The sequence below is a fragment of the Streptomyces hazeniae genome (assembly GCF_031845485.1).
GTDB classification, from domain to species: domain Bacteria; phylum Actinomycetota; class Actinomycetes; order Streptomycetales; family Streptomycetaceae; genus Streptomyces; species Streptomyces hazeniae.
In genome coordinates this window covers 1-115,343 of record NZ_JAVREQ010000016.1, presented here as the reverse complement: position 1 = coordinate 115,343, position 115,343 = coordinate 1, and the positions used below count along the sequence as shown (strand labels likewise).

The 115,343-nt window shown below is 71.6% G+C and carries 104 protein-coding genes, 1 tRNA gene and 3 pseudogenes (1 of these 108 running past the window's edge); 73 read left to right on the top strand and 35 right to left on the bottom strand.

What is annotated here, in order from left to right; all coding sequences use genetic code 11:
• A protein-coding gene (locus RM572_RS18265; RefSeq protein WP_311674422.1) for a hypothetical protein crosses the window boundary here: on the bottom strand, positions 1-128 show its start. The gene continues 949 nt to the left of window position 1, outside the view; only the first 128 of its 1,077 coding nucleotides appear in the window; the start codon lies at positions 126-128; its stop codon lies beyond the left edge, outside the window.
• 44 nt (positions 129-172) lie between these two features.
• Here RM572_RS18265 and RM572_RS18260 point away from each other — a divergent pair, with 44 nt between their 5' ends.
• The 6 genes from RM572_RS18260 (at position 173) to RM572_RS18235 (ending at position 5,773) form a co-directional block, all read left to right on the top strand.
• Positions 173-871: a UbiX family flavin prenyltransferase gene (locus RM572_RS18260; RefSeq protein WP_051308515.1), complete on the top strand. Its 699-nt coding sequence runs from the start codon at positions 173-175 to the stop codon at positions 869-871.
• 105 nt (positions 872-976) lie between these two features.
• Positions 977-1,432, top strand: coding sequence for an Lrp/AsnC family transcriptional regulator (locus tag RM572_RS18255; protein ID WP_027764581.1), 456 nt, complete (start codon positions 977-979; stop codon positions 1,430-1,432).
• 68 nt (positions 1,433-1,500) lie between these two features.
• A complete protein-coding gene (gene mqnE / locus RM572_RS18250) occupies positions 1,501-2,667 on the top strand; it encodes an aminofutalosine synthase MqnE (protein ID WP_136182919.1) in 1,167 nt (388 codons plus the stop codon).
• Positions 2,668-2,884: 217 nt separating this feature from the next.
• On the top strand, positions 2,885-3,175 hold the full coding sequence (locus tag RM572_RS18245) for a DUF4229 domain-containing protein (RefSeq protein ID WP_311674420.1): 291 nt from the start codon (positions 2,885-2,887) through the stop codon (positions 3,173-3,175).
• 398 nt (positions 3,176-3,573) lie between these two features.
• Entirely contained in the window at positions 3,574-4,971 is a 1,398-nt protein-coding gene (locus RM572_RS18240) for a dicarboxylate/amino acid:cation symporter (RefSeq protein ID WP_311674419.1), read from the top strand.
• Positions 4,972-5,065: 94 nt separating this feature from the next.
• Positions 5,066-5,773 carry a TetR/AcrR family transcriptional regulator gene (locus RM572_RS18235; protein ID WP_394813635.1) on the top strand — a complete coding sequence of 236 codons (708 nt, stop codon included), beginning with the start codon at positions 5,066-5,068 and terminating at the stop codon, positions 5,771-5,773.
• Here RM572_RS18235 and RM572_RS18230 read toward each other — a convergent pair.
• Positions 5,739-6,698 carry a MaoC/PaaZ C-terminal domain-containing protein gene (locus RM572_RS18230; protein ID WP_311674462.1) on the bottom strand — a complete coding sequence of 320 codons (960 nt, stop codon included), beginning with the start codon at positions 6,696-6,698 and terminating at the stop codon, positions 5,739-5,741. The two genes, RM572_RS18235 and RM572_RS18230, sit on opposite strands and share 35 nt — an antisense overlap.
• A 2-nt stretch (positions 6,699-6,700) precedes the next feature.
• Positions 6,701-8,092 carry a 3-oxoacyl-ACP reductase gene (locus tag RM572_RS18225; protein ID WP_311674418.1) on the bottom strand — a complete coding sequence of 464 codons (1,392 nt, stop codon included), beginning with the start codon at positions 8,090-8,092 and terminating at the stop codon, positions 6,701-6,703.
• A gap of 72 nt (positions 8,093-8,164) precedes the next feature.
• Here RM572_RS18225 and RM572_RS18220 point away from each other — a divergent pair, with 72 nt between their 5' ends.
• The 6 genes from RM572_RS18220 to RM572_RS18195 all read left to right on the top strand — a co-directional run bounded on the left by RM572_RS18220 (position 8,165) and on the right by RM572_RS18195 (position 24,546).
• Positions 8,165-9,463 (top strand): acetyl-CoA C-acetyltransferase, encoded by a 1,299-nt coding sequence (locus RM572_RS18220; RefSeq protein WP_311674416.1) that lies wholly within the window; start codon positions 8,165-8,167, stop codon positions 9,461-9,463.
• Between the two features lie 137 nt (positions 9,464-9,600).
• Positions 9,601-11,520, top strand: coding sequence for an AMP-dependent synthetase/ligase (locus RM572_RS18215; RefSeq protein WP_311674415.1), 1,920 nt, complete (start codon positions 9,601-9,603; stop codon positions 11,518-11,520).
• A 332-nt stretch (positions 11,521-11,852) separates the two neighbouring features.
• Positions 11,853-13,244: a hypothetical protein gene (locus RM572_RS18210; RefSeq protein WP_394813634.1), complete on the top strand. Its 1,392-nt coding sequence runs from the start codon at positions 11,853-11,855 to the stop codon at positions 13,242-13,244.
• 29 nt (positions 13,245-13,273) lie between these two features.
• A complete protein-coding gene (locus tag RM572_RS18205; protein WP_311674414.1) occupies positions 13,274-16,897 on the top strand; it encodes a LamG domain-containing protein in 3,624 nt (1,207 codons plus the stop codon).
• Between the two features lie 77 nt (positions 16,898-16,974).
• On the top strand, positions 16,975-23,868 hold the full coding sequence (locus RM572_RS18200; protein WP_311674413.1) for a polymorphic toxin-type HINT domain-containing protein: 6,894 nt from the start codon (positions 16,975-16,977) through the stop codon (positions 23,866-23,868).
• Between the two features lie 9 nt (positions 23,869-23,877).
• On the top strand, positions 23,878-24,546 hold the full coding sequence (locus tag RM572_RS18195) for a hypothetical protein (protein ID WP_311674412.1): 669 nt from the start codon (positions 23,878-23,880) through the stop codon (positions 24,544-24,546).
• 106 nt (positions 24,547-24,652) lie between these two features.
• Here the strand turns inward: RM572_RS18195 and RM572_RS18190 are convergent.
• Positions 24,653-25,021, bottom strand: a pseudogene (locus tag RM572_RS18190) (tyrosine-type recombinase/integrase); the annotation flags it as partial.
• Positions 25,022-25,110: 89 nt separating this feature from the next.
• Between RM572_RS18190 and RM572_RS18185 the strand changes: the two are divergent.
• From RM572_RS18185 to RM572_RS18165, 4 genes and pseudogenes are all read left to right on the top strand, one after another.
• Positions 25,111-25,353: a hypothetical protein gene (locus RM572_RS18185; protein ID WP_311674411.1), complete on the top strand. Its 243-nt coding sequence runs from the start codon at positions 25,111-25,113 to the stop codon at positions 25,351-25,353.
• 90 nt (positions 25,354-25,443) lie between these two features.
• The gene (locus RM572_RS18180; RefSeq protein ID WP_449657223.1) at positions 25,444-25,728 is read left to right on the top strand and encodes a DUF7848 domain-containing protein; all 285 of its coding nucleotides are present in this window, start codon (positions 25,444-25,446) and stop codon (positions 25,726-25,728) included.
• Between the two features lie 604 nt (positions 25,729-26,332).
• The gene (locus RM572_RS18175) at positions 26,333-26,905 is read left to right on the top strand and encodes a hypothetical protein (RefSeq protein ID WP_311674409.1); all 573 of its coding nucleotides are present in this window, start codon (positions 26,333-26,335) and stop codon (positions 26,903-26,905) included.
• Between the two features lie 122 nt (positions 26,906-27,027).
• Positions 27,028-28,114: pseudogene (locus tag RM572_RS18165) on the top strand (IS630 family transposase).
• 96 nt (positions 28,115-28,210) lie between these two features.
• On the opposite strand, the gene RM572_RS18160 reads toward RM572_RS18165, so the two are convergent.
• The gene (locus RM572_RS18160; RefSeq protein WP_311674407.1) at positions 28,211-28,552 is read right to left on the bottom strand and encodes a hypothetical protein; all 342 of its coding nucleotides are present in this window, start codon (positions 28,550-28,552) and stop codon (positions 28,211-28,213) included.
• A gap of 631 nt (positions 28,553-29,183) precedes the next feature.
• Here RM572_RS18160 and RM572_RS18155 point away from each other — a divergent pair.
• On the top strand, positions 29,184-29,588 hold the full coding sequence (locus tag RM572_RS18155) for a LamG-like jellyroll fold domain-containing protein (RefSeq protein ID WP_311674406.1): 405 nt from the start codon (positions 29,184-29,186) through the stop codon (positions 29,586-29,588).
• Positions 29,589-29,783: 195 nt separating this feature from the next.
• The gene (locus tag RM572_RS18150) at positions 29,784-30,485 is read left to right on the top strand and encodes a hypothetical protein (RefSeq protein WP_311674405.1); all 702 of its coding nucleotides are present in this window, start codon (positions 29,784-29,786) and stop codon (positions 30,483-30,485) included.
• Between the two features lie 17 nt (positions 30,486-30,502).
• Here the strand turns inward: RM572_RS18150 and RM572_RS18145 are convergent, their stop codons facing one another.
• Together RM572_RS18145 and RM572_RS18140 are read right to left on the bottom strand one after the other, a co-directional pair.
• Positions 30,503-31,090 carry a Uma2 family endonuclease gene (locus RM572_RS18145; protein WP_027764572.1) on the bottom strand — a complete coding sequence of 196 codons (588 nt, stop codon included), beginning with the start codon at positions 31,088-31,090 and terminating at the stop codon, positions 30,503-30,505.
• Positions 31,091-31,163: 73 nt separating this feature from the next.
• Positions 31,164-31,580 (bottom strand): ATP-binding protein, encoded by a 417-nt coding sequence (locus RM572_RS18140; protein ID WP_311674403.1) that lies wholly within the window; start codon positions 31,578-31,580, stop codon positions 31,164-31,166.
• A gap of 308 nt (positions 31,581-31,888) precedes the next feature.
• Here RM572_RS18140 and RM572_RS18135 point away from each other — a divergent pair, with 308 nt between their 5' ends.
• From RM572_RS18135 to RM572_RS18125, 3 genes are all read left to right on the top strand, one after another.
• Positions 31,889-32,725 carry a helix-turn-helix domain-containing protein gene (locus tag RM572_RS18135; protein ID WP_311674402.1) on the top strand — a complete coding sequence of 279 codons (837 nt, stop codon included), beginning with the start codon at positions 31,889-31,891 and terminating at the stop codon, positions 32,723-32,725.
• On the top strand, positions 32,722-32,928 hold the full coding sequence (locus RM572_RS18130) for a DUF397 domain-containing protein (protein WP_311674401.1): 207 nt from the start codon (positions 32,722-32,724) through the stop codon (positions 32,926-32,928). Before RM572_RS18135 ends, RM572_RS18130 begins: the two co-directional genes overlap by 4 nt.
• Before the next feature lie 159 nt (positions 32,929-33,087).
• Positions 33,088-33,894: an endonuclease I family protein gene (locus RM572_RS18125; protein WP_311674400.1), complete on the top strand. Its 807-nt coding sequence runs from the start codon at positions 33,088-33,090 to the stop codon at positions 33,892-33,894.
• 63 nt (positions 33,895-33,957) lie between these two features.
• Here RM572_RS18125 and RM572_RS18120 read toward each other — a convergent pair whose 3' ends face one another.
• The 3 genes from RM572_RS18120 to RM572_RS18110 all read right to left on the bottom strand — a co-directional run bounded on the left by RM572_RS18120 (position 33,958) and on the right by RM572_RS18110 (position 36,349).
• Positions 33,958-34,560: a Uma2 family endonuclease gene (locus RM572_RS18120; protein WP_311674399.1), complete on the bottom strand. Its 603-nt coding sequence runs from the start codon at positions 34,558-34,560 to the stop codon at positions 33,958-33,960.
• A gap of 127 nt (positions 34,561-34,687) precedes the next feature.
• A complete protein-coding gene (locus RM572_RS18115) occupies positions 34,688-35,566 on the bottom strand; it encodes a TauD/TfdA dioxygenase family protein (RefSeq protein ID WP_311674460.1) in 879 nt (292 codons plus the stop codon).
• Between the two features lie 579 nt (positions 35,567-36,145).
• Positions 36,146-36,349: a cold-shock protein gene (locus tag RM572_RS18110; RefSeq protein ID WP_027764565.1), complete on the bottom strand. Its 204-nt coding sequence runs from the start codon at positions 36,347-36,349 to the stop codon at positions 36,146-36,148.
• 295 nt (positions 36,350-36,644) lie between these two features.
• On the opposite strand from RM572_RS18110, the gene RM572_RS18105 reads away from it, so the two are divergent.
• The 7 genes from RM572_RS18105 to RM572_RS18075 all read left to right on the top strand — a co-directional run bounded on the left by RM572_RS18105 (position 36,645) and on the right by RM572_RS18075 (position 44,639).
• Positions 36,645-37,496: a menaquinone biosynthetic enzyme MqnA/MqnD family protein gene (locus RM572_RS18105; RefSeq protein WP_311674398.1), complete on the top strand. Its 852-nt coding sequence runs from the start codon at positions 36,645-36,647 to the stop codon at positions 37,494-37,496.
• Positions 37,497-37,581: 85 nt separating this feature from the next.
• Positions 37,582-39,738, top strand: coding sequence for a serine/threonine-protein kinase (locus RM572_RS18100; RefSeq protein WP_311674397.1), 2,157 nt, complete (start codon positions 37,582-37,584; stop codon positions 39,736-39,738).
• Positions 39,739-39,821: 83 nt separating this feature from the next.
• Positions 39,822-41,018 (top strand): cyclic dehypoxanthinyl futalosine synthase, encoded by a 1,197-nt coding sequence (gene mqnC / locus RM572_RS18095; RefSeq protein WP_311674396.1) that lies wholly within the window; start codon positions 39,822-39,824, stop codon positions 41,016-41,018.
• Between the two features lie 14 nt (positions 41,019-41,032).
• The gene (locus tag RM572_RS18090; protein ID WP_311674395.1) at positions 41,033-41,680 is read left to right on the top strand and encodes an amidohydrolase family protein; all 648 of its coding nucleotides are present in this window, start codon (positions 41,033-41,035) and stop codon (positions 41,678-41,680) included.
• A 103-nt stretch (positions 41,681-41,783) separates the two neighbouring features.
• Positions 41,784-42,386, top strand: coding sequence for a Uma2 family endonuclease (locus RM572_RS18085; RefSeq protein WP_311674394.1), 603 nt, complete (start codon positions 41,784-41,786; stop codon positions 42,384-42,386).
• A gap of 61 nt (positions 42,387-42,447) precedes the next feature.
• Positions 42,448-43,149: a demethylmenaquinone methyltransferase gene (locus RM572_RS18080; RefSeq protein WP_136182885.1), complete on the top strand. Its 702-nt coding sequence runs from the start codon at positions 42,448-42,450 to the stop codon at positions 43,147-43,149.
• Positions 43,150-43,283: 134 nt separating this feature from the next.
• Complete coding sequence (locus RM572_RS18075; protein ID WP_394813633.1) at positions 43,284-44,639, top strand: geranylgeranyl reductase family protein; 1,356 nt, start codon at positions 43,284-43,286, stop codon at positions 44,637-44,639.
• A gap of 28 nt (positions 44,640-44,667) precedes the next feature.
• Here RM572_RS18075 and RM572_RS18070 read toward each other — a convergent pair whose 3' ends face one another.
• Positions 44,668-45,123 carry an Lrp/AsnC family transcriptional regulator gene (locus RM572_RS18070; RefSeq protein ID WP_311674392.1) on the bottom strand — a complete coding sequence of 152 codons (456 nt, stop codon included), beginning with the start codon at positions 45,121-45,123 and terminating at the stop codon, positions 44,668-44,670.
• Positions 45,124-45,253: 130 nt separating this feature from the next.
• Between RM572_RS18070 and RM572_RS18065 the strand changes: the two genes are divergently transcribed.
• Entirely contained in the window at positions 45,254-46,180 is a 927-nt protein-coding gene (locus RM572_RS18065; RefSeq protein ID WP_311674391.1) for a PhzF family phenazine biosynthesis protein, read from the top strand.
• Positions 46,181-46,317: 137 nt separating this feature from the next.
• Here the strand turns inward: RM572_RS18065 and RM572_RS18060 are convergent, their stop codons facing one another.
• Positions 46,318-47,118, bottom strand: coding sequence for a C40 family peptidase (locus tag RM572_RS18060; protein ID WP_311674390.1), 801 nt, complete (start codon positions 47,116-47,118; stop codon positions 46,318-46,320).
• 550 nt (positions 47,119-47,668) lie between these two features.
• Between RM572_RS18060 and RM572_RS18055 the strand changes: the two genes are divergently transcribed.
• The 15 genes from RM572_RS18055 (at position 47,669) to nuoN (ending at position 65,765) form a co-directional block, all read left to right on the top strand.
• Entirely contained in the window at positions 47,669-48,907 is a 1,239-nt protein-coding gene (locus tag RM572_RS18055; protein ID WP_311674389.1) for a BtrH N-terminal domain-containing protein, read from the top strand.
• A 626-nt stretch (positions 48,908-49,533) separates the two neighbouring features.
• Positions 49,534-49,893, top strand: a complete 360-nt coding sequence (locus RM572_RS18050) for an NADH-quinone oxidoreductase subunit A (RefSeq protein WP_027764553.1) — start codon at positions 49,534-49,536, stop codon at positions 49,891-49,893.
• Positions 49,894-49,905: 12 nt separating this feature from the next.
• A complete protein-coding gene (locus RM572_RS18045; protein WP_027764552.1) occupies positions 49,906-50,460 on the top strand; it encodes a NuoB/complex I 20 kDa subunit family protein in 555 nt (184 codons plus the stop codon).
• The gene (locus RM572_RS18040) at positions 50,457-51,239 is read left to right on the top strand and encodes an NADH-quinone oxidoreductase subunit C (protein WP_311674388.1); all 783 of its coding nucleotides are present in this window, start codon (positions 50,457-50,459) and stop codon (positions 51,237-51,239) included. Before RM572_RS18045 ends, RM572_RS18040 begins: the two co-directional genes overlap by 4 nt.
• Positions 51,239-52,567: an NADH-quinone oxidoreductase subunit D gene (locus RM572_RS18035; RefSeq protein WP_027764550.1), complete on the top strand. Its 1,329-nt coding sequence runs from the start codon at positions 51,239-51,241 to the stop codon at positions 52,565-52,567. Before RM572_RS18040 ends, RM572_RS18035 begins: the two co-directional genes overlap by 1 nt.
• On the top strand, positions 52,564-53,442 hold the full coding sequence (gene nuoE / locus RM572_RS18030; protein WP_311674387.1) for an NADH-quinone oxidoreductase subunit NuoE: 879 nt from the start codon (positions 52,564-52,566) through the stop codon (positions 53,440-53,442). The genes RM572_RS18035 and nuoE overlap by 4 nt, the downstream gene beginning before the upstream one ends.
• Complete coding sequence (gene nuoF / locus RM572_RS18025) at positions 53,442-54,791, top strand: NADH-quinone oxidoreductase subunit NuoF (RefSeq protein WP_027764548.1); 1,350 nt, start codon at positions 53,442-53,444, stop codon at positions 54,789-54,791. The genes nuoE and nuoF overlap by 1 nt, the downstream gene beginning before the upstream one ends.
• Entirely contained in the window at positions 54,788-57,295 is a 2,508-nt protein-coding gene (locus RM572_RS18020) for an NADH-quinone oxidoreductase subunit G (RefSeq protein WP_311674386.1), read from the top strand. The genes nuoF and RM572_RS18020 overlap by 4 nt, the downstream gene beginning before the upstream one ends.
• Positions 57,292-58,707 (top strand): NADH-quinone oxidoreductase subunit NuoH, encoded by a 1,416-nt coding sequence (gene nuoH / locus RM572_RS18015; RefSeq protein ID WP_311674385.1) that lies wholly within the window; start codon positions 57,292-57,294, stop codon positions 58,705-58,707. The genes RM572_RS18020 and nuoH overlap by 4 nt, the downstream gene beginning before the upstream one ends.
• The gene (nuoI, locus tag RM572_RS18010) at positions 58,682-59,410 is read left to right on the top strand and encodes an NADH-quinone oxidoreductase subunit NuoI (RefSeq protein WP_394813632.1); all 729 of its coding nucleotides are present in this window, start codon (positions 58,682-58,684) and stop codon (positions 59,408-59,410) included. The genes nuoH and nuoI overlap by 26 nt, the downstream gene beginning before the upstream one ends.
• Positions 59,407-60,312 carry an NADH-quinone oxidoreductase subunit J gene (locus tag RM572_RS18005; RefSeq protein WP_311674383.1) on the top strand — a complete coding sequence of 302 codons (906 nt, stop codon included), beginning with the start codon at positions 59,407-59,409 and terminating at the stop codon, positions 60,310-60,312. The genes nuoI and RM572_RS18005 overlap by 4 nt, the downstream gene beginning before the upstream one ends.
• Positions 60,309-60,608: an NADH-quinone oxidoreductase subunit NuoK gene (nuoK, locus tag RM572_RS18000; RefSeq protein ID WP_027764543.1), complete on the top strand. Its 300-nt coding sequence runs from the start codon at positions 60,309-60,311 to the stop codon at positions 60,606-60,608. The genes RM572_RS18005 and nuoK (RM572_RS18000) overlap by 4 nt, the downstream gene beginning before the upstream one ends.
• A 12-nt stretch (positions 60,609-60,620) precedes the next feature.
• Positions 60,621-62,513, top strand: coding sequence for an NADH-quinone oxidoreductase subunit L (nuoL, locus tag RM572_RS17995; protein ID WP_027764542.1), 1,893 nt, complete (start codon positions 60,621-60,623; stop codon positions 62,511-62,513).
• Between the two features lies 1 nt (position 62,514).
• A complete protein-coding gene (locus RM572_RS17990) occupies positions 62,515-64,110 on the top strand; it encodes an NADH-quinone oxidoreductase subunit M (RefSeq protein ID WP_311674382.1) in 1,596 nt (531 codons plus the stop codon).
• Between the two features lie 5 nt (positions 64,111-64,115).
• Positions 64,116-65,765: an NADH-quinone oxidoreductase subunit NuoN gene (gene nuoN / locus RM572_RS17985; protein ID WP_027764540.1), complete on the top strand. Its 1,650-nt coding sequence runs from the start codon at positions 64,116-64,118 to the stop codon at positions 65,763-65,765.
• 91 nt (positions 65,766-65,856) lie between these two features.
• Here the strand turns inward: nuoN and RM572_RS17980 are convergent, their stop codons facing one another.
• The 3 genes from RM572_RS17980 to fahA form a co-directional block, all read right to left on the bottom strand.
• Entirely contained in the window at positions 65,857-66,363 is a 507-nt protein-coding gene (locus tag RM572_RS17980; protein WP_311674381.1) for a hypothetical protein, read from the bottom strand.
• A 72-nt stretch (positions 66,364-66,435) separates the two neighbouring features.
• Positions 66,436-67,029, bottom strand: coding sequence for a hypothetical protein (locus RM572_RS17975; protein WP_311674380.1), 594 nt, complete (start codon positions 67,027-67,029; stop codon positions 66,436-66,438).
• Positions 67,030-67,155: 126 nt separating this feature from the next.
• On the bottom strand, positions 67,156-68,352 hold the full coding sequence (fahA, locus tag RM572_RS17970) for a fumarylacetoacetase (protein WP_311674379.1): 1,197 nt from the start codon (positions 68,350-68,352) through the stop codon (positions 67,156-67,158).
• A 239-nt stretch (positions 68,353-68,591) separates the two neighbouring features.
• Here fahA and RM572_RS17965 point away from each other — a divergent pair, with 239 nt between their 5' ends.
• The 13 genes from RM572_RS17965 (at position 68,592) to RM572_RS17905 (ending at position 81,143) form a co-directional block, all read left to right on the top strand.
• Positions 68,592-69,602 (top strand): polyprenyl synthetase family protein, encoded by a 1,011-nt coding sequence (locus RM572_RS17965; RefSeq protein ID WP_311674378.1) that lies wholly within the window; start codon positions 68,592-68,594, stop codon positions 69,600-69,602.
• 467 nt (positions 69,603-70,069) lie between these two features.
• Complete coding sequence (locus tag RM572_RS17960) at positions 70,070-71,428, top strand: LolA family protein (protein WP_311674377.1); 1,359 nt, start codon at positions 70,070-70,072, stop codon at positions 71,426-71,428.
• Positions 71,429-71,532: 104 nt separating this feature from the next.
• The gene (locus RM572_RS17955; protein ID WP_311674376.1) at positions 71,533-72,576 is read left to right on the top strand and encodes an ABC transporter ATP-binding protein; all 1,044 of its coding nucleotides are present in this window, start codon (positions 71,533-71,535) and stop codon (positions 72,574-72,576) included.
• Complete coding sequence (locus RM572_RS17950; protein ID WP_311674375.1) at positions 72,563-73,465, top strand: ABC transporter permease; 903 nt, start codon at positions 72,563-72,565, stop codon at positions 73,463-73,465. The genes RM572_RS17955 and RM572_RS17950 overlap by 14 nt, the downstream gene beginning before the upstream one ends.
• Before the next feature lie 190 nt (positions 73,466-73,655).
• Positions 73,656-74,162, top strand: coding sequence for a phospholipase (locus RM572_RS17945; protein WP_311674374.1), 507 nt, complete (start codon positions 73,656-73,658; stop codon positions 74,160-74,162).
• 228 nt (positions 74,163-74,390) lie between these two features.
• Entirely contained in the window at positions 74,391-75,341 is a 951-nt protein-coding gene (locus RM572_RS17940; protein ID WP_311674373.1) for an STM4015 family protein, read from the top strand.
• Positions 75,322-76,461, top strand: coding sequence for an STM4014 family protein (locus RM572_RS17935; RefSeq protein ID WP_311674372.1), 1,140 nt, complete (start codon positions 75,322-75,324; stop codon positions 76,459-76,461). Before RM572_RS17940 ends, RM572_RS17935 begins: the two co-directional genes overlap by 20 nt.
• Before the next feature lie 49 nt (positions 76,462-76,510).
• The gene (locus tag RM572_RS17930) at positions 76,511-77,311 is read left to right on the top strand and encodes an STM4013/SEN3800 family hydrolase (protein ID WP_311674459.1); all 801 of its coding nucleotides are present in this window, start codon (positions 76,511-76,513) and stop codon (positions 77,309-77,311) included.
• Positions 77,311-78,705 carry an STM4012 family radical SAM protein gene (locus tag RM572_RS17925; protein WP_311674371.1) on the top strand — a complete coding sequence of 465 codons (1,395 nt, stop codon included), beginning with the start codon at positions 77,311-77,313 and terminating at the stop codon, positions 78,703-78,705. The genes RM572_RS17930 and RM572_RS17925 overlap by 1 nt, the downstream gene beginning before the upstream one ends.
• A 14-nt stretch (positions 78,706-78,719) precedes the next feature.
• On the top strand, positions 78,720-79,604 hold the full coding sequence (locus RM572_RS17920; RefSeq protein ID WP_311674370.1) for an STM4011 family radical SAM protein: 885 nt from the start codon (positions 78,720-78,722) through the stop codon (positions 79,602-79,604).
• On the top strand, positions 79,601-80,074 hold the full coding sequence (locus RM572_RS17915) for a hypothetical protein (protein ID WP_311674369.1): 474 nt from the start codon (positions 79,601-79,603) through the stop codon (positions 80,072-80,074). The genes RM572_RS17920 and RM572_RS17915 overlap by 4 nt, the downstream gene beginning before the upstream one ends.
• A gap of 47 nt (positions 80,075-80,121) precedes the next feature.
• Entirely contained in the window at positions 80,122-80,721 is a 600-nt protein-coding gene (locus tag RM572_RS17910) for a CGNR zinc finger domain-containing protein (RefSeq protein ID WP_311674368.1), read from the top strand.
• Between the two features lie 5 nt (positions 80,722-80,726).
• A complete protein-coding gene (locus tag RM572_RS17905; protein ID WP_311674367.1) occupies positions 80,727-81,143 on the top strand; it encodes an SRPBCC family protein in 417 nt (138 codons plus the stop codon).
• 71 nt (positions 81,144-81,214) lie between these two features.
• On the opposite strand, the gene RM572_RS17900 is transcribed toward RM572_RS17905, so the two are convergent.
• Positions 81,215-82,705 (bottom strand): FG-GAP and VCBS repeat-containing protein, encoded by a 1,491-nt coding sequence (locus tag RM572_RS17900; protein ID WP_311674366.1) that lies wholly within the window; start codon positions 82,703-82,705, stop codon positions 81,215-81,217.
• A gap of 257 nt (positions 82,706-82,962) precedes the next feature.
• On the opposite strand from RM572_RS17900, the gene RM572_RS17895 reads away from it, so the two are divergent.
• Positions 82,963-83,286: an ankyrin repeat domain-containing protein gene (locus tag RM572_RS17895; protein WP_311674365.1), complete on the top strand. Its 324-nt coding sequence runs from the start codon at positions 82,963-82,965 to the stop codon at positions 83,284-83,286.
• 300 nt (positions 83,287-83,586) lie between these two features.
• Here RM572_RS17895 and rarD read toward each other — a convergent pair whose 3' ends face one another.
• From rarD to RM572_RS17865, 6 genes are all read right to left on the bottom strand, one after another.
• Positions 83,587-84,609, bottom strand: a complete 1,023-nt coding sequence (rarD, locus tag RM572_RS17890) for an EamA family transporter RarD (protein ID WP_311674364.1) — start codon at positions 84,607-84,609, stop codon at positions 83,587-83,589.
• Positions 84,610-84,752: 143 nt separating this feature from the next.
• The gene (locus RM572_RS17885; protein ID WP_311674458.1) at positions 84,753-85,769 is read right to left on the bottom strand and encodes a 2-oxoacid:ferredoxin oxidoreductase subunit beta; all 1,017 of its coding nucleotides are present in this window, start codon (positions 85,767-85,769) and stop codon (positions 84,753-84,755) included.
• Between the two features lie 103 nt (positions 85,770-85,872).
• Positions 85,873-87,822: a 2-oxoacid:acceptor oxidoreductase subunit alpha gene (locus tag RM572_RS17880; protein WP_311674363.1), complete on the bottom strand. Its 1,950-nt coding sequence runs from the start codon at positions 87,820-87,822 to the stop codon at positions 85,873-85,875.
• A 145-nt stretch (positions 87,823-87,967) separates the two neighbouring features.
• On the bottom strand, positions 87,968-88,663 hold the full coding sequence (locus tag RM572_RS17875; RefSeq protein ID WP_037790666.1) for a response regulator transcription factor: 696 nt from the start codon (positions 88,661-88,663) through the stop codon (positions 87,968-87,970).
• 144 nt (positions 88,664-88,807) lie between these two features.
• Positions 88,808-90,172: a sensor histidine kinase gene (locus tag RM572_RS17870; RefSeq protein WP_311674457.1), complete on the bottom strand. Its 1,365-nt coding sequence runs from the start codon at positions 90,170-90,172 to the stop codon at positions 88,808-88,810.
• Positions 90,173-90,210: 38 nt separating this feature from the next.
• A complete protein-coding gene (locus tag RM572_RS17865; RefSeq protein ID WP_311674362.1) occupies positions 90,211-91,407 on the bottom strand; it encodes a sensor histidine kinase in 1,197 nt (398 codons plus the stop codon).
• A gap of 139 nt (positions 91,408-91,546) precedes the next feature.
• Between RM572_RS17865 and RM572_RS17860 the strand changes: the two genes are divergently transcribed.
• The 14 genes from RM572_RS17860 (at position 91,547) to RM572_RS17795 (ending at position 104,811) form a co-directional block, all read left to right on the top strand.
• Positions 91,547-91,972 (top strand): prevent-host-death family protein, encoded by a 426-nt coding sequence (locus RM572_RS17860; protein ID WP_311674361.1) that lies wholly within the window; start codon positions 91,547-91,549, stop codon positions 91,970-91,972.
• 325 nt (positions 91,973-92,297) lie between these two features.
• Positions 92,298-92,882 (top strand): GNAT family N-acetyltransferase, encoded by a 585-nt coding sequence (locus RM572_RS17855; protein WP_311674360.1) that lies wholly within the window; start codon positions 92,298-92,300, stop codon positions 92,880-92,882.
• Positions 92,883-93,130: 248 nt separating this feature from the next.
• Positions 93,131-93,502, top strand: a complete 372-nt coding sequence (locus RM572_RS17850; protein WP_027765197.1) for an NADH-quinone oxidoreductase subunit A — start codon at positions 93,131-93,133, stop codon at positions 93,500-93,502.
• A gap of 4 nt (positions 93,503-93,506) precedes the next feature.
• Positions 93,507-94,112, top strand: a complete 606-nt coding sequence (locus tag RM572_RS17845) for an NADH-quinone oxidoreductase subunit B (protein WP_027765196.1) — start codon at positions 93,507-93,509, stop codon at positions 94,110-94,112.
• On the top strand, positions 94,109-95,539 hold the full coding sequence (locus RM572_RS17840; RefSeq protein ID WP_311674359.1) for an NADH-quinone oxidoreductase subunit C: 1,431 nt from the start codon (positions 94,109-94,111) through the stop codon (positions 95,537-95,539). The genes RM572_RS17845 and RM572_RS17840 overlap by 4 nt, the downstream gene beginning before the upstream one ends.
• On the top strand, positions 95,540-96,499 hold the full coding sequence (locus RM572_RS17835; RefSeq protein WP_311674358.1) for a complex I subunit 1/NuoH family protein: 960 nt from the start codon (positions 95,540-95,542) through the stop codon (positions 96,497-96,499).
• Positions 96,496-97,068 carry a NuoI/complex I 23 kDa subunit family protein gene (locus tag RM572_RS17830; protein WP_311674456.1) on the top strand — a complete coding sequence of 191 codons (573 nt, stop codon included), beginning with the start codon at positions 96,496-96,498 and terminating at the stop codon, positions 97,066-97,068. The genes RM572_RS17835 and RM572_RS17830 overlap by 4 nt, the downstream gene beginning before the upstream one ends.
• On the top strand, positions 97,065-97,655 hold the full coding sequence (locus RM572_RS17825; RefSeq protein ID WP_311674357.1) for an NADH-quinone oxidoreductase subunit J family protein: 591 nt from the start codon (positions 97,065-97,067) through the stop codon (positions 97,653-97,655). Before RM572_RS17830 ends, RM572_RS17825 begins: the two co-directional genes overlap by 4 nt.
• On the top strand, positions 97,655-98,086 hold the full coding sequence (nuoK, locus tag RM572_RS17820; protein ID WP_311674356.1) for an NADH-quinone oxidoreductase subunit NuoK: 432 nt from the start codon (positions 97,655-97,657) through the stop codon (positions 98,084-98,086). The genes RM572_RS17825 and nuoK (RM572_RS17820) overlap by 1 nt, the downstream gene beginning before the upstream one ends.
• Entirely contained in the window at positions 98,083-100,101 is a 2,019-nt protein-coding gene (locus tag RM572_RS17815; RefSeq protein WP_311674355.1) for an NADH-quinone oxidoreductase subunit 5 family protein, read from the top strand. Before nuoK (RM572_RS17820) ends, RM572_RS17815 begins: the two co-directional genes overlap by 4 nt.
• A gap of 27 nt (positions 100,102-100,128) precedes the next feature.
• Positions 100,129-101,829 carry a complex I subunit 4 family protein gene (locus tag RM572_RS17810; RefSeq protein WP_311674455.1) on the top strand — a complete coding sequence of 567 codons (1,701 nt, stop codon included), beginning with the start codon at positions 100,129-100,131 and terminating at the stop codon, positions 101,827-101,829.
• Positions 101,826-103,400 (top strand): NADH-quinone oxidoreductase subunit N, encoded by a 1,575-nt coding sequence (locus tag RM572_RS17805; protein ID WP_311674354.1) that lies wholly within the window; start codon positions 101,826-101,828, stop codon positions 103,398-103,400. Before RM572_RS17810 ends, RM572_RS17805 begins: the two co-directional genes overlap by 4 nt.
• A gap of 146 nt (positions 103,401-103,546) precedes the next feature.
• The gene (gene htpX / locus RM572_RS17800; protein WP_027765187.1) at positions 103,547-104,407 is read left to right on the top strand and encodes a zinc metalloprotease HtpX; all 861 of its coding nucleotides are present in this window, start codon (positions 103,547-103,549) and stop codon (positions 104,405-104,407) included.
• Entirely contained in the window at positions 104,404-104,811 is a 408-nt protein-coding gene (locus RM572_RS17795; RefSeq protein WP_027765186.1) for a YccF domain-containing protein, read from the top strand. Before htpX ends, RM572_RS17795 begins: the two co-directional genes overlap by 4 nt.
• 51 nt (positions 104,812-104,862) lie before the next feature.
• On the opposite strand, the gene RM572_RS17790 is transcribed toward RM572_RS17795, so the two are convergent.
• A complete protein-coding gene (locus RM572_RS17790) occupies positions 104,863-105,351 on the bottom strand; it encodes a YajQ family cyclic di-GMP-binding protein (protein WP_311674353.1) in 489 nt (162 codons plus the stop codon).
• Between the two features lie 215 nt (positions 105,352-105,566).
• On the opposite strand from RM572_RS17790, the gene RM572_RS17785 reads away from it, so the two are divergent.
• Positions 105,567-105,648, top strand: a tRNA-Tyr gene (locus tag RM572_RS17785).
• A 163-nt stretch (positions 105,649-105,811) separates the two neighbouring features.
• Here the strand turns inward: RM572_RS17785 and RM572_RS17780 are convergent.
• From RM572_RS17780 to RM572_RS17725, 12 genes and pseudogenes are all read right to left on the bottom strand, one after another.
• Positions 105,812-107,179: a tyrosine-type recombinase/integrase gene (locus tag RM572_RS17780; RefSeq protein WP_311674352.1), complete on the bottom strand. Its 1,368-nt coding sequence runs from the start codon at positions 107,177-107,179 to the stop codon at positions 105,812-105,814.
• A gap of 72 nt (positions 107,180-107,251) precedes the next feature.
• Positions 107,252-107,425 (bottom strand): helix-turn-helix transcriptional regulator, encoded by a 174-nt coding sequence (locus RM572_RS17775; protein WP_311674454.1) that lies wholly within the window; start codon positions 107,423-107,425, stop codon positions 107,252-107,254.
• A gap of 431 nt (positions 107,426-107,856) precedes the next feature.
• Positions 107,857-109,332, bottom strand: a complete 1,476-nt coding sequence (locus RM572_RS17770) for an ATP-binding protein (RefSeq protein ID WP_311674351.1) — start codon at positions 109,330-109,332, stop codon at positions 107,857-107,859.
• Positions 109,333-109,334: 2 nt separating this feature from the next.
• Positions 109,335-110,210 (bottom strand): bifunctional DNA primase/polymerase, encoded by an 876-nt coding sequence (locus tag RM572_RS17765; RefSeq protein WP_311674350.1) that lies wholly within the window; start codon positions 110,208-110,210, stop codon positions 109,335-109,337.
• Between the two features lie 91 nt (positions 110,211-110,301).
• A complete protein-coding gene (locus RM572_RS17760; RefSeq protein WP_311674467.1) occupies positions 110,302-110,499 on the bottom strand; it encodes a hypothetical protein in 198 nt (65 codons plus the stop codon).
• Positions 110,487-110,954, bottom strand: coding sequence for a hypothetical protein (locus RM572_RS17755; RefSeq protein ID WP_311674466.1), 468 nt, complete (start codon positions 110,952-110,954; stop codon positions 110,487-110,489). Before RM572_RS17755 ends, RM572_RS17760 begins: the two co-directional genes overlap by 13 nt.
• 124 nt (positions 110,955-111,078) lie before the next feature.
• Positions 111,079-111,531, bottom strand: a pseudogene (locus tag RM572_RS17750) (DNA cytosine methyltransferase); the annotation flags it as partial.
• 61 nt (positions 111,532-111,592) lie between these two features.
• Complete coding sequence (locus RM572_RS17745; protein ID WP_311674349.1) at positions 111,593-111,964, bottom strand: hypothetical protein; 372 nt, start codon at positions 111,962-111,964, stop codon at positions 111,593-111,595.
• A 227-nt stretch (positions 111,965-112,191) separates the two neighbouring features.
• The gene (locus RM572_RS17740; RefSeq protein WP_311674348.1) at positions 112,192-114,387 is read right to left on the bottom strand and encodes an FtsK/SpoIIIE domain-containing protein; all 2,196 of its coding nucleotides are present in this window, start codon (positions 114,385-114,387) and stop codon (positions 112,192-112,194) included.
• Positions 114,388-114,476: 89 nt separating this feature from the next.
• Positions 114,477-114,788: a hypothetical protein gene (locus RM572_RS17735; RefSeq protein ID WP_311674347.1), complete on the bottom strand. Its 312-nt coding sequence runs from the start codon at positions 114,786-114,788 to the stop codon at positions 114,477-114,479.
• A 2-nt stretch (positions 114,789-114,790) separates the two neighbouring features.
• Positions 114,791-114,964: a hypothetical protein gene (locus RM572_RS17730; protein WP_311674346.1), complete on the bottom strand. Its 174-nt coding sequence runs from the start codon at positions 114,962-114,964 to the stop codon at positions 114,791-114,793.
• A 46-nt stretch (positions 114,965-115,010) separates the two neighbouring features.
• On the bottom strand, positions 115,011-115,154 hold the full coding sequence (locus RM572_RS17725; protein ID WP_311674345.1) for a hypothetical protein: 144 nt from the start codon (positions 115,152-115,154) through the stop codon (positions 115,011-115,013).
• Between the last annotated feature and the right edge of the window lie 189 nt (positions 115,155-115,343).

Here is a 115,343-nt window from a genome sequence, read left to right as displayed (position 1 = left end):
GCGGGCGAGCCCGCGGCTTCGGCGGGGCCGCAGGCGACGGCTCCGGCCAGCAGCAGGCAGACACCGGCGGCGACGGCGGCGTGACGGCGGGGTGAACGGGAGGCGCGCATCTCCCGAGCCAACCGCATGACCGCCCCCGTTGGCCAGCCGGGGCACGTCGTACGCTCGGTGCGTGACTTCCAGCCAGCGCCGGCCCTGGGTCGTGGGCGTCTCCGGGGCCTCCGGCACTCCGTACGCGGCGGCGGTGCTGCGTGCGCTGCTGCACGCGGGTGAGCCCGTGGACCTGGTGGTGAGCCGGGCCGCCCGGCTGACCGTTCTGGACGAGACCGGTCATCCGTTCCGCGACGCGCACGCCGAGGAGGACCTGCGCCGCTGGCTCGCCCGCGGCGCCGACGGCACCCCGGACGCGTACGACGTGGACGTGAGCGGCGTGCGGCACTGGGCGGCCGGCGACCTCGCGGCCGGGCCGTCGTCGGGGTCGTACCCGACGCGCGGCATGCTCGTCGTGCCCGCGAGCACGGCCTGCGTGGCGGGCGTGGCGCTGGGCCTGTCGAAGGACCTGCTGCAGCGCACCGCCTCGGTGACGCTGAAGGAGCGGCGGCCGCTGGTGGTGACCGTCCGCGAGACGCCGCTGACCGGCCAGACGCTGCGCCACCTGGTGACGCTGGACGACGCGGGCGCCGTGGTGCTGCCCGCCTCGCCCGCCTTCTACGCCGGGGTGCGGGACGCGCAGGACCTGGTCGACTTCGTCGCCGGCCGGGTGCTGGACGCGGCCGGCGTCCCGCACAAGCTGTACCGCCGCTGGCGGGGCGAGCTCGGCGGCGGCCGGGAGGTCACACGGGACGCGTCGGCCCCGCCGGACGGCCCGTAGGACGGGCCGACCGCAGGAGATGACGCGGCCATGCCTTAGATTCGTATCCGAGGAATGCGGGAAACACTCGAATCCCGACCCGGGAAGACGGAAGGCGTAGGACGCATGGACGCGGTGGACAGGCAGCTCATCCAGGCGCTGCGCGAGAACGGCAGGGCCTCGTACGCCGAGCTCGGCCGGCTCGTCGGCCTCTCCGGCCCCAGCGTCACCGACCGCATCAACCGGTTGGAGGCGGCCGGCGTCATCACCGGCTACCGCGCGACCGTCGACGCGCCCTCGCTGGGCCTGGGCGTCACGGCGCTGGTCGGCATCCAGCTCTCCGATGCCGTCGACCACGAGGAGGTCGCGGGCCGGATGCGGGACCTCGCCGAGATCGAGGACTGCTGGTTCATCGCCGGCGACGACTCCTACATGCTCAAGGTCCGCGCGACGGACGTGGACGGGCTGGAGCGCACCATCCGCCGTCTCTCCGGCACCAAGGGCGTCTCCCGCACCCGGACCACCATCGTGCTCTCCACAAAGTGGGAGAACAGGGTCGGCGAACTGCCCGACGAGGTGTAGGGCTACGCTCGATCGGGGCGCCGGTACGCAAAGCGCCCGAATCCGTGAGGCGAGGAGGCGCGTGCGGCATGGACGCTGGGCTCAGGCGCGAGCTGGAGGACAAGGTCCGTTCGGGTGAGCGGCTCACCCGTGAGGACGGCATCGCTCTGTACGCGTGCGACGACCTCGCCTGGCTGGGCGGTCTCGCCCACGAGGTGCGGACGCGGAAGAACGGCGACGTCGTCCACTTCAACGTCAACCGTCACCTGAACATGACCAACGTGTGCACGGCGTCGTGCGCGTACTGCTCCTTCCAGCGCAAGCCGGGGGAGAAGGACGCCTACACCATGCGCATCGAGGAGGCCGTCAAGCTCGCCAAGGCGATGGAGGGCGACAACCTCACCGAGCTGCACATCGTCAACGGCCTGCACCCCACGCTGCCCTGGCGCTACTACCCGCGCTCGCTCAGCGCGCTGAAGGAGGCACTGCCGGACACGGTGTCGCTGAAGGCCTTCACCGCCACCGAGATCCACCACTTCGAGACCATCTCCGGCATGCCCGCCTCGGAGATCCTGGACGAGCTGATCGACGCCGGCCTGGAGTCGCTGACCGGCGGCGGCGCGGAGATCTTCGACCCGGAGGTCCGGCAGCACATCGTCGACCACGCCACCCACTGGGAGGACTGGTCGCGCATCCACCGCCTGGCGCACGAGAAGGGTCTGAAGACCCCGTGCACCATGCTGTACGGCCACATCGAGGAGCCGCGCCACCGCGTCGACCACGTGCTGCGGCTGCGCGAGCTCCAGGACGAGACCGGCGGCTTCCAGGTCTTCATCCCCCTGCGCTACCAGCACGACTTCGTCGACATGCAGGACGGCAAGGTCCGCAACCGGCTCCAGGCCCGCACGACGATGGCCACCGGCGCGGAGGCGCTGCGCACCTTCGCGGTCTCCCGCCTGCTCTTCGACAACGTGCCGCACGTGAAGGTCTTCTGGGTCATGCACGGCGTCCAGACCGCACAGCTCGCGCTGCAGCACGGCGCCGACGACATGGACGGGTCCGTCGTCGAGTACAAGATCACGCACGACGCGGACGACTTCGGCACCCCCGACAAGCTCACCCGCGAGGACCTGCTGGAGCTCATCCGCGACGCGGGATTCCGGCCGGTCGAGCGGAACACCCGCTACGAGGTCATCCGCGAGTACCCGGGCCCGGACGCCCAGCGGCGCGAAACGCCGCAGCCCATGCGCCTGTGAGCCGAGGGCCCCGGGCGTCGGCGACCGGCCGGCGCCCCGCGGCCCGACCCCGGCGCGGGGCCCGTGCCGCGCGGCCGGATATCGTCGGCGGCGTGCCCCTGTCGTCCCAGGAGGCCGGGCGGGTGCCCGGTGCACTCAAGGTCGCGGACGACGAGGACCGCGACGAGGTCACCATGTGGCTGGCCCTCACCTGATCCCGAAGAAGGAAGAAACGACCGTGAGCAGCACCTCGCACGCCACGCTCCGCTACACCACCCTGCGGCTGGGCATCTTCCTCGGCTGTCTCGTGCTCGCCGCCGTGCTGGCGTACACCGGGGTGCTGCCCGAGGGCATCGGCAGGTCCAACCCGCTCTGGATCCTGCTGCTGGCACTGGTGCTGTCCGCGCCGCTGAGCTACATCCTGCTGCGCCGGCAGCGCGACGCCATGGCGGAGCAGATCGCGGGCGGCGTCGACCGCGCGAAGGCGAAGCTGTCCGCGAACCGTTCCATGGAGGACGACGCGGCCTGACCCGCCCGCCCCGCACGTCCGCCTCGCACGCCGGTGGCGACGTCGCGTTCGTCACACCCGTTCCGCACGCCCCGCCGGGAATCGCCGTCCCCGGTGGGGCGTTGTGCATCGGCGTGACCGTCGATCCAGAAGCCGGACTTTGGGGCGGTATAAGGCCCGGTGTTAGCGTGAGGGCCATGACGACCGCAGCCCCGTTCACGAACGCGACCACGACGATGCTGGTCGCGCGGCTGCACGTCGATCTCTGCCGCTGCCTCTCCGCGACCTGTCGCAGGGCCTGACCGGCGGCCGGACCCACTCCGGCACCCCCCGCAGGCGCTCCCGCGCCGTCGTGCGCTCGGCTCCCGCATGCCCGCACGCGTTCCCCGTTCCCTTTCTTTCCTCCTCGGAGTGTGTCCGTGTCCTCTGATGCGAAGCTCTCTGCGTCGAAGCAGCAGCGATTCCGCATACCTCGCGTTCCGTTCTGGGCTCAGATCCTGGCCGGTCTGGTGCTCGGCGTGCTGCTCGGCTGGCTGGCCCGCAGCGCCGACGTCGGCTGGCTCGGCACCGCCCTCACCAAGACCGGTGAAACGTTCGTGCAGCTCCTGAAGCTGGCCGTCGCTCCGCTGGTCTTCTTCGCGATCGTGATCTCCATCACCAACCTGCGGAAGGTGTCCAACGCCGCGCGGCTGGCCGGCCGCACCCTGCTGTGGTTCATGGTGACCTCGCTGATCGCCGTGGCCATCGGGCTGACCATCGGTCTGCTGACGAACCCGGGCGCCGGCACCGGCCTCACCACGCGGGACGGCGCCGAGCCGGAGTCCGCCGGGTCCTGGCTGGACTTCCTCACCGGCATCGTCCCGACCGACGTCGTCACGCCGTTCACCGAACTCAACGTCCTCCAGATCGTCTTCATGGCCGCCGTGGTCGGCCTGGCGGCGCTGAAGCTCGGCCCGAAGGCCGAACCCCTGCTGGAACTGAGCGAGTCGGTGCTGTCCCTGCTGCAGAAGGCCCTGTGGTGGGTCATCCGGCTGGCCCCGCTCGGCTCGCTGGGCCTCATCGGCACCGCCATCAAGGACTACGGCTGGGGGCTCATCGGCCAGTACGCCACCTTCACCGCCGACGTCTACATCGGCTGCGCGCTCGTCGTCTTCGGCGTGTACCCGCTGCTGCTGGCCACCGTCGCCCGGGTGAACCCGGTGCAGTTCTTCCGCGGCGCCTGGCCCGCCCTCCAGCTGGCGTTCGTCTCCCGCTCCTCGGTCGGCACCATGCCCCTGACGCAGAAGGTCACCGAACGGCTGGGCGTGCCGAAGGAGTACACCTCCTTCGCGGTGCCGTTCGGCGCCACCACCAAGATGGACGGCTGCGCTTCCATCTACCCCGCCCTCGCGGCCATCTTCGTCGCGCAGATCTTCGGCGTGGACCTCGGCGTCGGCGACTACCTGCTGATCGCGTTCGTCTCGGTCATCGGCTCCGCCGCCACCGCCGGCCTGACCGGCGCCACGGTGATGCTGACCCTGACCCTCTCCACCCTGGGCCTGCCGCTGGCCGGTGTCGGCCTCCTGCTCGCCATCGACCCGATCCTGGACATGATGCGCACCGCCACCAACGTGGCCGGGCAGGCGCTGGTGCCGGTGCTGGTCGCGGCCCGCGAGAAGATCCTCGACCTCGACGCCTTCCACAGCGCGAAGAGCTTCAGCATCGAGGACCTGGACCGCGACGGGACCGGCCCGGCCGGCGCGGAGGGGAAGACCGGAGCCGAGGACGACGCCGAGGATCACGCGGAGGACGACGCCCGCGCGCCCGTTCCCGCCTGACACCCGCGCCCGGGCCTGTTCCCGCACAACGCCTGCGGCGCGCAACGCCGTTGCTGCTCCTCCGGACCAGGGAGATCCGGGGGAGCAGCGGCGTATGGTGAACAGGACGGAACGGCGCTCAGGGGCGGGGGGCGACGCGAAGGGCGAAAAGGTGGGGACGAAGAACGGCAAGCGGGTTCCGCGCGCGGTGCGCGAGCAGCAGATGCTGGATGCGGCGGTGGGGGCCTTCGGGCGGCACGGGTACCGGGCGGCGTCGATGGACGACATCGCCGAGGCGGCGGGGGTCTCCAAGCCGCTGGTGTACCAGTACCTGAAGTCGAAGGACGACCTCTTCACCGCCTGCATCGACCGGGAGGCCGCCGCGCTGACCAAGGCGGTGCTCGACGGCACGCGGGACCAGACCCTCCCGCCCGACCAGCAGCTGTGGAACGGACTCTGCGCGTTCTTCGCGCACACCGCGGCGCACCCGGACGGGTGGACGGTGCTGCACCAGCAGGCGCCGGGGGAGGGGGAGACCTTCGCCGGTGTGGTGGCCGGGATGCGGGCCGAGATCGTCGCGCTGGTGACCGCTCTGCTGGGCCGGGTGGCTCAGGACGCGGGCTGCGACGAGGGCCTGATGGACCGCGAGGTGTCCGGTCTGGCCCACGCGCTGGTCGGCTCCGCCGAGTCCCTCGCCGACTGGGCCAACTCCCGGGAGGAGGACCGTCCGTCGGCGAAGGAGACCGCCGCGACGCTGATGAACTTCTGCTGGGCGGGCCTGGAGGGCCTCATGAAGGGGGCCCGCTGGACACCTTCCCGCTGACGTGCAGCCGGGCGCGGTCCCGGCTGTCCCGCAGCGCGAAGGCGCCCTCCGCTCCGTCCCCGGCGAGCAGCACGACCTCGCCGGGCAGCAGCACGGGCGCGGCGAAGCGTGCGTGCGCCGTGAGGCGTTCCGGGTCACTGGTGCCGGTGCCGGTGCCGGTGCCGGTGCCCGCGCCCGTGCCCACGGCCGTTCCGGACGTCTCGGCGAGGCAGCGGGCGAACGTCCACATGCCGTGGGCGATCGCGCGCGGGAAGCCGAACGCCCGCGCGGTGAGCGGATGCAGGTGGATGGGGTTGCGGTCGCCGGAGACGGCGCCGTAGCGCCGTCCCAGGTCGCCGGGCAGGCGCCACTCGGCGCGCACCGGCAGTGGTGCGGCGTCCCCGGCCCCGTCCGTGCGGGTGGCTGTGTCCGTGCGGTTCGTGCGGACCGCGCCGTCCGCTCCGCCCGTCTCCGGTGCGGCGTCCGGCCGCCGGTGCCGGCACAGGTAGGTGCTGCGCGAGGACCAGACCTCCGCACCGTCCAGCCATGCCGAGGTGACGACGTGGAAGGCGGTGCCGCGCCGGTGCGGCGCGAGGCCCTCGGTGTGCACGCGGATCTCCGGCCGGTCGCCCGGCCGCAGCGCCCGCCGCTGGGCGACCTCGATGCCGGTGTGGACCAGCCCGAGCAGCGGGAACGGGAAGTCGGCGCCGGCCAGCAGCCGCATCGCCAGCGGGAAGCCGAGCAGGTGCGGGTAGGTGGGCGGCAGCGGCCCGGTGCCGCCGGTGGGCGGGAAGCCGCACACCTCGGCGTACGCGGCCACGTGCCGGGCGTCGATCCGCACCGAGGGGGCCGTCAGGACGCGGGCGGGCAGCGCAGCGCCTTCGTACGGCGGGCGCTTGCGCAGCGAGCCGAGCGCGCCCCGGAGCAGGGTGGTGGTCAGCGCCATCGTCACGCCCCCAGCAGGCTCTGGCCGCAGACCCGCACGACCTGTCCGTTGACCGCGCCGGACTCCGGGTGGGCGAGCCAGGCGGTGGTCTCCGCGACGTCCTCCGGAAGGCCGCCCTGCGCCAGGGAGTTCATCCGTCGCCCGGCCTCCCGGATCAGGAGCGGGACGGCGTCCGTCATGCGCGTTTCGATGAAGCCGGGCGCGACGGCGTTCACCGTGACGCCGTGCCGTTCGGCGGCGGCCGGCGCGAGGGCGCGGACCAGGCCGACGATGCCCGCCTTGCTCGCCGCGTAGTTGGTCTGCCCGGTGTTCCCGGCGAGGCCCGCGATGGAGGCGGTGGCGACGATACGGCCGCCGTCGGGCAGGGCCTTCGCCTGCAGCAGGTGGTCGGTGGTGCGCAGCACGCTGTCCAGGTTGACCTCCAGGACGGCGTCCCAGCGGTCGGCGGCCATGTTGGCGAGGCGGCGGTCGCGCGTGATGCCCGCGTTGTGCACCAGCACGTCCAGGCCGCCGGGCGGCAGGGCCTCCTCGATGCGGGCGCCCGCGTCGTCGGCGGTGATGTCGAGAGGGAGCGGTGTGCCGCCCAGGCGTTCGGCGACGGCGGCCAGGTCCCGTTCGGCCTGCGGGACGTCGAGGCACAGCACGTGCGCGCCGTCCCGGGCCAGGGTGGCGGCCACCGCCTCGCCGATGCCGCGTCCCGCTCCGGTCACCAGCGCCGTACGGCCGGCCAGCGGGCGCCCCGGGGCGCCGGGCGCGGTCCCGGGGAGCCGGGCCGCGATCTCCACCACCTGGCCGCTGACGTACGCCGACTTCGGGGAGAGCAGGAAGCGCAGCGTGGACGCGGCGCCCGCCGCCGACGCCCCCGGCGCGAGGCGCAGGAGCTGCGCCGTACGGCCGCCCCCGACCTCCTTGCCCAGGGACCGCACGAACCCCTCCAGCGCCTGTTGTGCGGCGGCCCGGTGGTGGTCGGCGGGGTCCGGAGCGGCGCCCAGGACGACGACGCGGCCGCCGCCGGCGATGCGTCGGGCGACCGGGTGGAGCGCCCGGTGCACCTCCCGGAGTTCCGCAACCGCGCGGATACCCGTAGCGTCCAGGACGACGGCGGAGAACCGGTCGCCCCCACCGGCTCCGGTTCGCGGCTCGATGCCGGAGGGGGTGCCTGCCTCGGCACCCGTTCCGGTACGCACCTCGAGTCCGCATCCGCCGAGCGCCGCTGCCAGTTCCGTCCCGTCGCACGCCGTGCGTCCGGCGGTGAGGTGCAGCAGCGGGCCGCCCTCGAGCACCGGCCGCCGCTCCGACCAGCGGTGCAGCGGCGCGGGCCGGGGGAGGCCGAGGCGACGGGAGAGGAAGCGGCCGGGACCGGAACGGGTCCACTGCAGGTAACGGTCCGCCATTCCGCTTCTCCTCGCCTCCGCGTGAGTTTACTTTGGAGTAAGGTTACTCAATGGTCAGGAGTTTGGTCGAGTATGAGTTCCAGCGGCCTCATCAGTTCCTCGGTCCGCCGGGTGGCGGTCGTCGGCGGCAGCCGCATCCCGTTTGCCCGCTCCGACGGCCCGTACGCCACCTGCTCGAACCAGGACATGCTCACCGCCGCGCTCGGCGGACTCGTCGAGCGCTTCTCCCTGCACGACGAGCTGGTCGGTGAGTTCGTCGCCGGGGCCGTGCTCAAGCACAGCCGCGACTTCAACCTCGCCCGCGAGACCGTGCTCGGCTCCGGACTCGACCCGCGCACCCCGGCGTACGACGTCCAGCAGGCGTGCGGCACCGGCATGCAGGCCGTCATGGCCGTCGCCAACAAGATCGCCCTCGGCCAGATCGACGTGGGCGTGGCGGGCGGCGCCGACACCGCCAGCGACGCCCCGCTCGGCGTCGACGACCGGCTCCGCCGCATCCTGCTCGCCACCCGCCGTGCCAAGACCCTGCCCGACCGGCTCAAGGAAGTCGCCCGCATACGCCCGGGCCACCTGGTGCCCGAGATCCCCCGCAACGCCGAACCCCGCACCGGCCTCTCCATGGGCGACCACGCCGCCCGCACCGCCCGCGAATGGGGCATCAGCCGCGAGGCCCAGGACGAACTCGCCGCCCGCAGCCACCACCGCCTCGCCACCGCCTACGACGACGGCTTCCTGCACGACCTCGTCGTGCCCTACCAGGGCCTGGCCCGCGACCAGAACCTGCGGCCCGGCACCTCCCCGCACAAACTCGCCGAACTCGCACCGGTCTTCGGTCTCACCGAAGCCGCCGGCGGCCCCGACGGCGCCACCATGACCGCCGGCAACTCCACGCCCCTCACCGACGGCGCCGCCACCGTGCTGCTCGCGTCCGAGGAATGGGCCGAGGACCGCGGCCTCCGGCCGCTCGCCTACCTCACCGCCTACGAGACTGGCGCCGTCGACTTCACCGAAGAGGCCGGCGAGGGCCTGCTGATGGCCCCCGCGTTCGCCGTGCCGCGCATGCTGCGCCGACTCGGCCTGGACACCGGCGACTTCGCACTCGTCGAGATCCACGAGGCGTTCGCCTCCCAGGTGCTCGCCACCCTCGCCGCCTGGGAGAAGCAGGGCCTGGCCCCCGTCGACCGGGACCGCCTCAACGTCGCCGGCTCCTCGCTCGCCACCGGCCACCCGTTCGCCGCCACCGGCGCCCGCATCGTCGCCACCCTCGCCAAGCTGCTCGCCGAACGGGGCGCCGAGCCCGGCACCCGCGGCCTGATCTCGATCTGCGCGGCCGGCGGCCAGGGCGTCACCGCCGTCCTCGAACGCGCCTGACCCTCCTCCCGTACACACCCGGGCCGCCCTCCCCCACGGGCGGCCCGGGCGGCAGTCCCGTCCCCGCACCGCCACCGCCCGTACCGGCAGCCCTCCACCGCGTGACCGCAGCACGCCCGGAACCCAGGAGCCGCGAGATGCCGCAGCAGATCCCCCCGGCCGGACGCCCCGCACCGCCGCCGCTCGTCGAACCCACCACCGAGACCGTCGACGGCGTGGTCCGTGAGGCGTACGTCCCCCCGCTCGTCCCGCCGCTCACGCGCGGGTCGCTCGCCGACCTGCCCTTCCACAACGCCGCGGAGGACCCCGACGCCGTCGTCCTCGCCCGCGAACAGCAGGACGGCACCTGGACGGACGTCACCGCACGGCAGTTCGCCGACGAGGTGCACGCCGTGGCCAAGGGGCTCGTCGCCCACGGCCTGGAGGTCGGCGACCGGTTCGCCATCATGGCCCGCACCACCTACGAGTGGACCCTGCTGGACTTCGCCGGCTGGGCCGCCGGCCTGATCACCGTCCCCGTCTACCCCACCTCCTCCCCCGCACAGGCCCGCTTCGTCCTCCAGGACGCGGGCGTGCGCGCCTGCGCCGTCGAGAACGTCGACCACGCCCGCCTCGTCACCTCCGTACGCGGCGGCCTGCCCGACCTCGCCCACCTCTGGCAGATCGACGCCGGTGCGGTTCCCCAACTCGTCGCCGCGGGACGCGACGTGCCCGACGAACACGTCACCACCCGCCGCGCCCGCCTCGGCCCGCAGACCGTCGCCACCGTCATCCACACCTCCGGAACCACCGGGCGCCCCAAGGGCTGCGTCCTCACCCACGGCAACTTCTTCGCCGAGGTCGACAACTGCGTCGAACTGCTGCACCCCGTCTTCACGTCCCTGAACCGCCACCCCCCGTCGACCGTGCTCTTCCTCCCCCTGGCGCACGTCTTCGGCCGCATGGTCGCCGTCGGTTGCCTCCGCGCCCGCGTCCGCCTCGGCCACGCGCCCAGCATCCAGACCGACGAACTCCTCGCCGACTTCGCCGGCTTCAAGCCGTCCTTCCTCCTCGCCATCCCCTACGTGCTGGAGAAGGTCCACAACAGCGCCCGCGCCACGGCCGAGAAGATGCGCCGCGGCTCCTCCTTCGACCGCGCCTCACGCGTCGCCGTGGCCTGGGGCGACGCCTCCTGGGCCGACCGCCACGGCAGCGGCCCCGGCCCGGGCCTCCTGGTCCGGGCGGCCCGCGGCCTCTACGACCCGCTGGTCTACCGCCGCATCCGCGACGCCCTCGGCGGCCACGTCCGCCACGTCATCTGCGGCGGCTCCCCCCTCGGCGAGCGCCTCTGCGCGTTCTTCGCCGGCGCCGGCATCGAGGTCTACGAGGGCTACGGCCTCACCGAGACCACCGCCGCCGTCACCGTCACCCCGCCGCTCCGCCCGCGCCTGGGCACCGTGGGCTGGCCCGTCCCCGGCACCACCGTCCGCATCGCCGACGACGGCGAGGTGCTGCTGCGCGGCAACCAGGTCTTCGCCGGCTACTGGGACGCCTCCGCCCAGGCCGTCATCCCCGCCGTCTCCGCCGACGGCTGGCTGCCCACCGGCGACCTCGGCGCCCTCGACGACCAGGGCTACCTCCGCATCACCGGCCGCAAGAAGGACCTGCTCATCACCTCCAGCGGCAAGAACATCGCCCCCGCCCCCCTGGAGGACTGGATCCGCGCCCACCCCCTCATCGACCAGTGCCTCGTCGTCGGCGACAACCGGCCTCACCTCACCGCACTGATCACCCTCGAGCCCGAAGGGCTCGCCCACTGGCAGCACATGCACCACAAGCGGCACCTCTCCCGCGCCGAACTCGTCCACGACGAGGACCTGCGCCGCAACCTCCAACAGGCCGTCGACGACGCCAACCGCCTCGTCTCCCACGCCGAGTCCATCCGCGCCTTCACCGTCCTCCCCACCTCCTTCACCGAGGACTCCGGCCACCTCACCCCCTCCCTCAAACTCCGCCGCACCGCCATCACCCACGACTTCGCCCCCGACATCGACGCCCTCTACGACGACCAGCGGTGACGCACCTCACGCCAGGTCGGGCCGCTCCGCGTACAACCTTTCGGCGTTAACCGATGCGTGACACCAGAAGTCTGACTTGTCGGACTGATATCGCTGGCATATCTGTGGTGCTTCGGTGAAGATCGGCGGTCGAATGTTCGCGTACAGAGGGTGGGGGCATGGCTGCACGGGGTGGATTCCGGGGAATCCTGAGACGGTCGATCGCAGTGGGAGCGGTCCTGTCCGCAGGGCTGTTGGCGACCCCGGCCGCTACAGGCAGCGCGACGGGCGCGCCGCAGGCGGGTTGTGAAGGTGGGACCGAGTCGGACTTCAACGGTGACGGACTGCGCGACGTGGCAGTCGGCGATCCGGAGGCGACAGTCGACGGCGAGTCCAACGCCGGGCTGGTGCGTGTCTTCTTCGGCGGCGGCAAGGGCGTCGCCGAGATCAGCCAGGAACTGACGAACGATCGCGCGGCGCCGGAAGCGAATGACGGGTACGGCCACGCCATCGCCACCTACGACGCAGACCAGGACGGGTGCTCCGACCTGGTCGTCGGAGTGCCGTACGAGGACGTCACCAAAGACGGAGCAGCCCTTCCCGACGCCGGGGCGATCTACATCGTGCACGGCTCGCCGTCGGGATTCAGCGCCGACTCGGCCGTGGAGACCTACACGCAGAAGAGCCTCGCCTCGTGGGTGTCCACCGAGGCCGGCGACCTCTTCGGGTACGCGCTGGCGGCCGGTGAAACCGACGCGGGCGAGCCGTTCCTGACGGTCGGTGTCCCCGGCGAGGCCGTGGGCGCGCTCGACGACGCCGGATGCATCCACTACGTGCTGGGCAGCACCAGTGCGACCGCGGACCAGGACGATCCCGGCGTGCCGGGGGTCGCCGAGGCCAACGACCGCTTCGGCGCCTCGCTCGCCGCGACACCCGACTACTTCGCTGCCGGATCGCCCGGAGAGGCACTCGGTAACGAGTCGTTCGCCGGAAGCGTCGCGGTCTTCGGTCAGGAGGTCGACGGTCGTACGCCGGTCGCGATGACGGGCGTGTCCGAGGACCATCCGGCGCTGACCTCGGGAACCGCCGAAGGCCAGGACCGCTTCGGCACCGCCCTCTCCATGCTGCCCTACCGGCCCGAGGGCGCTGCTTCCGAGACCGACGCGCTGCTCGCGGTCGGAACGCCGGGTGAGGACGTCGGTACGGTCGCCGACGCCGGAGCCGTGACCGTCATCCGCATTCAGCCTTCCGCCGCGGTCACCGAAAAGGGGCTCGTCGACCGCTTCTCGCCGGGTGTGGAAGGGGATCCGGTCGTCGGCGACTTCTTCGGCCACTCCGTTGCGCTGGCCAACACCGCCCCTGGCGCGGTCGGTTCCTCCTCGACCGTCAAGCTGGCCGTGGGCGTCCCGCACCAGGAGGTAGGGCCCGCCGAGATGGCGGGAGCCGTGCACGTCATGCCGGGTTTGGGCGACCCGGGGCAGGGCGACCGTGTCCTCACGCGCGGCGACGGTCTGCTGCCCGGAGCGGCCGGCGCGCGTGAGCGCACCGGCTGGGGCCTGCACGCCGACGCCGGGAGTCTGTACGTCGGCATCCCCTACAGCAGGGGTGACGAGGCGCCCCACGGCGTGGTCTACGGGCTGCCCTGGGAGGCCGTGGCCGCCGGATCCGGCAGTGTCGCGACCTACCGTCCTGGAGCAGGCGGTGCTCCGGACGAGGGCGCGGCCTTCGGCTGGGTGATCCGATGACCCGCAGGACCCGCCCGTGCCTTCGCGCGGTGACGATCGGGACGCTCACCGCGCTGCTTGCCGCCGGGCTGACCGGCACGTCGACGGCCGCCGCGCCCCACAGCCCGGATGCCGGCCGCGTCGCGCAGACCGGAAAGGAAGGGGGAGCCTCCACCGCCCCGACCGAGGCACTCGCCCGGGCGGCCGCCGCACGCAGCGAGGAACCGGTGGAGGTGCTGTCCCTGCGAGGGCCACGCAGCGAGACCTACGCGAACCCGAACGGCACGTTCACCCTCAAGGAGTACGTACGGCCGATCCGCGTCCGTCAGGGCGGGGCCTGGAAGTCGGTCGATCCCACACTGGGAGAACGACCGAACGGCCGCCTCACGCCGGAGGCGACGCTCGCCGACATGTCCTTCTCCGGCGGCGGGGACCAGACCTTCGCCACTCTTACGAAGAACGGCAAGGTGCTGTCCTACGAGTGGCCGGCCGAGCTTCCCGCCCCCGTCGTGGAGGGGGCGACGGCGACCTACCCGGCGGTATTCGACGGCGTCGATCTCGTCGTCACGGCGGAGAGCGACGGTTTCTCGCACGTGCTGGTCGTCAAGTCGGCGGAGGCGGCGTCCAACCCGCAGCTGGCTTCCATAGACCTCGGGGTGACGACCGAAGGGCTCGACCTCGGCATCGACGCGAGCGGAGGTCTGGCCGCCACGGACGCGTCTGCCGGCGGAAAGGTGTTCGAAGCCCCGCAGCCGGTCATGTGGGACTCGTCCGGTGCCGCACAACCCGCAGCGCGCAAGTCGGCGGCCGCAGCCGCCGTCAACGGGCCGGGAGAGGGGGCCAACGTCGGCGACGTCGATCTGGATCTCGCCGACGGAAAGCTGACCCTGACGCCGGACGCCGACCTGCTCAAGGGCCCGGACACCACCTATCCCGTGGTGATCGACCCGGTCAACAAGACGTACACGCGGACAGGCTGGACCTGGGTCTCCTCCCATCACTCCGGTCTGGAGGGCTGGAAGTTCTCGAACGACGAGTCCGAGGGGCTGCCCGGCAAAGGGCTGGGGCGTTGTCCGGCCGACATCTCCGCCCGGTGCGCGAGCAGTAACGACGTGCAGCGCCAGTTCTACGCCCTCCCGACGGGCGCGCTCGAGGGCAAGAACATCGTCAAGGCGGAGTTCACGATCACCCTCGTGCACACCTACAACTCCACCGCTCGGGGCGTGCAGTTGCACCGCGTGAACAGCTCGGGCGGCAGCGCGATCAGTTCGCGCACCAACTGGTCGAACCAGCCCTCCAGCAAGGACTACCTCACGACGAAGGAACCGACGAACACCACCGGTTCCTGCACGTCGAAGAACCAGAACGTCCGCTTCGGCGTGACGGGAACGATCCGCACGGCGGCCTCCAAGGGGTGGGACCGCACCACGTTCGGGCTGCGGGCGTCCTCCGAGGGCTCGTACGCCTCCTGGAAGCGCTTCTGCAACAACGCCGCACTGGAGGTGGAGTACAACCGGCCGCCCTACCAGCCCAAGATGTCGGAGCTGACCATGTCGCCGGGCGGCGAATGCACCTACGGCGAGGCCGAGGAGCACTACGCCGACGAGGTGCCGACCCTGAGCGCGGTCGTGTGGGACCCCGACCACGGGGACGCGGGCGGCAGCACGGAGCAACTGCGCGCACAGTTCGAAGTCTTCTGGACGAACACGGACGGCACCGAGGAGAGCCATACGGTCACCACCGACTACAAGCAGTCGAACTCCTCCTCCGACCGCCCCCACAGCGGCTACGAGCGCTTCCGCTGGACCGTCGGAGACGACATACCGGGCGACGGCACGGGCAGCTTCACCATCCCCGAGAACGTGGTCATCGGCTGGTGGGTGCGAGGCGGGGACAAGAACGCGTGGGGGCCGTGGAGCTATGCCGGCAGCGCCACCCGCTGCCAGTTCCTCTACGACGCCACGGCTCCCGAGGCGCCGGCGGTCACCTCGACCGAGTACCCCGACGACGACACCTGGCATCGCGGGGTGGGCGACTACGGCACCTTCTCGTTCCACACGCCGGGCACGGACATCGCCTCGTACCGCTACCAGTTCACGGGTGAGTCCTGGAAGACGGCGACACCGCCCGAGCCCGGTCGCCCGGCCACCGTCCGCTGGATGCCGCGGACGGACGCCGCCTACAACTTGATCGTGCAGGCGGTGGACACCGCCGGTAACACCCGCCAGACGCCGAACGCCCACACCTTCCTCGTCGATGCGGGGCGTCCACCGGTGGGTTCGTGGGCCCTCGCCGACGCCGAAGGCTCCACCCAGGCTGCGGGGGAGGACGGTGCCGGGCCGGCGGAAGCCGGGACCGGAGTGACGTTCGGCGTGGACGGCCCGCACGGCAGCGTGCGTACGGCTGCCCGACTGGACGGAACTGCAGAGGGATACCTGGACACCGGCCAGCACCTGGTCGACACGGACCAGACCTTCAGCGTCGGCGCCTGGGTCAAGCTGCCCGAAGTGCCCACGTCCTCCATGGCGCTGGTCAGCCAGGACGGGTCTGCCTACTCGGGCTTCACCCTCGGCTTCGACGGCGACTCCCGCCGCTGGTCCTTCCTGGCACCCGACCTCGAGATCGGCACCATGATCTCCTGGGAGGTTCTCGGGCCCCGCCCGGTGGCCGGCGAGTGGACGCACCTGGTCGGCGTCTACGACCGGGACGACGGCGCAGACCCGGGCAGCATGCGGATGTACGTCAACGGTCATCTCGTCGAGGGCGACGTCCAGGAGCGGGCCACCACCTGGAACGCCACCGGCGACCTGCAGATCGGCCGGGCGCTCGAACCCCGCGGGTACACCGACCACCTCAAGAGCACCGTCGCCGACGTCGCCGTCTTCGACCGGGTCCTGACCGAGGCCGAGACGGCCGGCCTCGGCGGCCTGCCCCCGGGGCAGCTGGCCTACTGGAACATGGACCAGGCGGCGGACACGGTGGTCCCCGAACTCGGCGGCGGCACCGGCCTCGACCTGCACGGTGACGCGTCGGTGTACCTTCCTGATGAAACCTGCGACCCGGGAACCGACCCCACTTGCCAACCGGTGGCCCAGCCGCTCTGGGGCGATGGCCACCTGGACCTGTCCGGGGCGGACGGTTACGTCAGCCGCGGACCGGGACTCCTGGCGAGCAAGGCCAGTTTCACGATCACGGCACGAGCGCGTCTGACCTCTCCCGATGCGACAGAGGACCAGACGGTTCTGGCACTCCCCGGCAGCAGCCGGGCAGCCGCCCTGGTCCGCTACGACGCGGACCGTGCGATCTGGGAACTCGAAGTCACGGAAAGCGACACGGCTGGGGCACCGAGCGCCTCGGTACCGGCGACCGGATCCGAGCCCAGCGCAGCGGAAGCGGGCGATCACCTCGCACTCGTTCACGACGCCCTCTTCGCGCGCGTACAGCTGTACGTCAACGGTGAGCTCGCCGCCGAAGTCAGCGATTGGCGCTATGACTGGGACTTCTCGGCCGCGGCCCTCCACATCGGACGCGCGGGGGCGGGGCCGACGGGAACCGAGCACTTCTCGGGCGCCCTCGACGAAGTACGCGTCTTCGAAGGCGCGTTCGATCAGCACTTGGCCGCTGCCGTCTTGATGCTGCAGTCCGGGGAGAACCTCGGAACCGAGGTGACGTAGGCGCTACCCGTCAGGCCGACCGCGTCGGAGAAGTCTCACCCTTCAGGCTCACCCCCACGAACATGATGGAGAGAATCGTGGCCAGACCTGCCTGGCTCAGGTCCCGCACCATCCGGAACACCCACCGCTTCCGCCGACACACGATCGTCGGGCTCGGACTCGCCCTGTCGGTCGGCCTGCTGCCCGGTTTCGTGCCGCAGGCTGCCGCATCGGGACCGCCGAAGCCCGAGATCCAGGACCTCGACGATCCGGTCCCCGGCAAGCCGGCGCGGAACCAGCCTCATCCGGCCAATCCGGTCCTGAAGGCCAAGGTCAAGGCGCCGCCGCGCGTCGTCTGGCCTGAGGCGGGTACCGAGACCCTGCGCCCGGTCAGCAAGTCGGACAAGGGGAAGGGCGGCCCGCTGAGGCTCGCCGGCCCCAGCCAGGCTTCGCGCTCAGGGGCGGCCTCTCCCGCCGCGGTGGATGTCACGGTGCTCAGCCGCAAGAAGACGCTGAAGGCCGGAGTGGACGGCGTCCTGCTGGACGTCCGCCGCAGTGACGGCGCGAAACGCGCGGCCGCTGTGGACATCTCGCTCGACTATTCCGGCTTCGCCGAAGCCTATGGCGGTGACTACGGAGCCCGCCTGCGCCTGGTGCAGTACCCGGCCTGCCTGGTGGACAGCCCGCAGAAGCCCGAATGCCGTGAGGCAGAGGAACTCGGCAGCGTCAACGACACCGCCCAGCAGCGGCTGACGGCGCGTGTCGAGGCGGCCGGTGACGGATCCGACGGTGCGGCACCCCTGGTGGCAGCCCTCGCCGGCGAGGGGTCCGATCAGGGAAGCTACGGCGCGACGCCGCTCCAGCCTTCGGCGCAGTGGAGTGTCTCCAACTCCTCCGGAGCCTTCAACTGGTCCTACCCGCTGCGCACCCCACCCGTGCCGGGCGGGCTTTCGCCGGCCATCGGCCTGGGATACGGATCCCAGTCCATCGACGGCCAGACGGCGGTGACGAACAACCAGGGCTCCTGGGTGGGCCTCGGCTTCTCCTACGAACCGGGGTTCATCGAACGCCGCTACAAGGGTTGTGCCAAGGACGGCCACAAGGAGACCAACGGCGACCTGTGCTGGGCGTACGACAACGCCACCGTGCAGATCGCAGGAGGTACCGCGGGTCGCCTCGTCAAGGACGACGACACGGGACAGTGGCGCGTCAGCGCGGACGACAACACCAGAGTCGAGAAGAAGACCGGCGCTCCCAACGGCGACGACAACGGTGAGTACTGGGTCCTGACGTCCGCTGACGGCACGGAGTACTACTTCGGCCTGGACAACCTTCCCGGCTGGTCGAGCGGCGACGAACAGACCGAGTCCACCTGGACCGTTCCCGTGTACGGCGACGACACCGGCGAACCCTGCTACGACGCGACCCTCGCCGACGCACACTGCCGGCAGGCGTGGCGCTGGAACCTGGACTACGTCAAGGACACCCACGGCAACGTGATGTCGTTCTTCTACGACAAGGAGACGAATCACTACACGCAGGGCCTCAGGACGGAGGAGAACGGCAAGCCTTACACCCGCGGCGGATACCTCGCCCGCATCGAGTACGGGCAGCGCCACAACGAGGTCTACGAGCAGCCTGCCGCGGCGCGTGTGGTGCTCGACGTGACCGAGCGCTGCATCGGTGAATCCTCCGAGTGCGAGCCCGGCGATCTCACCGATGCCACGGCGTCCCGGTGGCCGGACGTTCCGTGGGACCGCCACTGCAAGGCGGACACCAAGTGCGAGGGGCAGAACTCGCCCACCTTCTGGACGCGCAAGAAGCTGTCGAAGATCACGACGCAGATCCGTTCCGGCAGTGACTACTCCGACGTCGAGTCGTGGAAGCTGCGGCACATCTTCACCGACAACGGCGACTCGTCCAAGTCGCTGTGGCTCAAGAACATCGACCACAGCGGTCACGTGGGCGGCACAGCCACCATGCCGTCGGTGGAACTCCTCGGGGAGCAGCTGCCCAACCGCGTGGATGTGCCCGGGGACGACATCCAGGCCATGCACCGCCACCGGCTGTCCGTAGTGGACAACGACACCGGCGGTCTCCTCAAAATCCTCTACGAGGACGCCGATTGCGCTTACGACGAGCTGCCCGCCCCCGATGCGTCCACCGAGCGCTGCTTCCCCGTGAAGTGGAACCCGCCGGGTGCCGAGGACCCGATCACCGACTGGTTCCACAAGTACGTCGTCCGCAAGACGGTCGAGGACGACCTCTCCGGCGGCGCCCCCAGCATGGTCACCGAGTACGACTACGTCGGTGGCGCGGGCTGGAAGGAGCCCAAGCCCGACGGCATCTCCGACGCGGAGTACCGGACGAAGAGTGACTGGCGGGGTTTCGCGAAGGTCCGGGTGACGAAGTCCGACGGCACAGCCGCGCCGGAGAACACCCGCACCGAGCACACCTTCCTCCGCGGCATGGGCGGCGAGGTCACGGACTCCGAGGGCGCGAAGCACCAGGACAGCGACCACCTGTCCGGGCACGAACTCGAAACCGCCACGTACAACGGCGGATTCGCTGCGAACGCCCTCGTCCGCAAATCCATCAACACCGTGTGGACCCACCGCACCGCGCAACGCGCGGAGAGCTGGGGCACGCAGAAGGCGTGGTACACCGCGCCGCAGACGACCACCACCTTCACCCCTCTGGAGGGTGGCGGACGCCGGGTCACGAAGGCGACCACCCGCTACGACGACGAGACCGGACGCCCGGTACAGACGGACGACTACGGGCAGACCGGCGAGGCCTCTGACAACACCTGCACGAAAACGTCGTACGCCGACAACCCGGACGCCCACATCCTCTCGATGGTCTCCCGTGTCCAGAAGCTCGCGGTCTCTTGCGGTGACCCGTACAACCATGAGACGCAGGTCCTTGCGGACACACTCACCCACTACGACGGCAAGGCCCACGGTGAAGGCCCCACGAAGGGCGACACCACCAAGGTGCGGCGCCTCGCCTCCTACGAGGGGTCCACACCGACGTATCAGACGGTGACCTCGGCCGCACCGGCGGACTTCGACCGTTTCGGGCGCCCACTCAAGGTCACGGACGCCGCCGGTGAGTCCACCTCCATCGCCTACACCGACAGCGACGGACTGGCGACGAAGAAGACCGAGACGAATCCGCTCGGCTGGGTGACCTCCACCGAGTACGAGCCCGCGTGGGGACAGCCCGCCGCACAGGTGGACCCCAACGGGTACCGCACAGAACTCGGCCACGACCCGCTGGGCCGGCTCACCGGCGTGTGGCTGGAGGGGCGCGGCAAGGACACCCACTCGCCCTCGATCAGATACACCTACCTCATCCGCAAGGGCGAGCCCACCGCCGTCAAAACGGAGAGGCTCGGAAAGGACCTCAACACCTACAGCACGGAGTACACGCTGTACGACGGTCTCCTCAGGCCGCGGCAGGTGCAGACCGAGGGCGAGGACGGTGACCGTCTCGTCGCCGACACCTATTACAACGGGCTCGGCGAGATCCGCAGGACGCACACCACCTACGCTGCGACCGGTGCCCCGCAGGACCAGCTCTTCCTTCCCGAAGTGGACAAAGTCGACAGCGCCACCGTCACCGCGTACGACGGGGCCGGGCGGAAGACAGCCGACATCCTCGAGGTCGAGGGCAGCGAGAAGTGGCGCACGACCTACGCCTACGGCGGCGACAGGACCCATGTCGACCCGCCCGTCGGCACGGCCCCCGTCACCACGATCACGGACGCGCAGGGGCGCACCACGGAGATCCGTCGCTACAAGGGCGAGGAGCCGCAGCCGTCCGGGACGTCCGCCGACTACGAGGCGATGCGCTACGACTACGACGCGGCGGGACGGCTGACCGAGGTCACCGACCAGGCGGCCAACTCGTGGACGTACGGCTACGACCAGCGCGGACGCAAGATCTGGTCCGACGACCCGGACGCCGGACGCACGACCTACGGGTACGACGCCATGGACCGTGCGGTCGCCACGACCGACGCCCGCGGTGTGAAGGTCTCCACGGAGTACGACGAGATCGGACGAACACTCGGCACCTGGGAGGGTGAGCCCGGCACAGGTGAACGGCTCACGCTCAACCTGTACGACGGGCTGAAGAAGAACACGCTGTTCGGCGCCTACCGTTACCAGGACGGCGAGGTCCTCACCAGCACCCTCACCACGAGAGTCGACGACTTCTACCGGCCGGTGGAAAAAAGGTACTCGGTAGGCCCCGCAGCACCCCAGGCGCTCCAGGGTGCCTACGAGTTCACGAATCTCTACAACAACGACGGCACGATCGCAGGGACGACCCTCCCCAAGGCAGCGGGGCTTCCGTCCGAGACCCTGCTGTACGAGTACGACGAACTGCAGCGTCCCACGGCGCTGCGCACCACCAACACGGGCTCCTACGTCGGTGCCGCGCGCTACTCGCCCACCAGTCTGCTCCAGAGCCTGGAGCTCGCCCGAGGCGGAGACTCCAAGCGCACGACCCTGTCCTACACGTACGAACGGGGCACCGACCGTCTGACGGGTTCGCAGGTGTACGTCTCCGGAACCGACGTTCCGTACGACGCCCACTACACCTACGACCAGTCCGGCAACGTCCAGTCGATCACCGACACGCCGAACGGCGGTTCCGCGGACGTCCAGTGCTTCACACACGACTGGCAGAGCCGCCTCACCGAGGCATGGACGAGCTCGAAGCCTTCGGACGGCGCCCTGGGCACGGGTGCGCCTGACGCCGCGTGCTCCGCCGGCCCGTCGTCCTCGGCCATCGGCGGACCGGCACCGTACTGGCAGTCGTTCGCCTACGACGCCTCGGGCAACCGTTCCGAGCAGGTCCGGCACGGAGTGGGTTCGGCGCCGGACGTCACCCGTACCTACACCTACGGGGAAGGCGACGCCGGCCCGCACCAGCTCACCAAGGTGGTCCAGCAGACGCCCGCGCACGGCGACGACCCCGCGGTGACGTCCCAGGACACCTTCACCTACGACGCCGCAGGCAACACCGAGCAGCGCGTTCTGTCGGGAAACACGCAGACGCTGGAATGGAACGCGGAGGGCAGGCTCGCCGCCTCCACCGACGCGGCAGGACAGAAGTCGACGTTCGGTTACGACGCCGGCGGCAGCCGCCTGCTACGCGACGAGCCGGCCGCCACGACCCTGTACCTGCCCGGTATGGAGCTGCGCCTGGACAAGAGCACGGGAGAGATCGAGGGCACGCGGTACTACTCCTTCGCGGGGCAGACCGTCGCCCTCCGTACCTCCGAAGGCGTCACCTTCCTGGCGGGTGACCACCATGGCACGGCTCAGGTCGCCGTCGACCCGCAGAGCGGTGAGGTCACGCGCCGCCGGATGGATCCGTTCGGCATGCAGCGGGGCACTCCGGAGAAGGACTGGGTCGACGACAAGGGGTTCCTCGGCAAGCCGATGGACTCCTCCACCGGCCTGACGCACGTGGGGGCGCGGGAGTACGAGCCGGAGAACGGCCGCTTCGTCTCCGCCGACCCGTTGATCGATTTCACCGACCCGCAGCAGATCAACGGCTACGCCTACGCCAACAACAGCCCGGTCACCTCCAGCGACCCGTCCGGCCTGATGCTGCACGATTCGGTGACCGGTCTGGGCTTCGGCAACCAACAGGTGCTGCACAACTACATCCACAACCACATCGGCGTGGAGCGGTACCGCTGGATGGCGCAGCGGAACACGGTTGCCGCGAACCAGGCCGCAGCGGCTTCGGCGGAGGCGAACGCTGCGAAGCAGCAGGCGATCGCGGCGGCGAAGGAACTGGCCGCGGTCGTCGCGGACGAGCTGGGAATCACGGCGGCGTTGGACTGTTTCACGACCGGCAGTCTGGGGTCGTGCGGCGAGACGGCGGTGAACATCGCGACGAGCTTCGCCGGTGGAGTGGTCGGGAAACTCGCGGCCAAGTACGGCTTGCCGTGGAAGTGGAAGAAGGCTGTCGCGCTCGGGAAGAGAATCGCCGGGCTGGTCGGCAAGCTCGTCTCCGGCTTCAAGACCTACTGGAAGCAGTCCAAGGCTGCGGCGAAATGGTCGAAGATCGCGGCGAAGGTGGCCAAGAAGCAGGGCGACGACGCCATGCCGGCGGCGTGTCCGGTGAGCAACAGTTTCACTCCGGACACCAGAGTGCTGATGGCGGACGGGTCGACGAAACCGATCAGCGAGGTCCGGATCGGGGACGAGGTCCGTGCCACCGACCCGGAGACGGGCGAGACCACGGTGGAGACGGTCACCGCCGAGATCCTCGGCAAGGGGCTGAAGCGCCTGGTCCGCGTCACCGTCGACGTGGACGGCGACAAGGGTGACGAGACCGCCTCGGTCACGGCCACCGACGGCCACCCGTTCTGGGTTCCGGAACTCGACGCCTGGATCGACGCCACCGAGCTGAAGGCAGGCCAGTGGCTCCGCACCAGCGCCGGCACCCACGTCCAGATCACCGCCGTCGCCCGCTACACCCAGCCCACCACCGTCCACAACCTCACCGTCACCGACACCCACACGTACTATGTGCTGGCGGGGGCCACTCCGGTCCTGGTTCACAACTGCGGCGGCGGGGCTGCCGACCTAGGTCATCTGACCGATAGGGCCGACGACTTGCATTCTCTGATTCCGTCAGGCGGCCAGCGGTACAGGACTACCGGGATGTTGCACGCCGACGGCGTTGGTGGAGGCATTGATCTGTCTGCTGTTGGAGCGAGGAGTAACCTCACTCTGATCCAAAGGGCTGATTCTCTTGACGCTGGAGAATTGGCTATATCGATGAGTAATGGTGCGCATGCTGAAGTGAAGCTAGTAACTGCAGCTCAGCACCTAGGTCTTAGTCCTGGTGGGATTGCAGCCAGTAGGCCTTTCTGTCCTGCTTGTTCTCAGTTCCTGACAAACCAGGGTGCGACACTTGTGAGCCCTAGGACCGCTCTCTGGCTTCCGTCCGGCGTAAGGTAACTCTCGATCGTGGCGGCATCGGAAGGGGTGCAAATGCTCATAAAGGAAGAGATTGGCCGGATCGAGGCAGCGTGTGGCGAGCTGGCCCTGGAGAGAGTCTTCGTGCTCTCTCTGGCCGCAGCCCACCGGACTCTTCCCGTCTATCAGGCGTACAGCGAGGCCCACGCTGAGCTGGAAGGATACGGATTGGTTCACGATGGCCTGGTGGGGGCGTGGCGAGTTCTGCGCGCCAGGCCGGGCGCCTCTGCCATCGAACTTGCTCCCAGGCTTGAGGCTGCGATCAGGAGTGCAGAGTCAGACCTTGAGTCGATCAACACGGTTGATGAATTTGGCCTCGCGCAAGCTTTGACTGTGGAGTCAATTTCTGCCGCGACTCTGGCGTTGCGCGCCTACCTCGAAGAATCGCGAAGTGGCGCATTCAATGCCGTTATTGGCGCTCTTGAGGTTGATTCTGTTTGGGCGGAAGGCGAGGCCGAACGTCCAGGCGCCGAAGGCGACGTTTCGTGGGACAGGTTGATGACTCACTACAGGCAGCAAGTGCGGGATATCGCCCTCCTGTCTGGTGCTGATGAGTCTGACGAGAAGCTCCTGTTCCGTGATGTTGCGATGCGCGCCGAAAGGGAAGGTATGTCTTTCCTTGCCCGGATGAGGGAATTGGTGTCGACCACGACCCCTTGATTTCATGGGGGGTCGTGAAAGACCGCGCATTTCATCAACAAAGTGCCCCGCCGGATTGATTCCGACGGGGCACTTTGGCTGTTTGACGGCAACGGTGACGGCAACGTCAGCGGACGACGGCTGTGACGGATGGGTTGTCGGGGGCGTCGTCGGTTGATCCGAGGACGCCTCCGAGGGTGTCGATGGCTTGGCGTTGGAGGCGGAGTCGGACGTGGGCGTAGACGCCGGCGGTGACGCCGATGTGGGCGTGGCCGAGGAGTTCCTTGATGACGACGAGGTCGACGCCCTGTTCCAGGAGCAGGGTGGCGGTCGAGTGGCGGAGGTCGTGGAAACGGATCGTCCGGAGTCCTGCCTTGTGGAGGAGACGGCGGAAGCGGCGGGTCAGGTTGCCGGGGTCGAGCGGCCTGCCCTTCGGGGTGGTGAAGATGAGTCCGTTGTCCGTCCAGCCCGTTCCGGCCGCCTGGCGCTCTTCCTGAAAGGCAGACACGCTGGCTACTCCCAAAGGCTCACACCAGCGAGACCGTGATCAGTAGCCCCGAGTCGAGCCGAGGAGAGGAAATCAGGATGGCCGAGCGAGTGACACAAGAGCCCGGAGGGCCCACCGCGCAGGGGCCGCGACTGCTGCCGTGGGCCACAGAGGGCGGGCACCCCTGTTACCTGAGCACCGACGGCCAGGGCTACCTCGCCAACCTCGCCGACAACATCGAAGCCATACAGCTCGGCATGGGCGAGGACCTGCTGGGAACGCCCGAGACGCCACGGCTCCTGACGCGAAGACCTTGTCGGCGACCGAATCCCGCTGGCTGACCCGCCGGCTGACCGAAGCCCTGTCCGACGCGCTCAGGGTTGCCGACTCACGCGGTCAACGCCTCCCCGACCCGGAAGAGGTGACGGAGGATGCCTGACTCCGTGAACACCGACGCGCAGTCCCGTGCTGCGCGCGGACGCTACCGATTCCGCGATTACCACGTGACCACCGTCCCAGACGCCCTGGCCTTGCCGGCCTTCACGGCGGTCTGCGTCACCAGCGAGGAACGTAACTGCGGTGCCGCATCCGGCACCCTGCACACCTCGGACGAGCTGACGCGCTGGATTGCCGAGCACCGCGCCCAGACCGGCCACCAGCACTACGAGCAGACCGTCCGAGCCATACTCCGTGCCGAGCCCGGGGCCTGGCAGTAAAATCCCCCTGCGCCGACACCCAACCGCGGCAGCACCACCGTGCGCCCCGTCGCTCCTGACGGCAGTAGCGACGGCAACACCCACGGATTCCCCCGCACAACCACGGACACCAGCGGAACCCGAAACCATCGCTGATCTGCGAATACGCAGATAGAGGGGGCACGTAGCACACGTACTATGTGCTGGCGGGGGCTACCCCGGTCCTGGTTCATAACTGCAATCTCTCTGCGCGAGCGAGCGAAATTCATGCCGCTGAGCCGGATGAATTTATTCGCAAGAACGTGAGCACTGTGGCTGTGGTTCGGGCGGATACCCCTCACGGCCCGATCAACGTCGTTGCGGGATCTGGCGATGGCCTGACGCCCGCGCAGGTGTCCGCTATCGGCAAGGGTGAGATGGCCGCCGACAATATTCCAGGTACCCAAGCAGAGCAGAACGCCCTACTCTTCATCAATGAAATGGGCTGGACTCCCACGGTGGGAGGCACCTCTCGCAATGTATGTCTGGGTGTGTGTGCGCCGCTCATCCGAGGCACCGGCGGTAAGATGATGGGTCAGGTGTATCCCGGAAACGGTAAGACGACAACTCGCCAGAGGAGTTTTCAGTGGTAGTCGATGAGGCGGTCGCGGCCACCATCCGAGGGCAGTCGTACCCTAAGGTTGCAACCTTCGTGGCGAGCTGTGCGGAGCGGATGGTACAGGTCTTCACGGGGTTGTGTGGCGGCGACCCCGCGCGGAGTGGTGACGTCGATTTCGTCGTCCACGCCGTAGGGGACCTTTGGAAACCTGGAATTCCGGATGGTTCATTCCAGGGCTACGTGGAGACCCTAGAAGGCTTCCAGGAGTTGGAACCATCCGACGAGGAGATCGTTGGGGTAGCGGGAATCTACGCCTTCTACTCGGTTCTTGCGTTGCGTTATGCAAGCCTCTATCGGTCCAGTGCCGATTCCGAGGATGCGCTCAAATGTGCACACGCCTGCCTGACTGCGATGGGGCAATTGGATCAGAACATCCCAGGAGCGGAATTCTTCGCACAGGAGGCTGGATCTCAGCGACGCGCAATTTTGGAACCTCCTCTAGAGGATTTGAACTCGGGTCACCTTTCGCAACTCAGGGAGTCTGACCGTACTGTTGGTCGGAAGCGCCTAGTGGCGATTCAGAGCCGATTGTCAGGCTGAGCTGGGGAAGAATTCGGGAGTCCCGTCGAGACACATCTCGACGGGGCTCCTGAGGCGTTTGAGGGCAGTAGATGACGCTGAGGTTGAAAGGGCGGGGTGACAGCGGGCGTTGGCGGTGCTACATCCTCGTCAAGAGGTACGCGGATGGCGGCGGTCTGACCGCCGCGGGGCGGGCGAAGCGTGAAGCGGTGCGCTTTGAGGCCGCGGAGATGTTCGAGCACGGGCTGCGGCCGCCGGACGTGGCCCGCAGGTTACGAGTGACCCGGAAGTCGGCCTACGCCTGGCACGCGACCTGGCGCGACGGTGGCAAGCCTGCCCTGTCCTCCAAGGGACCTGGCGGCTTTCCCTGTCAGCTCAGCGATGAACAGGCAGAAACGGCTGCAGACCGAGCTGGATGCCGGTCCTGCGACGCACGGCTGGAACGAGGACCAGCGGTGGACCCTCGCGCGCGTGGCCGAGCTGATCCACAGGCTGTTCGGGTACCGGTACACGCCACGTGGGGTGTCGTATCTGCTGCACCGGCTGGGCTGGTCGCCGCAGGTTCCCGCACACCGGGCGGTTGAGTGCGACGAGCAGGCCGTAGCACGGTGGCGGACGGAGCAGTGGTCACGGGTAAGGGGGACGGCCCAGCTCCTGGGCGCGTGGATAGTCTTCGAGGACGAGGCCGGGCAGGACCTGAAGCCCGGCAAGGGTCGGACTTGGTCGCGGCGGGGCAGAACGCCGCTGTTCAGAGTCACGGGCAAGGGGTCCGGCCGGGTCCTGATGGCCGGGATGAGCTGCGTCAGACCGGGCCGCGAGACCCGCCTGATCTACCGGACGCAGACGTACCGGGGCCGTACCGGCGAGAAGAAGGGCTTCCGCGCCCGCGAGTTCGTGGACTTGCTGACCTCTGCCCGTCGGCAGCTCGGCGACGTCCCGCTGATCGTGGTGTGGGACAACGCCAGCACCCATCACGCCAAGGCTCTGCGGGAGTTCTGCGACAGCAACAGCGACTGACTCACCATCGTCAAGCTCCCGCCCTGCGCACCAGACCTCAACCCCGTCGAAGGCGTATGGGCCCAACTGAAGAAGTCCCTGGCCAACCTCGCACCCCGCGCGATCGACGACCTCACCCCACTCGTGAAGAACCGACTACGCGGCATTCAACGCCGGCCCGAGATCCTCGAGGGCTTCATCGCCGAGACCGGACTCGGCCTGGAGCCTCCATAGCCTGTCACCCCGCCCTTTCAACCTCAGCGTCAAACGGCAAATCAGCCCCGCCGAGCACAGCTCGACGGGGCCTATCTTTGCGATCGCTAGCGTCACTCAGCGTGGCAGCTGAGACAACATCTGCGCGAGGCTGTCCGAGAACTCAGACATGTGCGATTCGGCGGCATATCTCACGGTGCAGGCGGCAGAGACAAGCTCAAGCGCCGAATAATCACCACTCGAAAGCATCCTCGCGCACATTCCTAGGGGAACTACGAAATCTGCTTGCGCACCCTCCGATAGCGAATCGAGCATGTCGTCTTCCCCTGCGAGAACCAGCTCCACGATCGAACTCAACACTCCTACCACCTTTGGAGCATCTACTCCATGGGCGAGCTCAATCATGTCTTCGTATTCGGCAAACCCGAATCGATTAACCTGGAGGTGCTCTCTGGTCACATCAACCACCTTCGAAGCTGATTCCCTGATGCTGCAGCCTGGGCTGACAGACCAACGCACATGGGCTGGCAGGCGTGCCGTGCGCGCCACCGGGCGGTGAATTCAATCCCCGCACCTTCACCCCTTCGAACGATCCCCCTCGGATCCCGGCTGCACCCTCGGCCGCCTCCGCCTGGATGAGGCACATCGTTTCAGCACATCCCGCATGGTAGCGACCCCCCCCCGTAACGCTCCCATTTCTGCGTAGAGTGTGGGAGCCTGGGAACGGGTGACGGCATGGTGCGGGTTGACGAAGAGCTGGAAGTGGTCGTGTCTGCGACTACGGCATGGGGGGTCAAAGTGACCACTCGGGATGGAGCGGAGGGGTTCATCGACAACTTTAAAATTCCGTCATGGCTAGCTCGGGAGCAACTGCCAGTGAGTGGCACATCTCTGCTCGTTGTGGTTCTTGATGATGTCCGTAGCCCGTTTAGAGGCAGCTTGCTCGATGAGGACATCGAACTCGCTCGCAACGCGCGCAGGCGAACGTAAGCGGCTTTGGTTGCAAATTCCTAGCGCAAACCTGAACCCCCGTTGGATGGGTCCCGACGGGGGTTCAGGGCGCTGTGGCGGCGGCAGTTGACGGACGGTGGTGCGGTACGACGCCGAAAGGTGCGCATGGTCCTTCGAGGTCAGAGATGCGGACGAGGACGCAGCTCCGTCCACGCGTGTCGTTGCTGCCGGCGACGTCCCCGCACGGGATGGCTTCGGCGATCACCTGGCGCTCGCCTACGACCCCGTTCTCGGGGAGGTCGCCTTGTATCTGAACGGTGACAAGGCGACGGAATCCGTGGAATGGCACCCGGAATGGGACTTCTCGACGGTCGGAGTGGACGTCGGAAGGACCGGTGGTGCGTCGACGGGCGCCGACTTCTTCTCCGGCGAAGTCGACGAAGTACGTGTCTTCGACGGAGCCCTGGACCAGGACGCGATCTCCGCGCTCCCCATCCTGCAGTCGGGTGCCGAGCTCGACCCGGACGGCCCTGACATCGGCTGACCTTCGTCACTAACGAGTTCAACTCCGCCAGGGCGTGGTGCTTCGCCGGGCGACGCCCGGCGGAGCAGCACGCGCCAGGAGGCCGTGGCGCGTGGACGGCGTGCAGATCGTGGAGGGCCGACGACGGGGCGACGAGCACGCTGCGTGCATTGGTAACTTTGCTGCGCTTGCCAGTCACCGTCGCCGGGGGGACCCATGAACCAGCCACCGCAGCCGCCGTCTCAGCCGCCGCAGCCCGCACCCGGGTACGGCTATCCGCAGCAGCAGCAGCAGCCGCCGCCCGCCCCGCCGCAGCCGCAGGCCGGCGTCGGGGGGCCGCAGCCCGTGCCGGGCCACGTTCCTCCGGGGCAGCCGCCGATGGGCGGCCAGCCCATGTATCCCGGCGGTGGCTGGCAGGGCGCGCCCGGCCAGATGCCCTACCCGGGCGGGCCGATGCAGCAGCCGAAGAGGGGGAGTTCTGCCGGGGCCTTCTTCCTCGGCCTCCTGGCCTCCTTCGTCGTCGCGACGCTCTACACGCTGCTCTTCGCGTTCACGCACGCCGACGCGTCACGGGCGGTGGTGAACGGCTTCTTCTTCGCGCACGCCGTGGTCAACGGTGTGGTCGTGGGCTGGCTCGTCGGCCTGGTCGGCCGTCGCCGTACGGCGGCCCACGTGTGCGGCGCCGTCGTGGCGGCCCTCGGCTCCTTCTTCGGTTTCGCCAACGCCATGCCGGTCATCATCTGGAAGGTCGCCGGGTTCGAGGCGGTCTTCGACATGCTGAAGATGAACCCGAATTACCCGCTCGAGGCATGGTGGGGGCCGGACGGCACCGGCCACTTCGTGGCGTTGCTCGGCCTCGTCGTCGCGGCCGCCGCCGCGTGGGGCGTCGCCTCTGCGGTCGGCCGCAAGCGCGGCTGACCGCCGGCGGCGGGCCGTCACACGTAGCGCGGCAGATCCTCCGTGGAGATCGTCCACTCCGCGATCGTGACGTCCTCGCCATACACGAAGTCCTTGCGGGTCGCGTAACGCGGACCCGCCGGGGTGGGATGGATGTCCGAGAGCACGGCACCCTCCCCGGTCCTCGGATCGAAGATCACATACACCGGGATGCCGAGCATCGGGTAGTCACGCATCTTGCCCGACCAGTCGTTGCCCGGGTTGGAACGGGAGACGATCTCGATCGCTGCGAGAAGGCTCTGCGGGGCGAACGGCCCTTCCACTTCCATGTCCGCTTCGGCGATGACCATCACGTCCGGATGCCGGAGTACGCCCTCGTGCACATCCTCGACATCCGGCGTGCCGGTATGAGCCAGCAGGCCCTCTGGCATCACCTTCTCCAGTCGACGGCTGACCCGCGCTGCGGTCAGCTCGTGCGGTCCCCCGGGCGACATCATGTCGTGGACGATCCCTTCCTTGGTGATCTCGAGCTTGCCGGGAACGGAGTCCTGCATGCGCTCCACGATGTCTCGCATCGCTTGGTACTGCAGAGCGTCATGTGCGGCGTGGTCCGGGGCGATCGTCACGGCGCTCGCTCCTTCCTCTGGGACCCTGCGACGGCTGGAGACCTCGTCGCCATGCTAGCGCCGATGGGTCGCCTCACCGCGGGAACGTGAACTCCGCCCAGACGGTCTTGCGGGGGAGGGGGCCGGTCTCGACGCCCCAGGTGTCGGCGAGGGCTTGGACGATCAGCATGCCGCGGCCCGTCTCGGAATCGGCGTCCGGCGCCCGGCGTCCGCCGGTGGGGAGGCGCTCGCCCCGGGTGTCGGCCACCTCGATGCGAAGCCGGCCGTCGGCTCCGGCGGTGAGGGTGAGGCGGAAGTCGCGGCCGGGCACGCGTCCGTGGAGAGCTGCGTTGGCGGCCAGTTCGGCGACGACGTGCGCGGCCGCGTCCGACGGCAGCCCCCACGAGGCCAGGTGCGCGACGGTGATCAGTCGTGCGAGCCGTGCGCCGCGGCGAGTGGGGGAGAGCAGCACGGAGAACTGCCGCTCGGGGTGGGTCTTCTCTGCGTTCACGTCACCAAGCGTGTCCGAGTGTATGCGTGCTGAACAGGGCTGGCGGTCGGACGGCGAGGTGTGTCCGGCTCCCCGTCGGGCCGGTACGGGGTCGTCCGGGAGTCGGAGTCGGGCGTTCCGGTTCGTTACTTCGTTCGAGGGGCTTCGGGGGCGATTCTCACCGAGAGTGCGCGTTCTGCGTCACGCTGAGGAATGTCAGAGCCCGTACGCGGCGTCCCTGTACGGATGCCTCCGGGTTCTGTACGGGGGCTGTGCCGTGACGCGCGAGCGCGGGGGCGGTTGGCCACGGCACGACGGAGGTGGGGCGTATGGACGTGGAGCACGGTCAGGGCGAAGAACTGGACGACGAGTCGGCGGCGGTGCTGAAAGTCGTGGGCCGGCAGATCAAGTTGTGGCGCAGGGAAGCGGGGCTCACGCAGGCGGAGTTGGGTGCGGAGATCGGTTACGGAGAGGAGATGGTCTCCAGTGTCGAGCGGGGCATTCGCGCCCCGAAGCCGGAGTTCCTGGATGGAGCGGACCGCGTCTTGGAGGCGGACGGCAAGCTGTCCGCGTTTCGCGGAGACGTGGCGGAGGCCCGCTACCCGAGAAAGGTCCGCGATCTGGCCAAGCTGGAGGCCGAGGCCGTGGAGATCGGCGCCTACGGCACGCACAACATCCACGGCCTGCTCCAGACCGAGGAGTACGCGAGAGCGCTGTTCGACGTGCGTCGGCCTGCGCTCAGTGCCGACGATCAAGAGCGATTCGTGTCAGCACGCATGGCCCGTCAGGAGATCGTGCGGAAACAGTCGGCCCCCACGCTCACCTTCGTCCAGGAAGAGGTCACGCTTCTCAGGCCGATCGGCGGAAGGGAGGTGCTGTGCCGTCAGCTGGAACACATCCTGGAGGTGGGGCGCCTGCGGCACGTCGAGGTGCAGGTCATGCCCATGGACCGGGAGGACCATGCGGGTATGGGCGGCGAAATGCAGATCCTCAAACTGGGCGACGGCTCGGCTGTGGGCCAATCGGAAACCCAGCTGACCAGCCGCCTGGTCTCCGACCCGAAACAGGTGCAGCTGCTCGACCTTCGGTATGGGATCATCCGAGCCCAGGCTCTCAGCCCACGGGAGTCTCTGGCTTACATCGAGAAGGTGCTGGGGGAGGCATGATGCGCGATTCCAGCGCTGAATCGCCGTGGTTCAAGAGTAGCTACAGCGGTAGCAACAACAATGACTGCGTCGAGGTCGCCGCCGTCACGCCCATGGTCCGGGTGCGGGACTCCAAGCGGAGGGGAGGGCCACAGCTCGCCGTAGGCGAAGCCGCGTGGCGGGGGTTCGTCGCGTACGTGACGGGTGAAGGGGCGCGCCCGTAGAACGCGCGGGTTCGCCGGGAATGTCGGCCTGCGCCGCGCGAGCGGACCCGCGCTACGCGGGTTGACTGTCACGGGATGGACTTGTCATGTTCACATGATCTCCCGATCTGGCGGGGACACTGCTCTCACCGAGACGTCGATGGGAGAGGACAGCCCCACATGCCCGCCCCACACTTCACTCGCCGCCGCAAGGCGGTCATGCTTGCCGCCGCCGGTGCGCTGCTTGCCGGGATGACCGTGCAGAGCGCGGCCACCGCCGCGCCCGCCCCCGCCCCCGGAGCACCGGCGGCCGACTACTACCAGGACGCGCTGGGCAAGGAGGGCGACGCCCTCAAGTCCGCGCTGCACACCATCATCAGCGACCAGCAGGTCCTCAGCTACGACGACGTGTGGGACGCGCTCCAGGTCACCGACGCCGCGCCGTCCGACTCCGGCAGCGTCGTCCTGCTCTACAGCGGCCAGACCCGCAGCGGCTCCCAGCACGGCGGCGACCAGGACGACTGGAACCGTGAGCACGTCTGGGCCAAGTCGCACGGTGACTTCGGCACCAGCCCGGGCCCGGGCACGGACATCCACCACCTGCGTCCCACCGACGTGTCGGTGAACGGCGTCCGGGGCAACAAGGACTTCGACAACGGCGGTTCGCCCGTCGACGAGGCACCGGACAGCTCCACGGACTCCGACTCCTTCGAGCCGCGCGACGCGGTCAAGGGCGACGTGGCCCGCATGATCTTCTACATGGCCACCCGCTACGAGGGCTCGGACGGCCCGGACCTGGAGCTCAACGACCAGGTCGACAACGGCTCCGCGCCCTACATGGGCCGCCTGTCTGTGCTGAAGCAGTGGCACGCCCAGGACCCCGTGGACTCCTTCGAGGAGAACCGCAACCAGGCGATATTCGACCAGTTCCAGGGCAACCGGAACCCGTTCATCGACCACCCGGAGTGGGTCGAGTCCATCTGGTGACGCCGCGCCGTTCGTGCTCCGGTGCCGTCGCGAGGGCGGTACCGGAGCACGAGCCGTGTCCGCTCAGCCGGTGACCAGCGCCCGCAGGTCGACCTCGACCGGGAACGGCCTCTCCGTCACCAGCTTGCCCGTGTGCACCGGACGCTCCGGAGCGGGTACGTACATGCCCATGTCGTGGTGGAACCAGAGCTCGTGGACGACGGGGAAGTCGTCGTCCCCCCGCTCGACCCGCCAGAAGTACGGCACCCGTGCGTCCGCGAACATCGCCGGTTTCCGCACGCGGTCCTCCCGGCGGGAGCCGGGCGAGACGACCTCCAGCACGACGGTCGCCTTCTCCACCGGAATGCACTCCAGGGCGAAGACGTCGAGATCCCGCTCGTCGTAGACGAGCACATCCGGCTTTGGCGGGTTGACGTCGTCCACCAGCACGCACTGCGCGGAAGCCACCGCGTACGGCGTCCGGCGTGCGCTCTCCAGCGCAAAGTAGAGGCGATCGCGCACGCGGTTGTGCCAGACGTTCGTCATCCCGCGTACCACGATCGCTCCGTCCACCAGCTCCCAGTCGAACGGGAGATCCAGGTCCTTCACCTGGTCGTACGTCCACCCGGCGGGGGGCGGGTACATCCACGTGTCCGGGGTGGCCTGGTCCAGCCGGTCCCTGGTCATCGGTACTCCCATACGTCCGAGCATGGAGGAGCCGTGGCGTGCGGTCCCATATATGACCGTACCTTCGCCCGAAGGGAGGGCGGGCCGCCACGCCGTTGACGGCGCGGCGGCCGGAACCGGAACGGTGTCAGAACGGGCGGTCCCCGGCGATGGCGACGCGTTCGGCGAGGCGGCGGTGCGGGAAGTAGTCGTCGACCGCGTAGTGCTGGGTGGACCGGTTGTCCCAGAACGCGACGTCGCCCGGCTGCCAGCGGAACCGCACCTGGTACTCCGGCACGTGCGCCTGCCGCACGAGATACGCGAGCAGCCGGTCGCTCTCCTCCCGCGGCATGCCGGTGAGGTGCGTGGTGAAGGAGGTGTTGACGAACAGCATCCTCCGTCCGGTCTCCGGATGGGTGCGTACCACCGGGTGCTCGACGGGCGGGAACGCGTCCTGGAGCGGGGCGAGGCGTTCCGGTCCGTAGAAGCGGGCGAAGCCCGGGAGGAAGTCGTGCACGGCCGTCGCGCCGTCGATGCGCGCCTTCACCTCGTCCGGAAGGTTGTCGTACGCGGCGGCCATGTCGGCCCACATCGTGTCGCCGCCGACCGGCGGCACCTCGCGGAGCTGGAGGACGGCGCCCAGCGCGGGCCGTTCGCGGAAGGTGACGTCGGCGTGCCAGACGTTCTCGAAGGTGGGGACGGCGCTGTCGCCCTTGTCGAAGCGGACGACCTCGTCGGAGGAGCCGCGGGCGAGCAGCGGGTTGGTCTCCAGGTCGCCCCAGTGGCGGGCGAAGGCGGCCTGCTGCCCGGGGGTGAGGTGGGCGCCGCGGAAGAACAGCACCTTCCACTCCAGCAGCGCACGGTTCAGCTCCTCGCGCAGGGCGGGGGCGAGGGGGCTTGTCAGGTCCACGTCGCGTATCTCGGCGCCGATCAGGCGGCCCTGCGGGACGAGGGTGAACAGCTCGTACGGGCGGTCCTGCCACCCGTCGGGCACGACGCGGCGCAGGGTGCGCCGGCCCTCGTACATGCCGTCGGCGGGCACACGGGCCTCGCGCAGGGCGGGGACGGCGGGGGTGGTCGAGGCGGCGGTGGATGCGGTGACGGTCACGGTCGGTTCTCCTCCAGAAACGGTGCGGAGCGGATCACGGGCGCGCGTGCGCTGGGGTCGCCCTCGCACCGCGCCGGACGGGCGCGGAGGGAGAAGAAGAAACGCGGTGACGCGTGGCTCGGCCGGCCGTGGACGGCCGGACGGTGGCGCTGCGGCGGGCGGTGCGGGGCGGCTTCGGGTGGCCGCCGTGCTAGCGGCCGGAGCGCTCGCACCCGTCGCGCTCGGGAATGCGGAGAGCTCCCGTGGCGCCGGACGTGTGCGTGAAGGTCATGCAGCGCATGGTAGCGCCGTGCCCTGCGGGGAAGGGGCGCGGGGGCGGGCCGCCCCCGACAGGGGCATGCGTGGAAAGGGCAGGGAGGTTGCCGTTCCCACGCGGGCGATGCGGGCGATGCGGGCGTTGCGGGCGACGCGGGAACGCGGGACGCCCGCGCGGGCAAAGGCAGGAGCCCCCCGCCCGGAGAGGGCGGGGAGCTCCTTGGGTACTGCGAAACAGGGCGATCAGCCGGCGACGACGTTCTCCGCCTGCGGGCCCTTCGGGCCCTGGGTGACGTCGAAGGTCACGGCCTGGTTCTCCTCGAGGGAGCGGAAGCCCGTGGCGTTGATCGCGGAGTAGTGGACGAAGACATCGGGACCGCCGCCGTCCTGGGCGATGAAGCCGAAGCCCTTTTCAGCGTTGAACCACTTGACGGTTCCGGTAGCCATAAGCCCTCCTTGGGCCTATAAGGGTCGCCCTGTTCCAGAACCTCGAGAAGCCTGAAAACGACGAGAGCCCGCGGTCACATGCTCCGCAGGCTCTGGTACTGCAAGGGAAACCTAACTGCAACTTGCTTGGAGCCTAGCACGCTGCCGGTCCCCCGGGGAAGTGACTTCTGTCGCGTTCACCCGAGCAGGTCCGCCGGGGGTGCGTCACGGCGTCCGTGCAGGTCGACGCCCGGCCCGGCGGGCGACGGCGGGAGGGGTGACGGAGCGCCGTCGGGCCGGGCGTACCCTCCGGAGGGTGACAGCACAGCCGACGTCCCGCCCGCGCGTGGGGCACATCCAGTTCCTCAACTGTCTGCCGCTCTATTGGGGTCTGGCCCGGACGGGCACGCTGCTGGATCTCGAGCTCACCAAGGACACCCCCGAAAAGCTGAGCGAACAGCTGGTGAACGGGGATCTCGATATCGGCCCGGTCACCCTCGTGGAATTCCTCCGCAATGCGGGGGACCTCGTCGCCCTCCCGGATATCGCCGTGGGGTGCGACGGCAGTGTCATGTCCTGCGAGATCGTGTCGCGGGTCCCGCTCGAGGAGCTGGACGGCCGGCCGGTCGCCCTCGGCTCCACGTCGCGGACGTCCGTACGGCTGGCGCAGCTGCTGCTCGCCGAGCGGTACGGGGTGCGGCCCGAGTACTTCACCTGCCCGCCCGACCTCCCGGCGATGCTGCGGGAGGCGGACGCGGCCGTCGTGATCGGAGACGTCGGCCTGCGTGCCTTCCTCCGCGCGATGCCCGAACCGGAGCTGGACGTGCACGACCTCGGCAGGCTGTGGAAGGACTGGACCGGACTGCCGTTCGTGTTCGCCGTGTGGGCCGTGCGGCGCGACTACCTGGCCCGCGAACCGGAGATCGTGCACGCCGTGCACGAGGCGTTCCTCGCCTCCCGCGACCTGTCGCTGGAGGAGGTCGGCAAGGTCGCCGAACAGGCCGCGCGCTGGGAGCCGTTCGACGCGTCGGTGCTGGAACGCTACTTCACCACCCTCGACTTCCGGCTGGGTGCCGACCAGCTCGCCGGAATCGCCGAGTTCGCCCGCCGCACCGGCGACACCACCGGGTTCCCCGCCGATGTGAAGGTGGATCTGCTGACCCGGTGAAGCCCGGGCGCCGACGGCCCGGCGCGCCGTAGCCTGGGGTCCGTCGGCAGGCATGCCGAAAGGGCAGGGGGACAGGGGGACCGCGATGCAGCCGTTGGAGACCGACGACCCGCGGACGATCGGCGCGTACCGGATGCTGCGCCGGATCGGGTCCGGCGGCATGGGCCGCGTGTATCTCGGCCGCAGCCCCGGCGGCCGCACGGTCGCCGTCAAGGTCGTCCACCCGCACTTCGCCGCCGACCCCGAGTTCCGCGTCCGCTTTCGCCGCGAGGTCGCCTCCGCCCGGCGCGTGGGGGACACGTGGACGGCGCCCGTGCTGGACGCCGACCCGGACGCCCCGGTGCCCTGGGTGGCCACCGGGTACGTCGCCGGACCCTCCCTCCAGCAGGCGGTGACCGCACACGGCACACTGCCGGAGACCGCCGTACGGGCGCTGGGCGCCGGACTGGCGGAGGCGCTCGGCGCGGTACACGCCCTCGGGCTGGTGCACCGGGACGTGAAGCCGTCGAACGTGCTGCTCACCCTCGACGGACCGCGGCTCATCGACTTCGGCATCGCACGGGCCACCGACGGCACCTCCGCGCTGACCTCGACGGGCGCCTCCATCGGCTCGCCCGGCTACATGGCTCCGGAGCAGGTGCTTGGGCGCGGCGGCGTCGGACCGGCCTCGGACGTGTTCTCGCTGGGCGCGGTCCTGGCGTACGCGGCGACGGGCAGCGCGCCGTTCCCCGGGGACAGTTCTGCGGCGCTGCTCTACCACGTGGTGCACGAGGACCCGGATCTCGACGGACTGCCGGACGGTGCGCTGCGACAGCTGATCGCCGCGTGTCTGGCGAAGGCGCCCGCGGACCGGCCGGAGCCGGCGGCGGTGGCCCATGCACTCGCGGGGGACGAGGGTGCCGCCGCGCTCACGGCCGACGGGTGGCTCCCAGTCCCGCTGGTGGAGGCCGCCTCCCGGAGCGCCGTCGCCCTCCTCGACCTGGACGCGGAACCGGACGGCGCGACTGCGGAGGCCGTCCCCGGGTGCAGGGGCGCAACGGACGGCCCGGACGGCCCGCCCGGCCCGGCCTCCGGCCTGGTGCCGTTCACCGACCCCGTCACCCCCGACCCGGCCGACCCCGAAGGGACGGCCCCCTGGGGTCCGCCCGGCCCGCCGCACACCGCGCAGCCGCCCTCCGCCGGCGGAGCCCCCGTCGGGACGGGTGCGGCACCGGGGCCACTCGACCCGCCGTCGGCGGGGCAGGGGGACCGGGCCCGTTCCGGACCGGAGTCGCCGCATGAGCGGGCGCCCTTCACAGGGGGTGTCGGACGGCAGGGCGAGGCTGCGGACGAAGGCCGCGCTGTCGCACGGGCGCCGGAACCGCCGCCGCGTCCCCCGCAGGCGCCGTCGGTGCCGGGTGGCCACGCGGCACCGCACGCCGTGTCCCAGCCGGATTTGGCCGGCCCGGCGTCGGCGTCCCCGGACGAGGCGCGAGGCAGCCGCTCCGGAACGGCGGCGCGGGCCGCGACCGGAGCCGGGGCACCGGAGGGCGGTGGCGCGGGCGAGCCGGGCGTGTTCGGACCGCCCGATCCCAGCTACGGCGGCGGGCTGCCGGCACCCGCCCCCGACCGGGGCCGTCGCGGGGTGTCCGTGTCGGCGGGGGCGAAGCGCGACGCGCGGCAGGTCAGCTGCACGCTGGTGCTCTCCGTCGCGGGCGTGCTCGCCGCCGCACTGCTCTCGCTGGGCCTCGTCTTCGACCTGATGCCCGGTGGCGGGAGCGACCAGACGGCCGGGGACCACGACAATCCGCCCGCGGCCGGTGAGCCGAAGCCGTCTCGCGAGCCCGACGCGTCCGGCGAACCCGACGCGTCCGGCGAACCCGGCCACGGCGAGGAGGCCCCGCAGGCCGTGCCCGAGGCGTTCGTCGGGACCTGGACCGGGAACCTCACCACCGACGACGGGCTGCCCGCCGGCACCATGACGCTGACCATTACGCCCGGGAAGACCGGCGACGAGATCGCCACCGGCGAGGTCGAGGTGGACCTCGCGGGCGTGACCTGCCCCGGGGCCTGGACGCTGAAGGACGTGACCGGAGGCGGCGACGCACTCGTCGTGATCGGCTCCTCGCCCGGCGGCGGGGTGCTGTGCTCCGACGGCAGCGAGAAGGAGACGTTCCGGCTCCGCGCCGACGGGCGGCTGCGCTACGAGTCGCACGACGAGGCGGGCGGCAACGCGGCCGGGACGCTGGAGGAGAGCCGCTGACGCCCAGGGGCGGCCCCCGGGAGGCCGGGAGCGCTGACGTACGCTGGAGCGGCCGTATCCGCGTGAGGTGAAGGGATGCCCCGGTGCCCGAGAACGCCGACCTCCAGTCCGTACTCGACCGCGCCGCCGAGGGCGGTCGCGTCACGCCCGAGGAGGCGCTCGACCTCTACCGGCACGCCCCGCTGCACGCGCTCGGGCAGGCCGCCGACGTGGTGCGCCGCCGCCGGTACGCGGGTACGGAGCACATCGCCACGTACATCATCGAGCGGAACATCAACTACACCAACGCCTGCGTGACGGCGTGCAAGTTCTGCGCGTTCTACGCCGCGCCGAAGAGCGACAAGGTGTGGACCCGCGACCTCGACGACATCCTGCGGCGCTGCGCCGAGACCGTCGAGCTGGGCGGCACGCAGATCATGTTCCAGGGCGGCCACCACCCGGACTACGGCGTGGAGTACTACGAGAAGCACTTCGCCGCCATCAAGGAGGCGTTCCCGCAGCTCGTCATCCACTCGCTCGGCGCGTCCGAGGTGGAGCACATGGCCCGCATCTCCGGCGTGACGCCCGAGGAGGCCATCCGCCGCATCCACGAGGCGGGTCTGGACTCGTTCGCGGGTGCGGGCGCGGAGCTGCTGCCGGAGCGGCCGCGGAAGGCGATCGCGCCGCTGAAGGAGTCCGGCGAACGCTGGCTGGAGATCATGGAGATCGCGCACGGCCTCGGCGTCGAGTCCACCTCCACCATGCTGATGGGCACGGGCGAGACGAACGCGGAGCGGATCGAGCACCTGCGGATGATCCGCGACGTGCAGGACCGCACCGGCGGCTTCCGCGCGTTCATCCCGTACACCTACCAGCCGGAGAACAACACGCTGAAGGGGCAGACGCAGGCCACCCTCTTCGAGTACCTGCGGCTCATCGCCCTCGCGCGGATCTTCCTCGACAACGTCGCCCACATCCAGGGCTCCTGGCTGACCACCGGCAAGGACGTCGGCCAGCTCACCCTGCACTACGGCGCCGACGACCTCGGCTCGGTGATGCTGGAGGAGAACGTCGTCTCCTCCGCGGGCGCCAAGCACCGCTCCAACCTGCACGAGATCATCGGTCTCATCCGCGGGGCCGGGCGCGTACCGGCGCAGCGCGCCACGACCTACGAGCACCTGCGCGTGCACGACGACCCGGCGCACGACCCGGTCGACGACAAGGTCGTCTCGCACCTGTCCTCCACCGCGATCGCGGGCGGCAGCGCGCACCCCGAGCTGACGCTCGTGCAGGCCGACTGAGCGCCGGTCCGCCGTTGCTCACGCTGCACTCCGCGGACCTCGTCGTGCCCGGCGCGGGCACGGAGCCGATCGCGGACGGGGCCGTCGCCGTCGAGGGCGGGACGGTCGCGGCCGTCGGGCCGTACGACGAGGTGTCCGCCGCGTACCCGCGGGCGCGCACCCGGCGCTGGGCGGGCGTGCTCACGCCGGGGCTCGTGCACCGGGGCGCGGGCCCGCTGCTGGGCCGCGCCTACCACCCCGATCCGCGCGAGGCGGACGAACTGGGCACCGAGCCGCTGACCGGCGCCGCCCTCGACGCCCTCGCCATGGACGACGCCCGCTGGGGCGGCAGTGCCCGGCGCGGGCTGCAACGCCTGCTGCGGCACGGCGTGACGGCGGTGGCCGGGCCGTTCCCGCGCCCCGCAGTCCGTAGGGCGGTCGCCCGCGCGGGCCTGGCCACGGTCGCCGACGGCGACCCGGACGCGCCGGTTCCGCCGCTGGACCCGCTCGACCCGCCGACCGGCACCGATCCGCAGCGCGCCTTCGCGGGTGCGCTCGTCCCCGGCGCACGCGCCGACCTCGCCGCCTTCGTCGCCCCGGACCTGGCCGCCCTCGCGGCGACGGGCGCCGCCGCCTGCCGCGCCACCGTCCTCGCAGGCCGCCTGGCCTACCGCGGCCGCTGACCGTCAACGGCGTGGCGGACGTGCCTCACTGCGGGTGACGGTAACGTCGTTCCCAGGACACCCGGCACGTTTCCCGTTCACTCTGGCGCGCATGGGAGCAACGATGACCGCCGACCGGCTCGCCCGGGCCACACCGGACAACTGGATGTTCCCGCCCGACGGCGGCTGGACCTACGACCAGGTCAAGGACCTCGAGCTGCCGTACGACTGGGAGCTGGTGGACGGAGCGATCGTGGTTCGGGGCATGACCCACTTCTGGCACGACCAGGTGCGCGACGGGCTGCTCGTCGCGCTGCGCCAGGCCAGGCCGCAGGCGTTCGGCGTCAATGTCGAGCGCTGTGTGCTGGTCGACGAGCATGCGGTGATCAAGCCTGACCTCGTCGTCTATGAGCGGACCGGCCTCGATCTTCGCTCTCTCGAGTGCCTGCCTGCCAGTGCGGTGAGACTCGCGGTGGAGGTGGTCTCCCCCGGCTCTCGCGGCGACGACCGCTTCCGTAAACCGGGGCTGCTTGCGGAACGGGGTGTCCCGTACTACTGGCGCATCGAGCGATCCGTGGACGACGCACCCGTCGTGCACGAGTTCTGGCGCCACCACGAGATGCGGACCTTCGCCCCTTCCCCGGACCGGCCGGTTCACGAGGGAAAGCTGACGACGGACGTTCCGTTTCCCGTGGACATCGATCTCCTGACGTTGCTCGAGTCCTGACGGCCGGGTGTCCGCGAGCCCCCGCCGCCCGTCCGTCGAGGGCGCGGTGAACAATGGGGGCGTGACTCGCGCATCCCTGGAGAAGCAGCCGCACGAAGTCGCCGCGATGTTCGACGACGTCGCCGCGCGCTACGACCTGACCAACGACGTGCTGTCCCTGGGGCAGACCCGGCTGTGGCGGCGTGCCGTCGCCCGTGCCGTGGACGCGCAGCCGGGCGACCGGGTGCTCGACCTGGCCGCCGGCACGGGCACCTCGTCGCTGCCGTTCGCCGACGCGGGCGCGTACACCGTGCCGTGCGACTTCTCGACGGGGATGCTCGGCGAGGGACGGCGACGGCACCCCTGGATGCCGTTCACCGCGGGGGACGCGACGAGACTGCCGTTCCGGGACGGCGCCTTCGACGCCGTCACCATCTCCTTCGGGCTGCGGAACGTGCAGGACACGGACGCGGCGCTGCGCGAGATGCTGCGCGTGACCCGGCCCGGCGGCAAGGTCGTGATCTGCGAGTTCAGCCATCCGACGTGGGCGCCGTTCCGCACGGTCTACACCGAGTACCTGATGCGTGCGTTGCCCCCGGTCGCCGAGGCGGTCTCCAGCAACCCGGACGCCTACGTGTACCTGGCCGAGTCGATCCGCTCCTGGCCGGACCAGCCGGGGCTGGCCGCCCGGCTCCAGGGCGCGGGCTGGAAGCGGGTCGCCTGGCGCAACCTCTCCGGCGGGATCGTCGCGCTGCACCGCGGGTTCCGCACCGAGGCGGGCTGACCGTACTCCGCAGCGGGCAGGCCCCACCCTCGGCCCGCCGCCCCCGGCCCGCCGCTCGCGGGCCGAGGGCGCGTACCCGCCCAGGGCGGAGCGGGAGCGCCTCCTAGACTGGTCGCGATCCGCGCCCGGCACGCATGGCCGGCCCAACGCGCGGCCAACCGAACTCGCGGGAGACCGTCGTGACCGAGCCCCTGACGAAGGCCGCGCCAGCGCAGGCCCCTTCCGAGCACCGTGCCGACGTGATCGTGGTGGGTGCCGGACCGGCCGGTTCCGCCACCGCCTACCACCTGGCCCGCAGCGGCCTCGACGTCCTCCTCCTGGAGAAGACCGCCTTTCCGCGCGAGAAGGTGTGCGGCGACGGTCTGACGCCGCGTGCGACCAAGCAGCTCGTCGCGATGGGCATCGACATCTCCGAGGAGGCCGGCTGGCTGCGCAACAAGGGGCTGCGCATCATCGGCGGCGGCCAGCGCCTCCAGCTCGACTGGCCCGAGCTGGCCAGCTACCCGGACTACGGACTGGTCCGCAAGCGCGACGACTTCGACGACCAGCTCGCCCGCCAGGCCCAGAAGGCCGGCGCCCGGCTGTACGAGCGGTGCAACGTGGGCGAGCCGATCCTCGACGCCCGCACCGGCCGCATCACCGGTGTGCACGCCAAGCTGGGCGAGGAGAAGAAGCCGGTCACCTTCCACGCCCCGATCGTCGTCGCCGCGGACGGCAACTCCACGCGCCTGTCGCTGAAGATGGGCCTGCACCGCCGCGAGGACCGTCCGATGGGCGTCGCCGTGCGCACGTACTTCACCTCGCCCCGCCACGACGACGACTACCTGGAGTCGTGGCTGGAGCTGTGGGACCGGCGCGGCGAACAGGACCGGCTGCTGCCCGGCTACGGCTGGATCTTCGGCATGGGCGACGGCACCTCCAACGTGGGCCTCGGCGTGCTCAACACCTCGGAGTCCTTCCAGGACCTGGACTGGCGTGAGGTGCTGAAGGCCTGGTGCGCGTCGATGCCCCAGGAGTGGGGCTACACCCCGGAGAACATGACCGGCCCCATCCGCGGCGCCGCGCTGCCGATGGCGTTCAACCGGCAGCCGCACTACACCAAGGGCCTGCTGCTCGTCGGCGACGCCGGCGGCCTGGTGAACCCGTTCAACGGCGAGGGCATCGCCTACGCGATGGAGTCCGGCGCGATCGCCGCCGAGGTCATCGTGCAGGCGCAGGCGCGCGCCACCGGACGGCAGCGGGAGCTGGCGCTGCGGTCGTACCCGAAGGTGCTCAAGGACACCTACGGCGGCTACTACACGCTGGGCCGCGCCTTCGTGAAGCTCATCGGCAACCCGAAGGTCATGAAGCTGGCCACCGAACGCGGCCTGAGCCACCCGCTGCTGATGCGCTTCACCCTCAAGATGCTGGCCAACCTCACCGACCCCAACGGCGGCGACGCCATGGACCGCATCATCAACGGCCTCTCCAAGGTCGCGCCGAAGGCGTGACGGCCACCGGTACCCGGCCGGGCGCGGCTCAGGGGCCGATGGTCCGGCGGTGCAGGAGCGTCGAGTAGACGACGTTCGTGGTGAGGGAGCCGAGCCGGGCCAGTGCGTCGACGACCTCCTCGAGATGCTGCATGTCGCGGGTCGCCAGCCGGATGACGTAGCACTCCTCCCCGGTGACCCGGTCGCACTGCAGGATCTCGGGACGGTCGGCGATCAGCCGGCGCAGCGGCTGATGCGCCGTGCCCGGGTACTTCAGGCGGACGACCGCCTGCACGCCCCGCCCGACACGGGCCGGATCGACCACGGCGTGGTAGCCGGTGACCACCCCCAGGCTCTCGAGCCGCCTCACCCGCTCGGTGACGGCGGACGGGCTGAGCGCGACCCGGCGGGCGAGTTCGGCGTACGAGATGCGGGCGTCGTTCTGCAGCTCGGCGAGGACGGCCCAGTCCTGGTCGTCCAGGGACGCCGTGGATCGGTCGGTCATCGTGGCAACCTACCGCCCGATCCGCGGTGATCGGGGCTCGGAGCGGCACGTTTCCGCTGGGAGGCGGGGGTGCGCGGATCGTAGCCTCGGGGTCGTTCCAGCCCGGCGCCCACTCGACAAGGAGTCGACCATGGCCGTTCGACGCCGCGTGCCCTTCGTCCTCGTGGACGTCTTCACCGACCGTCCGCTCGACGGCAATCCGCTCGCCCTCCTCCCCGACGCCGACGGCATCCCGGAGGCGCTGCTGCCGCGCATCGCGCGGGAGTTCAACCAGGCGGAGACGACGTTCCTGCTGCGGCCGACCCTGCCGGGGGCGGACCACCGGCTGCGTTCCTTCACGCCCGAGGGCACCGAGGTCTTCGGCGCCGGCCACAACGCGCTCGGCGCCTGGTGGTGGCTGGCGGCCTGCACGGACCGGCTGCACGGTCGCGGGGGAGGCCCCGGTGTGGCGGGCCGTCGTCACCAGCAGCTCGGGGACGCGGTCCTGCCCGTCACCCTGGGCACGGACGCCGACGGCCGGAGCGAGGTCACGATGCGGCAGCAGGCGCCCCGCTTCGGCGCCGAACCCGCCCGCCCGGCCGAACTCGCGGGCGCGCTGGGCGTGGACCCGTCCCAGCTGGGGGCGGGCTCCGGACTGCCCGTCGCGCAGGTGGTGTTCACCGGTGCGGCCCACCTGATGGTGGGGCTGCGGGACCGTGCCGCGGTCGACGCCGCCCGGCCGGACGCCGCCCGCCTGCGGGCCGTGCTGCCCGGACTCGGCGGCGAGGGCGTCTACCTCTACTCCCTCGACCCCCGGGAGGCGGACGCCGACGCGCACGCCCGGTTCTTCAACCCCGTCGCGGGAATCACCGAGGATCCGGCCACCGGAACGGCGGCCGGGCCGCTGGCCTGTCTGCTGCGGCGCCACGGGCTGCTGCGCACAGACGGGGCGGTCGTCGCCCAGGGGCACGCGCTCGGCCGTCCTTCGCGGCTGCGTCTCGACTTCGACGGCGACACCCCGCAGCTCACCGGTCGCGCCGCCCTCGCCGCCTCCGGCGAGCTCACGCTTCCGGAGTGAGCGCACCGCGAGGGAGAGAACGAAAGAAGGGGCCCCACCGCGAGCGCAGTGTCGCGGTGGGGCCCCTTCCGCAGGGTGCCCGGTGGCCGGGAGGCCGCGGGGGGCGGGTGCCGGAGCCCGCGGGCCGCGGGCCGCGGTCAGAGCACGCGGGTCGCGCCGTCCGGCGGCCAGTCGGAGACGTTCTGCACGACGACGCCCTTCTCCGGGTTCGCCGCGTCGATGTACTGCCCGCCGCCGACGTACACGGCGACGTGGTGGGCGCTGCCCGCCCCGCCCCAGTACAGGATGTCGCCCGGCTGGAGGGCGCTCACCGACACCTGGGTGCCGGCGGTGGACTGGGACTGCGAGACGCGCGGCAGACTGACGCCGATCTGCCCGAACGCGGTCTGTACCAGGCCGGAGCAGTCGTACGAGCTGGGGCCGGACGCACCCATCACGTACGCCTTGCCGACCTGCCCGCGCAGGAAGGAGACCAGCTCCCCGACCGTGCCGGAGGCCGGAGCCGCGGCAAGAGCGGTGCGTTCGGACGAGCGGGAGGCACGCTCCTCGGCGGCCTGGGCGGCGGCCGCACGCCGGGCCTCCTCGGCCCGGCGGCGCTCCTCGGCCTTCGCCTTCTTCTCCGCCTCGTCGGCGGCGTGTTCGGCCGCCTTCTTCGCGGCGGCCTGCTGTGCGGCTTCCAGCTCGTACTGGGCGGCGGACATCTCCAGGGACGTCGCGGTCCGCTCGCTCGTCGTGGCGATGTCGCCGGTGATGACGGGGAGCTGGGCGGTGGTGGTGCCGGCGGCCGAGTCTGCCGCCTCCTCGCCGACGGCGGAGGCGGAGCCCGCGGTCAGGGCGAGGGTGCCGAGGACGCCACCGGCCACACCGGCGCGCACGGCCAGGTTTCTGGCGCGCGACCGGGGCTTCCGGTGGCTGGGTATGTGAGCGTTCGAGGCCATGGCGCCAGTGGAGCAGGGCCGCCGGGTTGCCTTCAAATGCGGTGGGATGCGCCACACCCGCCCTCTTCGGGGCCCGTTGGGCACCTTCCGTCGCTTGCGGGGCGGTGTCCCGGGGCGCCGGATTCGCTCCAATGGCCGTCTCTGTCCTGCGAGTTGGTGGTCGCGGAGGAGGCGCCGCCGGTGCATATCACGCGCCCGTAACGGGGCGCAAAGGTGGCAGTCCCTGTCGGATGCGGGGCGTGGCGCACTTCACGTGCGAGAGGTGAACTACTCCCGCCAAACGGACAATTCGCGGGTAAGGCTGCCGATTCCGCCCCAAGCCGTCGCTCCGCCGCCCGGCGGAACCCGTGCACTCCTATACTGGGAACCGGCGCCGCCTGTGCGCCGGACCTCCAGACCGGGTGCTCACGCCGCCCGGCCCCGCGGGGGCGAAGGTGACCGCTGTCGTCACAGGACGGCAGGACCTGTCGCGTCGCAGCCCGTACGTCCTCACGGGTGACCGCGCCGCTTCGCGTGAGGAACGGCGTCGGGCATCCGGAAGAGACGGATCATGACGGAGCACCGACGACTGAAGCAGCGCGTGCGCGCCCGCATGGCGCGCACCGGCGAGTCGTACACCACCGCCCGCCGGCACGTCCTGGCCCGGTCCGCACGGGACGAGGCCCCGGCACCGCCCCCCGGGCTGGTGTACGACCGGTTCGGCACCGACCAGCACCACGACGCCTCCCTGGTCCGCAACGCCCTCGGCGCCGAGGCGCCGGACGAGGCGGTCGTCGCGGGGCTGGCCGGCGGCATCGGCTTCATGTACTTCGTGTTCGCGTACGAAGGCACCCCGCCGCTCCTCACCCTCGTCGCCCAGCACCACCCGGAGCCGTGGGCGCCCGCCGCGCTGACCCGGCTCGGCGTCCCCTTCACCGAGGAGCACTCCGCGCGGCCGCGCTGGGACCGGGTGCGGGCCGCGCTGGACGCCGGGCGTCCGGTGCTGTGCACGGTGGACCGGTCGCGCCTGCCGTGGCACGGGCTGGAGCCGGGGCCCGGCGCGGACCCGTACACGGTCGCCGTGGCCGGTTACGACGGCGACACCCTCTACGTCGACGACGAATCGGCGGCACCGCACCGCATCGGCACGGAGGAGTTCGGTGCGGCCTGGTCCGCGCACCGCAAGGGCCGGCACGCCATGCTCGTGCCCACCGGACCGCCCACGGGCGTGCCCGACGTGGCCGGCGCGCTCGCCACGACCGCCGCGCACCTGACCGGGCCGGTGCTGGGCAACCGGTTCGACGTCAACTTCGGCCTGTCCGGCATGGCGAAGCTCGCCGCACAGCTCCGCGACACCCGTACGAAGACGGGCTGGGAGCGCCGGTTCGGCGCACCGGTGCCGTTCTTCCACGGCATGCGCCGGCTGTACGAGTGCCTGGAGGTCGAGTACACCGCGCCGGGTGCGACGCGTCCGCTGTACGCCGACTTCCTTGCCGGGCAGGGCCGTTCCGAGGCCGCGGAACTGGTCGCGGAGTCGGGTCGCGGCTGGGAACGCCTGGCGGCGCTGGCCGCAGGGACGGCTGCGGATCTGGGGGAGTACACCGAGGTGTGCGAGCGGCGGATGGCGCTGCTCATGGCGGGCGGAGACGCCGCCGGGGAGGAGATCCGGGCGCTGGGTGCGGAGGCCGAGCGGCTGGCGGCGGGGTCCGAGGTGCCCGGCCGGGAGGAGCGCAGGGCGTTGTTCGACGAGATGGCGGTGCTCGTGGAGGAGTGCGCGGATCGGGAACGGCGGGCCGTGGCCGCGTTCTGACTCCGCGGGAACGCGACGGGTCGCCCCCCGCCGTGCGGGAGGGCGGCCCGTCGCCAAGGTGTCACCGCCGGGCGGCCCGCCGCGGCCTCGGTGCTCGGCCGGGCGATGCCGTCCGCGTCGATCGTGCGGCCCAGGGCCCGGTCGGGGCGGGAGCGAACGTTCGGTGACGAGCCCGTGACCGAGGGGTCCGGTCGTGACGCCCCTCAACGACCGGCGCGGAGCGGATGCGTGCCCCGGGCTTGTGCCGGTTTTCACGACCGCGCGTCCGCGCTGCACGGCGGCCGGCGGCGTGCGGCTCGCGGACGCCGGAGTCGTGTAGCAGCCATCGATGTCCCGCGCGAATTTGCTTTCGCACTATCGTGGTGTTAAGGGAACCCTAAGCTCAGCAGGTGGGAATCCGGTCGAGACGCACGAAACGTGAACAGTCGGAAGCTTCGCGTATGAAGATCGTCGCGCCTGCGGTTCCATGATCACCTGTCAGGTGGTGAAGATCACAAAGTAGCTTGTGTACCCCGTGTCGCAGATCACAGAGCGGCGGGCATAGGATGCCTCCCACTAGGGCTTGTGAACTGCCTCACATAGAAGTGATCTTCGAATGTGGGGGCGACCGAAAGGAGCGAGGAGCGGTGAACGCGTACGCGCCCATCCTTGTGCTAGCGGGCCTGGGAGCGGCCTTTGCGATCTTCTCCGTGGTCATGGCCTCGATCATCGGTCCCAAGCGCTACAACCGGGCCAAGCTCGAGGCGTACGAGTGCGGGATCGAGCCGACTCCGCAGGCGGCGGGCGGCGGACGCTTCCCGATCAAGTACTACCTGACGGCGATGCTGTTCATCGTCTTCGACATCGAAATCGTCTTCCTCTACCCCTGGGCGGTCTCCTTCGACGCCCTGGGGATTTTCGGGCTCGTGGAGATGCTGCTCTTCGTGCTGACGGTCTTCGTCGCCTACGCCTACGTGTGGCGTCGTGGCGGCCTGGAATGGGACTAGGGGCATAGGTAAATGGGACTCGAAGAGAAACTGCCGAGCGGCTTCCTGCTCTCCACCGTCGAGCAGGCCGCCGGGTGGGTCCGCAAGTCGTCGATGTTCCCGGCGACGTTCGGACTCGCCTGCTGCGCCATCGAGATGATGACGACGGGTGCGGGCCGCTACGACCTCGCCCGGTTCGGCATGGAGGTCTTCCGCGGCTCACCGCGCCAGGCGGACCTCATGATCGTGGCCGGACGGGTCAGCCAGAAGATGGCCCCGGTGCTGCGGCAGGTGTACGACCAGATGCCCAACCCCAAGTGGGTCATCTCCATGGGCGTCTGCGCCTCCTCCGGCGGCATGTTCAACAACTACGCGATCGTGCAGGGCGTGGACCACGTCGTCCCGGTCGACATCTACCTGCCCGGCTGCCCGCCGCGGCCCGAGATGCTGATGGACGCGATCCTCAAGCTCCACGAGCACGTGCAGAACGAGAAGCTCGGCGTCAACCGCGAGCAGGCGGCCCGTGAGGCCGAGGAAGCGGCGCGCAAGGCCCTGCCGACGATCGAGATGAAGGGGCTCCTGCGATGACCGCCAACGGCAACTCGGCCAACGGCAACCCGGCCGACGGCACGCCCGCCGGCGACCACGGCCCGAACCCGGACCAGGACGTGAACGCGCACAACCTGCCCGGCCACCGGGGCGACTCCGGCGAGGTCATCGGCGTCCGCCGCGGCATGTTCGGCCCCCGCCAGGGCGGCGACACCTCCGGCTACGGCGGCCTGGTGCGTACCGTGCGGCTCCCCGGTGCGAGCGCGCGCCCCTACGGCGGCTGGTTCGACGAGGTCGCCGACGAACTCGAAGGCGCCCTGGAGGAGCAGGACCTGCTCCCCGAGAACGCCATCGAGAAGACCGTCGTCGACCGGGGCGAGATCACCTTCCACATCGCCCGCGAGCACCTGCTGCGCGTCGCCCGCACCCTGCGGGACGACCCCGCGCTGCGCTTCGAGTACTGCACCGGCGTCTCCGGCGTGCACTTCCCCGAGGACAAGGGCCGCGAGCTGCACGCCGTGTACCACCTGCGTTCGCTGACGCACAACCGGATCATCCGGCTGGAGGTCACCGCACCCGACGCCGATCCGCACGTCCCCTCGATCGTCGAGGTCTACCCGACGAACGACTGGCACGAGCGCGAGACGTACGACTTCTTCGGCCTGGTCTTCGACGGCCACCCGGCGCTGACGCGGATCATGATGCCCGACGACTGGCAGGGCTTCCCGCAGCGCAAGGACTACCCCCTGGGCGGCATCCCCGTGGAGTACAAGGGCGCCCAGATTCCCGCTCCCGACCAGCGGAGGTCGTACAGCTGATGAGCACCACACATTCCACGGCGGGAATCCGCGAGACCACCGAGGGCACCGTCTACGACGTCACCGGCGGCGACTGGGACGAGCTCGCCGCCGCCGCGGCAGCGAGCGACGACGAGCGGATCATCGTCAACATGGGCCCGCAGCACCCGTCCACGCACGGCGTGCTCCGGCTCATCCTGGAGATCGACGGCGAGACCGTGACCGAGGCCCGCTGCGGCATCGGCTACCTGCACACCGGCATCGAGAAGAACCTCGAGTACCGGACCTGGACGCAGGGCACCACGTTCGTGACGCGCATGGACTACCTGACGCCGTTCTTCAACGAGACGGCGTACTGCATGGCGGTCGAGAGGCTGCTCGGCATCACCGACGACATCCCGGACCGCGCCAACGTCATCCGCGTGCTGATGATGGAGCTGAACCGTCTCTCCTCCCACCTGGTGTGCATCGCCACCGGCGGCATGGAGCTCGGCGCCACCACCGTCATGATCTTCGGCTTCCGCGACCGCGAACTGGTCCTGGACCTCTACGAGCTGATCACCGGCCTGCGCATGAACCACGCGTACATCCGGCCCGGCGGGCTCTCCCAGGACCTGCCCCCCGGCAGCATCGACGCGCTGCGCGAGTTCGTGAAGAAGATGAAGAAGAACCTGCCGGAGTACGACAAGCTCTGCACCGGCAACCCGGTCTTCAAGGGACGCCTGAAGGACATCGGCTACCTGGACCTCGCCGGCTGCATGGCGCTCGGCGCCACCGGCCCGATCCTCCGCTCCGCCGGCCTCCCGCACGACCTGCGCAAGACCGACCCGTACTGCGGCTACGAGACCTATGACTTCGACGTCCCGACCGTCGACACCTGCGACTCCTACGGCCGCTTCCTGCTGCGCGTCGAGGAGATGCGGCAGTCGCTGCGCATCATCGAGCAGTGCATCGACCGGCTGGAGCCCGGCCCGGTCATGGTCGGCGACAAGAAGATCGCCTGGCCCGCGCAGCTGGCGCTCGGCCCCGACGGCCTGGGCAACAGCCTGGACCACATCCGGAACATCATGGGCACCTCCATGGAGGCCCTCATCCACCACTTCAAGCTGGTGACCGAGGGCTTCCGGGTACCGCCCGGCCAGGCGTACGCGGCAGTCGAGTCCCCCAAGGGCGAACTCGGAGTGCACGCGGTGAGCGACGGCGGAACCCGGCCCTACCGGGTGCACTTCCGCGACCCGTCCTTCACCAACCTCCAGTCGATGGCGGCGATGTGCGAGGGCGGCCAGGTCGCCGACGTCATCGTGGCCGTCGCGTCCCTCGACCCCGTGATGGGAGGCGTCGACCGATGACCGACGTGCAACTGGGCATCCCCGCGATGCCCGCCCCCGACTACCCGGCGGACGTCCGGGCACGGCTGGAGAAGGACGCGAAGGACGTCATCGCCCGCTACCCCGACAGCCGGTCCGCGCTGCTGCCGCTGCTGCACCTGGTGCAGTCCGAAGAGGGCCACGTCACCCGCACCGGACAGCGCTTCTGCGCCGAGATGCTCGACCTCACCACCGCCGAGGTCGCCGCGGTCGCGACCTTCTACAGCATGTACCGGCGCAAGCCCAGCGGCGACTACCAGGTCGGCGTCTGCACCAACACGCTGTGCGCGGTGATGGGCGGCGACGCCATCTTCGAGGAGCTCCAGGAGCACCTGGAGATCGGCAACAACGAGACCACCGACGACGGCAAGGTCACCCTCGAACACATCGAGTGCAACGCGGCCTGCGACTTCGCCCCCGTGGTGATGGTCAACTGGGAGTTCTTCGACGACCAGACGCCCGAGTCCGCCAAGCGCCTCGTCGACGACCTGCGCGCCGGACGCGACGTGCACCCCACCCGCGGCGCGAAGCTGTGCACCTTCAAGGAGACCGCGCGCATCCTGGCCGGCTTCCCCGACGAGCGCGAGGGCGCCGTCGCCGAGTCCGGCGGCGCCGGCCCCGCCTCGCTCGCCGGTCTCCGGCTCGCCAAGGGTGAGGCCGAGGCCCCGGCCCGCGTCGTCTCCCCGCGGAACGGCGAGGGCAAGGGCTCCACCACCGAGGCGTCCGGCCCCGGCGGCACCACGCCGCGCAGCGCCGAACCCCCTGCCGGCCACGAAAGCTCGCACGACGCCCCGCAGCCGAGTGCCGAGTCCGACCCCGACAACCCGACCGGGCCGGTCACCGAGGAGGGCAAGTGATGACCACCGAGTCCCCCGAGAAGCTCCTCTCCCCGGTGCTCTCGGCCTTCTGGGACCAGCCCGACGCCTGGACGCTGGAGACCTACAAGCGGCACGACGGGTACGAGGGCCTGCGCAAGGCGCTGGCCATGGACCCCGACGACCTCATCGCCTTCGTCAAGGACTCCGGCCTCCGCGGCCGCGGCGGGGCGGGCTTCCCCACGGGCATGAAGTGGCAGTTCATCCCGCAGGGCGACGACAAGCCGCACTACCTGGTCGTCAACGCCGACGAGTCGGAGCCGGGCACCTGCAAGGACATCCCGCTGCTCTTCGCCAACCCGCACTCCCTCATCGAGGGCATGATCATCGCCTGCCACGCGATCCGGTCCCACCACGCCTTCATCTACCTGCGCGGCGAGGTCGTCCCCGTCCTCCGCCGCCTGCACGAGGCGGTACGCGAGGCGTACGCGGCGGGCTACCTCGGCAAGGACGCCCTCGGCAAGGGCAAGCCGCTGGACATCACCGTCCACGCCGGCGCCGGCGCGTACATCTGCGGCGAGGAGACCGCGCTGCTCGACTCGCTGGAGGGGCGCCGCGGCCAGCCCCGGCTGCGCCCGCCCTTCCCCGCGGTCGCCGGCCTGTACGCCTGCCCCACCGTGGTGAACAACGTGGAGTCCATCGCCTCCGTTCCCGCCCTGCTGCACAAGGGCAAGGAGTGGTTCCGCTCGATGGGCAGCGAGAAGTCCCCCGGCTTCACGCTCTACTCGCTCAGCGGCCACGTCGCCCGCCCCGGCCAGTACGAGGCGCCACTCGGCATCACGCTGCGGCAGCTCCTCGACATGAGCGGCGGCATGCGGCCCGGTCACCGGCTGAAGTTCTGGACGCCCGGCGGTTCCTCCACCCCGATCCTCACCGACGAGCACCTGGACGTGCCGCTGGACTACGAGGGCGTCGGAGCGGCCGGTTCGATGCTGGGCACCAAGGCGCTCCAGTGCTTCGACGAGACCACCTGCGTCGTACGGGCGGTCACCCGCTGGACCGAGTTCTACGCCCACGAGTCCTGCGGCAAGTGCACACCCTGCCGCGAGGGCACCTACTGGCTCGTCCAGCTGCTCCGCGACTTCGAGGCCGGCAAGGCGTCGATGGACGACATCGACAAGATCGACGACATCGCCGACAACATCAACGGCAAGTCGTTCTGCGCCCTCGGCGACGGCGCCGCCTCGCCGATCTTCTCCTCGCTGCAGTACTTCCGCGAGGAGTACGAGCAGCACGTCACCGGTGGCGGCTGCCCCTTCGACCCGGCCAAGTCGACCCTCTGGGCCGACGGCTCCACCGGCAAGACCGCTCACCTGGAGGTGAACGCGTGACCGTCACCAGCAACGCTCCCGCCTCCGGGGGCGGCCAGGCCCCTCCCCCCGAGGACCTGATCTCGCTGACCATCGACGGCGTCGAGATCAGCGTGCCCAAGGGCACCCTGGTCATCCGCGCCGCCGAACAGCTCGGCATCGAGATCCCCCGCTTCTGCGACCACCCGCTGCTCGACCCGGTCGGCGCCTGCCGGCAGTGCATCGTCGAGGTGGAGGGCCAGCGCAAGCCGATGGCGTCCTGCACCATCACCTGCACCGACGGCATGGTGGTGAAGACGCAGCTCACCTCCCCGGTCGCCGACAAGGCGCAGCGCGGCGTGATGGAGCTGCTGCTCATCAACCACCCGCTGGACTGCCCGGTCTGCGACAAGGGCGGCGAGTGCCCCCTGCAGAACCAGGCGATGTCCGCGGGCTCCGCCGAGTCCCGCTTCGAGGGCAGGAAGCGCACCTTCGAGAAGCCGGTGCCGATCTCGAAGCAGGTCCTGCTGGACCGCGAGCGCTGCGTGCTGTGCGCCCGCTGCACCCGCTTCTCCAACCAGGTCGCCGGCGACCCGATGATCGAGCTGCTGGAACGCGGCGCGCTCCAGCAGGTGGGCACCGGCGAGGGCGACCCCTTCGAGTCGTACTTCTCCGGCAACACCATCCAGATCTGCCCGGTCGGCGCCCTCACCTCGGCCGCCTACCGGTTCCGCTCCCGCCCGTTCGACCTGGTCTCCACCCCCAGCGTCTGCGAACACTGCGCCGGCGGCTGCGCCACCCGCACCGACCACCGGCGCGGCAAGGTCATGCGCCGGATGGCCGCGGAGGACACCGAGGTCAACGAGGAGTGGATCTGCGACAAGGGCCGCTTCGGCTTCCGCTACGGCCAGCGCCACGACCGGCTCACCGCGCCGCTGGTGCGCGACGCCGAGACCGGTGAACTGGAGGCCACCAGCTGGCCCGAGGCACTGGAGGCGGCGGCGAAGGGCCTGGCCGCGGCGCAGGGCCGGGTCGGCGTGCTGACCGGCGGACGCGTCACCGTCGAGGACGCCTACGCGTACGCCAAGTTCGCCCGCGCCGTGCTCGGCACCAACGACGTGGACTTCCGGGCCCGCGTCCACTCCGCCGAGGAGGCCGACTTCCTCGCCGCCCACGTCGCCGGCCACGGCCGCGACCTGGACGGCCTCGGGGTCACCTACACCGCGCTGGAGAAGGCCCCCGTCGTCCTGCTGGCCGGGCTGGAGGCCGAGGAGGAGGCGCCCGGCGTCTTCCTCCGGCTGCGCAAGGCCCACCGCAAGCACGGCCAGCGCACCTTCGCGCTCGCCACCCACGCCACCCGCGGCCTGCAGAAGGCGGGCGGCACGCTGCTGGCCGCCGCGCCCGGCACCGAGACCGAGTGGCTGGACGGCCTGGCCGGCGGAGTCGGCCTGGAGAGCGCCGGCAAGCAGGCCGCCGAGGCGCTGCGCACCGAGGGCGCGGTCATCCTGGTCGGCGAACGGCTCGCCGCCGTGCCCGGCGCCCTGACCGCCGCCCTGCGCACCGCCACCGCCACCGGCGCCGCCCTGATGTGGATTCCGCGCCGGGCCGGCGAACGCGGCGCGGTCGAGGCCGGCGCCATCCCGTCGCTGCTGCCCGGCGGCCGCCCCGCCACCGACCCGCGCGCCCGCCAGGAGGTCGCCCGCGCCTGGGGCGTGGACGACCTGCCCAGCGCGTACGGGCGGGACACCGGGGCCATCGTGGAGGCCGCCGCGACCGGCGAACTGTCCGCGCTGGTCGTGGGCGGCGTCGAGGTCGCCGACCTGCCCGACCCGTCCCGTGCCGCCGACGCGCTGCACGAGGTCGGCTTCCTGGTCAGCCTGGAACTGCGGCCGTCGCACGTCACCGAGCACGCCGACGTGGTGCTGCCGGTGGCGGCGGTCGTCGAGAAGTCCGGCACCTTCCTCAACTGGGAGGGCCGGGCCCGGATGTTCGAGGCCGCCATCAAGCCCGACCAGATGACCCGCCGCCACGTGACGCCGGACGGCCGGGTGCTGCACATGCTCGCCGACGCGCTCGGCAAGCCGCTCGGCCTGCCCGACGTACGGGCCGCGCGCCGCGAACTCGACCGCCTCGGCGGCGCGTCGGGCGACGCGCAGGCCACCGCGCCGAACGAACGGTCCGCGTCCGCGCCGCAGCCCGGCAAGGGCGAGGCGGTGCTCGCCGGCCACCGGCTGCTGCTCGACCAGGGCCGGCTCCAGGAGGGCGACGAGGCGCTGGCCGGTACCCGGCACGCGGCGCTCGCCCGGCTCTCGGCCCCGACGGCCGAGGCCACCGGCGTGAAGGACGGCGACGTCCTCGCCGTCACCGGGCCGGCCGGAACGGTGGAGTTCCCGCTCCGGGTCACCCCGGACATGCCGGACCACGTGGTGTGGCTCCCGATGAACTCCGCCGGCCGCGGCGTGACGCCCGACACCGGCGCCCGCCCGGGCGACCTCGTCAAGATCGGTGCCGCCGGCGGCACCGGCCGCCAGGAGGTGGACGCGTGAACACCCTCGCCCACATCGCGTCGGGCCCGGAGGGGAGCGTCGTGCTCGCCGCCGAGGACCTGTCGACCTTCGGCACGGACCCGTGGTGGCTGATCGGCCTCAAGGCGGTCTTCTGCTTCGCCTTCCTGATGCTGACCGTGCTGATCTCCATCGTCATGGAGCGCAAGGTCGTCGCCTGGATGCAGCTGCGCATCGGTCCCAACCGGCACGGCCCCTGGGGCATGCTCCAGTCGCTGGCCGACGGCATCAAGCTGATGCTCAAGGAAGACGTCGTCGTCAAGCGCGCCGACAAGGCCGTCTTCATCCTGGCCCCGATCATCGGCGCGATCCCGGCCTTCATGGCCATCGCCGTCATCCCGTTCGGCCCGCCCGGCAACGAGGTGTCGATCTTCGGCACGCGCACCGCGATGCAGCTCACCGACATGCCGGTGGCCGTGCTCTACATCCTGGCCACCGCCTCCATCGCGGCCTACGGCACGGTGCTGGCCGGCTGGTCCTCCGGCTCGACCTACCCCCTGCTCGGCGGCGTCCGCGCCACCGCCCAGGTGATCTCCTACGAGGTCGCCATGGGTCTGAGCTTCGCCGCCGTCTTCCTGCACTCCGGCTCGATGTCCACCTCGGCCATCGTGGACGCGCAGGACGACCGCTGGTTCGCGGTGCTGCTGCCCGTGTCGTTCCTCATCTACATGGTGGCGATGGTCGGCGAGGCGCACCGTGCGCCGTTCGACATGCCGGAGTCCGAGGGCGACCTGGTCGGCGGCTTCAACACCGAGTACTCGTCGATCAAGTTCGCGATGTTCATGCTCGGCGAGTACATCCACATGGTCACCGTCTCCGCGCTCGCGGTCACCCTCTTCCTGGGCGGCTGGCGGGCCCCGGCGCCGATCTCCACGGTGTGGGAGGGCGCCAACCACGGCTGGTGGCCGCTGCTCTGGTTCACCGGGAAGCTCGTACTGATGCTGTTCGGCTTCGTGTGGCTCCGCGGCACCCTGCCGCGCGTCCGCTACGACCAGTTCATGAAGCTGGGCTGGAAGGTCCTCATCCCGGTCTCCATGGCCTGGCTGATGCTGGTCGCCGCGGTCCGCGCGATGCGCAACGAGAACTACGCCTTCACCGACATCGTGTACTGGGTCGGCGGCGGCGTCCTGGTCCTGCTGCTGCTCTCCTTCGTCGTCGACGTCTTCCGCGACCGCGCCGACAAGCAGGCGGAGGAGCAGGAGGAACGCGCCGCCGAGGAGGCCGGCTTCGACCCGATGGCCGGCGGCTACCCCGTGCCGCCGCTGCCCGGCCAGACCCTCCCGCCCGTGCCCCGGCGCAGGTCCCGCGCGGACCGCGAACTGGTCGGCACGGCCGCGGAGTCCGGCGACGCCCAGGACGGGAATCACGATGGAAGGGAGGCCGACGGTGCCTGAGAACCCCGTGGCCGGCTTCGGCGTGACCTTCAAGGCCATGTTCAAGAAGCGGCTGACCGAGCAGTACCCCGAGTACAAGAAGCCCACGGCGCCCCGCTTCCACGGCCGGCACCAGCTCAACCGCCACCCGGACGGGCTGGAGAAGTGCGTCGGCTGCGAGCTCTGCGCCTGGGCCTGCCCGGCCGACGCGATCTACGTGGAGGGCGCGGACAACACCGACGAGGAGCGCTACTCCCCGGGCGAGCGGTACGGCCGCGTCTACCAGATCAACTACCTGCGCTGCATCCTGTGCGGCCTGTGCGTCGAGGCGTGCCCCACCCGCGCGCTGACCATGACCAACGACTACGAACTCGCCGACTCCTCCCGCGAATCGCTCATCTACACCAAGGAGGAGCTGCTCGCGGGACTCCAGGAGGGCATGGTCGACTCGCCGCACGCGATCTACCCGGGCATGACGGAGAAGGACTACTACAGCGGCCTCGTCACCGAGGCCGCCCCGGGCACCGTGCCGCAGGAGGTGCACGCGGGCGGCGCACCCCAGGCGTCCTCCGACACCTTCGGGCCGATGGAGCCCGCCGCCTCCGCCCCCGTCTCCGACGCGGACCGCCCCGAGGGCGACCCGACGGACACGGCGCCGGCACAGACGGCCTCCGCCTCCGGCGGTCAGGCAGCCGGCCCGCAGGGCGCGGAGGGCGCGCGATGAACGAGCTGGCACTCACCACCACCTCCACCGGCGAGGCCCTGCAGTTCTGGGTGCTCGGCACGGTCGCCGTACTGGGCGCGCTGGGCACCGTGCTGATGAAGCGCGCGGTGCACTCCGCGCTGTGCCTCGCCGGCACGATGATCGTCCTCGCGGTGTTCTACCTGTCCAACGGCGCGTACTTCCTGGGCGTCGTGCAGGTCGTCGTCTACACCGGCGCCGTGATGATGCTCTTCCTCTTCGTGCTGATGCTCGTCGGCGTCACCGCCGCCGACTCGCTGAAGGAGACCATCAAGGGCCAGCGCTGGATGGCCGCGCTCTGCGGCCTCGGCTTCGGCGTCCTGCTGATCGGCGGACTCGGCAACGCGTCGGTCTCCAGCTTCAACGGCCTGGCGCAGGCCAACGAGGGCGGCAACGTACAGGGCCTGGCCGCCCTGCTCTTCACCAAGTACGTGTTCGCCTTCGAGATCACCGGTGCCCTGCTGGTCACCGCGGCCGTCGCGGCGATGGTGCTCACGCACCGGGAGCGCACCGAGCGCCGCCTGACGCAGCGCGAACTCGCCGAGAAGCGCGTGCGGGAGAACAAGCACGTGCCGCCGCTGCCGGCCCCGGGCGTGTACGCACGGCACAACGCCGTGGACATCCCCGGCCTGCTGCCCGACGGCACCCCGTCCGCGCTCACGGTCAGCGACACCCTGCACAGCCGCGGCCAGGTCCGCGACGTGTCCGGCGAGGCGCTCCGCGACCTGGCGGAGCTGGAACAGCGCACCGACGCGTACCTGGGCCGGGACAACGACGCCTCCCGCGAGGCGGGCCGCCAGGCCCGGCGCGCGGACGACGGCGACCGAGACCCCGACCGAGACCGTGACGGCGACCGCGACGGCGAGAAGGAGGAGGCGAAGTGAACCCGGTCAACTACCTCTACCTCGCCGCGCTGCTGTTCACCATCGGCGCGTCGGGCGTACTCATCCGGCGGAACGCCATCGTGGTGTTCATGTGCGTGGAGCTGATGCTCAACGCCGCGAACCTCGCGCTGATCGCGTTCTCCCGGATCCACGGCAACCTCGACGGCCAGATCATCGCCTTCTTCACCATGGTCGTCGCCGCCGCGGAGGTGGTCGTCGGCCTGGCGATCATCGTCACGCTCTACCGCTCCCGCCACTCGGCCTCGGTCGACGACGCCAGCCTGATGAAGCTGTAAGGAGTTCAGTAAGTGGAATCACTCATCGGGCTGCTCGTCGGAGCTCCGCTCCTCGGCGCGGCCGTCCTGCTCTGCGGAGGACGCAGGCTCGACCGGACGGGACACTGGCTGGGCACCGCCCTGGCCGGTGCCTCGTTCGTGCTCGGGCTGGTGCTCTTCGCCGACATGCTCGGCCGGGACGCCGAGGACCGCACCCTGACCTCGCACCTGTTCAGCTGGATTCCGGTGAACGGCTTCCAGGCCGACGTCGCCTTCCAGCTCGACCAGCTGTCCATGACGTTCGTCCTCCTCATCACGGGCGTCGGCTCGCTGATCCACCTGTACTCGGTGGGCTACATGGAGCACGACGAGCGCAGGCGCCGGTTCTTCGGCTACCTGAACCTGTTCCTCGCGGCGATGCTGCTGCTGGTGCTCGCCGACAACTACCTGCTGCTGTACGTCGGCTGGGAGGGCGTGGGCCTGGCCTCGTACCTGCTGATCGGCTTCTGGCAGCACAAGCCCAGCGCGGCGACCGCGGCGAAGAAGGCGTTCCTCGTCAACCGCGTCGGTGACGTCGGCCTGTCCATCGCGATCATGCTGATGTTCACCACCTTCGGCACCTTCGCCTTCGGGCCGGTGCTGGGCAGCGTGGACGGGGCGAGCGAGGGCACGCTCACGGCCATCGGCCTGATGCTGCTGCTCGCGGCCTGCGGCAAGTCCGCGCAGGTGCCGCTGCAGTCCTGGCTCGGCGACGCGATGGAGGGCCCGACCCCGGTCTCGGCCCTCATCCACGCCGCCACCATGGTCACCGCCGGCGTGTACCTGATCGCCCGCTCCGGGGTGCTCTTCGACGCCACCCCCACCGCGCAGACCGCCGTGGTGACCGTCGGCGCGGTGACGCTGCTGTTCGGTGCGATCGTCGGGTGCGCCAAGGACGACATCAAGAAGGCCCTGGCCGGGTCGACCATGTCGCAGATCGGCTACATGATGCTGGCGGTCGGGCTCGGCCCGATCGGCTACGCGTTCGCCATCATGCACCTGGTGACGCACGGCTTCTTCAAGGCCGGGCTGTTCCTCGGCGCCGGCTCGGTGATGCACGGCATGAACGACGAGGTCGACATGCGGCGTTACGGCGGCCTGCGGACGTACATGCCGATCACCTTCATCACCTTCGGCCTGGGCTACCTGGCCATCATCGGCTTCCCCGGCCTGTCCGGCTTCTTCTCGAAGGACCTCATCATCGAGGCGGCCTTCGGCAAGGGCGGCGCGCAGGGCTGGATCCTCGGTTCCGTGACCCTGCTGGGCGCGGCCCTCACGGCGTACTACATGACCCGGGTCATGCTGCTCACCTTCTTCGGCGAGAAGCGCTGGAGCGAGGAGGGCGAGAACGCCGTCCACCCGCACGAGTCGCCGAAGACGATGACCATCCCGATGATCGTGCTGGCCGTCGGGTCGGTGTTCGGCGGCGCGTTCTTCGCCATCGGCGAGCGGTTCGTGCACTGGCTGGAGCCGGTGACCGGCTTCGAGCACCCGCACCCGCCGATCCCGATCTGGTCGATCACCGCGGCCACCGTCGCCTGCATGGTGATCGGCGTCGCCGTGGCGTGGTTCCAGTACGGCCGCCGTCCGGTGCCCGTCACGGCGCCGCGCGGCAGCCTGCTCACCCGCGCGGCCCGCCGGGACCTGCTCCAGGACGACTTCAACCACGTCGCCCTGGTCAAGCCCGGCGAGTACCTGACGCGCGGCCTGGTCTACCTCGACCACTCGGTGGTCGACGGGGCCGTCAACGGCACCGCCGCCACGTTCGGCGGTCTCTCCGGCCGGCTGCGCCGCGTCCAGAACGGGTTCGCGCGCAGCTACGCGGTCTCGATGTTCGGCGGTGCGGCGGTGCTCGTCGCCGCCACCCTGCTGATGAGGGCGGTCTGAGATGTCATTTCCCCTGCTGACGGTCACGGCCGCGGTCCCGGCGATCGGGGCGATCGCCACCGCCGCCGTGCCCGCCGCGAAGAGGACGGCCGCCAAGTGGCTGGCGCTGCTGTTCTCGCTCGCCACGGTCGTGCTCGCGGCCGTGGTCCTGGTCCGCTTCGAACCCGGCGGCGACCGGTACCAGCTCACCGAGAGCCACGCCTGGATCGCCGACTTCGGCGTCCGCTACGAGCTGGGCGTGGACGGCATCGGCGCCGTGCTGGTCGCCCTGACCGCCCTGCTGATCCCGTTCGTGATCCTCGCCGGCTGGCACGACGCGGACGCTCTGGAGGGCGAACAGGCGAACCGCCGCTGGCGGCCCACCCAGGGCTTCTTCGCGCTGATCCTGGCCGTCGAGGCGATGGTGATCGTCTCGTTCCTGGCCACGGACGTCTTCCTCTTCTACCTGTTCTTCGAAGCCATGCTCATCCCGATGTACTTCCTCATCGGCGGCTTCGGCGACCGCGCCCACGCGGCGGGCGAGGAGGAGGCGTCACGGCAGCGGTCGTACGCGGCGGTCAAGTTCCTGCTCTACAACCTGGCCGGCGGTCTGATCATGCTGGCCGCGGTGATCGGCCTGTACGCGGTCACCGCCGACCAGCTCGGCGAAGGCACCTTCTCGCTCCAGGCGATCATCGAGGCCCGGGCGAACGGCGAGCTGGAGATGTCGGCCGGCACCGAACGGCTGCTGTTCCTCGGCTTCTTCTTCGCCTTCGCGGTGAAGGCGCCGCTGTGGCCGCTGCACACCTGGCTCCCCAACGCGATGGGGGAGTCCACCGCACCGGTGGCCGTCCTCATCACCGCCGTGGTCGACAAGGTCGGCACCTTCGCGATGCTCCGCTTCTGCCTCGGGCTGTTCCCGAACGCCAGCGAGTGGGCCACGCCGGTGGTGCTCGTGCTGGCCCTGGTCAGCATCATCTACGGCGCGCTGCTCGCCGTCGGCCAGCGCGACATGAAGCGGCTGATCGCGTACGCGTCCATCTCGCACTTCGGGTTCATCATCATGGGCGTCTTCGCCATGACGACCCAGGGGCAGAGCGGCGCGACGCTGTACATGGTCAACCACGGCATCTCCACGGCCGCGCTGCTGCTCGTCGCCGGCTTCCTCATCACCCGCCGCGGCTCGCGCCTGATCGCGGACTACGGCGGTGTGCAGAAGGTCGCGCCCGTACTGGCGGGCACGTTCCTGATCGGCGGACTGGCGACGTTGTCGCTCCCCGGACTGGCGCCGTTCGTCAGCGAGTTCCTGGTGCTGGTCGGCACCTTCAGCCGCTACCCGGTCATCGGGATCATCGCGACCGCCGGCATCGTGCTCGCCGCGCTGTACGTGCTGGTGCTGTACCAGCGCACCATGACCGGGCCGGTGAAGCCGGAGGTCAGCGGCATGAAGGACCTCAAGGTCCGGGAACTCGTGGTCGCCGCGCCGCTGATCGCGCTGCTGGTCTTCCTCGGCGTCTTCCCGAAGCCGCTGACCGAGATCGTCAACCCTGCGGTCGAGCACACCATGTCCGACGTGCAGAAGAAGGACCCTGCTCCTGAGGTGGAGGCCGCCAAGTGAGCGCTCTGAGTACGACGCACGCCGTCCACAGCCTGTGGACACAGGCGGCCGAGCCCGGGAGCATCCCGACCCCGAAGATCGAGTACGCCCAGCTCTCCCCGACGCTGATCGTGCTCGGCGCGGCGATCGTCGGCATCCTCATCGAGGCGTTCCTGCCCCGCCGGTTCCGGTACGGCGCCCAGGCGCTGCTGACCGTGGCCGCGCTGGCCTCCGCCTTCGCGGCGGTGCTGGCGCTGGGGCTGAACGGCTTCGCCACCGACCAGGCCCAGCTCGCCGCGATGGGCGCCATCGCGGTGGACGGCCCGGCGCTGTTCCTCCAGGGCACGGTGCTGCTGGTCGGTCTGGTCGCGGTGTTCACCTTCGCCGAACGGCGGCTGGACCCGTCCGCCCACGGCCGGCCGGTGGACTCGTTCGCCGCGCAGGCCGCCGCCGTTCCGGGCGGGCAGGGCGAACGGGACGCGGTGAAGGCCGGGTTCACCACCACCGAGGTGTTCCCGATCGCCCTGTTCGCGATCGGCGGCATGCTGGTCTTCCCGGCCGCCAACGACCTGCTGACGCTCTTCATCGCGCTGGAGGTCTTCTCCCTCCCGCTGTACATCCTGTGCGCGCTGGCCCGCCGCAACCGCCTGCTGTCGCAGGAGGCGGCGGTGAAGTACTTCCTGCTGGGAGCCTTCTCGTCCGCCTTCATGCTCTTCGGCATCGCGCTGCTGTACGGCTACGCGGGCGCCGTGGACTACGCGAGCATCGCGCGGGTCGTCGGCAACGCGAACCCGACCACCGACCCCGCGCTGGCGGGCACCATGGGCAACGACGTGCTGCTGCTGATCGGCGGGGCGATGGTGCTGATGGGCCTGCTCTTCAAGGTCGGCGCGGTGCCGTTCCACATGTGGACCCCGGACGTCTACCAGGGCGCCCCGACCCCGGTCACCGGCTTCATGGCCGCCGCCACCAAGGTCGCCGCTTTCGGCGCCCTGCTGCGGCTGCTGTACGTGGTGCTGCCGGGCCTGCGCTGGGACTGGGAGCCGGTGCTGTGGGGCGTCGCCGTCGTCACCATGCTGGGCGGCGCGATCGTCGCCATCACCCAGACCGACATCAAGCGGCTGCTGGCGTACTCCTCCATCGCGCACGCGGGCTTCATCCTCGCCGGTGTGATCGCCACCTCGGAGGACGGCGTCTCCTCGGTGCTCTTCTACCTGCTGGCGTACTCCTTCGTCACGCTCGGCGCGTTCGCCGTCGTGACGCTGGTGCGCGACGCGGGCGGCGAGGCCACGCACCTGTCCAAGTGGGCCGGGCTGGGCCGCCGTTCGCCGCTGGTCGCGGCCGTCTTCGCGGTGTTCCTGCTGGCGTTCGCGGGCATTCCGATGACCTCCGGCTTCACCGGCAAGTTCGCGGTGTTCAAGGCCGCGGCGGAGAGCGGCGCGGGCGCACTCGTGGTGGTCGGCGTCATCTCCTCGGCCATCGCGGCGTTCTTCTACGTCCGGGTGATCGTGCTGATGTTCTTCCAGGAGCCGAAGGCGGACGGGCCGAGCGTCGCCGTGCCGAGCCCGCTGACGATGTCGGCCATCGGCCTCGGCGTCGCGGTGACCGTGGTGCTCGGTGTGGCGCCCCAGTACTTCCTGGACCTGGCCGGCCAGGCGAGCGTCTTCGTCCGGTAGCGCCGTTGCGACGCGAACGCCGGACGGCCCGCCACCCCTCGAGGGGTGGCGGGCCGTCCGGCGTTCGTGCGGGTCGCCCGCCGCGGAGCCGCTACTCCGGCAGGCCGCTGGGCAGGTCCGACGGGAGGTCCGGGATCTCCTCGGTGGGGAGGTCCGACGGCATCTCGGTCGGCAGGTCCTCCAGGGAGCTCTCCGCGCGGGTGAAGGTGTCGCTCCCGCCGGACTCCCAGGCGAGGGTGAGGGTGTCGCCGTCGACGCTCTCGACGGTGCCCTTCTCGAAGCCGGAGCCCTTCGCGCACACCATCTCCAGCGTCACCGGGTCGGCGTCCGCGGCGTAGGTGCCGGTGCAGTCGGCGTCCTCGGTGGAGAGGTTGACGTTGCCGCCCGTCTCGACGAACACGAGGATCTTGTGGTCCCGGTCGGTGAGTTCGCCGGAGAGCCAGGCGCCCTTCAGCGCGGACGCGCCGCCCTCGCCGGACGACTGCTCCGCGCCGCCCTTGTCGCTGTTCTCCCCGCCGCCGTCGCTGCCGCAGCCGGTCAGCAACAGGGCGGCCGCGATGACCGCGGCCGCCCCCGACACGCGTGCCGTTGTGCGCACGTGGTTCCCCTCCGTAGTGATCAGGTCACGGAGCAACCTAGCAGGCGGGGGTGACGGCTCGGCGTCGCGTCGTCACTCGGGGGGACCGACCGGGGCGGCGCCCTTCACGAACTCCGCGGTCCCGCCCGACCCCCACTTCACGGTGAGGCCCTTGTCGTCGATCTCGGTGACGGTGCCGGAGGTGTAGCCGGCGTTCGCGTCGCGGCACTTCAGGTCCAGCTTCGCCGGGCCGTCGCCGGCCTTCAGCGTGCCCTGGCAGGCCACCTCGGGGCCGGCCAGCGAGACCTTGGTGCCGTTGAAGATGAGGACCAGCAGTTCGCCCTCGGCGCCCTTCATGCCGGAGGCCCAGGGGCCCTGGAAGGGCGCCGCCGCGTCGTCGCCGCCCCCGGAGCCGCCGTCGCCCGAGCCGCCGTCCCCGCCGGTGTCCGCACCGCCCCCGGAGGATTCGCCCTGGGTGGTGCCGCCGTCGGAGCCGCCGCCGTCCTTGCCGCCGTCGCCGCTCCCGGAGCCGCCGTCGCCCGAGCCGCCGCCGGTGGACGTGGAGCCCTGGTCCTTGTCCTTGCCGCCGTGGGAGCCGTCGCCGCCGTCGCTGCCGCAGCCGCCGATCAGCAGTGCCAGCGCCGCGGTGCCCGCGGCCGCGCCCAGGCCGAGCCGTGTTCTGCGCACGCGCGCCCCTCCCATACGAATGCCGTACCCCCGTGTGTGCAGGGTCACGACAAACTAGCAGGGGGCGCGCGTCCGCGACTGTGACGACGAACGCTTTCCCGGGGGCTGGACAGCGGGCCGGACGGGCTACTCCGCGGGGGCCGCGGCGATCGTTCCGGAGACCTCGCCCAGGCCGATGCGGGTGCCGTTCGGTCCCGGTGCCCAGGCCGTGAGGACGACCTCGTCGCCGTCGGAGAGGAAGGGACCCTTGCCGGCCGTGAGCTCCAGCAGGCAGCCGAGCTGGTCCGGCTCCGGGCCGCTGACCGTGCCGGAGGCGAAGAGGTCCCCGGTGCGCAGCGAGGCGCCGTTCACCGTCATGTGCGCGAGTTGCTGCGCGGCCGTCCAGTACATCGCGGAGAACGGCGGCTCGGAGACCTGCTCGCCGTTCAGCGTCACGGTGATCCGGATGTCCAGGCCGTCCTTCTCCCCGCTGTCGTCCAGGTAGGGGAGCGGCGGGACGTCGCGGGCGGGCGGCTCGGTGCGGGCCTGTTCCAGCGCCTCCAGGGGCGTGATCCAGGCGGAGACGGAGGTGGCGAAGGACTTGCCGAGGAACGGCCCCAGCGGGACGTACTCCCAGGCCTGCAGGTCGCGCGCGGACCAGTCGTTGAGCAGGCACACGCCGAAGACGTGCTCGCGGAAGTCCTGCCGGCCCACGCGCGTCGTCATCGCCGAGGGGGTGCCGACGACGAAGCCGACCTCGGCCTCGATGTCCAGCCGCTGCGAGGGGCCGAAGGAGGGTGCGGGCGCGTCCTTGGGCTTGCGCTGCCCCAGCGGTCGCACCACAGGCGTGCCGGACACCACGACGGTGCCGGACCGGCCGTGGTACCCGATCGGCAGGTGCTTCCAGTTCGGGGTGAGCGGATCGCCGTCGGGCCGGAAGATCTTCCCGACGTTGGTGGCGTGGTGCTCGCTGGCGTAGAAGTCGACGTAGTCGGCGACCTCGAACGGCAGGTGCAGCGTGACGTCGGCCAGCGGAACGAGGTGGCCGCCGACCGTCGCGCGGTGCCCGGGGTCGCCCAGCCAGTTCTGCAGGTCCGCGCGGACGGCCTGCCAGGTCGGCCGTCCCGCGGCCATCAGCGGGTTCAGGGTGGGGGCCTTCAGCAGCTCGGCGTGCGCGGAGCCCATCGCCTCGGCGGCGGCGCCGGCGTCCAGCACGTGCGAGCCGAAGCGCACCCCGATGCGGTGCAGGTCCGGGGCGCCGGAGGTGGTGAAGACGCCGTACGGCAGGTTGTCGAGGCCGAAGAGGTCGTCTCCGGGCAGGTCGAACGGGATGGCTTCGGTCATCGTCTCAGGTGCCTCGCCTTCGAGGTTCGTCGCCGGTCAGGGCTCGGGCACGTCCGGGGAGGCGCCCACCGGGCAGCGTATCGACCGGGCGGGCGGAGCCGTCCGCCCGGCCGGGTGCGCGGGGGGGTACGCGCCGGTCGTGATCGTTCCGCGACCGGCTACGCTGCCCGTGACGGCGGCAACTGCCGCCGCGCCGGTGCGGATGATGCGAACAAGCCGCGTAGACAGGAGTACCCCTCGTGACCGTCGTCGGGCCCTTCGGGCTGAGCGTGCGGGACACGGCCCTCGAAGCCGATGTCCAGGCGGGGTTGGCGGCCGTCGAAGAGGGCCTCTTCGAGGCCACCAAGAGCGACGTGCCGTTCATAACGGGTGCTGCCCAGCACCTCGTACGGGCCGGCGGCAAGCGGTTCCGGCCGCTGCTGGTGATGCTCGGGGCGCAGTTCGGCGACCCGCACGCGCCGGGCGTGGTCCCCTCAGCGGTGGTGGTCGAGCTGACCCACCTCGCAACCCTGTACCACGACGACGTGATGGATGAGGCCGCCGTGCGCCGCGGCGTGGCCAGCGCCAACGCGAACTGGGACAACTCCGTCGCCGTGCTCACCGGCGACTTCCTCTTCGCCCGCGCCTCCCAGGTCCTCGCCGACCTCGGCCCGGAGGCCGTACGCATCCAGGCCCAGGCGTTCGAGCGGCTGGTCACCGGCCAGATCCTGGAGACCGCGGGCCCGTCGGCCGGCCAGAACGCCATCGACCACTACCTCGACGTCCTCTCCGGGAAGACAGGCTCGCTGATCGCCGTGGCCTGCCGTTTCGGCGCCATGATGGCCGGGGCCGACGAGCGGACGATCTCCGTCCTCACCCAGTACGGCGAGCGCATCGGCACCGCGTTCCAGCTGGCGGACGATGTGCTGGACATCGCCAGCGACTCCCACGAGTCCGGCAAGACGCCCGGTACGGACCTGCGCGAGGGCATCGCCACGCTGCCCGTGCTGCACCTGCGGGCCCTCGCCGAGGCGGGCGGCTCTCCGGAGGACCGTGCCCTGCTGGCGCTGCTCGAGGGCGACCTCGACGACGACGCCCGTCTCGGGGACGCCCTGGCGGGGCTGCGGGCGCACCCGGCGATGGTGCAGGCCCGGCGGGACACCGTGCGGTACGCGGACGAGGCGCGGGCCATGCTGGAGCCCCTGGCGGAGGGACCGGCCAAGGCGGCCCTGTCCGACCTCTGCGCCGCGGTCGTCCACCGCGCGGGCTGAGCGCTTCCCCCTCGGGCCCCGCCGCCTCCGGAGCTCTCGCCCTCCGTCGCGCGGTCGTGACCGGGACCGGGGCCGGTCCCACCTCCTGCCCGGCCGGGACGGCGGGACGGCGTCCTTCACCACCCCCGGCTGCTCCCCTACGCCTCCGCAGCCCTCCTCCGGGCGCGGACGCCCCCGTGGCGCGGGAGGACCGGTGCCCGTGCTCAGGCCGGAAGGACGGAGTCCCGGAAACCCGTGGCCCGCACACGCACACGGGAGAAGCCGCCCCGCGGGGGTACCCGTCTCCTCCCGTGGGCGTACGGGAACTTGCTCCCCTCGGCGGACGTCCCACCCTCAGTGGATCTGGTCGTATGGAGTGACCATCCCGCACCGACTCGGGTGACAATGGCGGCTGGGATGGACCCGTGCGACCGGGCGCGACCCGCATGACCCGCACGACCGCCGCCGACGACGGAGGTAGGGCTCACATGGCACAGATCCAACCGCACAACCCGGCCGACGACGGCCAGGGGGAGGACTCCGTACCGGGCGTTCCGGGCACGCGGGGGCCACGCCGCAAGGCCGTCCGCTACGGCGTACCGGTCGCCGTGGCGGGCCTCGCCGCGGCGACGATCGGCCTGGTGCCGGCCCTCGCGGACAGCGGCGCCCCCGACCTGCCGAAGATCACCGCCGAGGAGCTGGTGGCCAAGATGGCCGCCTCCGACGTGGACCAGCTGTCCGGGACCGTACGGGTCCAGACCGACCTCGGCCTGCCGGCGCTGCCGGACGGCCTCGGCGGCGGTGGCGGCGACCGGGGCGGGAGCCCGTTCGGCGGCGGTGACCGCTCCTCGGAGGGCGGCGCCGGACAGCAGCAGGGCGAGGGGGCGGAGGAGAGCCCCGCGGCGCCGACGGCCAAGCTGATGGAGCTGGCCTCCGGCGAGCACACGCTGCGGGTGGCCGCCGACGGCCCCGAGAAGCAGCGCGTCTCCCTCGTGGAGGACGCCGCCGAGTACAGCATGATCCGCAACGGCGACGAACTGTGGGCGTACGACAGTGCGTCGAACTCCGCGTTCCACGCCGTCGCCCCCGAGGGTTCCGGCGATCACGGAAAGGCCGGCGGGAAGCACGAACTGCCCGACGGTCTCGGCGACCTCACGCCGAAGGAGGCCGCACAGAAGGCCCTCGACCTCGCGGACGAGTCGACGTCGGTGACCGTGGACGGCACCGCCAAGGTGGCCGGCCGGGACGCGTACCAGCTGGTCGTCGCGCCGAAGGACGCCGCGCACTCCACGGTCGGCTCGCTGCGCATCGCCGTGGACGCCGAGAACGGCGCGCCGCTCAGCGTCCGGCTGATGCCGGACGAGGGCGGCAAGGCGATCGTCGACGTCGCCTACACCGAGGTCGACTTCGCCCGGCCGGACGCCGGCACCTTCACCTTCGAACCCCCGAAGGGCGCGGACGTCACGGAGAAGAAGCTCGACCACGGCGCGAAGGGTTCGCAGAAGCCGAAGGACCTCGACGGGCCGATGAACGGCGCCCTGCCCGAGTTCGGCGGCGGCGGCCTGGAGATGCTGGGCGACGGCTGGGGCACGGTGGCCCGCATCGAGGCGCCCGAGGTGAAGGGCGAGGGCAAGGGCGGCAAGGCTCTGTCCGGGCTCGACGACCTGGGCGACCCGCGCGGGCAGCGGATGCTGGACGGCTTCACCGACAAGGTGAACGGCGACTTCGGGACCGGCCGGGTCTTCGAGACGCGCCTGTTCAACGTCCTGATCACGGACGACGGCACGGTGTACGCGGGTGCCGTCACCAAGGAGGGCCTCGTCGAGGCCGCGAACGAGGCGAAGTAGCACCGGCCCGCGTGCCGCCGCCGGCCCGGCGCTCCACGGCCGGCCGACGGCGGCACGGGGGGCCGACTCACCACACCACTCTCGGGGAAGCGGGCGGAGGCGGGATGGCGGACGCGGCGGGAGCGGCGGAAGCCGCCACGGTCGTCGAGACGACCGGGCTGACCAAGCGTTACCGCGGCGGTCAGCTCGCCGTCGACGGCCTGGACCTCGCCGTGCCGCGCGGGAGCGTCTTCGGCTTCCTGGGGCCGAACGGCTCGGGCAAGACCACGACCATCCGCATGCTGCTCGGCCTCATCGAGCCGACGCGCGGCACCGCACGGCTGCTGGGCGAGCCGATGCCGTCGGCCGCCCGTCGGGTGCTGCCGCGCGTCGGCGCCCTGATCGAGGGCCCGGCGCTGTACGGGTTCCTCTCCGGCCGGGACAACCTGCTGCGGTACGACGCCGCCGACCCGGACGCCGACCCCCGTACGCGGTCCGCGCGGGTGGGGGAGGCGCTGGAGCGCGTCGGTCTCGCGGCGGCGGCAGGCAAGAAGGCGCGGGCGTACTCGTTGGGGATGAAGCAGCGGCTCGGCCTCGCCGCCGCCCTGCTCCAGCCGCGCGAGCTGCTGGTGCTGGACGAGCCGACCAACGGCCTGGACCCGCAGGGCATGCGGGAGATCCGCGCCCTGGTCCGCGAACTGGCCGCGGACGGCATCACCGTCTTCCTCTCCTCCCATCTGCTGGACGAGATCGAGCAGGTGTGCACGCACACCGCCGTGATGCACCGGGGGAGGCTCGTCACGCAGGGCACGGTCGCCGAGATGTCGGCGGGCGTACGCGGCCGGCTGGCCGTCGGCACCCCCGACACCGCGGAGGCCGCCCGCCTCCTGAAGGAGCACGGCGTCACGGACGTCACGGTCGAGGAGAACCGGGTCACCGGCGAACTGCCGGCACCGGTACCGGCACCGGGGCACGGCAACGCCGGAGCCGACGGGGCCGCGGCCGGCGCGGGCGCGGGAGCCCCGGACGGCGACCCGCTCGACCTCGCCGACCTCAACGCGGCACTGGTCCGTGCGGGCGTACGCGTCCGGGCCTTCGGTCAGGAGAACGCCTCGCTGGAGGACGCGTTCGTCGCACTCACCGGGGAGGGCTTCGATGTCGCAGGCTGAACTCACCCGGGGCGGCGCGCCGCGTCCGGCCGCCCCGGCGCCAGGGCGGCGGCTGCTGCGGCCGTCCGGCCTGCTCCGCAGCGAGATCGTCCTCACCTTCCGCCGCTGGCGGACGCTGGCGCTGCTCGGCGTGCTCGTCGCCGTGCCCGCGCTGGTGGGTATCGCGGTGAAGATCGAGACGGGCGACGACGGTTCGGGGGGCGGAAGCGGCGGGGGCGGACCGGCGTTCATCACCCAGGTCACCAACAACGGCCTCTTCCTGGTCTTCACGGCGCTGGCCGCCACCCTGCCGTTCTTCCTGCCGATGGCGGTCGGTGTGATCGCCGGCGACTCCGTCGCGGGGGAGGCCAGTGCGGGGACGCTGCGGTACCTGCTCGTCGCGCCGGCGGGCCGTACCCGGTTGCTGCTGGCCAAGTTCGTCTCGGTGGCGGTGTTCTGCGTCGCGGCGACACTCGTGGTGGCGCTCTCCGCGTTGGCGGTGGGCGCGCTGCTGTTCCCGCTCGGCGAGGTGACGCTGCTGTCCGGCACCTCCGTCCCGTTGACCCAGGGACTGCTGCGGGCGCTGGCGATCGCGCTCGTGGTCGCGGCGTCGCTGCTCGGCCTGGCGGCGATCGGCCTGTTCGTCTCGACCCTGACCAACAGCGGCATCGCGGCGATGGCGACGACCGTGGGGCTGCTGATCACCGTGCAGATCCTGGACCAGATCCCGCAGTTGGACGCCGTGCACCCCTACCTCTTCCCGCACCACTGGCTGTCCTTCGCGGACCTTCTGCGCGACCCCGTCCTGTGGGAGCCGGTGTGGCGGAACCTCGGCCTCCAGGCCCTGTACGTCGCGGTGTTCGGCTCCGCCGCGTGGGCCCGTTTCACCGCGCGCGACGTCACCGCCTGAGCCCCCGGCGGGAACGCGGCGGATCCGGGGGAGTGGCCTGCGTCACCCATCCGACCTGCGGTGTCAGTGTGTTGACGGCGATGTGACAGTGCGGCCTTGGACACTGGCCGGGCTTCTCCGCACGCCGGGAGAGGCGTGACTCCCTTCGTCCGCGGCCTCATCGGGCCGCCTTCCCCCCTCGGAGGAACGGATGCGTCGTCGGTCCATTTTTGGCATGTCCGTGGCAACGAGTGCTGCCGCCGTGCTCGCTCTCGCCGCGCCCGCCAATGCGGCCACCAAGCTCCAGCTCATGTCGGACTGGAGCCAGACCAGCTCGTCCAGCTCGTCCGCGTTCCACAGCGCCCGGGCGAACCAGGGCTCGTACGCCCAGTACGGCTTCGACTGGGGCACGGACAAGTGCAGCAGCTCGCCGGACAACCCGTTCGGCTTCCCGTTCGAGAACTCGTGCATCCGTCATGACTTCGGCTACCGCAACTACAAGGCCGAGGGCCAGTTCGACGCCAACAAGTCGCGTATCGACAGCGCCTTCTACGAGGACCTGAAGCGCGTCTGCAACGGCTACTCCGGCGCCACGAAGACTTCCTGCAACGCCACCGCGTGGACCTACTACCAGGCCGTGTCGATCTTCGGCATCTCCGCCGCCGACGCCCCGCGGTACGCCGACAAGGTGCCCGCCGCGGTCGCCGAGGCCCACTGACGCCGCACGCTTCCCGGAGCCCGGCCCGCCGCACCCCCACACGGCGCGCCGGGCTTCGGCGTGCCCCGGCGGCATTCGGCCCGCCGGCCACCGTCCGCGCCTCCTTCGTCTCCGGCCGCCTGCCGAAGGCTGCCGACCCTGCCGACCCTGCCGACGCCTGCCGAACCGCCTGTCAGACCCGCCTGATAGACAGAGCGTCATTCGCCACGGGGTACGAACGGAGACACGATGTCCGGAGTGGGGCTCATGGAAGAGCTGGGCGGTCTGCCGGTATGGGACTTCCCGGCGCCCGGCGACCGGAAGGAACTGCCCGCCGCCGACGCGGTGGCCTGGCGGCTGTCGGTCGACCCGTACGGGGACGACGACGAATCGTTCCAGGAGTGCTGGGAGCGCTTCGCCCGCACGGTCGACCTGTCGGCGGTCCGCGCCCTCCTCGTCGGCGTCTGGGGGGAGTGCTACGAGAACGACTCCTCCGCCGTGGTCGGGCTGATCACCGGCGCCAAGGACCGGCTGACCTCGCTGCGCGCCTTCTTCCTCGGCGACCAGGACCAGGAACAGAACGAGATCTCCTGGATCGAGCACGACGACGTGACGCCGCTGCTGCACGCCTTCCCCGGCCTGGAGGTGCTGGGCATACGCGGCGGCACGGGCCTGCGCTTCCCGGCTCTGCGCCACGACGCGCTGCACACGCTCCTCGTGGAGACCGGCGGGCTGCCCGGCGCGGTGGTGCGCGGTATCGGCGAGAGCGACCTGCCCGCCCTGGAGAACCTCGAACTGTGGCTGGGCGACCCGAACTACGGCGGCGACACCGAGGTCGGGGACCTGTCCGCCATCCTCGGCGGCGAGCGGCTGCCGCGCCTGCGTCACCTCGGCATCCAGAACAGCCCGATCCAGGACGAGGTCGCCGCAGCGGTGGTGGCCGCACCGGTCGTCGCGCGGCTCTCCTCGCTGAGCCTGTCCATGGGCGTGCTCACCGACACCGGCGGCGAGGCGCTGCTGAAGGGGCGCGCGGCCCTCTCCCACCTGCGGCGTCTCGACCTGCACTTCCACTTCCTCTCCGACGCGATGACGGCGGCTCTTCCCGAGGCGTTCCCGGGTGTCCGGGTGGACGTGTCCGAGCAGACGAAGCCGGACGAGTACCGGGGCGAGACCTACCGCTATGTCGCCGTCGCCGAGTAGCGGCCGCGCCACCCGGTTCGCAGTGGTGGGGAACCCGGCCAACCGCCGGGTGACGCTGTTCGCCGACGCCGTACGGGCCGCCGGCCTGCCGGCGCCGAGGGTGCTGCCGTGGGCCGACGTGCTGCGCGCGGGCGCGTCGTTCCGTGCGGGGGAGACCGTGCGCATCGACTCGCCCGGCGAGAACGCCGAGGCCGACCGGCTGCTGCGCGGTACGGCCGACGGGGCCCGGGTCGAGGGCACCGCCCGCTGGTACCGGGCCTTCACCGCGGCGGTGGACGGCATCGGCCGCGCCGCCCGGGAGGCGGGCGCCCGGTTGCTCGACGACCCGGGCGAGCTGGCCGTGCTGTTCGACAAGCGGCTGTGCCACGGCGTGACGGCGGCCGCGGGTGTCACCGTGCCCGCGTCCCCCACCTCGGGGCCGCGGGCTCCCCGGCCCTCCTGCTGGGAGGAGGTGCGCGGGCTGCTGGACGGGGCCGGCCTGCGACGGGCCTTCCTCAAGCCCGCGCACGGCTCGTCCGCGTCCGGCGTCGTGGCCTGGGCACGCGGCCCCGGGGGACGCATGCAGGCGGTCACCTCCGCCGAACAGGACGGAGACGGAAGGCTGTTCAACTCGCTGCGGGTGCGGACGCTGCGCACCGAGCGGGAGATCGCCCGCCTGGTCGACGTCCTCGCCCCGGACGGCCTCCACCTCGAGCAGTGGCTGCCCAAGGCCGCGCAGCACGGCCGGGCGGCGGACCTGCGGGTGGTGGTCGTCGGCGGACGCGCCACCCACGCGGTCGTCCGCACCAGCCGGCACCCGATGACGAACCTGCACCTCGGCGGGCGGCGCGGCGACCTGGCCCGGGCCCGCACGGCCGTCGAGGCTGCCGGCGGGCGCTGGCGGGACGCGCTGGATGCCTGCGAGCGGGCCGCGGCCTGTTTCCCGCGCACCCTGTGCGTGGGCGTCGACCTGCTCCCGCGCACCGGCTGGCGCCGCTTCGCCGTCGGCGAGGTCAACGCCTTCGGCGACCTGCTCCCCGGCCTCACCGGGTTCCCCGGCGGCGGTGCGGAGGGGCAGGACGCCTACGCGGCACAGGTCGACGCCGTCCGGCGCGAGGAGGCCGCCGATGCCGCCGCCTGACGCCGCGCCGCCTGAAGCCGCGTCGTGGCCCGGCGGCGGTCCGCCCGACATGAATCACGTGGTCGGCAGCCACGACCTGTTGCTCGTCACGCTGGACACCCTGCGCTACGACGTCGCCGCCGAACTCGCCGCCGCGGGCCGCCTGCCGCACCTCGCCCGCCATCTGCCGGGCGGCCGGTGGGAGAAGCGGCACGCGCCCGGCAGCTTCACCTACGCCTCCCACCAGGCCATCTTCGCGGGATTCCTGCCCACCCCCGCGACGCCGGGCCCGCACCCGCGGCTGTTCGCCGCCGCCTTCGCCGGCAGCGAGACCACCGCACCGCACACCTGGGTCCACGACGCACCCGACCTGGTCTCCGGACTCGCCCGGGCCGGCTACCGCACGGCATGCGTCGGCGGCACGGGATTCTTCAGCAAGCGCGGTGCCCTGGGCTCGGTCCTGCCCGGCCTCTTCCAGGAGAGCCACTGGGAACCGGAGTTCGGCGTCGCCTCGCCCACCTCCTTCGAGGCGCAGGTCCGGCAGGCAGAGCGGATCGCCGCGTCCGTGCCGGCGGACCAGCGGCTGTTCCTCTTCGTCAACGTCGCGGCCCTCCACCAGCCGAACTGGTTCCACCTCCCCGGCGGCACAGCCGAGTCGGGCGACTCGCGCGAGAGCCACGCCGCGGCCCTGGAGTACGTCGACCGCCACATCGGACGGCTCTTCGCCGCAGTGCGCCGCCGCGGCCGGTGCTTCGCCATCGTCTGCTCCGACCACGGCACGGCCTACGGCGACGACGGCTGGACCGGCCACCGGCTCGGCCACGAGGTCGTCTGGACCGTCCCCTACGCCCACTTCTTCCTGGAACCCTGATGCTCCCCACCGGCACGCCCACCCCGGCCCCCGGCCTCCGCGCCGACACCCCACCCGACCCCGTACGGCCGTACGCGAGCTACGTCTACGCCTACCCGCACAAGACCGCCTACGGCCGGCTGGACCCCCGCCCCGCGCTGCACGCGGAGTGGGCCGACGAGCCGGTCGACGCCCTCTCGCTCTACCTGCACATCCCCTTCTGCGAGGTGCGCTGCGGCTTCTGCAACCTCTTCACCCGGATCGGTGCTCCCGACGGCCTGACCACCGCCTACCTGGACGCGCTGGAACGGCAGGCCGGTGCGGTGCGCGAGGCGCTGGGCGACCGGCCGGTCCGGTTCGCCGCCGCCGCGTTCGGCGGCGGCACGCCCACCTTCCTCACCGCCGCCGAACTGGACCGGCTCTGCGACCTCGCCGAGCGCCGTACGGGCGTCCGCCTGGCCGATCCGGACGTGCCGCTCTCCGTGGAGGCCTCCCCCTCGACCGTCACCGCGGACCGGCTGGCCGTGCTGGAGGCGCGCGGCACCACCCGCCTGTCCCTCGGGGTGCAGAGCTTCGACCCGTCCGAGGCGCGGGCAGCCGTACGGCCCCAGCGGCGTGCCGACGTGGACGCGGCGCTGGAGCGGATACGCCGCAGCCGCATCCCGGTGCTCAACATCGACCTGATCTACGGCATCGACGGGCAGACCGAGCGGAGCTGGACGCACTCGCTGGACGCCGCGCTCGCCTGGCGGCCCGAGGAGCTGTACCTCTACCCGCTGTACGTGCGCCCCCTCACCGGTCTCGGCCGCGCCGGGCGCGCCGGGGAGACGGACCCGGAGTGGGACGCGCGCCGGCTGCGCCTGTACCGGCACGGCCGGGACCACCTCCTCGCCCACGGATACCAGCAGGTCTCGATGCGGATGTTCCGCCGCGCCGACGCCCCGGACACGGGGACCGGCGACCACGCCTGCCAGACCGACGGCATGGTCGGCCTCGGCTGCGGCGCCCGCTCCTACACCTCCGGCCTGCACTACTCCTTCGACTACGCGGTCGACATGCGGGAGATCCGCACCCTGGTCGACGACTACGTGGGGCGCCCCGCCGCCGACTTCGCGTACGCCGAATACGGCCGCCGCATCGACGAGGACGAGGCGCGCCGCCGTCACCTCCTCCAGTCGCTGCTGCAGGCCGACGGACTGCACCTTCCCGTGTACGCCGAGCGGTTCGGGGCGCCGCCGCACGACCACTTCCCCGGCGAGCTGGCCGCGTTCGCCGCCCGCGGCTGGCTGGACGACGCGGCGCCGGTGACGCGGCTGCGGCTGTCGGCCGAGGGCCTGGCCCACTCCGACGCGCTCGGTCCGATGCTCTTCTCACCCGCCGTCCGCGCGGCCATGGCCGCCTACTCCGCCAAGTGACCGCGGAGCCGTCCATGGACCTGACGCTGCTCTACCGGGGCCCGCTCGCCTCGTGCGACTACGACTGCCCCTACTGCCCGTTCGCCAAGCGGCGCGACAGCCGCGCCCAGCTCGACGCCGACCGCGCCGCCCTGGAACGGTTCACCGCCTGGGTGGCGGCCCAGGACGGCGACCGGCTCTCGGTGCTGTTCACCCCGTGGGGCGAGGGCCTGGTGCGCTCCTGGTACCGGCGCGCCCTGGTCGCCCTCTCCCGGATGCCGCACGTGGCCCGGGTGGCGATCCAGACCAACCTCAGCTGCCGCACCGGATGGCTCGACGACGCCGATCCGGCCACCCTCGCCCTGTGGTGCACCTACCACCCCGGCCAGACCCCGTACGAGAGGTTCCTGGCCAGGTGCCGCGACCTCGCGGCGCGCGGAGTCCGGTTCAGCGTCGGCGTCGTCGGCCTGCCCGCGCACCTGCCGCACGCCCGCCGGCTTCGCGCGGACCTGCCCGACCACGTCTACCTGTGGGTCAACGCCGCCGAAGGACACACCTACACCGACGCGGAGGCCGCCGTGTGGACGGGGATCGACCCGCTCTTCGGCTACAGCCGCACCCCGCACCGCAGCGCCGGACTGCCCTGCCGCACGGGCGAGTCGGTCGTCTCCGTGGACGGCGAGGGCACCGTGCGCCGCTGCCACTTCGTGCCGGACGTCCTCGGCAACCTCTACGACGGCTCCTACCGCGCCGCGCTCCGCCCACGCACCTGCCCGCTGGCCGTCTGCGACTGCCACATCGGCTACGTCCACCTCGCCTCCCTTCCCCTGTACGACACCTTCGCCGGCGGCGTCCTCGAACGCATCCCCACCCCGGCGGCTCTCACCCACCCGCCCCGCGCCCCCGGAGCCGCCCGATGACCCGCACGTCCCTCGCCTTCCGCCGTAGCGGCGCCGTCGCCCTCCTGCTTCTGGCTGCGACCGGGTGCAGCCTCGGCCTGTCCCTCCCGACCGAGCCCGTGACGGCGGACCAGGCGGTGGGCCGGTGGAAGGCAGCCGACTGCAAAGCGTCGCTGGACGTCGCGCGTGACGGCGTCGTGTGGTTCGCGAACTTTCCGTACAAGGACGTGTGGAGCGACGACGACCGCGTACACCGCATGTCCGGGGAGGGCACGTGGACGCTCGATGAAGACCTTGACGGTTCGCCGACCTTCGACTTCAAGGTCGACCGGGGGACCCGGCCTCTGCAGTTCGCCGTCCGGGACGACGACGGAGAGCTGGTGATGCTCCACCTCGTCGGGGACCCGGACAACTGGGACGAGCGGTGCGTCTTCACGCGGCGCGGGGACCTCCCGGCAGGAGACGGCACCGGCGACGGACCCGTCCGGTAGGTGGCGCGGGACTCGCCGGACGACCGGTAACCATCTATACTGGTTACATGCATGCCGTCGGCACGGGACTCACGCTCCGGACCCCCGAAGGGATGCCGTATCTCTTCGACCCCGGGGCCCTGTGCCTGGAACTGCTGCCCACCGGCGGCCCGGGGGCGTTCGCCCGCTGGGAGGTGCTGCACCGGCCGGAGGACCTGGCCGCCTGGGCGGCCCGCAGCAGGCTCACGCCCCCACCCGCGCCCGACGGCCTCACCGACGCCGACGTCACCGCCGCCCGCGCCCTGCGCAACGCACTCCTGCGGCTCGCCCAGGCCCGCGCCCACGGCCGACCGGCACCGCCCGCCGACCTGGAGACCGTCAACGCCGCGGCCGCCGCACCGCCACTCGCCCCCGCCCTGGCCGGGGACGGCACGCGCCGCTGGGCCGCCCCCGTCACCGGCGAGGCCCTGCTGTCCACCGTCGCCCGCGACGCCGTCGACCTGCTCTCCGGCCCGCACGCCGACCGCATCCGCGAGTGCGGGGCCGGCGACTGCTTCCTGCTGTTCGTCGACACCTCACGGCCCGGGCGCCGCCGCTGGTGCTCGATGCGCAACTGCGGCAACCGCCACAAGGTGCGGGCCCACCGCGCCCGCCACGACGAGGAGTGAGCACCATGCCCACCGGACTCACCCGGGACGCCGGCTGGCAGATCGGCGTCTCGAAGACCCTTCCCCTGCCGCCGGAGGCGGTGTGGGACTTCCTCACCTGCGACGAGGGCCTCGCCCTCTGGCTGGGCCCGGGCGCGCGGCTGCCCCGCGACAAGGGCGCGGCCTACGAGACGCCCGACGGCGTCCGCGGCGAACTGCGCAGCCTCCGGCCCGCCGACCGGGTCCGCCTCACCTGGCGCCCGCCCGGCTGGGCGCACGACACCACCCTCCAGGTCGCCGTCTCGCCCGCCCCCGGCACGGCCGGCGCCCGCACGGTGCTCCGCTTCCACCAGGAGCACCTCGCCGACGCCGCCGAACGCGAACGGCAACGCGCCCACTGGCGCTCCGTGATGGACGCCGTCACCGACGCCCTCACCGGCTGAACCGGTTCTCCGGAACGGCGACGGCCCGCCGCGCGGATGCACGCGGCGGGCCGTTCAGGAGCCGTGCGGTGTCACTCGTACTGCCACAGCGGCGCGTACGAGGTACCGGACAGCCGCAGGCCGAGCCCCGCCTCGGGCACCGAGCCGCCGAGCACCGCCGGGCCGAACGACCGCACCCCGTCGGTCGTCACGCCCGCCGGGCTGCCGGGGAAGGACCAGACGGCGCCGCTGCCGTCGTTCTCGTCCGGCGCCGTGACGGCCAGGTCCGCGAAGCCGTCGCCGTCGAAGTCCCGCAGCCGCACCGCACCCCCGAACCGGTCGTCGGCCTCCGCCGCCCCGGGCACACCGGCGAAGCTCTGGCTCATCGCCTGGGCCCCCTTGCCGCTCAGACCCTTCGGCCCGCCCTTGAGCACGACGAACGAGCCCGCGGAGTCCAGGTCGCCGATGTCCTCGTACGGCACCCCCGCCGCGAGGTCGGCGAAGCCGTCGCCGTCCACGTCGCCGGCGGTCAGGGTGCCGCCGAACTGGTCCTCCTCCTCGTTCGCGCCGGGCACGCCCGGGGTCGCCTGGGTGAAGGACGCGGTGCGCGCGCCCGGCCCGTCGGGGCCGCCGTACATCACCTTCACGGTGCCGGAGTCCCAGGGCAGGTTCTCGACGACACCGCCCGGCACCTCGCGGTAGGCCAGGTCGCCGTAGCCGTCACCGTCGAAGTCGGCGACGTCGCCGGTCGCTCCCTTGGGGAGCCGCCGCTCGTACGTCAGCCCGTCCGGCCCGCCCGAGAAGAGCTCGCCCGGTTCGGCCATCTCCTCGAACGAACGGAAGGCCGCCACGTCGTCGGCACCGTCGCCGTTCATGTCCCCCGCGACGATGCTGAGCGCACCCTCAAGCTCCACCTGCTGCTCGCGCGCCCACCGCCCGTCCCGGCCGAACGGCCCGTGCAGCACGCTGTAGCCGTCCCCGGCGCGGTAGGTGAGCAGGTCGGCGTGGCCGTCACCGTCGAAGTCGCCGCCCGTCAGGTGGGTGCCGACGCCCCAGTCGCCCTCCTCCGCGGCGATCAGCACCGCGCCCTCGCCGGTGACACCGTCCGAAGACCCCCAGAGCAGGGTCACGGAGCCGCCCCCGCGCGGGTCCTCGCTGGTCTCCCCCGTGCTCGAAACGGCGAGGTCGGTGTACCCGTCTCCGTCCAGGTCGCGCGCTTCGAGGACCGCGCCGAACCAGTCACCCGTCTCCGGTTCGCCGGGGACACCGGGCGTGGCCTGGTCGATCACCGTCGCCGTGGCCGGGTCCGGGCCCGTGGCCGACCCGTACACCACGGCGACGTACCCGGTGTTCTCCGCGTGACGAAGGGCCGCCACGGCGAGGTCCTCGAAGCCGTCCCCGTTGAAGTCCTCGCGCACCTCCCGGGACGGCGCGGACCCCGTGGCGGGGACCGAGGGGCCCGGATCGGCCGCAGGGCCCCCGGGCCGGGCGGGCGCGGCCTGCACCGGCTGGAAGCCGGCTGTGGCGGCCAGTACCGCGACGGCGCACGCGAGGCCGCGCGCGGCGGTGTGACGACGGGACATGCGTTCTCCTCGGAGTCGGGGCCCGGCTGGTCAGTCCGGGCGTGTGCCCATCCGTAACCACCTGGACCCACGACCGGCCGCCCCGGTTGTACGCCGCCCACCCGCCCCGCCCGAACCGTCACACCCCCTTCACGCCTCCACCCCGGCTCCGGCCGGCGTCACTGGACCCACGGGCGAGGAACACCGAGGATGGTCCCGGCCCGGGTAGAGCCCCGTCCAACGACCGCAGACGAGCCGATGCTTGGGGTTATGCACGCATGACGTTCCCGCTCGACAACCCGTGGACCGAGGCTCACCAGGCAGTCGAAGACGGCGACGTGCAGGAACTGGCCCGCCTGCTGGACGGGGGAGCCGACCCCGATGAAGTCTGCTCGACGATGACGCTTCTGGCTCACGCCGTGGACCACGAGGCCGATACGGCGATCCAGGGCGATCGAGAAATGGGCGTCGTCCTCATCGCCGTGCTGCTGGCCTATGGCGCATCGCCCACGCTGCGAGGGCCCGAGGGACACAGTGCGCTCGATACGGCCGCGGAGTACGGGCACGGGATGGCGAAGCGCCTTCTGCTTCGCTTCACCTGAGGGTTGCCCGGAAGGCTGTGGCCACGCCCGGATCAACGTTCCCCCCTCTCAAGGGCACGGGGGTGGGCCGGGGGCGGCGGCGTGGGACGTGAGGGGGCGTGGGCGGAGGGCAGGGCCGATGCGCCCGGAAACACTTGCCCGTGATGTGTGGGCCGCGAAGTAAGAGTCGTGCCTATTGTTCGCTGAGAACGCGGCCCGTACATCATGGGTTTCCGGGTCGTCGGCCCGGACCGCAGCCCACGCCCCCGACCCACACCCACACACACCAGCCACCGGGAACAACCCCACCCGGCCCCGGCGTCAGCCCCGCCCCGGGCCCCGCCGCCCCTCGGCGCCGGCCGCAAGCGGCTCCGCCGTCGCCCCGGCCGCCTGCCGCGCGGCCCCCGCACCCGCACCCGCCCCCGCCCCCGCGCCGCGCACCTCGCGCAGCGCCCGCCGCCCCCGGCGGGCGGCCCGCAGCGCGTCCCAGGTGAGCAGAGCCAGCGCGGCCCACACCAGCAGGAAGCCGGTCAGCCGCTCGGGCGGCATCGGCTCGTGGAACACGGTCACCCCGAGCACGAACATGAACGCCGGCGCCATGTACTGCAGCAGCCCGATCGTGGACAGCGGCAGCCGAACGGCCGCGTTGCCGAAGAGGATCAGGGGCACGGCGGTGGCCAGTCCGGACAGTGCGAGGAGCGCGGCGTGGCCGGGGCCGTCCGTGGTGAAGCTGGACTGGTCTTGTGCGGCGAGGTAGATCAGGAAGCCGAGCGCGGGCAGGAACTGCAGGGCCGTCTCGGCGCTGAAGCTCTCCACCCCGTCCAGCTTCACCTGTTTCTTGACCAGCCCGTACGTGGCGAAGCTGAACGCCATGGCGATGGACAGCCACGGCACCTGGCCGTAGCCGACGGAGAGCGCGCCCACGGCGATCGCGCCGATGCCGACGGCCGTCCACTGGGCGGGACGCAGGCGTTCACGGAGCAGGAGGACGCCGAAGGCGATGGAGACCAGCGGGTTGATGAAGTAGCCCAGCGAGGCTTCCAGGACGCGTTCCTGGGTGACCGACCAGATGAACATGCCCCAGTTCAGGGAGATGAAGATCGCGGCGAGCAGCAGCAGTCCCAGCCTACGGGGCTGCCGCACCAGGGCGCGTATCCACGTCCAGCGGCGCAGCGCGGCGAGCAGCAGCAGCGCGGTGGGCAGCGACCACACCATGCGGTGCGCGAGCACTTCCGTCGCGCCGGTGGATTTGAGGAGGTGCCAGTAGAGCGGAAGGAGCCCCCAGAGGCCGTACGCGGCGATTCCGTAGACCAGACCGCCGCGGGTCTCGCTCGACGACGACATGGGGCACACCTCCGGAAGAAACGATTCGTCGAAGGTAACGCCGAGGGACCCCGCCTGTCATTCCCGTTTTCGCGTAACGGTCATGACGCGCGGGGTCCCGTGGAGACTGCGGAGCCCTGCGGCCCGTCGGCCGGTCGGCCGGTTCAGCCGACGACTGTCCAGGTGTCCCTGCCGGCGAGCAGCGCACCGAGGTCGCCCTTGCCGTTCTGCTCGACGGCGGCCTCCAACTGCTCCTCCATCTCCTGTTCGTAGACCGGCCGGCGCACGTTGCGGAGCACGCCGATCGGCGTGTGGTGCAGCGTGTCCGGGTCGGCCAGCCTGGAGAGGGCGAAGGCCGTGGTGGGCGACTCGGCGTGCGCGTCGTGCACGAGCACGCCGTCGGTGCCCGCCTCGGTGACGTCCACGATCCGCAGGTCGCCGGTCGCCTGGTCGCGCACGACGCCCTTCGTGCCGAGGCCGTCCTCCGCCGGGGTGCCGAACCGGATCGGCTGTCCGTGCTCGAGCCGGATCACCGCCTCCAGGGCCTGCTTCTTGTCCTTCAGCACCTCGAAGGCGCCGTCGTTGAAGATGTTGCAGTTCTGGTAGATCTCCACGAGGGCGGTGCCCGGGTGGTCGGCGGCCTGCCGCAGCACCTCGGTGAGGTGCTTGCGGTCGGAGTCGACCGTGCGGGCCACGAACGACGCCTCGGCGCCGATCGCCAGCGACACCGGGTTGAACGGCGCCTCGAGCGAGCCCATCGGCGTGGACTTGGTGATCTTCCCGGCCTCGGAGGTCGGGCTGTACTGCCCCTTGGTCAGACCGTAGATCCGGTTGTTGAACAGCAGGATCTTGAGGTTCACGTTGCGGCGCAGCGCGTGGATGAGATGGTTGCCGCCGATGGACAGCGCGTCGCCGTCACCGGTGACCACCCACACCGACAGGTCGCGCCGCGCGGCCGCGAGACCGGTGGCGATGGCCGGAGCGCGGCCGTGGATGGAGTGCATCCCGTAGGTGTTCATGTAGTACGGGAAGCGCGAGGAGCAGCCGATGCCGGAGACGAAGCAGATGTTCTCCTTCGCCAGCCCCAGCTCCGGCATGAATCCCTGCACGGCGGCGAGCACGGCGTAGTCACCGCAGCCGGGGCACCAGCGGACCTCCTGGTCGGACTTGAAGTCCTTCATGGACTGCTTGCCCTCGGCCTTCGGCACCAGGGAGAGCAGGGGGTTACCGGGGTGGCTCCCCTGGTGGTTCTCCCCGGCCTCCGGGGCCGCGGTGAGCTGCTGCTCAGGCATTTCCGATGGCCTCCTTGAAGACGTCCGCCAGCTGTTCGGCCTTGAACGGCAGGCCGCGGACCTGGGTGTAGGACTGCGCGTCGACCAGGTACTTCGCGCGGAGCAGGGCGGTGAGCTGGCCGAGGTTCATCTCGGGGACGATCACCTTGTCGTACCGCCGCAAGACCTCGCCGAGGTTCCTCGGGAAGGGGTTGAGGTACCGCAGGTGGGCCTGCGCGATCCGGCCCTCGTCCCGCCGCACGCGCCGCACGCCGGCGGTGATGGGGCCGTACGTCGAGCCCCAGCCGAGCACCAGCACGCGTGCCGGGCCGTCGGTGGCGTCGGTCGTCGGGTCGTCCACGACCAGGTCGGGGACCTCGACGCCGTCCACCTTGGCCTGGCGGGTGCGCACCATGCGGTCGTGGTTCTCGGGGTCGTAGGAGATGTTGCCGGAGCCGTCGGCCTTCTCGATGCCGCCGATCCGGTGCTCCAGGCCGGGCGTGCCGGGCACCGCCCACGGGCGGGCGAGCGTGTGCGGGTCGCGCTTGTACGGCCAGAACACCTCGGTGCCATCCGCCAGTTCGTGGTTCGGCGTGGTGGCGAACTGGGTGCGCAGGTCCGGGAGCTCGTCCGGCTCCGGTACCCGCCAGGGCTCGGAGCCGTTGGCGAGGTAGCCGTCGGACAGCAGGAAGACCGGGGTCCGGTAGGTCAGCGCGATGCGCGCCGCGTCCAGCGCCGCGGTGAAGCAGTCGGCCGGCGTCGCGGGGGCGACGATCGGCACCGGCGCCTCGCCGTTCCGCCCGTACATGGCCTGGAGCAGGTCGGCCTGCTCGGTCTTGGTCGGCAGCCCCGTCGAGGGCCCGCCGCGCTGCACGTCCACGATCAGCAGCGGCAGCTCCAGCGACACGGCGAGGCCGATCGTCTCGGACTTCAGCGCCACGCCGGGGCCGGAGGTGGTGGTCACGCCCAGCGAACCGCCGAACGCCGCACCCAGGGCCGCGCCGATCGCGGCGATCTCGTCCTCGGCCTGGAAGGTGCGCACGCCGAAGTTCTTGTGCTTGGACAGTTCGTGCAGCAGGTCCGAGGCCGGAGTGATCGGGTACGAGCCCAGGAACAGCGGGAGGTCCGCCTGCTGAGACGCGGCGACCAGTCCGTAGGACAGCGCCAGGTTCCCGGAGATGTTCCGGTAGGTGCCGGCGGGGAACGCCGAGGTGGCCGGGGCCACCTCGTAGGAGACCGCGAAGTCCTCGGTGGTCTCGCCGAAGTTCCAGCCCGCGCGGAACGCGGCGACGTTCGCCTCCGCCAGATCCGGCCGCTTGGCGAACTTGGTGCGCAGGAACTTCTCGGTCGACTCCGTCGGCCGGTTGTACATCCAGGACAGCAGCCCGAGCGCGAACATGTTCTTCGAGCGACCGGCGTCCTTGCGCGACAGGTCGTAGCTCTTCAGCGCCTCGACGGTGAGCGTGGTCAGCGGCACCGGGTGCACGCTGTACCCGTCCATCGAGCCGTCCTCCAGCGGCGAGGCCTCGTAGCCGACCTTGGCCATCGCGCGCCTGGTGAACTCGTCGGTGTTGACGATCACCTCCGCGCCGCGCGGCACGTCGCCGAGGTTCGCCTTCAGCGCCGCCGGGTTCATCGCGACCAGCACGTTCGGCGCGTCGCCCGGGGTGAGGATGTCGTGGTCCGCGAAGTGCAGCTGGAAGCTGGAGACGCCCGGCAGGGTGCCGGCGGGGGCGCGGATCTCGGCGGGGAAGTTGGGGAGCGTGGAGAGGTCGTTGCCGAACGAGGCGGTCTCCGAGGTGAACCGGTCACCCGTGAGCTGCATGCCGTCGCCGGAGTCACCCGCGAACCGGATGATCACCCGGTCCAGTCGGCGGACCTCCTTCACGGTCTCCGCCCCGGCCGGGGACGGCTGTCCGGCGCCGGTCTCTGCGCCGGCTGGACTGTTGACCTGACTGGTCACGGATTCGGACCTCCCTCGAGGCTGCGGCTCGTCGACATCGTACGTGGGTAAGGGTCGCCTTCCTTGTCCCGGCCACATAGTGGAACGGATTCTGAGACAAACAACAGATTCACCGGGAACGGGATTCCCCAGCGCCCTTTCTGACCTAGGAATTCAGGTAACGGAGAACCGCCAGCACCCTCCGGTGATCTCCGTCACTCGGGGAGAGTCCGAGCTTCATGAAGATGTTGCTGACGTGCTTCTCCACCGCGCCGTGGCTGACGACGAGCTGCGCGGCGACCGCCGAGTTCGTCCGCCCCTCCGCCATCAGGCCCAGCACCTCGCGCTCCCGCGGCGTCAGCCCGGCCAGCGCGTCCTGCTTGCGGCTGCGGCCCAGGAGCTGCGCCACCACCTCCGGGTCCAGCGCCGTGCCGCCCCGCGCCACCCGCACGACCGCGTCGACGAACTCGCGGACGTCCGCCACCCGGTCCTTCAGCAGATAGCCCACCCCGTGGCTGGAGCCGGCCAGCAGCTCGGTCGCGTACTGCTCCTCCACGTACTGCGACAGCACCAGCACCCCCAGATCCGGGTACGCCCGGCGCAGCGCCACCGCCGCCCGCACCCCCTCGTCGGTGTGCGTCGGCGGCATCCGCACGTCCGCGACCACCACGTCCGGCAGCCCGCCGGACCCGCTCCCGCCCCCGGAATCGTCCGAGGCCAGCTCGTCGATCGTCTTGACCAGCGCTTCCGCGTCGCCGACGCCCGCGACCACCTCGTGACCACGGTCGGTGAGCAGCCGGGTCAGCCCCTCCCGCAGCAGCACCGAGTCCTCGGCGATGACGACACGCACCCTGTCCTCCATATGGCTCCCCGGCCCCCACCCGCGCCGGGCGCATCCCGGCGGTCCCAGTATCCCAGCGGCCCTCCTCGCCGGGGGGACGCCGTCGTGCTCCGGAAGGGTTGCGCACGCGGGCCGTACGGGGGCGCGAGGTCCCTGCAGGGCGCCTCAGCGGGGCGCCGGGTCCGGGTCCCGCCAGGGCAGCTCGGCGGTGACGGTGGTCGGCCCGCCTGCGGGGGAGTCGACGACGAGCAGCCCGTCGACGGCGTCCAGCCGTTCCGCCAGCCCCGCCAGTCCGGACCCGGGAGACGCCTGTGCGCCGCCCCTGCCGTCGTCGGTCACCTGGAGCAGCAGCCGGTCCGCCGTGCACCACACGTCGACGACCGCGTGCTCGGCGCCAGCGTGCTTTCCGATGTTCTGCAGAAGTTCCGACACTGTGAAGTAGGTGATCCCCTCGATCGCCGGTGCGGGGCGGGCCGCACCGAGGTCCACCGTGAGGGTGACGGGGACGGTGCAGCGTCGGGAGAGGGTGGTGAGGGCGGGGCCGAGGCCGCGGTCGGTGAGGATGGCGGGGTGGATGCCGCGTGCGAGGTCGCGCAGCTCCTGGAGGGCGAGTTTCACTTCGCCGTGGGCGTCGCCGACCATTTTCGCCGCAGCCTCGGGGTCTTCGAGGAGTTTCTCCTTGGCGAGGCCGAGTTCCATGGCGAGGGAGACCAGGCGGGCCTGGGCGCCGTCGTGCAGGTCGCGTTCGATGCGGCGCAGGTCGGCGGCGGCGGTGTCGACCACCACCCCCCGGTCCGACTCCAGCTCCCGCACCCGCGTCGTCAGCCGGGAGGGTCCCAGCAGGCCGTGCACGGCGAGCCGGTCGACCGTCGTCAGGCCCCGGACCAGCCACGGCGTGGCCAGCACCACGAGCAGACCGGCCGTGCACGCCATCACCAGATCGGTCGGCGTCTCGAGGTACCAGTTCTCGCCGGGCCGGGCCTCCCACATCTGGAGGCCCGGCTGGTCGGTGAAGGTGGGGAAGACCCAGTGCCAGGCCGGATAGAGGAACGCCGTCCAGCCGGTGGCGAGGAAGCTCACCGTCAGGGAGAAGGAGAACACCGCCCACGGGAGGTGCAGCAGTGCGTACAGCATGCTCCGCCACGACACCCCGCTCCGCAGCACCGCACCCATCAGCGCCACCGCTCCCGGCTTGCGCTGCGCAACCCGAACGGGTTCCGGCTCGTCGACCCGCATGCCCAGCAGCGCCCGGGCACGGGCCCGCTCCAGCCGCCCCAGCGCCCGGCACCCGGCCAGGCCCGCGGCCAGCACCGGCACACCGAGGAACGTGACCAGCAGTCCCGCGCCGGCGGACAGCATCGCCACGGCGAACGCGAAGGCGAACGGCGTCACGACCATGCCGGTCGCGACGTACCCGTACTCCCGCCAAGCGCGGCCGGAGACCGGCGCGAGCAGCAGCCGGGCCGACGGCCCGCGACGGGCCGCGGCGGCGCCGCGGCCGGCGGCGGACGGAACAGCGGTGTACGTCATGGTCGTCGCCCTCTCCTCGGACTCCTCGGACCGGGTCGTCATCGGCTCGCCCGCTCCCGTGCGCGCCAGGGCAACTCGGCGGTGAGGGTGGTCGGTCCGCCCGTGGGGGAGTCGACGACGAGCAGTCCGTCGACGGCGTCCAGCCGTTCCGCCAGCCCGTCCAGCCCGGACCCGGGCCGGGCGCCCGCGCCGCCCTTCCCGTCGTCGGTGACCTGAAGCATCAGCCGCCCGGCCGACCGCCACACCTCCACCGCGGCCGTCCGGGCGCCGCTGTGCTTGCTGACGTTCTGGAGCAGCTCGGAGACGGTGAAGTACGCGATGCCCTCGATCGCGGGCGCGGGCCGTTCGCCCAGGTCGGCGGTCACGGTGACGGGGACGGTGCAGCGTCGGGAGAGGGTGGTGAGGGCGGGGCCGAGGCCGCGGTCGGTGAGGATGGCGGGGTGGATGCCGCGTGCGAGGTCGCGCAGCTCCTGGAGGGCGAGTTTCACTTCGCCGTGGGCGTCGCCGACCATTTTCGCCGCAGCCTCGGGGTCTTCGAGGAGTTTCTCCTTGGCGAGGCCGAGTTCCATGGCGAGGGAGACCAGGCGGGCCTGGGCGCCGTCGTGCAGGTCGCGTTCGATGCGGCGCAGGTCGGCGGCGGCGGTGTCGACCACCACCCCCCGGTCCGACTCGAGTTCGGCGATCCGCCGCTCCAGCTCGTCCGACGGCGACAGCAGCGCCCGCGCCATCGCCCGGTCCACGTTCGTCAGCCCCCGCGCCACCCACGGCAGCGCCGGCCACGCCACGAACAGACTCACCAGCGCCACCGTGAAGGTGAGAATCCCCCACGGCAGACGGATCAGGCCGTACAGCGAACCGCGCCACGCCACCGGGTCCTTGAGCTGCGCCCACAGCCACGCGAAGAAGCCCTTCTCGCGGGTGCGCAGCGGACTCGGCTCGTCGATCCGCACCTGCAGCAGCGCGCGCACCCTCCGCCGCTCGATCCTCCCCAGCCCTCGGCACCCCAGCAGCCCCAGCGCCAGCAGCGGCAGGCCGACGACGGTGAACGACAGCACGGTGCTGACGTACAGCGCGGTCACCACGTACACGAAGCCGACGACGTCCACCGGCAGGTTGCTCAGCAGGTGGGCGATCTCCCGCCACGTCTGCGCGCTCAGCGGCGCGCGGGGTGCGGGCAGGGGCGCGTCGGCCGCTCTGGCCGGCTGTTCGCCCGGCTGCGTATCCCTCACGGTCATGCGCCCAGCCTGCCCGGCGCCGGGCCCGACCGCCATGGGGTTCCTGGGCGCCCCGGGGTGGGGTTTCCCCCACCCCGTTCGGCCGGCACGCGCGGTGCTCGGGTGGTACTCAGAATGTATTCTGAGTAGCGTTGTTCGCATGAGCCTCGAATCGGTCACCTTCTCGGACCTCTCCAGGAACCCCCGTGCGGTGGCCGAGCGTGCCGCTCGCGCGGGAAGACTGCGGGTCACCCACCGGGACGCGCCCGATTTCTATCTGAGTGCCGCTGCCCTGGAGGAGCAGAGAGACGCCAACCTCTCCACGTCGTCCCGCATGTTCCTCGCGCTGATGAAGCACGACTCCAGTGCGCGCTCTCTGCTGTCCGCAACGGCCGACGTCTTTCCATGGACACGGCACCTCACGGACGAAGAGGTGCGGGCGTTCACAGTCGAGTTGATCGGCGCGCTGTCGGACGCCGCCGAACTCGGCACCGACAACGCCGCCGAGCGCGTCATCGAAAGCTGGCGTGCCACGGCCCGGATCAAAGCCGACCCCGAGGAGAGTGGAGGAAGGTCCGCTACCTGATCGAGCGTGATCGGCGAACCGTCTGGATCGTCTACGCGGCGCCGCGCCATCCGAAGGACACCGACGCCTGAACCGCCCGCCGCGCCTCGCGCACAGAACAGTCCCCGGGGGTCCGCTGCTGGCACCCTCCGCCTCGGTCGTCGCCGAGGTTCCGGTGTCCACGGGCTCCCGGGGCCCTGAGTCAGAGCCTGCCGAGTGTCTCCTGCCGACGGACGTCTCCGTCGACGGTGCGGCTCTCCGACTTCCTGACCTGTGTCCAGTTTCCTCCCGGTTCGTTCCCTCGGTCAAGGGTGATGCGGGACCGACCTGCGGCAGGATGCGGTCCATGCCCACCCTCGTTCCGCCCGTCCTTCCGCCCGGCACCCTCGCGAAGACCGCGCAGCCCGCGCTCCCCGCCGACGGCGGGCTGACGCTCCGCCCCTGGCAGACGACCGACGCGCCCGCGGTGGTGGCGGCGTTCCGCGACCCGGCGATCCAGCAGTGGCACCGGCGCCGCGCCGACTCCGAGGACGAGGCCCGCGACTGGATCGCCCGCTGGCGCGCCACCTGGCAGGCGGAGACCGACGCCCACTGGGCCGTCGTCGACACCGCGACCGACGCCCTCGTCGGCCGGGCCGCCCTGCGCTGCCTCGCGCTGAGCGAGGGGCAGGCCGACGCCGGCTACTGGACGCTCCCCGCCGCACGCGGCCGGGGCGTGGCCGCCAGCGCGGTCGCCGCGATGGCCGCCTGGGCCTTCGAGGACGTGGGCTTCCACCGCCTCGAACTGCAGCACTCCGTCGCCAACCCCGCCTCCTGCCGCGTCGCGGCGAAGACGGGCTTCGCTCTCGAAGGCACCCGCCGCGCCGCCCTCCGCCACCCCGACGCCTGGCACGACATGCACCTCCACGCCCGCCTCGCCCCCGAGGCCTGAACCCCGAGGCCTGAACCCGGGGCCTGAACCCGACGCCGACCGCCGTGCCCGCGCCCGTCCGGATGCGTGACCGCGCGAGGGGTCACGGCGCGAGCCGGTAGGCGCGCCACCGGTCCCGGCCTGCGTGCAGCCGACGTGCAGTTCGTCGTGGACCTCGGGTCCGCGGGCCGAACCCCAGGGGCTAGACTCCCCGCCACGGAACGCCGGACGGAGCGGGCAGAGCGAGCAGCAGAGGACGGGCAGCGGACGTGCCGGACTACTTCCACGGCTACGCGGTCGTCGGGCTGGTCGCGGTCGTCGGCGTGCTGTTCGTGGCCGTCGCCTTCACCGCCGGCCGGCTGCTGCGGCCCGTCGTGCCCACGCCGGAGAAGCTGCTGACCTACGAGTGCGGCGTCGACCCGGTCGGTGAGGGCTGGGCGCACACCCAGGTCCGGTACTACGTGTACGCGTTCCTGTACGTGATCTTCGCGGTCGACTCGATCTTCCTCTTCCCCTGGGCGACGGTCTTCGCCGATCCCGGGTACGGGGGAGTCACACTGGTGGAGATGTTCGTCTTCCTCGGGTTCCTGACCGTGGGCCTGCTCTACGCGTGGAAGAAGGGCGTCCTGGAATGGACGTGACGCCATGGACGTGACGCCGACGACGACCGACCTGCCCGAGCCGCGGCGGCTCGGCGCGCTGGCGCGGCTGGCACCGGAGCCGATGAAGGTGGTCCTCAACTGGGGCCGCCGCTACAGCCTCTGGGTCTTCAACTTCGGCCTCGCCTGCTGCGCGATCGAGTTCATCGCCGCGTCGATGGCCCGGCACGACTTCATCCGGCTCGGCGTCATCCCGTTCGCGCCGGGCCCGCGACAGGCCGACCTCATGGTCGTGTCCGGCACGGTCACGGACAAGATGGCGCCCGCGGTGAAGCGGCTCTACGAGCAGATGCCGGAGCCGAAGTACGTGATCTCCTTCGGCGCCTGCTCCAACTGCGGCGGGCCGTACTGGGACTCCTACTCGGTGACGAAGGGCGTCGACCAGATCATCCCGGTCGACGTGTACGTGCCCGGCTGCCCGCCGCGCCCCGAGGCGCTCCTCCAGGGCATCCTCAAACTCCAGGAGAAGATCGCGAACGAGTCGGTGGCCGAACGGTACGCCGCCCCGGCAGCCGGGGCGGTGCAGCAGCCGACGCCCGGCGAGCTGACCAGCGGCCTGGTCGAACCCCCGCGCCGTGAGGGGGAGCGGTGAGCACGCCCGACGGACCCCCCGAGCCGGCCGACCGCCCCGAACCCACGGGACCGGCCGAGCCTCCGGCGTCCGCAGGGCCCGGCGAGCCGGCCGAGCCGTCGGGCGCCCAGGGGACCGGCGGCTCCGGGCAGCCGGTGTCGGACGTCCCCGGCGAGGCGATGCCCAAGCCGACGGAGGACCCCGGCGCCGTGCGCCGCGCCGAACCGGAGGACGAGCCGGCGGCCGAGGCGCCGACCGAGTCCGACCAGGCGCCGGTGGGCTGGCTGCCGCGCGGAGCCGCGGCGCTCTTCGGCGAGGGCGCGAGCGCCGAGGAGGCGTACGCCCTGCTCACCGTCGACGTCCCGGCGGAGCGCTGGATCGCCTCCCTCGAAACCGCCCGCGACGCACTGGGGTGCACGTACTTCGACTGGCTGAGCGCCGTCGACGAGCCGGGCACCGGATTCCACGTCTGCGCCCACCTCGTCGCCCTGCCGCACGAGCCGGGCGGTGACCACCGCGGGGACCCCGGTAGCGGGGACCCCGGCAGTGGTGTGCGACGGCTGGTGCTGCGGACCACCGTGCCGCACGAGGCGCCCGTCCTGCCGACGGCGACCCCCGTGTACGCGGGCGCCGCCTGGCACGAACGCGAGACCCACGAGATGTTCGGCGTCGACTTCACGGGCCATCCGCATCTCGCGCCGCTGCTGCTGCCCGACGCATTCGAGGGGCACCCGCTGCGCAAGGACTTCGTCCTGGCGGCACGGGTGGCCAAGGCGTGGCCGGGGGCGAAGGAGCCCGGCGAGTCGGAGCACGGCGGACCCAAGCGGCGGCAGATGCTGCCGCCGGGCGTGCCGGACCCCAACGAGTGGGGTCCGCTGAAGGGGCAGCTTCCGCCCGCGCCCGCCCGCCCGGCACGCGGCCGTGCGGCGGCGGGCGGCGACCGGCCCGCCCGGCGGACCCGCTCCGCGTCGGCCGGCTCCGCGAGCCAGACCCCCACGGACCAGACCCCTGCGACCGGGGGGGACACGGGGACGCCGGAGGCGTCCCGCCCGCCGCGCCGCTCGCGGAGTGCGAGTGAGGGCTCGGCGAGTCAGCGTCCCGCCGGGACGGCCGAGCCGTCCGCGGGCGGACCCGCGGAGCCGGACCCGTCCGAGCGAGGCGCCGCCGCCGCTCCCGCGTCCCGCCCGCCGCGCCGCTCGCGCAGCGCGAGTGAGGGCTCGGCGAGTCAGCGCACGGCACCCCCCGCGGACGAAGCGGGCGAGCCCCCCGGTGAGACGCCGCGCCCCGCGGACGCGCCGTGGCACCACGCGCGCCCCGCCTTCGAGGAGCCGGAGCGGGAACCGGGCTCCGGCGCCGACCGGCGTGAGGACGACGCGGCCGGCCCCTCCACCGGCGAACCGCGCGACGAGCGTGGTGCGCAGGACGACGAGACGGGCGGTGAGCGGTAGATGGACGTGCTGGACGTGACCCTGCGGCTGCTCGCCGTGCTCGCCGTCTTCCTCACCTTCCCCCTGCTGATCGGGCAGACGGAGCACAAGGTCATGGCCCACATGCAGGGCCGCGTCGGCCCGATGCATGCGGGCGGCTTCCACGGCTGGGCCCAACTCGTGGCCGACGGCGTCAAGTTCGCGCAGAAGGAGGACGTCGTCCCGGCGGGCGCCGACCGCCGGGTGTTCCAGCTCGCACCCGCCGTCGCGCTGCTGCCCTACCTCCTGGTCCTCATCGCCATCCCCTTCGCCCCCGACGGAGGCGTGGGGCAGGTGATCGACGCCGGCGTGTTCTTCGTCCTCGCCGTGATGGGGGTCGGAGTGCTCGGCTCGGTCATGGGCGGCTGGGCGTCGGCCAACAAGTTCTCCCTGCTCGGCGGCCTGCGGACGGCCGCGCAGCTGATGGCGTACGAACTGCCGATGCTGCTCGCCGCGGCGTCCGTCGCGATGGCTGCGGGCAGCGTCTCGCTGACCGGCATCCTGGACGGCTTCCAGTGGTGGTGGGTGCCGTGGCAGCTGATCGGCGCCTTCGTGTTCTTCACCGCCGGGCTCGCCGAGCTGCAGCGGCCGCCGTTCGACGCGCCGGTCGCCGACTCGGAGATCATCTTCGGTGCCTACACCGAGTACACGGGCCTGCGCTTCGCGCTGTTCCTGCTCGCCGAGTACGCCGGGATCGTCGTGCTGTGCGGGCTGACCACGGTGCTCTTCCTCGGCGGCTGGCACGGTCCCGCGTCGGGGGACCTCGGCTGGGTGTGGACGCTGCTCAAGACCGCCGCCCTCGCCTTCCTCGTCATCTGGCTGCGGGTCAGCTATCCGCGGCTGCGGGAGGACCAGCTGCAACGGTTCGCCTGGACGCTGCTGGTGCCGCTCGCCCTGTTCCAGATCGCCCTCACCGGCGTCGTCAAGGTGGTGATCAACTGATGCCCGTGCCCGGTTCCGGCCTCGCCAAGGGGCTCGCCGTCACCCTGCGCACGATGACCCGGCGCTCCGTCACCGCGCACTACCCGGACACGCAGCCCGAACTCGCCCCCCGCACCCGGGGCGTGATCGGGCTGTTCGAGGAGAACTGCACGGTCTGCATGCTGTGCGCACGCGAGTGCCCCGACTGGTGCATCTACATCGACTCGCACAAGGAGACCGTGCCGGCCGCCGCTCCCGGAGGCCGCGAGCGCAGCCGCAACGTGCTGGACCGGTTCGCCATCGACTTCGCCCTGTGCATGTACTGCGGCATCTGCATCGAGGTCTGCCCGTTCGACGCGCTCTTCTGGTCCCCGGAGTTCGAGTACGCGGAGACCGACATCCACGAGCTGACGCACGAACGGGACAAGCTGCGCGAGTGGATGTGGACGGTGCCCGAACCGCCCCCGCTCGACCCGGCGGCCGAGGAGCCGAAGGAGATCGCCGCCGCACGCAAGGCAGCCGACAAGGCCGCCGAGAAGGCGGAGGCATGCCGCGCGCAGGCCGAGGCCGAAGGAGGCGACGCCGAGTGAGCCCGCCGGCGCCCGCCACCGTCGCGCTCGCGGCGGACCACCCCGGATTCCTCTCGCCCACCGGCGTGGAGATCGTCTTCCTCCTCGTCGGCGTCGTCACCCTCGCCGCCGCGATCGTCACCGTCACCACCCGGCAACTCGTGCACGCCGCGCTCTGGCTGGTCGTCGCGCTCGGCGGCATCGCCGTCGAGTACCTGCTGCTCACCGCCGAGTTCATCGCCTGGGTGCAGGTGCTGATCTACGTGGGATCGGTCGTCGTGCTGGTGCTCTTCGGGCTGATGCTCACACGGGCGCCGATCGGACGCTCTCCCGACGCGGACTCCCGCAACCGGCCGGTCGCCCTGCTCGTGGCCGTCACCGCGGCCGCGCTGCTGGTCACCCTCGTCGTCGACGCGTTCCGCACCACCTGGATCGACCTCGACGGCCCCGTACAGGGCTCCACCCGGGTCGCGGGCGCGATGCTCTTCCGGCACTGGGTCCTGCCGTTCGAGGCCCTCTCGGTGCTGCTGCTGGCGGCGCTCGTCGGCGCCATCGTGCTCTCCCGCCGCCGCGGGGACACGGCCGCGGCGCGAGGGGGCAAGCGCTGATGCACCTCGCGTATCCGGCGGTCCTCGCCGCCCTCCTCTTCTGCACCGGCCTGTACGGCGTCCTCGCCCGGCGCAACGCGATCCTCGTGCTGATGTCGGTCGAGCTGATGCTCAACGCCGTCAACCTCAACCTCGTCGCCTTCGACGTGTGGCTGCGCGACGCCCTGCACGCCGGGCAGGCGCTCACCCTCTTCACCATCGCCATCGCCGCCGCCGAGATCGGCATCGGCCTCGCCATCGTGCTGCTGGTGTACCGCAACCGGGGCAGCGCGGACATCGACCGCCTGCGCGCCCTGCGCGAGGACGACGGCGACGAGCCGGACGAACGGCAGGGCGGCGCACCGGAGGGCGCACCACCCGACCTCGCGCCCGACGGGACGGCCGACGACGCCGTGCCAGGGAAGACCGCCGCCGGGAGGCAGACCGCGTGACCACCACGACCCTGGCCGTCCTCGTCCCCCTCCTGCCGTTCCTCGGCGCCCTCTCCGGCCTGCTGCTGGGCCGCCGCGCACCCGGCTTCGTCCGCCCCCTCGCACTGCTGCCCACCCTCGCCTCGGCGGTGCTCGCCGTCCTGGTCGCGGCGCGGCAGCACGGCGGCACCCCCCTCAGCGCCGCCACCGAACTGACCCCGACCGGCGCCCCGGACCTCCCCGTACAGCTCGCCCTGCACATCGACGGCTACGCCGCGCTCGTCGCCGTCCTGGTCGGTGTCGTCGCCACCTGCGTGCAGCTGTACTCCACCGGCTACCTGCGCGACGACCCGCGCTACTCCTCCTACGCCGCGCTGGTCTCCCTCTTCACCGCCGCGATGCTGCTCGTCGTCTACAGCGACGACCTCATCGTGCTCCTCGTCGGCTGGGAGGTGATGGGCATCTGCTCCTACTTCCTCGTCGGCCACTACTGGGAGACACGCGCAGCCCGCGACGCCTCCCTCAAGGCGTTCCTGGTCACCAAGCTCGGCGACGTGCCGTTCCTCGTCGGCATCTTCGCCCTCGCCACCGACCTGGACACCTTCCGCATCAGCACCCTGGTCATACGGGTCAGCTCCACCCTCTCCGACTACGAACTGCAGCACCCCACCCTCGTCGCCCTGCTCCTGCTGGCCGGCGTCGCGGGCAAGTCCGCACAGTTCCCCCTGCACACCTGGCTGCCCGACGCCATGGCCGGCCCCACCCCCGTCTCGGCGCTCATCCACGCGGCCACCATGGTCGCGGCGGGCGTGTACGTCGTCGGACGGCTGCTGCCGGTCTTCGCCGCCTCCACCGCGGCGCTCGCCGTGCTCGCCGCCATGGCCGCCGTCACCATGGTCGGCTCGGCGCTCGCCGCGCTCGCCCAGGACGACGTCAAACGCGTCCTCGCCTGGTCGACCGTCGGCCAGCTCGCCTACATGGCCGGAGCCCTCGCCGTCCTCGACCGCGGTGCGGCCGTCTTCCACCTCCTCACGCACGGCGCCTTCAAGGCGCTGCTCTTCCTCGGCGCCGGCGTGCTCATCCACGCCGCCGGCACCAACTCCCTCGCGGCCATGTCCCGGATGCGCGGCATCGCCAAGCGCGCCCCGGACGCGGCCTGGACCATGGCCGTCGCACTCCTCGCCCTCGCCGCCATCCCGCCGTTCTCCGGCTTCTTCTCCAAGGAGGCCGTGCTCGGCGCCGCGGAGCACGCCGCGTTCGGCGACACCGACGGCGTGCCCGCCGCGGTCGGCTGGACCGTCCTCGCCGCCGGACTGCTCACCGCGTTCCTCACCGCCGCCTACGCCGGCCGCCTGTGGCTGCTGGCCCTGCGCGGCGACGGCCCCGAGGAGGCCCCCGACCACGGCCGCGAGCCCGTCGTCATGAACGCCGTGCTGTGGGTGCTGGCCGTCCCCTCCCTCGCGCTCGGCCTCGCCTACGGCGTGCTGCCCGAATGGTTCGACGGCACCTCCCTCGCGCCGACCCTCGTCACCTCCGTCCTCGCCACCGGCCTCGCCCTCGTCGGCGGCATCACCGTCTACGCCGCCTGGCGGCACACCACCGCCCGCCGCGGCGTCCCGCTCGGCGCCGTCGCCGCACACCCCGGGGACGACGCGGCCACCTCCGAGGCCGAGGCCATCGCCACCCACGAGCCCGCCTACGGCGACATCGCCGCCGCCCCGGACCCCGCCGACCCCGGCCGCGTACTCCTCGGACCGCTCCACCGGCACGCCGCCCACGGCTTCCACCTCGACGCCGTGTACGCCGCCCTGTTCGTCCGCCCCACCCGCGCCGCCGCCCGGCTGGTCCGTTTCCTCGACCACGCCGTCGTCGACACCTACGTCCGCGGCGCCGGCCTCGGCCCCCGCCTGCTCGGCGGCGCCGTCCGCCGCGCCCAGACCGGCAACGTGCAGACCTACCTCAGCGCACTGCTCGCCGGCTCCCTCGTGCTCGCCGTGGCAGCCGTGGTCGCCGCCACCGGAAACGGAGGCTCCTGAGCCGTGCTGCCGCTGAACGACACCGCCATGCGACTGCTGCTCGCCGCCGCCGTCGTGCTGCCCCTGCTCGGCGCGGGCGCCGCCCTGCTGCCCGCACCGCCCGGGCTGCGCGGGCGCAGCCCCGAACAGGCCGTCCTGCGGCACGGCGTGACCGTCACCGGCGCCGTCCTCGCCGTCACGCTCGTGCTCACCGCCGGCTTCGACCACGACCAGCCGGCCGCCGTCCAGGCCGAGACCGACCTCAGCTGGATCCCCGCCCTCGGCGTACGGCTCCACCTGGGCGTCGACGGAATCTCGCTCCCCCTCCTCGTCCTGACCGCGCTGCTGACCTTCCTCTGCGCGGTCTACTCCTACTTCCGCATGCCGGCGGGCCCGTCCCCCACCGGCTTCGTCGCGCTCCTCCTCGTCCTCGAGGCCGGCACCCTCGCCACCTTCGCCGTCCTCGACCTCGTGCTCTTCTTCCTCGCCTTCGAGATGGTCCTCATCCCGATGTACTTCCTCATCAACCGCTGGGGCGGCGACGGACGCGGCCCCGCCGCCTGGAAGTTCATCCTCTACACGCTGCTCGGCTCCGTCGTGATGCTGCTCGGCCTCCTCCTCGTCGGCATCCAGGGCGGCACGTTCGACATGCTCGCACTCGCCACTGACAACGGCTCAGAACTCAGCCGCGCCACGCAGATCACCGCCGTCCTCGCCATCGGCGTCGGCCTCGCCGTGAAGACCCCGATGTGGCCGCTGCACACCTGGCTCCCCGACGCGCACACCGCCGCCCCGACCGTCGGGTCCGTCCTCCTCGCGGGCGTCCTGCTGAAGATGGGCACCTACGGGTTCGTCCGGATCGTGCTGCCCGTCGCCCCGGACGGCTTCCGCACCTTCGCCCCCTACCTGGCCGCGTTCGCCGCCGCCGGCATCGTCTACGGCTCCCTCGCCTGCCTCGCACTCGCCCGGCGCGGCGCCGGGGGCGACCTCAAGCGGCTGATCGCCTACTCCTCCGTCGGTCACATGGGCTTCGTGCTGCTCGGCATCGCCACCATGACGCCGACCGGTGTCAACGGCGCCCTCTTCGCCAACGTCGCCCACGGCCTCATCACGGGCCTGCTGTTCTTCCTCGTCGGCGCGCTCAAGGACCGCACCGGCACCACCGACCTCGACGCCCTGGCCGGCCGCAGCGGAGCCGCCCTCTACGGACGGATGCCGCGTTTCGGCGGCCTCCTCGCGTTCGGGGCCGTCGCGTCTCTCGGCCTGCCCGGTCTGGCCGGTTTCTGGGGCGAGATGCTGGCCCTCCTCGGGGCCTTCGACCCGGCCCCCGGCCTCGACCGCGCGGGCTTCCTGGTCTGCATGGCCGTCGGCGCCTTCGGCACCCTGCTCACCGCCGCCTACCTGCTGATCGTCGTCCGCCGGGTGTGCATGGGCGACCCCGCGGAACGGCGCGCCCCCACGCCCGCGGCCGAACCCACGCCCGCGGCCGAACCCACGCCCGGGGCCGTCCCCACGTCCGGGGCCGAACCCGTACCCGACGACCGCACCGGCACCGGCACCGCCGGGGGCACCACGACCCTCCCCGCCACCCGCGAGGCCGCCGCCCCGCTCCCCGACGTGCACGGCCACGAGTACGCGGCCTGGGCCCCGCTCGTCGCCCTCACCGTCCTCGCCGGACTCTGGCCCGCGCTCCTCCTCGGCCTGACCGACCCCGCCGTCCAGAACCTCCTGCCGGGAGCCACCCCATGACCCCGCTCGCCGGAGCCGCAGCGGCACCGAGCCTCGTGCAGTCCGTCGACTGGCTCGCCATCGCGCCGCCCACCGTCGCCGCACTGGCCGCCCTCGCCGTCCTCGTCGCCGACCTCTTCCTTCCCGAGCACCGCAAGCACCTGCTCGGCGCCCTGGCCCTCGGCGGGCTGGCCGCCGCAGTGCTCACGATCGTCCCGCTCGTCGGCGCCGACCTCAGCACCTTCTGCCTCACCGCCGACCCCGCCGACCCCGCCGACCCCACCGCCCCCACCGGCGCCGCCGCCTGCAGCTACGTCGCGGACCCCTTCACCCTGGTCGTCCAGTTCCTGGTGCTCGGCGGCGCGCTCCTCGCCGCGCTGCTCTCCGTCCCCGCCGTACGCGACGAGCGCCTTCCCGCCGGCGAGTACTGGTTCCTCCTGCTGACCTCCGCCGCCGGAGCCGCGCTGCTCCCCGCCTCCCGTGACCTGGCCACCCTGGTCATCGCCCTGGAGGTCGCCTCCCTGCCCGCGTTCGCGCTGGTCGGCCTGCGCCGCGGCGAACGCCGCTCCTCCGAGGCCGCGCTCACCTTCTTCCTCTCCTCCGTCACCGCCACCGCCGTGATGCTGCTCGGCATCAGCTTCGTGTACGCCGCCACCGGCTCCCTCCACCTCACGGTCGTCGCCGAACAGCTCACCTCCGTCGACCCCCGCCTCGGCACGCTCGCCGCCGCGGGCGTGGCCCTCACCCTCGTCGGCTTCGCGTTCAAGACCGCCGCCGCGCCCTTCCACTTCTGGGTCCCGGACGCCTACGCCGGCGCCCCGCTCCCCGTCGCCGCATACCTCTCGGTGATCGGCAAGGTGGTGGGCTTCTCCGGCATCGCCCTGGTCACCCTGGTCGGGTTCCCCACCTACGCCGACGTCTGGGGCCCGGCCCTCGCCCTACTCGCCGCCCTCACCATGACCGTCGGCAACCTGGGGGCGCTGCGCCAGGGCGCCGACCGCTCGCGCGGCGCCGTACGGCTGCTCGCCTGGTCCTCCGTCGGACAGGCCGGCTACCTGCTCGTCCCCCTCGCGGCCGCCGGCCGCACCCCGGAGTCCGGGACCGCCGACGCCCTCGGCTCCACCGTCGCCTACGCGCTCATGTACGCCGTGGTGAACCTCGGCGCCTTCGCCGTCGCCGCACACGTCGGCGGCGAAGGCCGGTTGCGGGACTACCGGGGCCTGTACGCCCGCAACCCGCTCGCCGCGCTCGCCCTCGGCTTCTTCCTGCTCTGCCTGGCCGGCCTGCCGCCCGGTGTCATCGGCCTCTTCGCCAAGGTCGTCGTCTTCCGCTCCGCCGTCGACGCCGGCCTGGGCTGGCTCGCCGTGATCATGGCCGTGAACGTCGTGCTCGCCCTCTACTACTACCTGCGCTGGACGGCGCTCCTCTTCCGCGGCCCGGAGCCCGCCGAGGCGGCCACCGCCCCCGAGGGCCGCCGGCCGGGACTGGGCGCTCCCCTGGCCGCCACCCTCGCCGTCACCGGGCTCGTCGGCGTCACCCTGTCGGGCGCCCCGCAGCTCGTCCTCCGCTTCGCGGCGACGACCCTGCTCTGACCCGCCCGCCCCTCCACCCGGCCGAAGCTACCGGCCGGGAACCGGCGTCCCCCGTCTCGCGTTGACCCGTACGTGAGGGTCCACTGGGAGGTGGAACGACCACCTGCCTCAAGGGTTCTCCTGCGGCACCATCTGGAGGGCGTACCGTGCACCGCCGGCACAACGGGCTGAGGACAGCTCTGCTCCTCGGAGGGCTGTCCGCCCTGATCATCCTGATCGGCAGCTTCTTCGGCCGTACCGGCCTGGTCGTCGCACTCGTCGTCGCGCTGGGCACCAACGCGTACGCGTACTGGAACAGCGACAAGCTGGCGCTGCGCGCCATGCGGGCCCGGCCGGTGAGCGAGTTCGAGGCCCCGCAGCTCTACCGCATCGTGCGGGACCTCTCGACCGCCGCCCGGCAGCCGATGCCCCGCCTCTACATCTCCCCGACCCGCGCCCCCAACGCCTTCGCCACCGGACGCAACCCGCGCAACGCCGCCGTCTGTTGCACCGACGGCATCCTCCGCCTCCTCGACGAACGCGAGTTGCGCGGCGTCCTCGGGCACGAGCTGAGCCACGTCCACAACCGCGACATCCTCATCTCGTCCGTCGCGGGGGCCATGGCCTCCGTGGTGCTCTTCCTGGTCAACTTCGCCTGGCTCATCCCCCTCGGCCGCTCCGACGACGACGAGGGCCCCGGCCTGGCCGGAATGCTGCTGATCATCATCCTCGGCCCGCTCGCCGCGACCCTCATCCAGCTCGCCGTCAGCCGCTCCCGCGAGTACGAGGCCGACGCCGCCGGCGCCCAGCTCACCGGCGACCCGCTGGCGCTCGCCTCGGCCCTGCGCAAACTGGAAGCAGGAACGAAACAGCTGCCGCTCCCGCCCGAACCGCGGCTCGAGACGGCGAGCCACATGATGATCGCCAACCCGTTCCGCGGCGGCGGGATGTCCCGGCTGTTCTCCACCCACCCGCCGATGGCGGAACGCATCGCCCGGCTCGAAAAGATGGGAGGCGGGCCCCGATGAGGACCTTCCTGAACGTCGTCTGGCTGATCCTCTCCGGTCTCTGGATGGCCCTCGGCTACCTCGTGGCAGGCGTTCTCTGCTGCATCCTGATCATCACGATCCCCTTCGGCATCGCGTGCTTCCGCATCGCGGTCTACGCGCTGTGGCCCTTCGGCTACCGCGCGGTCGAACGCGGCGGCGGCGCGAGCCTCGCCTCCGGCGTCGGGAACGTGATCTGGCTGGTCGTCGCCGGTATCTGGCTCACCATCGGCCACATCACCGCCGGAATCGCCTTCTGCGCCACGATCATCGGCATCCCGTTCGGCATCGCCCACTTCAAGATGGTGCCGATCTCCCTGATGCCCCTGGGCCGCGAGATCGTCCCCACGACCGCCCGCGACGCCTACCCCGGCTACCGCTGGTAGCCGGGACAGGCGCCACCCGGCACGAGCGCCGTACCCGCTCGTGCCCGTGGCTCAGCGGTAGTTCACGAACTGCAGCGCGAAGTCGAAGTCCTTGCCCTTCAGCAGGCCGATGACCTCCTGCAGGTGGTCACGGCTCTTCGACGACACCCGCAGCTCGTCGCCCTGCACCTGCGCCTTCACGCCCTTCGGGCCCTCGTCGCGGATGATCTTCGCGACCTTCTTCGCGTTGTCCTGGGAGATACCCTCCTCGATGGACGCGAACAGCTTGTACTCCTTGCCGGACGCCTGCGGCTCACCCGCGTCCAGCGACTTCAGCGAGATCCCCCGCTTGACCAGCTTGCCCTGGAAGATGTCGAGGACGGCCTTCACGCGCTCCTCGGAGTTGGCGCGCATCTCGATCCGCTCGCCGGACCACGCGATCGACGCGTCCACGCCCTTGAAGTCGTAGCGCTGCGAGATCTCCTTGGCGGCCTGGTTGAGCGCGTTGTCGACCTCCTGCCGCTCGACCTTCGAGACGATGTCGAAACTGGAGTCGGCCATGGTGTCTGTGGCTCCTCGTAGGTAGGAAACGGTCCAACACGTCACGCGTCCGGCCCGCCCGTTCGCGGGCCCGTCCGCGCCCGCAAGCCTAGCCACCCGCGCCGCCTCCGGCCGCCGGTCAACCGGGTGGCGGACCACCCCCGCCCATCAGGTATGGTTTACCCCGTTGCCACGGAGCACCGCCGACAAGCGGTGTCCCCGGGCGGCAGATCCCAGGCGGTGTGCCCGAGCGGCCAAAGGGAGCAGACTGTAAATCTGCCGGCTCAGCCTTCCCAGGTTCGAATCCTGGCGCCGCCACAGCGGGAAAGGGCCCGGTGACCAGCGGAAACGCTGATCACCGGGCCCTTTCGCATGCCGCTTCTGCGGGGCCGCGTTTTGTGGGGAATGACCCACTCTGTCTCACCCTGTTTCGCGTGCTGACCAGCACGTGTGGGGCACGTGTGGGGCACGATCCCCGGGCCTACCTGGCGGTTCTCAGCGCCGCCTCGATCCGGGCGTTCGCCGTGTCCGCCGTGCCGTCCAGACACTTCGCGTAGACCCGGAACAGCACGGTGACGCTGTGGCCGGCGCGCTTCGCCACGAGCTGCGGTTCGACGCCAGAGCTGAGCCACGTCGATACCGCCGCGTGCCGCAGGTCGTACGGCCGCTTCGCAAGCGGAGAGGCGAACTGCGCGGGCGTGAGGGCCCGGCGGCGAGCTTCCGCCCAGACCTCGCCGTATCCGGTGTCCTGGATGAGCCCGCCCCGCATGGTGCGGAACAGGCGCCCGTCCGGAGCTGTGCCGTACGCGGTGAGGTGCCACCGCAGCAAGGCCACCAGGTCGGGCGGGATCGGTACAACGCGCACCGCTTTCCGTGGACGGTGCTTCAACCCGCGTTTGTCGTGTGACTCGCCGGTGTCCGTCCATGCCGACCCGGAGCGCGGGCGGGTCTCCCGAATCCTCAGCTCGCCCCAACCGCGTCGCGGCAGGTCGCAGTCGTGGGCGCGCAGACCGATCACCTCGGCAGGTCGCGCGGCCGCGAAGTACATGCAGCCGAAGAACGCGACCAGTCGGCGACCGCGCGGGCTCTGAATGCGCACAGCGTGGAGCAGAGCCGCTGCCTGCCGGGGGTCGGGCACGCAGGCCGGGTCTACTTCCTCCTCTACCTGCTCAGGCGCCTTCCACTGGACCAGTGGAAGCGGGTTGCTGGTCAGGCGCTCCGCATCAACGGCGAAGCCCAGCGCGTTGTGAAAGATCGCCCGCTTCCGTCGGATGGTCGACGCGGCGGCCGTCGTCCCGTCCAGCTTCCGGGTCAGCGCATCGAGTGCCGTCCGCACGCGCATCCGGTCCGCGACCGCTGAGACGGGGAGGGACTTCCGCTCGAACCAGTCGAGCACGCGGACCACATCCGCCGGCGGGGTCTCATCGCGGCGGTTCACGTTGAAGGCCCAGCTGTAGAGCGCCGTCCGAACCGTCTCGGCGTCGGCCATCCCCTTGCTGTCCTTGACCAGAGCGGGTGTGACGGTGGCCATCGCCTCGGCGAGCGTCCGGCGGGTGGAGCCGGGGGAGTGCGGCCACTTCATCTCGATGTAGTCCTGCGCGTGCCGGAACCACGAGACGTCGTTCCGTTGACGAAGCTCACGCACGGGGAGGCCGGTCTCCTCATCGAACGGCTCGCCCTCGTGCACGGCTCGCATCAGTTCCGCTCGCCTGCCGTCGGCGAGCGTCTTCGTGCGGAAGGTCTGCGAGTGCGGAGTGTCGCCCGTCTTCCAGCGCAGCTCAGCCGACGACTGGCGCCGGTCCTTGCGCTGCCGGACGCTCCAGATGCGCACGTCGTACGTCTTTCCCACCAGGTGCCTTTCGTGCAGAGAAGGGGCCCGGCGTGAGCCGGGCCCCTTCGGCGGATCGGGTTGATCAGGTGGTCAGGCGGCGGCCCGTTCGCAGTCGGCCCACCAGGCGTCGAGGTCGCTGCGACGGACGCGGAGGTGTCCGTTCGGCAGCTTGACGAGGCGGGGCGCCTTGCCCCGGGCGCGCATGCGGTAGAAGGCGGCGCGGCTCATGTCGATCTCTTCGAGGACTTCGGGAAGCTTGAGCATCTGGCGGCGTGCCGTGGTGGACACCGGTTCCTCCTGAGGGGTCGGTGCGCGAAAGCGCGTCCGGGGCGGGCGTCGACTGTGTGTCCGAGGTGGTGTTTTCTGCGTCATCAGCGTCATCAGCGTCATTCGCGCCTCTGGCCTGCGGTTTTGTGTGACGCAGATGACGCAGGATGACGCAGAGGTCGGCCGTCTGCGTCATGGCCGTCATCGCAGGCCAGGGGCCGTTTCGGTGTCCCGCATGACGCAGATGACGCAGCGTCTTCCCTCTTAGGAAAAAAGGAGGGGGTGTCTGTAGTAGTGCGGGTGCGGCTCAAGACGTGAAGAGGGAGCCGCTTCGCGGCGCGACCATGGCAGGGCGGCTGCGCCGCCGAACAGCAAGAGGAGCACGCCGGGCCGGTGGTGCTCCTCTTGCCTTTTCGCGACGTGCCCGGTCAGAACATCCGCTTCCCCTCGTCGGCCGGCGGGTTCGGGGGGCGGGTCATTTCGAGGTAGCGGCCCTCGCTGGTGCGCCCAGAGTCGATGAGCACGTCCCGGGCCGCGAGGGTGGGCTGTAGGCGCTTGAGACGGTCGGAGAGGACCTTGCCGGTGGTCGGCCACCCCTTGGGCAGCGGACGCAGCTCGTCGCCGTTGTAGAGGCGGGAGAGGCAGTGCAGCCACTCCGTGGAGGTCATCCGTTGCGCCCCGCCCGGCTCGATGCTCTCGGCGTGCTTGAGGACGGTCTGCGCGAGCAGGTCCCCTTCGATCACGTCGTCGTTGAGGTCGTCCAGGCTCTGGCGGTAGGCGGCGAGGGCTCCGAGTCCGGTCGCGGCGTCGAGCTGCGCGCACAGGTGCGCGAAGTCCGCCATCCGCAGATCCGTCGGGGTCTCCGCCTCGGCGGCCCGGACCTTGACGGTGAGGTCGAGCAGGGACCCGAGCACGACGGGCAGCACCTCTGCGTACTCCGCCCACAGCTCCGCCTCGGTGCGCCGGACGCGCGGACGCTCCAGGCGCAGGGGCAGGAGGCGTTCGGCGAAGTCGGGTTTGATCACTCCGACGTCGATGCCGGTCATGAGTAGCGGTCGCCGGTAGGCGATGCGGAAGACGTCCCCGTCGGTGAACAGGGCCCGTTTGACGTCGTCGGCGCCGGTGACGATGCGGCACATCGCATCCGAGAGGGCCGGGGTCAGGTGAGAGAGGTTGTCCAGCGCGGTGACCCACCCGGCCGCCACGGTCGTGGTCAGGTTCTCCTCATCCGTCGGCGCCCGGCGCAGGTCGCCGGACATGCCCTCGATGATCCGCACCAGCATCCGCCCGCCGGTCGACTTCCCCGCGCCCTGCGGACCGGTCAGGAACGGCGCCGGAACGGGCACCGACGGACCGAGGCAGCCGATGAGCCACGCGATCGCGAGACATTCGGTCTGAGGCCCGGCGAAGTTGCACAACCTGAGCAGCAGGTCGATGCCCTTGCCGTCCGTGTCCGCGACCGGCACGGGGAGTTCGCCGGTGAGCTGGGTACGGCGCCAGCACACCTCACGCGGGTCCGGCACGGTCACCTCCCACCCTGCGGGGTGGATGCGGACGGACTGGCCGTCGTCGCGACCGAGGTCCAGCCACGTCGCCCCGTCGAACCCGGGAGCGACGCGGATGTGCACGCTCTGCACGTCCTCCGTCAGCGCCAGAGCCTCGATCAGGTCCAGCGCCTCCTTGAGCGCGGTGCCGTTGAACACGCCGCGCCCGTCCCGGTACAGGCCGACCATGAGTTCCTGCCGGTGGCTGCCCGTCGTGCCCTGCGAGCGGATCGGCCGGGCCACCGGGTGGCCCTTCTTCTGCGCGTACACGGTCCCGTCGCCGGTGCGGAAGTACCGGAAGTGCTCCTGCGCGTACTCGGTGATGACCTCGCGCGCCGGGGTCTTCTCCTCCTCGGACATGATCAGACTCCCAACCGGTTGCGGGCGTTGCTCCACGCCTCGGTGCAGTGCCGCAGGGTCTCGCCCTTGGCCTGCGCGGCGGCGAACAGCCGCGCCACATGCGTCTCGGTGAGGCAGCCGCACCGGCCATGCGTGGACAGCACCGCCAGGAACGTCCGGTACACCGTGTGATGGACCGCGCTGCGCGCTTCGGTGATGCGCCCCTCGGCCATGCCGATGCCACGCTCGAGGTACGTCGGCGTCCGGTGCGGGCACAGCCCCCGCCCGGCCGCCGTGGGCACCGTGACGGCGCCCGGCGCCGGGCGAGCGACGGCGGGCCGCTTCTCGATGAGGTCACGGACGACCTGCGGCAGTTCCGTCATGGGGCCGGTGCCGGGGCCGACGTAGCGGGCGTAGGACATGGACGATTTGATGTCCATGCCCGGCCGCACACCGTTCGAGGACGGCATCGTGCCCTGGTAGATCCAGTGCTCCCCGCGCGTCGTGGGCACGGTGCGGGTCGGCGGGAGGTTCCCGCGGGCCCAGTCGACGGCGGCCGGGTTGTCGAGGTCGACCACGGTCAGCCCGGCACCGCCGGGGTGGTAGGCCACCACGGCGGCCTGCCGCCATGCCGGCGCCCACGCCGGGGAGCGCAGGGTGTCGGGGTCGGTGGTGGCGGCGGCCCAGGCGTGGCACGGGCGCGGACAGGCGCACGGCCCGGCCCGCAGCATGTTCGGCCGGTCCCCGCACGCGGACTTGGTGCATGCCGGGCAGTTGCCGAACGGGAGCTTCCCGCGCCGCAACGGCAGCACCGGCACCCCAGCGGCGGCGAGCCACAGCGCGGTGCCGAGCAGGTTGGCCGTCCCGCCGCGTGGCCGGACGGGGGTGGGTTGGGTCATGCTGGGAGACCTCCTCAGTCTCTTGGGGCTTGCGGGAGAGCCGGGGCGACCGCGCATTCTTTGGCGAGGACGGCGGTCGCCCCGGGCGTAGTCAGGCGGCCTGACGCGCCGCTGTGTCGACGGCGTGGGGTCGGGTGAGGGTGTGGAGGGCGGCGGCGGCTTGTTGGGGGACGACGCCGTTGCCGAGGGCTTTGAGCTGGGCGGTGCGGGAGAGGCCGGGGACGTCGGTGACGTGTCCGGCGGGCAGGCCCATGAGCCATTCGACGAAGCGTGCGTTCAGGCGTCCCACAGCGTCGGTTGGCTCGGGTGCTCGGCGTCCGAGGACGTCCTCCCAGCGCGCGACGGCGGGGCCGTAGGCGCCCCAAGCCGGTGTGCCGCCGAGGGCAGTGTCAGGTCGCCCTTGCTGCCCCGCTGGTTCGGTCCGCCCTTCTCGCCGTCGCTGGCCCGTGGCGTCGGCAGCAGGGCGCCGCGCAGCGTGGGGTTGCCCCGGCCGTAGGTCGTCGAGTGCCGTTCGCTGTCCGCCGACGTCGGAGTGGGCAGGAGTGAGCACACCTCGGCCGCCAGGGACTTCCCGTGCCGTCCGGCTTCCTGGGAGGGGGTGCGGCGGGTCTGCCGGTTCTCGTTCGCCGATGCCCGCGGGGTGGGCAGGAGGGAGACGGCGTGCCTGAGGTTCATGCCGCCCTGGGCGGCGTGGCCGGTGCCGGTCGCCTCCGAGGTGGAGGGGGTGGGCAGCAGTTCGGCCACGGTGGGCAGTCCGTCCGGGTAGCCCTTCCCCTTGGCGTCCCGGGCCCTGGGTGTCGGTAGGCCAGGTGAGGAGGAAGAGGCGTTTGCGTTGGTGGGCGGCGCCGACGTCGGATGCGCGAAGAGTGCACCAGCGCGCATCGAACCCGAGGGCGGCAAGGTCGGCGAGGACGGTGTCGAATCCCAGGGAAAGGTGCCCTGCGACGTTCTCAAAGACCGCGTAGCGGGGTCCTAGAACGCCAAGGGCGCGGGCGATGTGGGGCCAGATGTGCCGGGCATCTGCGGTTCCCTTCCGTTTGCCGGCGGTGCTGAAGGGCTGGCAGGGGTAGCCGCCCACGACGACGTCGACGGGGGGCACGGTGTGCCAGTCGGTGGTGGTGATGTCGCCGAGGTTGGGCACCCGCGGGTGGTGGTGGGCCAGGATGCGGGCGGCGCCGGGGTCGTTGTCCGCGACCCACGCCAACTCGCCGCCGAGAGCGCGGCGCACGGCCAGGTCCAGGCCGCCGTAGCCGGTACACACCGACCCCAGACGCAACGGGACGGATGGAACGTCGAGCACGAGGGATCTCCTCCCTGACATAGCCCGAAGGGCCGGCACCGGGGTCTCCGGTGTCGGCCCTTCGGGCTGTGCGGGGTGTGGGTCAGATGTTGGTGTCGCCGCCGAAGTACTCGGGGACGGTGGTGCGCAGTTCGTCTTCGACGGCCTGGTACGCCGTGTAGTGGGAGAGCGGGGTGTTGTGGAGGGCGAAGCGCAGGCCCCTGAGCAGTCCGTCGAGGGTGACTTCCTTGCCGGGGTCGGCCTGGCGGCGGGCTTCGGCCAGCAGGTCGGCGAAGAGGGAGACGGCGGTTCCTCGCCGCTCTTCCCAGAGCCAGGCGAAGACGGTGCCGAAGGGGTCTCCGGGGTGTGCGACGCCGCCGGGCTTGTAGGTGCGGGCGAGGTCGGCGCCCTCGTAGCACACGAAGCCGGTCAGCAGGTGTTCGAAGGCCCGGTGGGGCATGTCGATGCGGTCCATGGGTTCCTGTCTCGTCGGTGGGTTGGGCGGGGTCATGGTGGCGTGGTGTCGGGGCCGTGGGGCAGGGCGCACAGCCCGCTCACGGGCGCTTCCCGGGGCTGTGCCGTGTGACCTCGAAACCCGATATCAGTGCTGGTCAGGGCGGGTCAGGGGTGGTGTCGGGGTCGAAACCGGTTTCGGGTCGGGGTGAAACCTTGATCCGTTCCTGAAACCGGGTTCGGGGGTGTCTAGTCGTCGGCGTCGTCGGGGTTGGGGAGGTCGGTGTAGCGCACTCCCTTGGCGCCTCCGCAGCACTCGCGGAGGGTGAGCTGGCGGGTGGGGACCTTGTGCGGCTTGAGCGCCGCGGACAGGGCGGTGGAGCGTGCTGCGGAGTCCTCGGTGTCCAGCCACGCCCCGTACAGATCGGCCCGGTAGGCGGCGAGGGCTTCGACCAGGCGGTGGGAGTGCACGGCGTCGGCGCCGTCGGGCCACACGTCGCGCAGGTGGTCGATGACGGTGGCGGTGTCGGCGTGCTCGACCTCCTGCCCCGCCGCCTCACCGGAGAGGGTGCCGGCGGCGGTGCGCAGGGCGAGGGCGCGTTTGCCGATGTCCTCGGCTTCGGTCTGCTTGATGAACGCCGCCCGCACCGTGGACCCTTCACGGCCGCGGGCGAGGATGCCGGTGCCCTGCTCGGTCACGCTGATCTCGGTGGCGCGCAGGCCGCGTTCGTGGGCGCCGGTGCCGAGCACGTTGTTGTTCGCCCGCCAGTCCATGACCGCCAGGCACAGCCGCGTGCCGACCGAGGAGGAGACGGAGGTGGGCAGGGAGGAGGCGTCGGGGTTCTGCGTGAGCAGGATCAGGATGACGCCGTAGGCGCGGCCCTTCTTGATCAGCTTGGTGCACAGCTTCGCCGCCTCGGCGCCGTACTCCTCGTGCGTGAACAGCTCTTGGGCCTCATCGACGACGATGACCCGGGGTCCGAGGTTCTGCTCCGGGTACTTCTCCGCCAGCTCCCGGGTCACCCGCCGCCCGTCGGGGGTCTCGGAGGAGGGCAGGGCCTTGATGAACTTCGCCCTGCGCTGCTGCTCGGCGATCCCGGCGCGCAGTCCGGCGATGGTGGCCTCGATGTCCTCGTCGTCGTCACCGGAGACGTACCGGTGGCACACGGGCTTGACCGCGTTGAGGTCACCGGAGCCCTTGAGTTCGTACACCCACAGCTCCGCGGTCGGGTCCAGCGCGCAGCCGAGCACGATCGCCAGCGCGCAGGAGGTCTTGCCGGAACCGGGGATTCCGCCGACCAGGAGGTTGGAGTACATGAGGGTGATGGTCACGAGGTTGCCGCGCGGGTCGAAGCCGAACGGCAGGGGGGCGAAGACGTCGGCCTGGCCGTTCTTCATCAGCGGCCACAGGCGGCGGGGGGCCTTGGCGGGGTCCTGCTGGGCCACCCACAGCACCAGGCGTCCGGGGTGGGCGTTGCGGTCGCCTTCGGGCCAGACGGTGGAGATGGGGCGGCGCATCGCCGCAGCGAGCGCGGCGCGCTTCTCCAGCACCTTCCCGGCCTCCACACCCGGGGGCAGGTCGACCTCGGCGCGCCAGCCGGGGCCGTCGCGCTGGACCTCGGCGGCGAAGGTGACGCCGCTGCGGCCCTTCTTGCCCTCGATGCCGATGGCGGCCAGGGCCTCGAACACCTCGGTGGAATCGAGCTGCCGCATGGTGTGGGTGGAGACGTAGCGGGTGACGATCGGCCGGTCCGCCTTCCGCCCCGCCAGCCCCAGACCGGCCGCCGCACCGACGGCGCCGGCGGCGAGTGCCCAGGCGGGGGCGAGGAGGGCGGCGGCGGTGCCGGTGACCAGAGCGACGGTGCCGACGGCGAGGGAGAGTATGCGCCGCGGCCGCACCCGACGGGAGTGCTCCCGCGACAGCGACAGCCACGCCTCCACATCCGCCGCCGCGGCGGCCTTCGCAGTCACCGGCCGGGCCTCGGTGTCCAGCACCCACCGGCCCCACCGCATGAACAGCCGCCCCGCGCCGCGCGGCGCCTGCAAGGTGAGCCGACCCAGGTAGAGCGGGGCCCGCACGGTGTGGAACGCGGTCACGTGCCCGTAGTACGCCCCCGCCCACCGCGCGGCGTAGGTGAAGTCATCGGCCCGACGCAGCGCCGGGTGGATGACCGGCGGCGCATCGGCCATGTACGCGCGCTTCTGCGCCACCCAGGTGCCCTCGGGCATCGTCAGCGCGGGATTGTCCACCGGCCGCAACTCCTGCACCGGCGCGGCTTCAACGCCCTCGGAGGGCGCGCCCGGCGCCGCCTCCTCGGCGGGGGCGGGTGCGGTCGGTTCGGCGGTCGCCGTCTCGGCGGCCGGGGTGTCGGTGTCCTTGACCAGGGACAGCCGCGGGGCGGCCGGGGGTGCATCGGCCGCCTCGGCGGCGTGGGTGTCTGCCATCGTGGTGCTCTCCTGATTCCTTCGATGAGGGGTTGGGGGCCCGGCGGGGCGGCCCGGATGCTTGCCGGCGTGGGCCGCCCCGACCGGGGTCAGCGGGCGGCGCGCTCCACGACCCGCAGCCGCTTCTCCGCCTCCCGCCGCTCGCCCTTGGCGCGCTGCCGCTCCTCGCGGGAGGTGGCGGTGCGCTCGGCGACGCGGGCGGCGGCCAGAGTGTCCTTGGCCTCGTTCAGCCGCCGGGCGTGCGCCTCGTGCTCACGCCGCCCCCGGTCGGCGGCGGCCTGGTCGATCCGCTCGATCTGCGCCTCGATCCGCGAGACGTCACCGGAACAGTTCTTGGCGCCCTTGAGCAGCAGCCGGGCACGCTGCGCCTTCTCGGTGCGGGTGTAGACGGGAGTGGTCATGGTCAGTCCTCCTGCTTGGTCTCGCTGATGGCGGCGGCCTGGGCGAGCTGAGCCCAGACGGCGGCCTGCTCGATGTACTTCGCGGGCAGGTCGTCGCGGTGGCGGGCGGTCAGCAGCCCTGCAGCGCGGGCCCGGTAGTCGGCGGCGGTCATCCCGGTGTGCATCTCGGCGTTCACGGGGGGGGGTTCCTCTCGTGTTCGGTGTGAGCGGCGGGGGTGGGAATCACCACCACTTGATGCGCCGCTCCCGCTTGTGCAGCTCCAGGTGCTCCAGGCAGTCGGGGCAGTCCTCCTTCGAGCCGATCCCGAGGAGGTTGGCGTGCTTCTTCGCGTGCTCCTCGCACTGCTTGCAGGGCTCCTGCGACATCAGGGGGTCTCCTCTCGGGTCACTTCTTGCGGGTCTTGCCGGAAGCGACGGCGTAGGCCATCAGCCCGCAGGCGATGCAGGCCCAGCCGCGGCCGAGGTGGCCGTCACCACCGACGACGAACACGGCGCCGGCGGTGACGAACAGGACGATCGCGAGGGCGTAGAAGAACTTCGGCATGGCGTCCTCTC

Excerpts from the sequence above, each read along its gene's own strand:
- RM572_RS18235 (WP_394813635.1), top strand. The coding sequence starts at position 5,066 with ATGGTGAACAGGACGGAACGGCGCTCAGGGGCGGGGGGCGACGCGAAG.
- RM572_RS17895 (WP_311674365.1), top strand. The coding sequence starts at position 82,963 with ATGACGTTCCCGCTCGACAACCCGTGGACCGAGGCTCACCAGGCAGTC.
- RM572_RS17860 (WP_311674361.1), top strand. The coding sequence starts at position 91,547 with ATGAGCCTCGAATCGGTCACCTTCTCGGACCTCTCCAGGAACCCCCGT.
- RM572_RS18215 (WP_311674415.1), top strand. The coding sequence starts at position 9,601 with ATGCCGCAGCAGATCCCCCCGGCCGGACGCCCCGCACCGCCGCCGCTC.
- nuoK (WP_311674356.1), top strand. The coding sequence starts at position 97,655 with ATGCACCTCGCGTATCCGGCGGTCCTCGCCGCCCTCCTCTTCTGCACC.
- RM572_RS18130 (WP_311674401.1), top strand. The coding sequence starts at position 32,722 with ATGATGCGCGATTCCAGCGCTGAATCGCCGTGGTTCAAGAGTAGCTAC.
- RM572_RS17925 (WP_311674371.1), top strand. The coding sequence starts at position 77,311 with ATGCTCCCCACCGGCACGCCCACCCCGGCCCCCGGCCTCCGCGCCGAC.
- RM572_RS17855 (WP_311674360.1), top strand. The coding sequence starts at position 92,298 with ATGCCCACCCTCGTTCCGCCCGTCCTTCCGCCCGGCACCCTCGCGAAG.
- RM572_RS17805 (WP_311674354.1), top strand. The coding sequence starts at position 101,826 with ATGACCCCGCTCGCCGGAGCCGCAGCGGCACCGAGCCTCGTGCAGTCC.
- RM572_RS17775 (WP_311674454.1), bottom strand. The coding sequence starts at position 107,425 with ATGCTCAAGCTTCCCGAAGTCCTCGAAGAGATCGACATGAGCCGCGCC.
- RM572_RS18085 (WP_311674394.1), top strand. The coding sequence starts at position 41,784 with ATGACCGCCGACCGGCTCGCCCGGGCCACACCGGACAACTGGATGTTC.
- RM572_RS17790 (WP_311674353.1), bottom strand. The coding sequence starts at position 105,351 with ATGGCCGACTCCAGTTTCGACATCGTCTCGAAGGTCGAGCGGCAGGAG.
- RM572_RS18185 (WP_311674411.1), top strand. The coding sequence starts at position 25,111 with ATGGCCGAGCGAGTGACACAAGAGCCCGGAGGGCCCACCGCGCAGGGG.
- RM572_RS18075 (WP_394813633.1), top strand. The coding sequence starts at position 43,284 with ATGGCCGGCCCAACGCGCGGCCAACCGAACTCGCGGGAGACCGTCGTG.
- RM572_RS17920 (WP_311674370.1), top strand. The coding sequence starts at position 78,720 with ATGGACCTGACGCTGCTCTACCGGGGCCCGCTCGCCTCGTGCGACTAC.
- RM572_RS17910 (WP_311674368.1), top strand. The coding sequence starts at position 80,122 with ATGCATGCCGTCGGCACGGGACTCACGCTCCGGACCCCCGAAGGGATG.
- nuoI (WP_394813632.1), top strand. The coding sequence starts at position 58,682 with ATGGAAGGGAGGCCGACGGTGCCTGAGAACCCCGTGGCCGGCTTCGGC.
- RM572_RS17870 (WP_311674457.1), bottom strand. The coding sequence starts at position 90,172 with ATGACGTACACCGCTGTTCCGTCCGCCGCCGGCCGCGGCGCCGCCGCG.
- RM572_RS18220 (WP_311674416.1), top strand. The coding sequence starts at position 8,165 with ATGAGTTCCAGCGGCCTCATCAGTTCCTCGGTCCGCCGGGTGGCGGTC.
- RM572_RS17865 (WP_311674362.1), bottom strand. The coding sequence starts at position 91,407 with ATGACCGTGAGGGATACGCAGCCGGGCGAACAGCCGGCCAGAGCGGCC.
- RM572_RS18005 (WP_311674383.1), top strand. The coding sequence starts at position 59,407 with ATGAACGAGCTGGCACTCACCACCACCTCCACCGGCGAGGCCCTGCAG.
- RM572_RS18230 (WP_311674462.1), bottom strand. The coding sequence starts at position 6,698 with ATGGCGCTGACCACCACCCTGCTCCGGGGCGCGCTCGGCTCGCTGCGC.
- nuoE (WP_311674387.1), top strand. The coding sequence starts at position 52,564 with ATGACCGACGTGCAACTGGGCATCCCCGCGATGCCCGCCCCCGACTAC.
- RM572_RS17960 (WP_311674377.1), top strand. The coding sequence starts at position 70,070 with ATGGCACAGATCCAACCGCACAACCCGGCCGACGACGGCCAGGGGGAG.
- RM572_RS17940 (WP_311674373.1), top strand. The coding sequence starts at position 74,391 with ATGTCCGGAGTGGGGCTCATGGAAGAGCTGGGCGGTCTGCCGGTATGG.
- RM572_RS17835 (WP_311674358.1), top strand. The coding sequence starts at position 95,540 with ATGGACGTGCTGGACGTGACCCTGCGGCTGCTCGCCGTGCTCGCCGTC.
- RM572_RS18150 (WP_311674405.1), top strand. The coding sequence starts at position 29,784 with ATGAACCAGCCACCGCAGCCGCCGTCTCAGCCGCCGCAGCCCGCACCC.
- RM572_RS18060 (WP_311674390.1), bottom strand. The coding sequence starts at position 47,118 with ATGGCCTCGAACGCTCACATACCCAGCCACCGGAAGCCCCGGTCGCGC.
- RM572_RS17945 (WP_311674374.1), top strand. The coding sequence starts at position 73,656 with ATGCGTCGTCGGTCCATTTTTGGCATGTCCGTGGCAACGAGTGCTGCC.
- RM572_RS18120 (WP_311674399.1), bottom strand. The coding sequence starts at position 34,560 with ATGACCAGGGACCGGCTGGACCAGGCCACCCCGGACACGTGGATGTAC.
- RM572_RS17765 (WP_311674350.1), bottom strand. The coding sequence starts at position 110,210 with ATGACCCAACCCACCCCCGTCCGGCCACGCGGCGGGACGGCCAACCTG.
- RM572_RS17885 (WP_311674458.1), bottom strand. The coding sequence starts at position 85,769 with ATGAAGGACTTCAAGTCCGACCAGGAGGTCCGCTGGTGCCCCGGCTGC.
- RM572_RS17915 (WP_311674369.1), top strand. The coding sequence starts at position 79,601 with ATGACCCGCACGTCCCTCGCCTTCCGCCGTAGCGGCGCCGTCGCCCTC.
- RM572_RS17875 (WP_037790666.1), bottom strand. The coding sequence starts at position 88,663 with ATGGAGGACAGGGTGCGTGTCGTCATCGCCGAGGACTCGGTGCTGCTG.
- RM572_RS17845 (WP_027765196.1), top strand. The coding sequence starts at position 93,507 with ATGGACGTGACGCCGACGACGACCGACCTGCCCGAGCCGCGGCGGCTC.
- rarD (WP_311674364.1), bottom strand. The coding sequence starts at position 84,609 with ATGTCGTCGTCGAGCGAGACCCGCGGCGGTCTGGTCTACGGAATCGCC.
- RM572_RS17735 (WP_311674347.1), bottom strand. The coding sequence starts at position 114,788 with ATGACCACTCCCGTCTACACCCGCACCGAGAAGGCGCAGCGTGCCCGG.
- mqnE (WP_136182919.1), top strand. The coding sequence starts at position 1,501 with ATGGACGCTGGGCTCAGGCGCGAGCTGGAGGACAAGGTCCGTTCGGGT.
- RM572_RS17740 (WP_311674348.1), bottom strand. The coding sequence starts at position 114,387 with ATGGCAGACACCCACGCCGCCGAGGCGGCCGATGCACCCCCGGCCGCC.
- RM572_RS17935 (WP_311674372.1), top strand. The coding sequence starts at position 75,322 with ATGTCGCCGTCGCCGAGTAGCGGCCGCGCCACCCGGTTCGCAGTGGTG.
- RM572_RS17990 (WP_311674382.1), top strand. The coding sequence starts at position 62,515 with ATGTCATTTCCCCTGCTGACGGTCACGGCCGCGGTCCCGGCGATCGGG.
- fahA (WP_311674379.1), bottom strand. The coding sequence starts at position 68,352 with ATGACCGAAGCCATCCCGTTCGACCTGCCCGGAGACGACCTCTTCGGC.
- RM572_RS17745 (WP_311674349.1), bottom strand. The coding sequence starts at position 111,964 with ATGGACCGCATCGACATGCCCCACCGGGCCTTCGAACACCTGCTGACC.
- nuoF (WP_027764548.1), top strand. The coding sequence starts at position 53,442 with ATGACCACCGAGTCCCCCGAGAAGCTCCTCTCCCCGGTGCTCTCGGCC.
- RM572_RS17905 (WP_311674367.1), top strand. The coding sequence starts at position 80,727 with ATGCCCACCGGACTCACCCGGGACGCCGGCTGGCAGATCGGCGTCTCG.
- RM572_RS18110 (WP_027764565.1), bottom strand. The coding sequence starts at position 36,349 with ATGGCTACCGGAACCGTCAAGTGGTTCAACGCTGAAAAGGGCTTCGGC.
- RM572_RS18125 (WP_311674400.1), top strand. The coding sequence starts at position 33,088 with ATGCCCGCCCCACACTTCACTCGCCGCCGCAAGGCGGTCATGCTTGCC.
- RM572_RS18040 (WP_311674388.1), top strand. The coding sequence starts at position 50,457 with ATGACCGCCAACGGCAACTCGGCCAACGGCAACCCGGCCGACGGCACG.
- RM572_RS18045 (WP_027764552.1), top strand. The coding sequence starts at position 49,906 with ATGGGACTCGAAGAGAAACTGCCGAGCGGCTTCCTGCTCTCCACCGTC.
- RM572_RS17950 (WP_311674375.1), top strand. The coding sequence starts at position 72,563 with ATGTCGCAGGCTGAACTCACCCGGGGCGGCGCGCCGCGTCCGGCCGCC.
- RM572_RS18055 (WP_311674389.1), top strand. The coding sequence starts at position 47,669 with ATGACGGAGCACCGACGACTGAAGCAGCGCGTGCGCGCCCGCATGGCG.
- RM572_RS18100 (WP_311674397.1), top strand. The coding sequence starts at position 37,582 with ATGCAGCCGTTGGAGACCGACGACCCGCGGACGATCGGCGCGTACCGG.
- RM572_RS17770 (WP_311674351.1), bottom strand. The coding sequence starts at position 109,332 with ATGTCCGAGGAGGAGAAGACCCCGGCGCGCGAGGTCATCACCGAGTAC.
- RM572_RS17810 (WP_311674455.1), top strand. The coding sequence starts at position 100,129 with ATGCGACTGCTGCTCGCCGCCGCCGTCGTGCTGCCCCTGCTCGGCGCG.
- RM572_RS18255 (WP_027764581.1), top strand. The coding sequence starts at position 977 with ATGGACGCGGTGGACAGGCAGCTCATCCAGGCGCTGCGCGAGAACGGC.
- RM572_RS18035 (WP_027764550.1), top strand. The coding sequence starts at position 51,239 with ATGAGCACCACACATTCCACGGCGGGAATCCGCGAGACCACCGAGGGC.
- RM572_RS17795 (WP_027765186.1), top strand. The coding sequence starts at position 104,404 with ATGAGGACCTTCCTGAACGTCGTCTGGCTGATCCTCTCCGGTCTCTGG.
- RM572_RS18065 (WP_311674391.1), top strand. The coding sequence starts at position 45,254 with ATGGCCGTTCGACGCCGCGTGCCCTTCGTCCTCGTGGACGTCTTCACC.
- RM572_RS17725 (WP_311674345.1), bottom strand. The coding sequence starts at position 115,154 with ATGTCGCAGGAGCCCTGCAAGCAGTGCGAGGAGCACGCGAAGAAGCAC.
- RM572_RS17930 (WP_311674459.1), top strand. The coding sequence starts at position 76,511 with ATGAATCACGTGGTCGGCAGCCACGACCTGTTGCTCGTCACGCTGGAC.
- RM572_RS18070 (WP_311674392.1), bottom strand. The coding sequence starts at position 45,123 with ATGACCGACCGATCCACGGCGTCCCTGGACGACCAGGACTGGGCCGTC.
- RM572_RS17955 (WP_311674376.1), top strand. The coding sequence starts at position 71,533 with ATGGCGGACGCGGCGGGAGCGGCGGAAGCCGCCACGGTCGTCGAGACG.
- RM572_RS18225 (WP_311674418.1), bottom strand. The coding sequence starts at position 8,092 with ATGGCGGACCGTTACCTGCAGTGGACCCGTTCCGGTCCCGGCCGCTTC.
- RM572_RS17900 (WP_311674366.1), bottom strand. The coding sequence starts at position 82,705 with ATGTCCCGTCGTCACACCGCCGCGCGCGGCCTCGCGTGCGCCGTCGCG.
- RM572_RS18180 (WP_449657223.1), top strand. The coding sequence starts at position 25,444 with ATGCCTGACTCCGTGAACACCGACGCGCAGTCCCGTGCTGCGCGCGGA.
- RM572_RS18115 (WP_311674460.1), bottom strand. The coding sequence starts at position 35,566 with ATGTACGAGGGCCGGCGCACCCTGCGCCGCGTCGTGCCCGACGGGTGG.
- RM572_RS18135 (WP_311674402.1), top strand. The coding sequence starts at position 31,889 with ATGGACGTGGAGCACGGTCAGGGCGAAGAACTGGACGACGAGTCGGCG.